This is a genomic window from Methanohalophilus euhalobius, from assembly GCF_900215215.1.
GTDB lineage: Archaea > Halobacteriota > Methanosarcinia > Methanosarcinales > Methanosarcinaceae > Methanohalophilus > Methanohalophilus euhalobius.
Map to the genome: position 1 here is coordinate 1 of NZ_OBDR01000006.1, position 103009 is coordinate 103009.

Annotated in this window: 99 protein-coding genes, 4 tRNA genes, 2 pseudogenes and 2 CRISPR repeat arrays; of the genes and pseudogenes, 65 read left to right on the forward strand and 40 right to left on the reverse strand. The window is 40.6% G+C overall.

Annotation, left to right across the window (positions count from 1 at the left end; translation table 11 throughout):
* Window positions 1–495 (forward strand): RNA-guided endonuclease InsQ/TnpB family protein (locus CP947_RS06405; protein WP_143745135.1); only part of this gene is annotated, 495 nt, incomplete at its 5' end.
* Here the strand turns inward: CP947_RS06405 and CP947_RS06410 are convergent.
* Window positions 492–776, reverse strand: a complete 285-nt coding sequence (locus CP947_RS06410) for a hypothetical protein (RefSeq protein WP_207891991.1) — start codon at window positions 774–776, stop codon at window positions 492–494. The two genes, CP947_RS06405 and CP947_RS06410, sit on opposite strands and share 4 nt — an antisense overlap.
* 297 nt (window positions 777–1073) lie before the next feature.
* Here CP947_RS06410 and CP947_RS06415 point away from each other — a divergent pair, with 297 nt between their 5' ends.
* The 27 genes from CP947_RS06415 (at window position 1074) to CP947_RS06545 (ending at window position 21388) form a co-directional block, all read left to right on the forward strand.
* Window positions 1074–1574 (forward strand): nitroreductase family protein, encoded by a 501-nt coding sequence (locus CP947_RS06415; RefSeq protein WP_164909070.1) that lies wholly within the window; start codon window positions 1074–1076, stop codon window positions 1572–1574.
* 50 nt (window positions 1575–1624) lie between these two features.
* Complete coding sequence (locus CP947_RS06420) at window positions 1625–2113, forward strand: ferritin family protein (RefSeq protein ID WP_096712406.1); 489 nt, start codon at window positions 1625–1627, stop codon at window positions 2111–2113.
* 18 nt (window positions 2114–2131) lie between these two features.
* Window positions 2132–3334 carry an FprA family A-type flavoprotein gene (locus tag CP947_RS06425; RefSeq protein WP_096712407.1) on the forward strand — a complete coding sequence of 401 codons (1203 nt, stop codon included), beginning with the start codon at window positions 2132–2134 and terminating at the stop codon, window positions 3332–3334.
* A gap of 53 nt (window positions 3335–3387) precedes the next feature.
* Window positions 3388–3663: a ferredoxin-thioredoxin reductase catalytic domain-containing protein gene (locus CP947_RS06430; protein WP_096712408.1), complete on the forward strand. Its 276-nt coding sequence runs from the start codon at window positions 3388–3390 to the stop codon at window positions 3661–3663.
* Between the two features lie 45 nt (window positions 3664–3708).
* A complete protein-coding gene (locus CP947_RS06435; RefSeq protein ID WP_279387844.1) occupies window positions 3709–3966 on the forward strand; it encodes a DUF4405 domain-containing protein in 258 nt (85 codons plus the stop codon).
* A gap of 117 nt (window positions 3967–4083) precedes the next feature.
* Window positions 4084–5655 (forward strand): phosphoglycerate dehydrogenase, encoded by a 1572-nt coding sequence (gene serA, locus CP947_RS06440; protein ID WP_096712410.1) that lies wholly within the window; start codon window positions 4084–4086, stop codon window positions 5653–5655.
* 24 nt (window positions 5656–5679) lie between these two features.
* Window positions 5680–6162, forward strand: coding sequence for a hypothetical protein (locus tag CP947_RS06445; RefSeq protein ID WP_096712411.1), 483 nt, complete (start codon window positions 5680–5682; stop codon window positions 6160–6162).
* The gene (locus CP947_RS06450; protein WP_096712412.1) at window positions 6162–6626 is read left to right on the forward strand and encodes a DUF2240 family protein; all 465 of its coding nucleotides are present in this window, start codon (window positions 6162–6164) and stop codon (window positions 6624–6626) included. The genes CP947_RS06445 and CP947_RS06450 overlap by 1 nt, the downstream gene beginning before the upstream one ends.
* 115 nt (window positions 6627–6741) lie before the next feature.
* Entirely contained in the window at window positions 6742–7122 is a 381-nt protein-coding gene (locus CP947_RS06455) for a 50S ribosomal protein L18e (protein ID WP_072360924.1), read from the forward strand.
* Window positions 7123–7138: 16 nt separating this feature from the next.
* Window positions 7139–7558, forward strand: a complete 420-nt coding sequence (locus CP947_RS06460; RefSeq protein WP_096712413.1) for a 50S ribosomal protein L13 — start codon at window positions 7139–7141, stop codon at window positions 7556–7558.
* Between the two features lie 12 nt (window positions 7559–7570).
* Window positions 7571–7975: a 30S ribosomal protein S9 gene (locus CP947_RS06465; protein WP_072360921.1), complete on the forward strand. Its 405-nt coding sequence runs from the start codon at window positions 7571–7573 to the stop codon at window positions 7973–7975.
* Between the two features lie 8 nt (window positions 7976–7983).
* A complete protein-coding gene (locus tag CP947_RS06470) occupies window positions 7984–8172 on the forward strand; it encodes a DNA-directed RNA polymerase subunit N (protein ID WP_096712414.1) in 189 nt (62 codons plus the stop codon).
* Window positions 8173–8247: transfer RNA gene (locus CP947_RS06475), tRNA-Pro, on the forward strand.
* Between the two features lie 168 nt (window positions 8248–8415).
* Window positions 8416–8598, forward strand: a complete 183-nt coding sequence (locus tag CP947_RS06480) for a DNA-directed RNA polymerase subunit K (RefSeq protein ID WP_096712415.1) — start codon at window positions 8416–8418, stop codon at window positions 8596–8598.
* A 10-nt stretch (window positions 8599–8608) separates the two neighbouring features.
* Entirely contained in the window at window positions 8609–9337 is a 729-nt protein-coding gene (gene rpsB / locus CP947_RS06485; protein ID WP_096712416.1) for a 30S ribosomal protein S2, read from the forward strand.
* A gap of 80 nt (window positions 9338–9417) precedes the next feature.
* The gene (locus tag CP947_RS06490) at window positions 9418–10221 is read left to right on the forward strand and encodes an MEMO1 family protein (RefSeq protein WP_096712417.1); all 804 of its coding nucleotides are present in this window, start codon (window positions 9418–9420) and stop codon (window positions 10219–10221) included.
* Window positions 10222–10246: 25 nt separating this feature from the next.
* Window positions 10247–11164, forward strand: coding sequence for a mevalonate kinase (locus CP947_RS06495; RefSeq protein WP_096712418.1), 918 nt, complete (start codon window positions 10247–10249; stop codon window positions 11162–11164).
* Window positions 11157–11936, forward strand: a complete 780-nt coding sequence (locus CP947_RS06500; protein ID WP_096712419.1) for an isopentenyl phosphate kinase — start codon at window positions 11157–11159, stop codon at window positions 11934–11936. The genes CP947_RS06495 and CP947_RS06500 overlap by 8 nt, the downstream gene beginning before the upstream one ends.
* A 9-nt stretch (window positions 11937–11945) precedes the next feature.
* Window positions 11946–13043 carry a type 2 isopentenyl-diphosphate Delta-isomerase gene (gene fni, locus CP947_RS06505; RefSeq protein ID WP_096712420.1) on the forward strand — a complete coding sequence of 366 codons (1098 nt, stop codon included), beginning with the start codon at window positions 11946–11948 and terminating at the stop codon, window positions 13041–13043.
* 61 nt (window positions 13044–13104) lie between these two features.
* Entirely contained in the window at window positions 13105–14448 is a 1344-nt protein-coding gene (locus CP947_RS06510; protein WP_096712421.1) for an RNase J family beta-CASP ribonuclease, read from the forward strand.
* 28 nt (window positions 14449–14476) lie between these two features.
* A complete protein-coding gene (locus tag CP947_RS06515; protein ID WP_096712485.1) occupies window positions 14477–15442 on the forward strand; it encodes a polyprenyl synthetase family protein in 966 nt (321 codons plus the stop codon).
* A gap of 83 nt (window positions 15443–15525) precedes the next feature.
* Window positions 15526–17172, forward strand: coding sequence for a type II/IV secretion system ATPase subunit (locus tag CP947_RS06520; RefSeq protein ID WP_096712422.1), 1647 nt, complete (start codon window positions 15526–15528; stop codon window positions 17170–17172).
* A 6-nt stretch (window positions 17173–17178) separates the two neighbouring features.
* Complete coding sequence (locus tag CP947_RS06525; protein WP_096712423.1) at window positions 17179–19095, forward strand: type II secretion system F family protein; 1917 nt, start codon at window positions 17179–17181, stop codon at window positions 19093–19095.
* A gap of 37 nt (window positions 19096–19132) precedes the next feature.
* A complete protein-coding gene (locus CP947_RS06530) occupies window positions 19133–20035 on the forward strand; it encodes a DUF7289 family protein (protein WP_096712424.1) in 903 nt (300 codons plus the stop codon).
* Between the two features lie 57 nt (window positions 20036–20092).
* A complete protein-coding gene (gene amrS / locus CP947_RS06535; protein ID WP_096712425.1) occupies window positions 20093–21121 on the forward strand; it encodes an AmmeMemoRadiSam system radical SAM enzyme in 1029 nt (342 codons plus the stop codon).
* Window positions 21122–21217: 96 nt separating this feature from the next.
* A tRNA-Asn gene (locus CP947_RS06540) sits at window positions 21218–21290 on the forward strand.
* A 20-nt stretch (window positions 21291–21310) separates the two neighbouring features.
* Window positions 21311–21388, forward strand: a tRNA-Ile gene (locus CP947_RS06545).
* 249 nt (window positions 21389–21637) lie between these two features.
* Here the strand turns inward: CP947_RS06545 and CP947_RS06550 are convergent.
* The 3 genes from CP947_RS06550 to CP947_RS06560 all read right to left on the reverse strand — a co-directional run bounded on the left by CP947_RS06550 (window position 21638) and on the right by CP947_RS06560 (window position 24511).
* Window positions 21638–23038 carry a hypothetical protein gene (locus CP947_RS06550; protein ID WP_096712426.1) on the reverse strand — a complete coding sequence of 467 codons (1401 nt, stop codon included), beginning with the start codon at window positions 23036–23038 and terminating at the stop codon, window positions 21638–21640.
* An 865-nt stretch (window positions 23039–23903) separates the two neighbouring features.
* Entirely contained in the window at window positions 23904–24170 is a 267-nt protein-coding gene (locus tag CP947_RS06555) for a carboxymuconolactone decarboxylase family protein (protein ID WP_096712427.1), read from the reverse strand.
* Window positions 24167–24511, reverse strand: a complete 345-nt coding sequence (locus tag CP947_RS06560; RefSeq protein ID WP_096712486.1) for a winged helix-turn-helix domain-containing protein — start codon at window positions 24509–24511, stop codon at window positions 24167–24169. Before CP947_RS06560 ends, CP947_RS06555 begins: the two co-directional genes overlap by 4 nt.
* A gap of 244 nt (window positions 24512–24755) precedes the next feature.
* Here CP947_RS06560 and CP947_RS10780 point away from each other — a divergent pair, with 244 nt between their 5' ends.
* Complete coding sequence (locus tag CP947_RS10780) at window positions 24756–24917, forward strand: hypothetical protein (RefSeq protein ID WP_241646014.1); 162 nt, start codon at window positions 24756–24758, stop codon at window positions 24915–24917.
* A 103-nt stretch (window positions 24918–25020) separates the two neighbouring features.
* Here the strand turns inward: CP947_RS10780 and CP947_RS06570 are convergent, their stop codons facing one another.
* Entirely contained in the window at window positions 25021–28728 is a 3708-nt protein-coding gene (locus CP947_RS06570) for a DEAD/DEAH box helicase family protein (protein WP_096712428.1), read from the reverse strand.
* A 153-nt stretch (window positions 28729–28881) separates the two neighbouring features.
* On the opposite strand from CP947_RS06570, the gene CP947_RS06575 reads away from it, so the two are divergent.
* The 8 genes from CP947_RS06575 (at window position 28882) to CP947_RS06605 (ending at window position 44417) form a co-directional block, all read left to right on the forward strand.
* Entirely contained in the window at window positions 28882–29466 is a 585-nt protein-coding gene (locus CP947_RS06575; protein ID WP_096712429.1) for a DUF1788 domain-containing protein, read from the forward strand.
* A 10-nt stretch (window positions 29467–29476) separates the two neighbouring features.
* On the forward strand, window positions 29477–33043 hold the full coding sequence (gene brxC, locus CP947_RS06580; RefSeq protein ID WP_096712430.1) for a BREX system P-loop protein BrxC: 3567 nt from the start codon (window positions 29477–29479) through the stop codon (window positions 33041–33043).
* Complete coding sequence (gene pglX, locus CP947_RS06585) at window positions 33043–36483, forward strand: BREX-1 system adenine-specific DNA-methyltransferase PglX (RefSeq protein ID WP_096712431.1); 3441 nt, start codon at window positions 33043–33045, stop codon at window positions 36481–36483. Before brxC ends, pglX begins: the two co-directional genes overlap by 1 nt.
* Window positions 36484–36545: 62 nt before the next feature.
* Window positions 36546–36710 (forward strand): hypothetical protein, encoded by a 165-nt coding sequence (locus CP947_RS10545; RefSeq protein WP_165868990.1) that lies wholly within the window; start codon window positions 36546–36548, stop codon window positions 36708–36710.
* The gene (locus CP947_RS06590; protein WP_096712432.1) at window positions 36703–39102 is read left to right on the forward strand and encodes a DUF2813 domain-containing protein; all 2400 of its coding nucleotides are present in this window, start codon (window positions 36703–36705) and stop codon (window positions 39100–39102) included. The genes CP947_RS10545 and CP947_RS06590 overlap by 8 nt, the downstream gene beginning before the upstream one ends.
* A 38-nt stretch (window positions 39103–39140) precedes the next feature.
* Entirely contained in the window at window positions 39141–41789 is a 2649-nt protein-coding gene (gene pglZ, locus CP947_RS06595) for a BREX-1 system phosphatase PglZ type A (RefSeq protein ID WP_243641531.1), read from the forward strand.
* Window positions 41790–41798: 9 nt separating this feature from the next.
* On the forward strand, window positions 41799–43838 hold the full coding sequence (brxL, locus tag CP947_RS06600; protein WP_172425462.1) for a protease Lon-related BREX system protein BrxL: 2040 nt from the start codon (window positions 41799–41801) through the stop codon (window positions 43836–43838).
* A gap of 108 nt (window positions 43839–43946) precedes the next feature.
* The gene (locus CP947_RS06605; protein WP_096712434.1) at window positions 43947–44417 is read left to right on the forward strand and encodes a ribonuclease HI family protein; all 471 of its coding nucleotides are present in this window, start codon (window positions 43947–43949) and stop codon (window positions 44415–44417) included.
* Between the two features lie 643 nt (window positions 44418–45060).
* Here the strand turns inward: CP947_RS06605 and CP947_RS06610 are convergent.
* The 4 genes from CP947_RS06610 to CP947_RS06625 are packed head-to-tail and all read right to left on the reverse strand — an operon-like array spanning window position 45061 to window position 53324.
* Complete coding sequence (locus CP947_RS06610) at window positions 45061–46416, reverse strand: restriction endonuclease (RefSeq protein WP_165868988.1); 1356 nt, start codon at window positions 46414–46416, stop codon at window positions 45061–45063.
* A 54-nt stretch (window positions 46417–46470) separates the two neighbouring features.
* The gene (locus CP947_RS06615) at window positions 46471–48912 is read right to left on the reverse strand and encodes an AAA family ATPase (protein WP_165868987.1); all 2442 of its coding nucleotides are present in this window, start codon (window positions 48910–48912) and stop codon (window positions 46471–46473) included.
* Window positions 48913–48914: 2 nt separating this feature from the next.
* Complete coding sequence (locus tag CP947_RS06620; protein WP_096712437.1) at window positions 48915–50213, reverse strand: McrC family protein; 1299 nt, start codon at window positions 50211–50213, stop codon at window positions 48915–48917.
* A 30-nt stretch (window positions 50214–50243) separates the two neighbouring features.
* Entirely contained in the window at window positions 50244–53324 is a 3081-nt protein-coding gene (locus tag CP947_RS06625; RefSeq protein WP_096712438.1) for an ATP-dependent helicase, read from the reverse strand.
* Between the two features lie 292 nt (window positions 53325–53616).
* Window positions 53617–55160: a CRISPR direct-repeat array (repeat unit 37 nt; unit sequence GTTACCATTCCCTTTTATCACGGGTGCTTATGTCAAC).
* Window positions 55161–55611: 451 nt separating this feature from the next.
* Between CP947_RS06625 and cas6 the strand changes: the two genes are divergently transcribed.
* From cas6 to CP947_RS06700, 14 genes are all read left to right on the forward strand, one after another.
* Complete coding sequence (gene cas6 / locus CP947_RS06630) at window positions 55612–56406, forward strand: CRISPR system precrRNA processing endoribonuclease RAMP protein Cas6 (protein WP_096712439.1); 795 nt, start codon at window positions 55612–55614, stop codon at window positions 56404–56406.
* Window positions 56403–58745, forward strand: coding sequence for a Cas10/Cmr2 second palm domain-containing protein (locus CP947_RS06635; protein ID WP_096712440.1), 2343 nt, complete (start codon window positions 56403–56405; stop codon window positions 58743–58745). Before cas6 ends, CP947_RS06635 begins: the two co-directional genes overlap by 4 nt.
* A gap of 1 nt (window position 58746) precedes the next feature.
* Window positions 58747–59400, forward strand: a complete 654-nt coding sequence (locus tag CP947_RS06640; protein ID WP_165868986.1) for an RAMP superfamily CRISPR-associated protein — start codon at window positions 58747–58749, stop codon at window positions 59398–59400.
* Window positions 59400–60488 (forward strand): RAMP superfamily CRISPR-associated protein, encoded by a 1089-nt coding sequence (locus CP947_RS06645; protein ID WP_096712442.1) that lies wholly within the window; start codon window positions 59400–59402, stop codon window positions 60486–60488. Before CP947_RS06640 ends, CP947_RS06645 begins: the two co-directional genes overlap by 1 nt.
* Window positions 60485–60985: a hypothetical protein gene (locus tag CP947_RS06650; RefSeq protein WP_096712443.1), complete on the forward strand. Its 501-nt coding sequence runs from the start codon at window positions 60485–60487 to the stop codon at window positions 60983–60985. The genes CP947_RS06645 and CP947_RS06650 overlap by 4 nt, the downstream gene beginning before the upstream one ends.
* A 2-nt stretch (window positions 60986–60987) precedes the next feature.
* Window positions 60988–61503 carry a hypothetical protein gene (locus CP947_RS06655; RefSeq protein ID WP_096712444.1) on the forward strand — a complete coding sequence of 172 codons (516 nt, stop codon included), beginning with the start codon at window positions 60988–60990 and terminating at the stop codon, window positions 61501–61503.
* A gap of 2 nt (window positions 61504–61505) precedes the next feature.
* Window positions 61506–62270 carry a type III CRISPR-associated RAMP protein Csx7 gene (gene csx7, locus CP947_RS06660; protein ID WP_164909073.1) on the forward strand — a complete coding sequence of 255 codons (765 nt, stop codon included), beginning with the start codon at window positions 61506–61508 and terminating at the stop codon, window positions 62268–62270.
* Window positions 62271–62272: 2 nt separating this feature from the next.
* Window positions 62273–63622, forward strand: coding sequence for an RAMP superfamily CRISPR-associated protein (locus tag CP947_RS06665; protein WP_164909074.1), 1350 nt, complete (start codon window positions 62273–62275; stop codon window positions 63620–63622).
* 2 nt (window positions 63623–63624) lie between these two features.
* Window positions 63625–64125, forward strand: a complete 501-nt coding sequence (locus CP947_RS06670; protein ID WP_096712447.1) for a hypothetical protein — start codon at window positions 63625–63627, stop codon at window positions 64123–64125.
* Entirely contained in the window at window positions 64122–65150 is a 1029-nt protein-coding gene (locus CP947_RS06675) for a hypothetical protein (protein WP_096712448.1), read from the forward strand. The genes CP947_RS06670 and CP947_RS06675 overlap by 4 nt, the downstream gene beginning before the upstream one ends.
* 19 nt (window positions 65151–65169) lie before the next feature.
* Window positions 65170–66639 (forward strand): TIGR02710 family CRISPR-associated CARF protein, encoded by a 1470-nt coding sequence (locus CP947_RS06680; protein ID WP_096712449.1) that lies wholly within the window; start codon window positions 65170–65172, stop codon window positions 66637–66639.
* A 1-nt stretch (window position 66640) separates the two neighbouring features.
* Window positions 66641–67651, forward strand: coding sequence for a CRISPR-associated endonuclease Cas1 (gene cas1 / locus CP947_RS06685; RefSeq protein ID WP_096712450.1), 1011 nt, complete (start codon window positions 66641–66643; stop codon window positions 67649–67651).
* The gene (gene cas2, locus CP947_RS06690) at window positions 67652–67939 is read left to right on the forward strand and encodes a CRISPR-associated endonuclease Cas2 (protein WP_181079351.1); all 288 of its coding nucleotides are present in this window, start codon (window positions 67652–67654) and stop codon (window positions 67937–67939) included. It abuts the gene before it with no gap.
* 301 nt (window positions 67940–68240) lie between these two features.
* Window positions 68241–69196: a CRISPR direct-repeat array (repeat unit 37 nt; unit sequence GTTGACATAAGCACCCGTGATAAAAGGGAATGGTAAC).
* A 77-nt stretch (window positions 69197–69273) separates the two neighbouring features.
* On the forward strand, window positions 69274–69996 hold the full coding sequence (locus CP947_RS06700) for a hypothetical protein (protein WP_096712452.1): 723 nt from the start codon (window positions 69274–69276) through the stop codon (window positions 69994–69996).
* A gap of 91 nt (window positions 69997–70087) precedes the next feature.
* On the opposite strand, the gene CP947_RS06705 is transcribed toward CP947_RS06700, so the two are convergent.
* The 6 genes from CP947_RS06705 to CP947_RS06735 form a co-directional block, all read right to left on the reverse strand.
* Complete coding sequence (locus CP947_RS06705) at window positions 70088–70453, reverse strand: hypothetical protein (RefSeq protein WP_096712453.1); 366 nt, start codon at window positions 70451–70453, stop codon at window positions 70088–70090.
* Window positions 70454–70535: 82 nt separating this feature from the next.
* The gene (locus CP947_RS06710; RefSeq protein WP_164909075.1) at window positions 70536–70853 is read right to left on the reverse strand and encodes a tyrosine-type recombinase/integrase; all 318 of its coding nucleotides are present in this window, start codon (window positions 70851–70853) and stop codon (window positions 70536–70538) included.
* Window positions 70854–71290: 437 nt separating this feature from the next.
* A tRNA-Thr gene (locus CP947_RS06720) sits at window positions 71291–71362 on the reverse strand.
* 70 nt (window positions 71363–71432) lie between these two features.
* Window positions 71433–71951, reverse strand: coding sequence for a chorismate--pyruvate lyase family protein (locus tag CP947_RS06725; protein WP_096712456.1), 519 nt, complete (start codon window positions 71949–71951; stop codon window positions 71433–71435).
* 11 nt (window positions 71952–71962) lie between these two features.
* Window positions 71963–72274 carry a DUF5611 family protein gene (locus CP947_RS06730; protein WP_096712457.1) on the reverse strand — a complete coding sequence of 104 codons (312 nt, stop codon included), beginning with the start codon at window positions 72272–72274 and terminating at the stop codon, window positions 71963–71965.
* Between the two features lie 252 nt (window positions 72275–72526).
* Window positions 72527–73225 (reverse strand): radical SAM protein, encoded by a 699-nt coding sequence (locus tag CP947_RS06735; RefSeq protein WP_096712458.1) that lies wholly within the window; start codon window positions 73223–73225, stop codon window positions 72527–72529.
* Window positions 73226–73360: 135 nt separating this feature from the next.
* On the opposite strand from CP947_RS06735, the gene CP947_RS06740 reads away from it, so the two are divergent.
* Window positions 73361–73657, forward strand: coding sequence for a hypothetical protein (locus CP947_RS06740; RefSeq protein WP_072360333.1), 297 nt, complete (start codon window positions 73361–73363; stop codon window positions 73655–73657).
* Window positions 73658–73659: 2 nt separating this feature from the next.
* Here CP947_RS06740 and CP947_RS06745 read toward each other — a convergent pair whose 3' ends face one another.
* From CP947_RS06745 to queC, 6 genes and pseudogenes are all read right to left on the reverse strand, one after another.
* A complete protein-coding gene (locus CP947_RS06745) occupies window positions 73660–74637 on the reverse strand; it encodes a methanogenesis marker 2 protein (protein WP_096712459.1) in 978 nt (325 codons plus the stop codon).
* Between the two features lie 16 nt (window positions 74638–74653).
* Window positions 74654–75613 carry a nitrogenase cofactor biosynthesis protein NifB gene (nifB, locus tag CP947_RS06750; protein ID WP_096712489.1) on the reverse strand — a complete coding sequence of 320 codons (960 nt, stop codon included), beginning with the start codon at window positions 75611–75613 and terminating at the stop codon, window positions 74654–74656.
* A 79-nt stretch (window positions 75614–75692) separates the two neighbouring features.
* The gene (gene queD, locus CP947_RS06755; RefSeq protein ID WP_096712460.1) at window positions 75693–76043 is read right to left on the reverse strand and encodes a 6-carboxytetrahydropterin synthase QueD; all 351 of its coding nucleotides are present in this window, start codon (window positions 76041–76043) and stop codon (window positions 75693–75695) included.
* A complete protein-coding gene (locus tag CP947_RS06760) occupies window positions 76043–76762 on the reverse strand; it encodes a 7-carboxy-7-deazaguanine synthase QueE (protein WP_096712461.1) in 720 nt (239 codons plus the stop codon). The genes queD and CP947_RS06760 overlap by 1 nt, the downstream gene beginning before the upstream one ends.
* Entirely contained in the window at window positions 76763–77326 is a 564-nt protein-coding gene (locus CP947_RS06765) for a DUF366 family protein (protein WP_373420714.1), read from the reverse strand. It abuts the gene before it with no gap.
* Window positions 77326–78006 (reverse strand): annotated as a pseudogene (gene queC / locus CP947_RS06770) (7-cyano-7-deazaguanine synthase QueC). Before queC ends, CP947_RS06765 begins: the two are co-directional and overlap by 1 nt.
* Before the next feature lie 107 nt (window positions 78007–78113).
* On the opposite strand from queC, the gene CP947_RS06775 reads away from it, so the two are divergent.
* A complete protein-coding gene (locus tag CP947_RS06775; RefSeq protein ID WP_241646018.1) occupies window positions 78114–78605 on the forward strand; it encodes a hypothetical protein in 492 nt (163 codons plus the stop codon).
* Between the two features lie 28 nt (window positions 78606–78633).
* Here CP947_RS06775 and ala read toward each other — a convergent pair whose 3' ends face one another.
* Window positions 78634–79614: an alanine dehydrogenase gene (ala, locus tag CP947_RS06780; protein WP_096712462.1), complete on the reverse strand. Its 981-nt coding sequence runs from the start codon at window positions 79612–79614 to the stop codon at window positions 78634–78636.
* A gap of 62 nt (window positions 79615–79676) precedes the next feature.
* On the opposite strand from ala, the gene CP947_RS06785 reads away from it, so the two are divergent.
* From CP947_RS06785 to truD, 8 genes are all read left to right on the forward strand, one after another.
* Window positions 79677–80423: a DUF434 domain-containing protein gene (locus CP947_RS06785; protein ID WP_096712492.1), complete on the forward strand. Its 747-nt coding sequence runs from the start codon at window positions 79677–79679 to the stop codon at window positions 80421–80423.
* Window positions 80424–80537: 114 nt separating this feature from the next.
* A complete protein-coding gene (locus tag CP947_RS06790; protein WP_096712463.1) occupies window positions 80538–80795 on the forward strand; it encodes a DUF2769 domain-containing protein in 258 nt (85 codons plus the stop codon).
* Window positions 80796–80832: 37 nt separating this feature from the next.
* The gene (locus tag CP947_RS06795; RefSeq protein WP_253247330.1) at window positions 80833–81138 is read left to right on the forward strand and encodes a rubredoxin; all 306 of its coding nucleotides are present in this window, start codon (window positions 80833–80835) and stop codon (window positions 81136–81138) included.
* Window positions 81092–81517, forward strand: coding sequence for a glutamate synthase-related protein (locus tag CP947_RS06800; protein ID WP_096712464.1), 426 nt, complete (start codon window positions 81092–81094; stop codon window positions 81515–81517). Before CP947_RS06795 ends, CP947_RS06800 begins: the two co-directional genes overlap by 47 nt.
* Before the next feature lie 81 nt (window positions 81518–81598).
* A complete protein-coding gene (gene mptN, locus CP947_RS06805) occupies window positions 81599–82504 on the forward strand; it encodes a tetrahydromethanopterin:alpha-L-glutamate ligase (protein ID WP_096712465.1) in 906 nt (301 codons plus the stop codon).
* A 26-nt stretch (window positions 82505–82530) separates the two neighbouring features.
* Complete coding sequence (gene pth2 / locus CP947_RS06810) at window positions 82531–82878, forward strand: peptidyl-tRNA hydrolase Pth2 (protein WP_072360357.1); 348 nt, start codon at window positions 82531–82533, stop codon at window positions 82876–82878.
* Window positions 82879–82889: 11 nt separating this feature from the next.
* Entirely contained in the window at window positions 82890–84032 is a 1143-nt protein-coding gene (locus CP947_RS06815; RefSeq protein ID WP_096712466.1) for a transglutaminase-like domain-containing protein, read from the forward strand.
* A 9-nt stretch (window positions 84033–84041) separates the two neighbouring features.
* The gene (gene truD / locus CP947_RS06820) at window positions 84042–85358 is read left to right on the forward strand and encodes a tRNA pseudouridine(13) synthase TruD (RefSeq protein WP_096712467.1); all 1317 of its coding nucleotides are present in this window, start codon (window positions 84042–84044) and stop codon (window positions 85356–85358) included.
* On the opposite strand, the gene pyrG is transcribed toward truD, so the two are convergent.
* Genes pyrG through CP947_RS06835 form a run of 3 tightly spaced genes read right to left on the reverse strand, consistent with a single transcriptional unit; the run spans window position 85359 to window position 87813 of the window.
* Window positions 85359–86945, reverse strand: coding sequence for a glutamine hydrolyzing CTP synthase (gene pyrG / locus CP947_RS06825; protein WP_096712468.1), 1587 nt, complete (start codon window positions 86943–86945; stop codon window positions 85359–85361).
* Between the two features lie 13 nt (window positions 86946–86958).
* Complete coding sequence (locus CP947_RS06830) at window positions 86959–87615, reverse strand: DUF7524 family protein (protein WP_096712469.1); 657 nt, start codon at window positions 87613–87615, stop codon at window positions 86959–86961.
* A 15-nt stretch (window positions 87616–87630) separates the two neighbouring features.
* Window positions 87631–87813, reverse strand: a complete 183-nt coding sequence (locus CP947_RS06835) for a methytransferase partner Trm112 (RefSeq protein ID WP_096712470.1) — start codon at window positions 87811–87813, stop codon at window positions 87631–87633.
* 103 nt (window positions 87814–87916) lie between these two features.
* Here CP947_RS06835 and CP947_RS06840 point away from each other — a divergent pair, with 103 nt between their 5' ends.
* A complete protein-coding gene (locus tag CP947_RS06840; RefSeq protein WP_096712471.1) occupies window positions 87917–88855 on the forward strand; it encodes a nucleoside recognition protein in 939 nt (312 codons plus the stop codon).
* Between the two features lie 30 nt (window positions 88856–88885).
* On the opposite strand, the gene CP947_RS06845 is transcribed toward CP947_RS06840, so the two are convergent.
* From CP947_RS06845 to CP947_RS06915, 15 genes are all read right to left on the reverse strand, one after another.
* Window positions 88886–89248 carry a F420H2 dehydrogenase subunit FpoO gene (locus CP947_RS06845; protein WP_096712472.1) on the reverse strand — a complete coding sequence of 121 codons (363 nt, stop codon included), beginning with the start codon at window positions 89246–89248 and terminating at the stop codon, window positions 88886–88888.
* A gap of 1 nt (window position 89249) precedes the next feature.
* Window positions 89250–90701 (reverse strand): F(420)H(2) dehydrogenase subunit N, encoded by a 1452-nt coding sequence (fpoN, locus tag CP947_RS06850; protein ID WP_096712473.1) that lies wholly within the window; start codon window positions 90699–90701, stop codon window positions 89250–89252.
* Window positions 90702–90703: 2 nt separating this feature from the next.
* Window positions 90704–92191 (reverse strand): F(420)H(2) dehydrogenase subunit M, encoded by a 1488-nt coding sequence (gene fpoM, locus CP947_RS06855; RefSeq protein WP_096712474.1) that lies wholly within the window; start codon window positions 92189–92191, stop codon window positions 90704–90706.
* Complete coding sequence (gene fpoL / locus CP947_RS06860) at window positions 92191–94203, reverse strand: F420H2 dehydrogenase subunit FpoL (RefSeq protein WP_096712475.1); 2013 nt, start codon at window positions 94201–94203, stop codon at window positions 92191–92193. Before fpoL ends, fpoM begins: the two co-directional genes overlap by 1 nt.
* A gap of 4 nt (window positions 94204–94207) precedes the next feature.
* Window positions 94208–94510 carry a F420H2 dehydrogenase subunit FpoK gene (fpoK, locus tag CP947_RS06865; RefSeq protein ID WP_096712476.1) on the reverse strand — a complete coding sequence of 101 codons (303 nt, stop codon included), beginning with the start codon at window positions 94508–94510 and terminating at the stop codon, window positions 94208–94210.
* Window positions 94507–94860: a F420H2 dehydrogenase subunit FpoJ gene (fpoJ, locus tag CP947_RS06870; protein ID WP_096712494.1), complete on the reverse strand. Its 354-nt coding sequence runs from the start codon at window positions 94858–94860 to the stop codon at window positions 94507–94509. Before fpoJ ends, fpoK begins: the two co-directional genes overlap by 4 nt.
* Window positions 94850–95122 (reverse strand): NADH-quinone oxidoreductase subunit J, encoded by a 273-nt coding sequence (locus tag CP947_RS06875; RefSeq protein ID WP_096712477.1) that lies wholly within the window; start codon window positions 95120–95122, stop codon window positions 94850–94852. The genes fpoJ and CP947_RS06875 overlap by 11 nt, the downstream gene beginning before the upstream one ends.
* Window positions 95119–95532, reverse strand: coding sequence for a F420H2 dehydrogenase subunit FpoI (fpoI, locus tag CP947_RS06880; RefSeq protein ID WP_096712495.1), 414 nt, complete (start codon window positions 95530–95532; stop codon window positions 95119–95121). The genes CP947_RS06875 and fpoI overlap by 4 nt, the downstream gene beginning before the upstream one ends.
* 4 nt (window positions 95533–95536) lie before the next feature.
* Window positions 95537–96565 (reverse strand): F420H2 dehydrogenase subunit FpoH, encoded by a 1029-nt coding sequence (gene fpoH / locus CP947_RS06885; protein ID WP_096712478.1) that lies wholly within the window; start codon window positions 96563–96565, stop codon window positions 95537–95539.
* A 4-nt stretch (window positions 96566–96569) separates the two neighbouring features.
* Entirely contained in the window at window positions 96570–97694 is a 1125-nt protein-coding gene (gene fpoD / locus CP947_RS06890; protein WP_096712496.1) for a F420H2 dehydrogenase subunit FpoD, read from the reverse strand.
* Between the two features lie 9 nt (window positions 97695–97703).
* Window positions 97704–98180, reverse strand: coding sequence for a F420H2 dehydrogenase subunit FpoC (fpoC, locus tag CP947_RS06895; RefSeq protein ID WP_096712497.1), 477 nt, complete (start codon window positions 98178–98180; stop codon window positions 97704–97706).
* Between the two features lie 4 nt (window positions 98181–98184).
* On the reverse strand, window positions 98185–98757 hold the full coding sequence (fpoB, locus tag CP947_RS06900; RefSeq protein WP_096712479.1) for a F(420)H(2) dehydrogenase subunit B: 573 nt from the start codon (window positions 98755–98757) through the stop codon (window positions 98185–98187).
* Window positions 98742–99140 (reverse strand): F420H2 dehydrogenase subunit FpoA, encoded by a 399-nt coding sequence (gene fpoA, locus CP947_RS06905; RefSeq protein ID WP_096712480.1) that lies wholly within the window; start codon window positions 99138–99140, stop codon window positions 98742–98744. The genes fpoB and fpoA overlap by 16 nt, the downstream gene beginning before the upstream one ends.
* A 241-nt stretch (window positions 99141–99381) precedes the next feature.
* On the reverse strand, window positions 99382–99888 hold the full coding sequence (locus tag CP947_RS06910; protein ID WP_096712481.1) for a hypothetical protein: 507 nt from the start codon (window positions 99886–99888) through the stop codon (window positions 99382–99384).
* 11 nt (window positions 99889–99899) lie between these two features.
* Window positions 99900–100319, reverse strand: coding sequence for a DUF22 domain-containing protein (locus tag CP947_RS06915; RefSeq protein WP_164909076.1), 420 nt, complete (start codon window positions 100317–100319; stop codon window positions 99900–99902).
* A gap of 678 nt (window positions 100320–100997) precedes the next feature.
* Between CP947_RS06915 and CP947_RS06920 the strand changes: the two genes are divergently transcribed.
* The 3 genes and pseudogenes from CP947_RS06920 to CP947_RS06930 all read left to right on the forward strand — a co-directional run.
* Window positions 100998–101159, forward strand: a complete 162-nt coding sequence (locus CP947_RS06920; protein ID WP_096712483.1) for a 4Fe-4S binding protein — start codon at window positions 100998–101000, stop codon at window positions 101157–101159.
* Window positions 101156–102433: a phytoene desaturase family protein gene (locus tag CP947_RS06925; protein ID WP_096712484.1), complete on the forward strand. Its 1278-nt coding sequence runs from the start codon at window positions 101156–101158 to the stop codon at window positions 102431–102433. Before CP947_RS06920 ends, CP947_RS06925 begins: the two co-directional genes overlap by 4 nt.
* Window positions 102434–102647: 214 nt before the next feature.
* Window positions 102648–103009 (forward strand): annotated as a pseudogene (locus CP947_RS06930) (RNA-guided endonuclease TnpB family protein); the annotation flags it as partial.

Consider the following 103009-nt stretch of genomic DNA (forward strand, 5'->3'; position numbering starts at 1 on the left):
CAATCGAAGGGAACTTTATCTGCAAAACGTATGTTGAAACATATTTCAGGTAAAGAGAAACGTCTTATGCGAGATGTAAACCACACAATCTCAAAAAAAATTGTGAAATTCGCAGTTGAAAAAGGTGTATCTGTAATAGGTCTGGAAGATTTATCAGGAATACGTGATTCCACGCTTCCCAAAGTTTCTAAAAAGAGAAGGCATAATCACAGTAGTTGGGCTTTCCGCCAATTACAAACATTCATTGAATACAAAGCAAGAGAAGCAGGTATAATCACTCATTATGTTGACCCATCGTATACCTCTCAAACCTGTATTCGATGTAATCATATCTCAAAAAACAATCGTAACAGGTTGTCTTTTAGATGTGAAAAATGTGGTTATGAGAACAATGCCGACCTAATCGGTGCAATGAATATTGAACACAAAACACGGGATTACAGGTATATCCTGGAATCTCAGGGGTGCATGTCAGCCACCCGGACGAATGCTTAATTGACATTCAAGCCCCTTGCCGTAAGGGAGGGGTAGTTGACATCCTTGTATACAAATGCAAACCACAACAAAAAGGGAAACGCTGCCCTGCCGATAGCATAAATATAGAACAATTCTCCGGCTACAGAGATGAAATTGAATTGCAGTACTATGACCACCAGAGTAAATAATAGGATCAAAATCGAACCCAAAAAGATAAGTTTCAGCCTTCTTTTATTATCTATCGGGGTAGCCATGATAAGTGCAATAAAAGGTACAAGGTTCATAGGCAGATAGATCATCTATACCTATCTATATGATTATGATTATATTATTCAGGCAAATCTTCAGGTATTACTACTAAATATTCAGTAATTGCCGGATATTATATTTCATATGTTGCAACAACCTCGCAGCAATGTGTTTTTTAATAAGCATGCAATACATCCTCTTTTACTCAAAAAAACAATGTTTCTAAACTCATTTCTTCATTTTGTCTTAGTAAAATCAATAAAAAGAGTACAAAGGAAGCCTTTCAGGAAAAGTTATTTACATTTCAAAACAGAAGTTGTTTGCAGTCATTATTATGGGGGTATTTAGTGGAAGTTTTTGAAGCAATAGAGAAACGCACCAGCATCCGGCAGTTCCTTCCCCGCAAGGTCGCTGCCTATACTCTGGATAAAATACTTTATGCAGGCACCCAGGCACCGAACGCCTTTAACAGCGAACCCTGGGAGTTTATTCTTGTCAAAGAGGAGAAGCTAAGGGCACAACTCGCAGATATGAGAAAAAAGGCACCAGAGCAGCAGAAGGCCATCGAGACCGCGCCCGTTATTGTCGTGGTTTGTTATAACAAGAAGTTGGGGGACGAGGCTGTGGGTTCAACATATGCCTGCATAGAGAACATGCTGCTTGCTGCAACTGCTGAAGGACTGGCGGGGGTCACCCTTACATTCCATGGGAAAAAAATAATGGACATGTTCGCCATTCCGGATGGTTTTGATGTGGCAGCCGTAATTCCCATGGGATACCCTGCAGAATGTCCTGAAAAACCTTCTCGTGTGGCAGTAAGGGATAAAACGCACATAGATAAGTTTTAACTACTCACGTTATCAAATATACTAGCTACTGATTGTGGGAGTTGAATAAATTGCAAGATATACTCAAAGATGTAGATGTAGAACTCGAGAACATTAGGACGATTGAAGAAGCAGTGGAAATGGCGATTGCTCTGGAGGACCAGGGGTATGATTTCTATCTTGAAAGGGCTGAACTTTCCGGCAATCCCGGGGCAAAGAAAACCTATGAGTTCCTGGCCGAGGAAGAAAAGCACCATGCTCAATACCTTCACAAATTCCTTGAAGGAAAAGAAGTCGAAATACCTGAATCCAAGATACCTGATTTCCGTGGATCTTTGAACGTGGAATTCACAGAAAACAATCTGGAAGAGATCGGCATTATGCTTGGTGCACTGCGTTTTGAAAGAAAGAGTGAATATTTCTACCTTGAACTCGAAAAGAAAGCCACCGAAAGGGAAGAACAGGAATTTTTCAGCAAGATCGCCAAAGTTGAGCGTGACCACTATGAACTCATTGATGGTTTGCTGGATGAAGCTACCGGTTTCAGGATGCAGACATAAATTTGGCAGGTGAATTTTGTGGATACTCCAGAAGAGCCACTTGAAATTGCAGAAGGGGTTTACTGGGTTGGCGTAATCGACTGGAACCTGCGTGATTTCCACGGTTATGAAACTCCCCGCGGGGGCACATATAATGCTTACCTTATAGTAGATGAAAAGATCACCCTCATAGACACTGTAAAAGCATCCTTTGCAGACGAGATGATCGAAAGGATCAGCAGAATAGTGGACCCCGCAAAGATCGATTATATAGTAGCCAATCATGTGGAGATGGACCATTCCAGTGCCCTGCCACGGGTCATGGAAGTTGCTCCTAATTCCAAAATATTTGCCACAGAAAGGGGCAAAACAGGACTGAATGAATATTATGCCGAATCCGGATGTAGTGGCTGGAACTTTGAGACGGTGAAAACCGGGGATGAATTAAACACCGGCAAAAGGACCCTGATGTTTATTGAAGCGGTCATGCTCCACTGGCCCGACAGCATGCAGACTTACCTCAAAGAGGATAATATTCTCTTTTCCAATGATGCATTTGGCCAGCATATTGCCACCTCCAGGAGGTTCGATGACCAGGTAGAAGACGTGATGGAAGATGCCGCCATATATTTTGCCAATATACTGATGCCCTTTACATCCCGAATACTCAAACATCTTGAAACTGTCGGGAAACTAGGGTTACAGATAGACATGATAGCTCCGTCCCACGGTGTTATCTGGCGCAACGATCCTCAACGGATAATCGATGCCTATGCAAAATGGGCTTCCGGGACAAGTGAGCAAAAAGTGCTTGTGATCTATGATACAATGTGGGGCAGCACCGAAATGATGGCAAAAGCAATTGCAGAAGGAGTGCGGGCATCAGGCACTGAGGTTGTCTTGTTCCACCTGCGCAAAAATGACTGGAGCATGCTCATCAAGGAATTAATGGAATGCCGGGTCTTTGCCCTTGGATCTCCCACAATGCACAATGGGATGTTCTTCACAATGGGTGGTTTCCTGACGTACCTGAAAGGTTTGCGCCCCAAAGACAAAAAAGTATCATTCTTCGGATCCTATGGCTGGGGTGGTGGTGCAATCAGACAGATGAAAGAGGCACTCAAGAATACCAAAATGGAATTTGTGGAAGACCCTTTGAAAGTGAAATTCAGACCTGAAAAGGAAGATTTAGAGGATTGCAGGCTACTGGGAATAAAGTTGGGTGAAATTGCCCGGTCCTGATTATTCCCAAATCTTTTTATTTATATTGAACAAACAATGCAAGGAGTGATATAATGAAATTCGAAGATGAACTTGAGATGGAATTCTATGAACGTTCCAAGAAAAATGCTGAAACTACCGGGTACAAACTTAATTCAGACTATGATGTTATCACCACGGCGGTAAAAAATATCGCTAACAATAAGCGCAAGTATGGTGAATGGTACTGCTTCTGCCAGAAAAGAACAGGGGATAAAGAAAAAGATAAGAAGATTATCTGTCCGTGTGCCCGTCGTGCCCGCGATGTTGAGACCCGTGGTTCATGTAAGTGTGGATTGTACATTAAGTAATGATATTAGAAGATTGCAAGTATAAACAGGTCCAAACTAAATTTCATAGTCGATCTTGCAATCCTTTTTCTTTTTTTGGTCGTTGCCTTTACAGGCTTTTATATGTATATTTTTATTCCTTCAGGAGTACCACAGGGCCGTAACCAAATATATATGGGTCTTACAAAAGCAACCTGGACGATGATAAATAGGGTTTCTATTATACTGACAATCGCTGTTCTGGTACATACTTTACTTCACTACAAATGGCTGTCATGCATGACAAGCAATCTCCTGACAAACTCTAAAGAGTGTGAAAAATAATCCTCTGCGATGGTTAGATATATTTATATGGGTGGTTCAATCTAAAGTCTGTGTTCACCGGAGGCTATCCGTTATATCGGTGTATTATATCATTGTTATCACATGGAGAATATTAAAATGAAGGTACTAGTCAGTGATTCGTTATCAGAGGAAGGAGTGGCAAAACTTGAAGAACATTTTGATGTGGAGGTTTCAACAGGCCTTTCCGAAGATGAGCTTGTTGAGAAGATCGGAGATTTTGACGCCCTTGTAATACGCAGTGGAACACAGGTTACTGCCAGGGTAATCGAAGCCGCGGATAAACTCAAGATTGTAGGGCGTGCAGGAGTTGGAGTCGATAATATTGATATTCCTGCAGCTACAGAGAAGGGAATCATTGTGGTGAATGCACCGGAAGGTAACATGCTTTCAGCTGCGGAACATACAATTGCAATGATGCTTTCGATGGCACGCAATATACCACAGGCAAATGCTTCACTTAAAGCAGGTAAATGGGAGCGAAAAAAATTTTTAGGCGTTGAGGTAAATGGAAAGACCCTTGGGGTGATAGGCCTGGGCAGGATAGGTGCCGAAGTGGCCAAAAGAGCACAGGGACTTGAAATGAATATCCTTGCCTATGACCCGTTTGTAAATGAGGACAGGGCTAAAGAACTGGGCGTAGAACTGGCACCTGTAAAAGATATTGCAAAATGTGCCGATTTCATTACCGTACATACACCATTGACTAAGGAAACCCGCAATATCCTGGATACTGAAGAATTTGATCTTATGAAGCCTACTGCTAGGGTCATTAATTGTGCCCGTGGCGGAATAATCAATGAAGACGCACTAGGAGAGGCTCTTAAAAATGGCAAGATCGCGGGTGCTGCCATAGATGTCTTTACAAGTGAACCCCCTGAAAACTGTTCTTTTGTTGGATTGGAAAATGCTGTTGTAACCCCCCATCTTGGTGCATCGACCGAAGAGGCACAGGTCAATGTGGCTGTATCCGTAGCAGAAGAAGTGATATCTGTATTAAATGGCGGACCTGCCCGCAGTACGATCAATATTCCCTCTATAAAACCGGAAATAATGTCCACAATTGCACCTTATCTTGAACTTGCGGAGACCCTGGGAAGTGCAGTATCCCAGCTGATGGACGGCAACTATGAGAAAGTCGAAATTGCCTATAAGGGAGATGTTGCCGGCAAGGATACCCGGCATCTCACACTTGCGGCACTTAAAGGTGTACTGAAGACCATAATGGGTGCTGCTGTAAATTATGTAAATGCTCCTTCAATTGCTAAATCCCGGGACATTGAAGTCGTGGAGAGTAAATCCGAAAGAGTAGAAGAATATTCATCCAGCATAACAATCAAACTCAGCAAGGATTCCATTTCCAAGAGTATTACCGGTACGGTTGTAGAGGATGACTTGAGAATAATCATGATCGACGGGCAGAGGGTAGATCTTGCGCCTTCAGGTTACATGATCGTTTCCAACCATATAAACAGGCCCAATGTAATCGGCCCCTGCTGCATAATACTGGGAAATCATGAGATCAATATTTCCGGCATGCAGGTCGGTCGTGTCCAAATATGTGGGAAGACCATTATGGCATTGAATGTGGATTCCGAAGTATCAGAGGAGATCCTTGAACAAATTCGCCATGTTGATGGTATTATAGATGCCAAACTGGTGTCTCTCTAAGTAAAATAGAATCGACCCAAACACATGATGAAGAAAAGGATTTACCACCGATTCCCGCGCAGGGAGGTCCAGTTTGAGCAAAAGAACCGGTATTATTCGGATTTGCCCTATCTTGTGAAAGTGATGGCTAATACGGATGGCAGGTTCGGTATGTTTGTTACCGAATCTGTTACAAGAAGAGGTTACCGAATACAGGCAAAACGTGAAATCAAAGTTGAAATTGTCATGAATGGTATTGATTTTTCACCATTGAATTATCGTAATGCTGATTCTGTTGTTGGCACAATTGAACCTGAAGGGATGGTGGATTTCCGTATCTCACTGAAATACAGTTATCTGGATGGTGAATATAGCAGGGTTCCTTTCAAAGGTGATGTCTTCCTGGTAAGGGCAATACTTGAAGGGGATGTCCTTACCCTTCGTATCAATCATATTGATGGACCCGGCAGAACCGAATGTGGAAGAATTGCTGATACAATTGTTGATGAATTAAGACGTGAATCCTGATGGATGAATTGAAGTATGTGGCAGCAGCTCCCTTCAAAAGGAATGAAGGCAGTTCAATGCTGCCACAGGATTTTGAATTTTCTCTCTCCTTTGACCTTAAGTGGATGACACCCGAACAGGCATCCAGAATACTGGATATTGCTTTAAATTCTCATTTGCTTTATATGGAAGATGAGCATTTGCACCCTGCATTTGATCCATCGACAGTTGATATCCCGAGAGGATTCATCCCTTCAAAAGACATCCTGCAACAGGTAACCCTTGTAGATCAGATTCTGGAATACATCGCATCCTGCAGTAATATGGATCTGAAACAGGTAGTATCACTTGTGAATAATCGGCATGAGAATCTTTCAGGTATGGTGGATGTTGAAGTTGCCGCCCTTATTATCGGAAGAGAGCTTGATTGTGATATGGACAAATTCTATGAAAAGGTCCTGCAAAACGTTTCAATTAACGGTTGACTAATGCACAATCTTTATCTATTAGTAATTTAATTACATCCCACACTCCCTATCTATTCACCATGTTCGAACGCAAATTGTGCGTGAGTGAGAGATATTCTTGCAGAGGGACATTATGAGTAAAAAAACACAAAACAAAATTGAAAGGAAATCAGATCCAAGGGTTCCTTCCCTGATTGTCAGCCTTAAGGAACAGGCACGTCAGGAAGATGCTCCGATCTGGAGAGATATAGCCAGAAGATTGGAAAAACCAAGGAAGAATTATGCCGAGGTAAACCTTAGTAAACTCAACAGGAACGCAACAGAGGGCGAAATTGTTCTTGTTCCGGGAAAGGTACTTGGTGCCGGCACTCTGAAACGCTCCGTGGCTGTTGCAGCGCTTGGTTTCAGTGCATCTGCAAAGGAAAAAATCGCAGAAAATGGCGGCAGATGTGTCACTATTGAAGAGATTATGAACGAAAAACCGGCAGGCTCCGGTATCAGGATCTTGATCTAAAGGCAGGTGTTCTATAATGACAGTTATCGATGCAGATGGACTTATTATGGGAAGGCTTGCAAGCAAGGTTGCACATAGGCTTCTTGCTGGTGAAACCATATCCATAGTCAACGCCGAGAAAGCTATAATCTCTGGAGCAAAAATAGCTACCTACGAAGATTACGAGCATAAAAGGTCACTTGGAAGCCATGAATTTGGCCCATTTTTCCCAAAAAGGGCAGATAGGATACTTAAAAGATCTGTCAGGGGAATGCTCCCATACAAAAGAGCACGTGGTAAAGACGCTTTTGCACGCCTCAGGGTTTATATTGGCATACCTGAAGAATTTGGAAATGCTGAATTAGAGGCTGTAGAAGGAACAAATATCGACCGCCTGAGTACTGCAAAATATATTACCATCGGGGAATTGAGCAGAAAAATGGGTTCAAAATTCTAAGGAGAATCATAAATGACCAACAAAGTTTGTAATACTTCAGGGAAGAAGAAAACAGCCATTGCCCGGGCAACTGTCAGTAAGGGCGTTGGCAAAACCCGTGTTAACAAGAAACCTCTGGAAGTTTTAGAACCAGAATTTGTAAAACTTAAAATCATGGAGCCCCTCATGCTTGCTGAAGATGCCGCATCCGGCATTGATATCGATGTAACAGTAAGCGGAGGCGGAATTATTGGTCAGGCAAATGCAGTGCGTACCGCTATTGCAAGGGGTATTGTAGAGTGGACAAATGACACTGCTCTTCGTGATGCATACATGGCATATGACCGCAGTCTTCTGGTAAACGACTTCAGACAGAAAGAATCCAAGAAATTTGGCGGACCTGGCGCTCGTGCCAGATACCAGAAATCTTACAGGTGAAAGCATAAATGTTACCAGTTCGCTGTTTCACATGTGGCAAGGTAATTGCAAATTGCTGGGAAGATTACAAAAGGCGAGTTGAGCAGGGAGAAGCACCTGCTGCCGTACTTGATGATCTGGGTATCACCCGCTACTGTTGCAGACGTATGATCCTTGCACACGTTGAACTTATCGATGTAGTTGCACCATACCAGTAAGGGACCGTAGGGTAGGCTGGACCATCCTTCGGCGTTCGGGACGCCGGTACCTGAGTTCGAATCTCAGCGGTCCCATCCCTTTATACTAAAGGAATTGGTAAGTGTATGAATAGTTAGCAAACCACATTCGGAGGGACTCCGAATATCCCTATATATTTCCGATTAATATTGATAAATGGACTTTTCTAGATCCAGTAAATTCCACGTCATCCATCCTATTGTAACTTCTGCCAGGGTGATTAATTGAGCAAAGAGAAATTTACAAAGTATGAACGTGCGAGAATCATTGGAGCCAGGTCCCTACAGATTTCAATGGAAGCTCCTGTACTGATTGATATCGACAGCAATGATTCCTTACAAATCGCTAAGTTTGAATTTGAAAAGGGTGTCATCCCTATTACAGTAAAAAGAGATATTTCATCATGAGGTGAACTTTATGGAAGAAGATCAGGTTATTGAAGAAACATTAGATGAACAGGTTGAACAAAAGGTGGAGGAGGCTCCTGTAGAAGCAGAAACTCCAAATGTCGAAACTACAAAAGAGGAAACAACAGAAGCAGCTGATCCGGAAGGTCCTGCACCGGATTCAACTTCCCTTGTTCCGATAGACGAGTATCTTGCATCCGGAGTACACATCGGTACCCAGCAGAAGACACAGGATATGATGAAATTTGTATACCGTGTGCGTACAGATGGACTTTATGTTCTGGACATACAGGCTACAGATAGCAGAATAAGACAGGTCTCTCACTTCCTCTCAAAATACGACCCTGCAAAAATACTGGTCGTGTCCGCAAGGCAGTACGGCCAGTTCCCTGCCAAAATGTTCTCCAAAGCAATTGGAGCAAAATCAATGGTAGGACGTTTTATCCCGGGTACCTTAACCAATCCTTCAATTGAAGGATTCTGCGAGCCCGATGCAATAATGGTTACCGATCCTGCAGGTGATGCACAGGTAATCAAAGAAGCTGTCAACATCGGAATTCCAGTTATAGGACTTTGTGATACCAATAACATGATATCAAATGTTGATCTGGTAATCCCAACAAACAATAAGGGACGTAAAGCACTTTCCCTCATATACTGGCTTCTTGCAAGGGAAATCTCAAAAGAAAAGGACATTCCATTCAATTATACCATGGAAGACTTCGAAGCAGGTCTGTAAGTCTCCCGGTTAATTCCGGGAATAACTTGCTCCCATCCATATCACTTATATAATTATTCCCTCCTAACCGTAAGAGGGGTATTATTATGAGACAGCCAACAGTAGCAGGCCAGTTCTATCCTCTGGGTATCAAACCCCTCAAGAAAGAGCTGAGCCATTGTTTCAAGGATTTGGAATTGGTCAGCGAGGATGCATATGGTATAGTTGTTCCTCATGCAGGATACATGTTTTCAGGCCCGGTGGCGGCTTATGCCTATTCGAAGTTGCCAAAGGCAGACACCTATGTAATATTCGGTCCCAATCATACGGGATATGGATCTGCAGTGGCACTATCAACTCAAACCTGGTCCACTCCTCTGGGAGATATTGAAGCCGATGAGAATATGGGAGAAATGCTTGCAGGATCAATAATCGACATGGATGAAGTTGCCCATATGTACGAACATTCAATCGAGGTCCAGTTGCCTTTCCTGCAGTATCGTTTCGGTGATTCATTCAAAATTCTTCCAATATGCATGGGTTTGCAGGATATAGATACTGCCCGGGAAGTCGGTTTGGAAGTTGCAAAAGCTGCGGAGAAATCCGGGAAGAAAGTGGTGTTTATAGCATCAAGTGACTTCACCCATTACCAGCCACATGAAACCGCAAAAGAGACAGATATGTATCTGATTGACTCACTGTTAAATATGGATGTTGAGGAATTTGACCGCAGACGAGAAGAACTTTCCGCAACTGCATGTGGATATGGACCCATTGTAGCAATGTATACTGCAGCAGAATATATGGGAGCAAACACTGCAGAATTACTGAAATATGCTACAAGCGGAGATATGACCGGGGATTATTCAGCAGTTGTTGGATATGCAGCCATACTTGTGAAATGATCCAGTAAAGGGAAAAAGAATTCATATGATAACCTGTTCAGCACCGGCAAAGGTGTACCTTTTTGGGGAACACGCCGTCGTTTATAATGAGTCGGCTATTTGCTGTGCTGTAAATATTCGTACCAGGGTAAATATTGAATATTCAGAAAATATTGTGATCAATTCATCCCTTGGGACTACAGGTATTGATTATGAAATTCATCCCTATGTATCTGCCGTTGTGGAAAAAATAAGAAAAAAATCGCCGTATAGAGGAGTATCAATATCCATTGAATCGGATATCCCTGTGGGCTCAGGGCTTGGCTCCTCTGCGGCGGTAGTTGTGGCTACGATTTGTGCTTTTAACAATCTTTTAAAACTTGGAATGGATAAGGAATCCATAGCATCCTTTGGACATTCAATCGAAAAAGAAATACAGGGAGCTGCAAGTGCTACGGACACCTATGTATCTACAATGGGTGGGACCGTTGCAATACCTGCACGACAGCATCTGAAAAATCCCCTATGTAACCTGATAATAGGTAACACCAATGTGTTTTCCTCCACAGGACAACTTGTAGCGAAAGTCGCATCTCTTAAAAGTATATATCCGGAAGTTATCACCCCCATTCTTTCTACTATAGGAAAAGCGTCTTTGAGAGGAGAAAGCCTTCTGGAAAATGAGGATTACAGGTCACTTGGGGAACTTATGAATGTAAATCAGGGTTTACTTGAAGCAATCGGTGTGGGTTGTGATGAACTTTCCAGACTTATCCACTCAAGCAGAACTGCCGGTGCACTTGGTGCCAAGATTACCGGAGCAGGAGGCGGTGGATGTATGGTTGCCCTTGCAGAAAATGAGAATATTGATGCCATATCCAGAGAGATCAAAAACGCTGGCGGAATCCCCATCGTAACAGGAGTTACGGATTCAGGTGTAAGGGTGGATTTTGATAATGAATGAGAAAACTAACGATATTACCGTATTGAAAATCGGCGGTAGTGTCATCACGGACAAGAGCAGTGATGAAGGAGTAGCCAAAGAAAAATCTATAATGCGAATTGCCCGTGAAATTTCTTTCTTTGAAGGTCGTCTTATTATTGTACATGGTGCCGGTTCATTCGGCCATCCCCAGGCACAACGGTACGCCCTTGCAGACAAATTTTCCGCGGAAGGCTCCGCAGTCACCCACAGATCGGTCGCCTCATTAAATGAATCGTTTGTAAATGCTCTTGCACAAATGAATGTTAATGCAGTAGGAGTACATCCCATGGGATGTGTTGTAGCAAAGAACGGGCGCATATCCGAATCATTCCTCCCTGCACTGCAAATGATGCTTGAAAAAGGAATTACACCGGTACTTCATGGCGATGTTGTAATGGACACTATAAAAGGTTCTTCAGTAATCTCCGGGGATCAGATAGTTCCTTATCTTGCTTCAAAACTCAATGCATACAGGATAGGTGTGGGAAGCGCAGAAGATGGCGTACTTGATGAACATGGCCATCCCATTCCACTAATTACTCCGGATAATTTTGAAGTTGCCAGTAGGCATATAGGAGGATCGGAGAATACCGATGTAACCGGCGGAATGCTGGGCAAGGTAAAAGAGATGCTTGAGATGTCCCGGCAAACCAAAGTACCTTCTTACATCTTCAATGCCAATGCATGCGGTAATGTAATGAGTTTTCTGAGAGGGGAAATGATAGGTACTGTAATTAAAGACAAGGCTTGAATAATTGGGATTTTTATGAGTACTTCCAGCAGAAAACTAGAACATATGCAACTTTGTGCCCAGCAACAGGTTGAATCCAGAAAAGCCGGACCAGGATTTAAGGACGTAAAACTTGTCCACCGTGCACTCCCGGAGATGGACATGGATTCAATGGATATTTCCACGAGTTTTCTGGGAAAAAAACTGGATGCACCTTTCATGATAGCCTCTATTACAGGCGGCCATCCCGATACGACACCGGTAAATGCGGCACTTGCAGAAGCCGCCGAAGAAACCGGTATTGGAATAGGTGTAGGAAGCCAGAGAGCTGCCATAGAAGATACGGTTCAGGAAGAATCATTCAGTGTAGTAAGGGATAAGGCTCCTAATGCTTTTGTTTATGGTAACATTGGAGCGGCCCAGGTCAAGGAATACGGTATAGAAGGTGCAGAAAAACTTGTTGAAATGCTTGATGCTGATGCCCTCGCTGTACACTTGAATTTCCTTCAGGAAGCAATTCAACCCGAAGGTGACAGGGATGCCACCGGATGTATTGGAGCAATCGAAGAGATATGTTCAATCGATGTACCAATTATAGTAAAAGAAACCGGGGCAGGTATTTCCCGGGAAGATGCCCTGCTATTGAAAGAAGCCGGAGTAGCGGCTATCGATGTGGGCGGTGCCGGTGGGACCAGCTGGGCCGGTGTGGAAGTTTATCGTGCCAAACAGAGAGGAGACCGTATTTCTGGCCATCTAGGAGAACTTTTCTGGGATTTTGGAATTCCAACTATCCCCTCCCTGATTGAATGTCGTGTGTCTCTTCCTCTCATAGCTACAGGGGGCGTACGTACCGGACTTGATATTGCCAAATCCCTTGCAATTGGAGCAAACCTGGCCAGTGCAGCCCTGCCTTTCGTGGCCCCAGCCCTTAAAGAAGGGGATTCTGTAAAACAACGTCTTGAATTAATGTTTGAGGAACTGAAAGTTGCAATGTTCCTCTGTGGCTGTCCTGATATTGAAAGCCTGCGGACCTCATCGTCCGTGGTGCTTCAGGGTGAGACCCTTGAATACCTGGACCAGCGAGGCTTTGACATCCGCGATATTGAATTACGTTCTAAATTACTTTGAGATTATTACTGAATCAAGATCATTAAATTAAGAAATTGAAAATCATTAAAGAGGACTATATATGACAGAACTAGGGATTGTTGCAGTAGGCGGTTACAATGAAATGGGCCGTAACATGACTGCCATAAGAGTTGATGACAAGATCATCATAATTGACATGGGACTACGTCTGGATAGGGTGCAAATCCATGAGGACGTAGAAATTGATAAAATGCATTCTCTTGAGTTAATTGAGATGGGTGCTATCCCTGACGACACAATAATGAAAGAGATTGACGGGAATGTATGTGCAATTGTTTGCACACACGGCCACCTTGATCACATAGGTGCTATTTCAAAACTGGCACACAGATATGCAGCTCCGATAATCGGAACGCCGTACACCTCTGCCCTGATACAACACCAGATTGATTCTGAACGCAAGTTTGGTGTGAAGAACAGGATAATATCCGTAAAGGCCGGCGGCACATATCAGGTTAGTGATGAGGTCTCAATCGAAATGATAAGGGCCCAGCACAGTATCATAGATGCGGTATTTGTGGCAGTCCATACTCCCAGGGGTGCCATTTTGTATGCATGCGATTTTAAACTCGATCGTACACCCACCCTTGGAGAACCTCCGGCATTTGACAGGTTAAGGGAACTTGGCAAGGAAGGTGTTGTGGCCATGATTGCCGAAAGTACAAATGCGACAAGGGCAGGTAAAACCCCTTCCGAAAGAATAGCCCATGATATGGTTCGTGATGTATTGCTTGGAACGGAAGAATCCGATGTGGGCATGATAATAACCACTTTCGCATCCCATATTGCCCGTCTGAATTCTATAATGCAGTTTGCAACAGAAATGAAGAGGACCCCAATCCTGCTTGGACGCTCTATGGACAGATATGTGAATACTGCCCGTGAACTGGGATACATCGAACTTCCGAAGAAAACAGAAATATACGGTAACCGCAAAGATATTGACAAGGCATTCAAGAAGATAATGGAGAAAGGTAAGGACAAATACCTCCCAATCGTTACAGGCCACCAGGGTGAACCGGGTGCAATTCTTTCCAGGGTTGCCAATGGTGATACTGCCTATAAAATAGAATCCGGAGATAAGGTAATTTTCTCAGCAAACACAATCCCTACCCCGATGACACAGGCAAACAGGTATGCTCTTGAGACAAAACTCAAAATGAAAGGAGCACGTTTGTATGATAATGTCCATGTTTCCGGACATGCATACCGTGAAGACCACTGGGAATTAATAAGACTCGTTAATCCTGAAAATGTAATTCCTGCACACGGCAACATCGATATGCACAGTGCCTATATTGAAATGGCTGAAGATGCAGGCTATGAACTAGGTCACACACTTCATCTATTGAGAAACGGAGAAGAATTATATCTTGAAGATTAAAACTGCAATCATAATTGGTTGGGATAATATGGATTTAATTGATGAATTGAAAAAACGCAGTACCCTGGTCGATGAATCTATAGAGGAATTTTTGCCCATCGACCACCCGGAGGAATTGTACCGTGCAACGCGGTACCTTCCGGATGCCGGAGGGAAAAGACTTCGCCCGGCAATCCTCATGCTTTCTGCTGAAGCAGTGGGTGGAGATTCTGATTCCGTGCTTCCTGCTGCTGTTGCCCTTGAACTTATCCATAATTTCACACTTATACACGATGACATTATGGATAGGGATGATATTCGCCGCGGAATGGCGGCACTTCATGTGAAATGGGGTACTGCAGGAGCAATTCTGGCCGGTGACACCCTTTATTCCCGTGCCTTTGAGATCATTTCGAAAATGGATGCCGACCCACAGAAATTACTCAAATGTGTGGCCTTATTGTCCCGTACCTGTACCGAAATCTGTGAAGGGCAGTGGCTGGATGTTGATTTCGAAAAAAGGGATGTTGTGGATGTGGCCGAATATCTGGAAATGATAGAAAACAAAACATCTGTGCTTTATGGTGCTGCTGCCAAAGTGGGTGCTATCCTTGGAGGAGCATCCGATGAAGTTGCTGATGCAATGTACGAATTCGGCCGCCTTACAGGTATAAGTTTTCAGATACATGATGATGTGATCGACCTTATTACTCCGGAGGAAATTCTGGGTAAATCTAGAGGTAGTGACCTGAAAGAAGGCAAAAAGACCCTTATTGCACTTCATGCCCTGAATAATGGCGTTGAACTGGAATGCTTTGGCAAAGCTGATGCTACCCAGGATGAAATCGACAGTGCAGTCGCAAAACTGGAAGAATCAGGAACCCTTGCCTATGTCAGGGAAATGGCTGATAACTATCTTGAGGATGGTAAGAACAAACTTGGTTTGCTGGAAGATTCTCCGGCTAAAGAAACATTGATTGAAATTGCCGATTATATGGTCAGTAGAGAATACTGACCACTATTTTTGTGATAATTTATATATATATTATTCTCCCAATTGTAACCTGAGTTATACTTTATTCTTTCAAGGAGAATGGTATGAAAGACTTGGCGCATAGGATAGAAGATTATAATCAGGCATGCCTACATAACAGGCATTTTCTCCATAAATTACAGTTTTGGAAAGGGGAGCCTGAAACACTACCTGCTTATGAGCCTGGTATCCATGGTGACCTGGTAAATTTTGAGATTCCAGAAGGGTATGAAGAAATTGAACGCTATTGGGTTGATGAACCCTATGTCTTCGTAAGCATTCTCAAAAGACTGGGTATATACCGCTATGTGGTTGTGGAACCTTCACTTTCTGTGTATGAGAAAGATATCCTGGAGCGCACCTATAGCGATCTGAAAGACGTTCTCACAATCGATGAAACAACTTGTGCCGATTCTGGCAGGGATATTATCCTTGTTTCAAAAGCCCTTTCTCTTTTCAAACGTTACCGTATTCCGCTGGAGGTTTCTTCTGAATACAGGATCCTTTACTACCTGAGGCGTAATTTTCTGGGATTTGGAAGAATCAATCCTCTTATGATGGATTCTGATATTGAAGATATTTCATGTGATGGGGTAGATATTCCCATATATCTTTATCACCGAAAATATCTGAATATCGAGACAAATATTTCATACACAGAGGACAAACTTAACTCTTTTGTGATCACGCTCTGCCAGAGATCAGGGAAACACATTTCGGTGAGTGAACCTCTTGTTGATGCTACTCTTAACGACGGATCGAGACTGCAGGCTACTCTGGGCAAGGAAATTACTACCAGGGGCAGTTCTTTTAGTATACGTAAGTTCAGGGGAGACCCGATTACTCCTGTAGATCTTATCAATTTCGGAACCTGTAATCTGGAAATGATGGTATACTTCTGGCTGGCAATTGAAAACGGTTTCAGTGCCATTTTTGCAGGAGGAACGGCTTCGGGTAAAACCACAATGCTTAACGCGATCTCATTGTTCATGCCACCGCTTTCCAAAATAGTGTCCATCGAGGATACCAGGGAAATCATGATGTACCATGACAACTGGATAGCAAGTGTTACCAGGGATTCTATAGGCAGAAGCGGAGCTGGAGAGGTTTCAATGTATGACCTTCTCAAATCTGCTCTCCGCCAGAGACCAGAAACCCTGATTGTAGGAGAAGTCAGAGGCAAGGAAGCTCTTATACTTTTCCAGGCCCTTTCAACCGGGCATACAACCTATTCCACAATACATGCGGGGGATGTGCAGACAGTGGTTAACAGACTTGAAAATGAACCTATCAATGTACCGCATGCAATGCTCCAGTCCCTGGACATCCTCTGTATACAAAGACAGGTATACGTGGATGATAAAAGAGTACGCAGACTGGATAACCTGGTCGAATTTACAGGAATTGATCCCAAGAGCGGAGATATAAGAATCAATGAATTATACCAGTGGGATTCTACCAAAGATGAATTTTTACACAATGGGCAATCCAATGTATTAAAACTCATCGTGCAGAAAAAAGGTTGGTCTGCCCATAAATTGCGGGAAGAAACGCAGAATCGCCGTATGATCCTGGAATATCTTCTGGACCATGACATCAGAGATTACATAAGCATTTCACTACTGGTGAAAACCTATGCAACATCTCCTGAAATCGTGCTGGATGCAATTGAAAATGATGCTCTTGTAGACCTGCTGCAGCAGGAAAGGTGATTTTTGATGATGCCTTTTCAGGATATTGCATACAGGTTATTCGGTAAACACGCATTCCAAAAAAAAGATGAGTATCCGAAATTATGTCATTCCCTGAAAAGTGCACGTTTTGCCATTCCTGCAGATCAGTATATATCAACAGGATATCTCTATTCCCTAATTTCTTTTTGCGTCACAGGTATTATATTTTATTTTATTGCATCGCGCCTTTTCGAAATTCTTGATCTATCCATCATCGATGATATGCGCATAATTGCTCTTCTATCATCCATGATTATAGCCCTCTTATTTTCCACGATTCTGTTTAATATCCAGATGAAACTCCCGCTCCTCTGGGCAAGTAATCGCAAGGCTTACCTTGACCAATCATTAACCCACGCTGTAGCATACCTGTACGCATTGAGCAAAGGTGGGGGGATGAGTCTTTTTGATATATTTAAATCATTAAGCCAGCAGAGGCATATTTATGGAGTCGCTGCAGATGAATTTGGATACATAGTCAGGGATATGGAATACTTTGGCTATGACATGCTCACAGCACTGAAAAATGCAAAAGAGAATTCTCCCTCTGAAAAATATAAGAATTTCCTGGATGGCATGCTCTCAATTATTTCCAGTGGGGGAGATGTTATTTCATATCTAAAAAATAAAAGTGAACAATATCGTTTTCTTGCAATCAGGGAACAGAAGACCTTCCTTGAAACACTCGCAATACTTGCGGAAGTTTATGTAACAGTATTCGTAGTGGGCCCTGTTTTTCTCATAACGATACTTATCGTATTGGGCTTTATGGGATCGAATTCATTAGACGTACTGTACATTTTAGTTTATGTCCTCATACCGATAGGCACAGTTTTATTCATAGTTTTCTTATCCACAATATCGGATAACCTGGAAGGAAGAAGCATTCAAACTTCACAGCAAATTTTCAATGAATTTGATAATGTCAGAGTGAATGAATATACAACTATCGATGAAAAGATGTTGAAAAAAATTTCCTGGAACTGCACGATATATAACATTATTGATAAAGTAAGTAATCCTATTAAGTGGTTGACCCGTAAACCTCATTATTCTTTAATATTGAGTATTCCTGCAGGTCTGATTTGCATATTATATGGAAACCTGACCATATTGTCATCACTCGATTTTTCAAGCATCAGTTTAAGTTACATCAATGTAGAGGCAGCTGCTGCAATCGATGATTACATTGTGTTTGCATTTATTATCATAAGTGTTCCTTTTATTGTATTTTATGAATCAAAGAGAAGATGGGTTTTGAAAGTTGAAAATGAAATGCCCGAATTCTTGAAAAGACTTGCAAGTATCAATGAAGCAGGAATTCGCCTCTCCAGCGCAATATCCCTGGTTTCACGTTCAAAAATCGGAGTCTTGAATACAGAAATTAAAAGAATGGCTTCCCATCTTTCCTGGGGTGGCAATCTTGAGGAAGTTCTCAAAAAGTTTGAATACAGGGTCAGGACTGAATTTAACAGCCGAATTATTACTTTAATCATACGGGCCAGCGAATCTACAAGCGATGTTATCAGTGTACTCAACATCGCTGCATCAGAAGCCGATATGCAGAATCAGCTCAAAAAGGAACGCTCAGCTGAAATGACAGTATATGTATTCATAGTCTATATCGCTTTTCTGGTGTTTCTTTTCATTGTTTATGTGCTTGCTGCCTACTTCCTTCCGGCAGTACCTTCTTCTGCGGGAGATGCAGTGGCAGGCATGCCTTTGAATATTCAATTTGACATGGATGCCTATATATTGCTTTTCTTCCATGCATCCCTTATACAGGGCGTGTGTTCCGGGCTGGTTGCCGGGAAGATGGGGTCTGGCAGTGTTTTGGCGGGCGTGAAACATTCACTGTTCCTGGTATTGATAGCTTATATCACCTTTACACAATTCATCTAAAACAGGATAAACATGTAAGCAGGAGTAATGGAACTATATGAATTCAGTGAAACAGTTTTTCAAATCCGAATCTGCAGTATCAACAGTAGTTTCATTTGTCCTTTTACTGGGCCTTTTTGTGACAGTACTGGCTGTCTTTAATGCTCATTACATACCTGAATGGAAAGCAGATGCTGAAAAAGCCCATATGGATGATGTCTATGATGACATGTCCCAGTTAAAAGCCCGGGCCGATATGCTTTCCCTTGCCAGTTCCCTTGATGAAAATAGCACTGTTTCTTTGAGCATACCCATTAAGATGGGAGGAGGAGATATTCCCATAGTGGGTCCCACCAAATCAAGTGGCGTACTGTCGGTGAATGATGATGATAATTTCAGGATCAGTATTGAAGGATTGAATACTACAAATTCTACAAATCAGTTAGTAATTTCTGATTCTTATTTTCCTGGTAATATTCGTTATGCTTCAAATAATGGTTATTACGTTGACCAAATCTTTGCCTATGAAAACGGTGCTGTGATCGTGTCACAAAGGGAAAGATCCCTTATGAAAATGGACCCGTCCATTTCAATTAAAAACCAATCTGGAACCCTATTAAAAGTTGATTTAACGCTAATGGAAATTACCGGGGATAGGGTAGTGATTACCAGCAACGGTATTGAAGAAGTTAAACTTACAGGTAATGATTGGGTTGAGGAGTTTAATTCAACTAAAAATGAGTCTCTTACCAACCTTACAATTTCTATGAATACCAGTTATCCTTCAGCATGGGCAAAATATCTCAATGACTCTGCTAAAAGTGAAGATCTTGCTTACCCAAGCGACTATAATGTTGATGAAGGCGAAGATTATGTAATCTTCAATTTAAATTCATCAGATAGCAATATCGATTTTCATCTTAACAAGGCAACAGTGGATGCAAGGGTTGGAACATTCTAATCTATTGGCAGATAGTTTTTTATCATTCAAAGTACCCAGTTAAACGGGGGTATAAGTTTGTTAAAAGAAGCTATGTTCTATGAGCAACTTGAGGATAAAAAGGTACGTTGCAATTTATGTAATCACAGGTGTCGTATAGCAGAAGGTAAAACCGGTATTTGCAGGGTGCGACAGAATAAGGAAGGGAAACTGTATAGCCTGATCTATAATACGGTTTCAAGTGAAGCCGTTGATCCTATCGAAAAGAAGCCCTTATTCCATTTCTATCCGGGCACTTACTCCTATTCACTTGGAACCATTGGCTGTAATTTCCGCTGTAAATATTGCCAGAACTGGACCATATCGCAGGTTAACCTGGACGAAGCACAATCGGTGGAAATTACCCCTGAGCAGGCAATCGATCGAGCTCTTGCAGCAGATTGCAAGAGTATTGCCTGGACCTACAATGAACCGACTATATGGTACGAATATACCTATGACAGTGCAAAGCTTGCTAAAGAGGCAGGTCTGGCTACGGTTTATGTGACAAACGGCTATATCACACCGGAAGCATTGAAGCATATAGCCCCTTATCTGGATGCTTTCCGGGTTGATATCAAGGCGTTTACAGAAAAATTCTATCATGAACTCACTTCTGCTCATTTGCAACCCGTTCTCGATTCAGCCAAACTGGCCCGTGAACTGGGAATGCATGTGGAAGTGGTGTATCTGGTGATTCCCACATTCAATGATTCAAGGGATGAATTGAGGGATGTTTGCCGATGGATAGTGGAAAACCTGGGTAAAGAAACACCGGTTCATTTCACACGTTTTCATCCAAACTATAAACTCCAGAATGTTTCTCCAACACCTGTTGAGACTCTAGACCAGGCCTATGAAATAGCAACTAAGGAAGGACTGGAATATGTATATCTGGGCAATGTTTTGTCCTCTAAATATGAGCATACGTTCTGCCCTTCCTGCGGTAATATGATTATAGGAAGGGGTGTTTTTGATGTGGAAGAAAGTCATCTGACAGAGGATAACAAATGTGAATACTGTGGTGCATCCATTCCTATCTCCGGTAAATATGGGGGTTATCTATAAAATCCTCTGATGTAACCCCTTTTTTGCCGGCGTCAAACAAAAAGTTTAAATCAGATTGATGCATTAGAAGCGCTCGCGACAAGTCGCATGCAATGTGCCGCCATAACTCAGTTGGTAGAGTGTCTGGCTGTTAACCAGAATGTCACAGGTTCGAGCCCTGTTGGCGGCGCTGATTTCATCATTTTCTATGGGCCTATAGCTTAGTCTGGTTAGAGCGCTCGGCTCATAACCGAGCGATCACCGGTTCGAATCCGGTTAGGCCCACCACAATATTTTGTCAATTCCAAAATTTCAATGCTTTCATTAGAACATCTTTTTTAGTACCGCAGCAGGCACATCCCTATTTCAGAAAAATGAAACCCTTTTTGGTGAAATGAAACAGGAATCAGGGATAATATAGACATTCAGCAACTTTCGATGGGCATTCCAATGATTAGATGGTTGCTCTTTGAAGGAGCCACGATTGTAGGTGCGGATTCTGCCATCTTCGAAAAAGGGGATTATTGAAATTCCCTGTCAGGAAACATGCCAATCACTATAGACATACTCCACACCAGTATTTGACCCCACAACCCGGATTCCAATCCGATACGTCTCACCTACAGGAACCTTCAGGTTTGAAATCTCATAAGAGACTGCTTCTTCCACATCAATTTCCGGGATCTGGTCACTTGCAACCTGGTCCCAGACCATGCCCTTCTGCGTGGCTTCAAGACCAGTGTAAATAATGACATCTTCGGCTTTTGCAGAACCAACATTCTCGACCTCGATATCGAGGTCAATGTAGGAAAAACGGGAATCGTGTCTTCCACTGCCTGCAAAGTCAACTGCAATTTCTGGATAGCCGTCAGTAATAGGAATTATCCGGGCATCGGAATTCCTGTATACAGTGGGAATCCTGCCCACTTCCCAGCCTGAATTTGTTGTTTCTAGGTAGAAATATTTCACTCCCGAATAATCATAATAGCTCCCGGGAAGGTCATCGCTGCCCTTTACCCCCACAGCCATGTGACCGGGTAATTCAATCAGCGACACGCCATATCCCATGTCATACAAAAGTGCCGCAAGCAGGATAGAGGAATCTTCACAATCCCCGCCTCCGTGGTACATTGTTTCAAAGGGGAATCTGGGATATTCATCATAACCGGCAGATACACTGTCACTGACATAAGGAAGGGACTGGACAAAAAGCATGGTTATGTAAGGAATTTCCTCCCGGCCGTAATCTGCTTCTTCTGCCAGATTTTCCATTTGTAATGTAATCTGGGATATGAATGCGTCATCATAAGGGTCATTTACAAAATGCACCCAATGGCGATAACGGGTTCTCTGTGAATATAATTCATAAGCTTCTTTGTCATATCTGGCCTGGAGCTGGAATTGCCTGTCGTCGTACTCCCATACATAATTCCTGGTGATTGAATCTTTTTCAATTTTGACCGTTGGTTTCCTTTCACTATCCCGGTCAGGAAAATCCACATACAGATATATTTCCGGTTTCAAAGTGTATGATAAGTCGATGACAAAACTGTTATCATATATACTTTCCAGTTTGATTGAATAGACTATGAACTGCTTTTCAGGGTCCCATACATCATAACTGCGGCCGACAAATATCTTTTTAGTACCATATTCATAGCCGTCTTTCCTCAACGATAAGATCGAATAGCCTTCTTTTCGGTTTATCTCCAGTACCTTCAGGGAATAACCATTATCAATATCCAGTATCGCAGTTTTCTTCAGGGTTGCATTGTACACGTTAACATCAGTTTCCGGTGAATCCGGCGTTGAAACATTATCTACCGATGTTTGCTCCTCCGGAATCTCCCCGTTTGAGTTTCCTTCTTCTGTGCAACCCAGAAAGGATAGGGACAGAAAAACAATTACAAGAACAGAAACCAATTTACTCTTTTGCATGACACATCCTGATTGATTTAAAAGTTGAAATATACCATTGACATTGGTTTACCAAATACTTAAGATCGAGCTTATTTCAAAACTGCAGATAGACCTATTCCAGCATAGCACAGGTGCAATATCTAGATCCCTCTGAAAGGTCACAGCCATTCATACCTACATACTATTTTTCAGGTCCATCTTCAAATGCGAAGAGTCAATCTATTCTATGTGCCTCTTTTCAGATATGATCCATGATCGATTCCTGCAGGTCTGCCTCTTTTTCCAGATTTCTCATTCCTGATATTTATTGGAATGTTTCAGCACCTGGCTAATTTTTGAATTGAATTCTTTGTGGATTCCCGAATTTCTAATGGTAGAATCATCAACTCTAACGTAAATCAATGCTGCGTTACATCATTGGGTATATCTCATGAATATACTTGATGTTATATGATTTAAGAATAATGATGTCCTTATTTCTCAAAGTACATACAGGTAATATGACCCAGAATCGATTCTTGTCCTGCAATTATTTTCACATCTTTTTACGGTTGCTAGATGTATACGTACATACGGTGCTACGCATCGTAGATGATAGTAGAATATGGGAGGCATGGATATGCCTGTAAAGGGGAAGGCGCTTAGGTGAGAATGTTTGCTGAAGATTGTATCATGTAGAATTATAACAAGCAAATTTCTTCATAAGTTACACTTTGAGATATTTTCGAGTGACAATCAGGGCAATAATATATAATTTTCGCTCACATTAACTTTCCATTTAATGCCTACCCAAAAATTCCGATAAATACATGAGAAGAGCTATAATTCCTTCTCTCCTTAGTATTTATTCCTGGTTAAAAACAGTTTAGTTTACTTTTCCTTTTTAGTCAACATGTCGCAGTCCCGACCCCAGACGAATCAGTGATGCTACTAGAATTGCTTCTTCAATTTCGGAATCTTTTAAACCTGCATTGCGAGCAAATTTTTTGTGGTGGGATACACATTCATCACATCCCACAGCCACAGCACTTGCAAGAGCCAGCAGTTTTTTAGTTTTATTATCGATAGCACCATCCTGCATTATGGTATCTTTTAAGTTCGAGAAGTCCTTTTCCCAATTCGACTCTTTGTCATCCATAGAAATAGTCATTTATGCCCTCCACTTTTTACATTTTCCATATATGCTTCTGCCCGCGGAGAAGGAAAATATACAATACTTCCGTTTTTCTCCTCTTTCTCAACGTAAAGGGCATTTTCCAACATTCCTATATGGAACTTGGCCTCCGTTTTGGTCAGTTCCATTTCATTTTGCAAATCATCAAGACCCATAGGTGATTCCAGTAGAAGAGATAGTATACTTCTGCGGATATTATTCTGAAGAGTTTTCAGCCCGGTGCTGTGATCTTCAGTTGGGTTGCGGTTGAGTTTACCTTCTTTTCTGACTTTAGTAAGCCATTCCTCTTTTCTTTTCTTCATATCCTCATCAGACATAGCAATCAATAATATGTAACCATTAATAACTATATTTTTTTTGGTATTTTGCATGAACTTAGCATTTAGCTAATTTTCCCATCTTCTAGATGTCAAGCAGGGTGTATCAAGGATCAGGAATCGTGTTATTGCCAGAGTCTTCAGGGAACTTGACCTGATAGAGCAGTAGGGTAGTGGTTTTCGTTGTATACTGAAGGACGCTGAAGAACCTGGGCTCCCCCAGCCGGAGGTAATCGAGATATGTATGAGGTGGAAGTTTATTGTCTACCTGGCAGATTCCATTGCGGAATCCACAGAAAGTCATCCTGGTAAAGAAGAAACTTCATGCCGGGCAGGCGAACAAGTAACCGAACATGTAACCAAACAAGTAATCGAACAAGTAACCGAAGAATGTCTTATGTTGTAGATCTTTCTGTGTTTAGAAGGAAATTTGATGAAGAATTATACCGGCCCAAAAATAATATACATTGGCTATAATCAAATATCCCCTTTTACTCAAGCAATATAAATCAATTGTTCAATGCCATATATTTTTGAAATAAACTTATAATTCCTTTCGGACTTCTATTACCAAGAACTAGTAGCCACCAATAACCAGGAATATCCAGTGCTTTTTCTTCTTCTTTTGTATTACTTTCTTCTTTCGGGAATGCACGTCGAACAATTGATGCCCACTCTTCATCCGATATCTTATATTTTGAGGACATTTTTTCAAGCTCAGAAATGATCTTAGTGGATGCACCGTGCCTATAGAATGGCTCCAAAATATTTTCTACTTGTAATGTTCCATAATCGAACATTGGCATATTTTTATGATTTTCAAATCTCTGACGAACCATACTTTCTGCATCGTCTTTAAGATTTATGAAGTGGGAATCCTTTGTTTCGACAGATGCTTTGGAACCTATTCTCATGGCCGTGTCTTGTATACTGGAAATTTCTTCCATGTAACGCAAATTATCTTCACAATTGATATGAGCACCTGGAGATGGTAAAGCCACATAATGATGGAATATTGGTTGTTTACCTTCTTTTCTTCTTAAAACCCTACCAATTCTCTGTACAAGTTGAAGACGAGTATCAGCAGAAGAAACGTTGATTCCAATTTCAGCATCTGGAATATCAATTCCTTCATCCAGCATTTTGGCACCAATCAAAATACCAGAATCAGCTCTTTTGAATTTATCTATAAGGTTGTATACATTCCCTCTGGCTTGTGAATGAATGACAAATACATTACTAAATAAAGGTTTTAATTGATTCCCGATATTTTCACAAGTTGCTATATCCATTGTGAAAAGTACAATCTTTTTCTTTTGTTGGAGATATTTGGAAGCAAGTTTTACTGCATCATCAACTTTTGGTTTTGATTTGTGCACGATCCATTTCCTTTCCTGAAGGAGGCCTCGAAGCTTATTCCAATTATCTGGTAATTTTATTTTCCTATATCTTGCAAACTCACATAACTTTACAAAGTCACGTAAGTCATTCATTTGACTTTGCTTATTTTTACTTAGATCTTTAATTAATTTTCTATCATTGCTGATTTCAGAAAAAATAGAAGATATCTTTTTTGATAACTTGTCAAATTGATTGACTTCTACAATAGAAAGATATGTAGGATGCACTTCCCATCTGAACTTAGGCAAAATTCCCTTTGATATAGCTTTTTTTACATCAAGGTTATATACCACTGGACCCAAATTTCTTTTAAGCACAGATAATTTCGTTTGTCCTTCAACTGTAGCTGATAAACCCATTCTCCATTTACTTTGTAAAGAAAGAGCATTTCTGAATTCATAACCTGCACCATGATGTACTTCATCCACTATCAACAAATCAGTACGATAAGAAGATGGAGATCTGATTACTGATTGAATTGTATTGAAATGAATCTGAAGACCACCTGAAATTACAGGAGTAGTATGCTCCAGCGATGGATTTGATAAAATTCCAAATTTATCTATTACTTCACGTCTCCACTGATTCAAAATTGCTTTGCTATGAGTAAGTATCCTAACATGTAACCTTCCATATTTTTCCAATAATTTTTGGATCGCCATAAGTCCAACAACAGTTTTACCAGTTGCTGTGGCCATTTCCAGGATTCCAAAACCTTTGTTAGACAACCACGAATTTAACCCTTCTTTTTGATGTTCCCAAGGGTTAAGCATTAAAACCGGTCTAGCAAGAACATTATCTATTTCATCCTCATTGGTAGCAGATATTTTTTGCTGAAACTCCTGCAATTTTGAAATGTCTTTCAGATTAATGTAAAGTTCTAGGAAGAAGAGCGCACTCCCGGGAGATGCCACTGTTTTTGCTTTATCCACCACCCCAGGACACATTCCCATTTTGATGAGAAGTTTTTTGAAGAAAAGGATTGCAGGGGTCGATAAAATAGTACCCATATAGTAATCAGAATTTTTATAGAACAGATATTTAAGGTTATTATCCGCAGCGGCACGGAATTGTAGAAAGTTGTCTCTTAATTTTTTGTCATCAATTACGTATTCATCTTCAGAAATTGATATAATCCTTTCTCTGAACATCTGGAAAAATAAATTTGTGAAAAAATGCTCCAGTTTACGATATTCCGTATAATAGCCTGCTCCGGTATGTCTTAGAGTCGGAACAATATTCTGATTTTCTTTATACATCTGATATATCAACAGTTCGTCATCAGAAATTGCAAGTGTTCGAGCATCAGAATAAGATGACAGGTCTTTCAGAAATTCATCATAAGTTGGTGCTTCTTCAAAAGATACTGTCTTTATATTTTTCTTGCAGGATATGCCAGTGTAAGGTATTGATGCTTTGTTGACCTTTTCGTTTTGAATTTTAGCAACTTCGTCGATACATTTATTAGAATCTTCATGATTTCCAGATTTGTTATACAATTGGGCTGCTTTTTCGTATAATTTTATTGCTTGATTCTTTTTATTTTGGTGTCGATTGCGGTTATAAGCAAACTTACAAGCTTTGGCCTGTTTTTCATAGATGTACGGATTTTTTGCCTCTGCTTTGAGTGCCTTTTTGCAACAAATTTCCATTTCACTCCAGTTTCTATACTGTTCATACAATTGCATGGCTTTCATGTATGCATCAGCAGCTTTTCTTTTGTGACCCATTGCCAAAAGCAAATCTGCATTCTTAGTGCACAATTGTGGAGTTGGGTAAGTTTTCCCATCTATTTCCAATTTAAGTGATTCATTACATACATGTTGGACCAGTTCGATTTTGTCTTCATATTCCCAAAAATCGGCAGCCTTCTTGTAAGCCCGTCTTACTTTTTTAATTTTATCTTCTGGTTTATTAAAAGACTGTGTTCCCATTATTTTTCCTTCTACATAAAAATAGAAGGGATTGTTTTGCTCAGGCTCATAATTTACAATATCGAAAAATGAGGACATTTGACCATTCTGTTTGAGTAATTCTAAAACACGGTCCAAAAAGACGATTCCCATCTTATTTTTGTTAACTGAGAAACACTTTTTTGATTTTGAACACCATGTATTCAAATTAGTGTAACCTAGTTCATCGGTTAAATCAAATAATTTGTACAAATTTTCTATAGGATTGTATTTGATTAGTAATTCGAGCGCTATATCCATATTGTAATTAGATTCGTTATTATTATTCAACTCATATTGAATAACTGACTTAGAAAAAAGTGCCCCTGCATCGTCTGGATTAATGGTAAGCAAATGTTCGTATACATCAAGGGCTGCTTCTAGGTCTTTGTTATTTACAAATTCACGAATTGATGTTATATATGCATCAATCGATTCAGAATCATTTATCAGGTTGAAGCATACAGAAGCCTTCATTGCGTAAAAATAAGGATTTGAGGGATCATTTTCAATAAGCCCATTGTAATTACAAAGTGCAGTTTCATTTTCACCCAAGTTATAGTTAATTGAGGCAATTTTTTCCAGAAGCGGGTTTGAGGGGTGAAGGTGATTTAAATTTTGATATAATTCCAATGCTTTTTCGTGTCTTCCAATTTTAAGATAAGAATCTGCTTTTATTAAGATAAGGTCGTAATTGGGATTATTTATAGTTTCAATTATTTCAAGGGCCTTATTGAAATCACCTTGAGAGTGATAATATATAGCTTTACTTTCTGAACTTTGGTTTAATTGTTCCTCGCTTTGCCCAAGATTTATATTGTATTCTTGTATTTCATATTTGTAATTTGAAGGTGCTATAGCCATATTAACTGTATAGAAATACAACTTCCTAAAATATAACTATTACTATTATATACTATCATAAGTAAATAAAATACACAAGGTTTGCTAATGTAATAATGGACAATCTTAACAATTAGAAAAACACCTATACACTATAAAAATTATTCAATAACCATGACCATCGAAGAACGCCTAGATTTACTTGAAGAAACCATCCAGAGCGAGGAGTTTCTACAAGGTAAAGGATTGGGAAATGAAGTCCCTTTTTGGATATTTGATTATCCACCGGAGAAAGAACTACTTATACGTTCCAGGATTCCTAAATTAAAAGAGAATTTGAAACTTAAATCAATAAATATTCTGGAGATTGATTTGTATGAACTGTGTCTTGAAATTGTCACAGCAAAAATTCCTATGGAACGAATTATGCAATTTGAATCTGACAAAGGATCTGACAAGTTGCTTGAAAAATTAAGATTGATGCTTAAGCCTGCAAATATCCAGCGAACCATCAAGAAAAAAATGGATGAATTTGGTGATGTGGGTATTGTTTTTATCACTGGAGTTGGGAAAGCCTGGCCTTTTATAAGGTCACACTCAATTCTGAATAATTTACAACCAGTTGTGGATGACATGCCACTGATATTATTTTATCCCGGAAAATACAGTGGACTGGATTTAAGCTTATTCGGTAAATTCAAAGACGGGAACTACTACAGGGCGTTCAGGCTTGTGGATGACAGTGCGATAGACATCTGAGGGTGGGAATATGACTAATGATATTATGATACAGGATCTTTTTGAAAAGGATATAAAAAGGGATATTAAAGGAGTTATCAAGGTCGATCAATATGACGAAAATATTGTCGATACCGAACTTGATGAATATGTAATTACAAGGGAGACATCAAAACACTTGGATGTCTTTTTCCAGCGCTATTATGATGCAATGCTTACTCCCACAGATAAAATAGGTGTGTGGGTTTCCGGTTTTTTTGGGTCCGGTAAATCACATTTTATCAAAATGCTGTCTTATCTCCTGGAAAACCGTAATGTGAAAGGTAAAAATGCTCTTGATTTTTTCCAGGAAAAAGTTGAGGATCCTTCAATCTACAGCAATATTGAAAATTCTGTTAATTTTGGCAGCAAGGATGTAATACTTTTCAATATTGATTCTAAGGCCAATACTATCCATGCAGATCCGGAACCGATTGTCAATATTTTGATGCGAGCTTTTAATGAAAAGCGAGGTTTCTATGGGGATGTATTCTGGATAGCAGACCTGGAAGAGGACTTAACTGAAAAAGAATTGTATGAACAATTCAAACTTGAGTTCAAAAAGATTGTAGGGGATTCCTGGGAAGAGAGGCGTGATTCATATGCTTTTGAACAGGATGCTATAATTGATGCTCTGGTGGCTTGTAATTATCAGAGCAGGGAATCATTGAATACTCTCTTTCTAAATGATGGGGAGACTTATCATCTGGATGTAGAGAAGTTTGCCAAAAAAGTTGAAAAATACTGTGAATCCCAGGGAAAAGATCATCAGGTTATTTTCCTGATCGATGAGATTGGACAGTATATTGGTGAAAATAGCAAGATGATGCTGAATCTGCAGACCATTGCAGAGGAATTGGGCACAAAACTGGCAGGGAAAGCGTGGCTGGTTGTGACTGCACAGGCAGACATTGATACTATTACAGAAGACCGTGTCAAAGGTTATGATTTCTCAAAGATCCAGGGACGATTCGATACCAGATTGAGTCTTTCCAGTGCCAATGTGGATGAAGTTATCAAAAAGAGGATACTTGCAAAAAAGCAAGAATATAATGCAACCCTTGCAGCCTTTTTTGCTGAGAAGAAATATGAACTTAAGAATTTGCTGGCTTTTTCCAAAGATTGTGCTGAGATGAAATTCTACAGGGGCGAGGAAGATTTCATTAATGTTTATCCTTATGTGCCCTACCAATTTTTCGTTTTGCAAAAGGTCTTTGAGAGAATTAGAAACAGTGGGTTTACAGGCAAGCATCTGGCAAAAGGTGAACGTTCGATGCTTAATGCTTTCAAAGAGGCTACTGAAAAGTATGCTGAAGAGAATATGGGCAAACTTATTCCATTTTATTCTTTTTATGATACAGTTGAGAGTTTCCTTGATCCCATTATCAAGTCTACTATCACTCAAGCTCAGGACAATTCAGAGTTAGAGGAGTTTGACAATCAGATTCTCAAGTTACTGTTTTTAATAAGAAATGTAAAAGAAGTCGTTCCAAATCTGGATAATCTGGTTGTCCTTTCAGTGAGTTCTGTAGATGAGGATAAGTTGGAATTGAAGAGAAAGGTGGATGAATCCCTTAAAAGATTAGAACAGCAGACCCTTATCAGTAAGTCCGGAGATAGTTATCATTTCCTGACCAATGAAGAACAGGAAATCAACAAAGAAATCAAAAATACCGAAGTTGAGAATTACCGTGTTCTGGATACGATTTATACATATATTTTCGGTGATTCCAGTGAGATTTGTCCTACGAGATATAAGGATTATAAGTTTAACAAAGCAGTTGATGAAAAGTACAAATCTGCCGGCAATGCCGACCTGACTGTCAAATTCCTGACACCCCTTTCAGATGAATTGTACCATAAAAGTGATCAACAATCCCTGTCTGGAGATGTGTTGAGCAATGTTGATTCCAAGGAAACTTTACTGTTTGTTTTCCCTCCGGATAGTAAAGTAGTTGATATGGTTCGCAACCACCTGAAAATAGAGAAATATCTGCGTCAAAATAGTTCAAATTCCAATATATCAGAAATTAATGATATTCTCCGTTCCAAGGAAGTGGAAAAGGAAAAACTAATTGATGAGGCTAAAAGGGCAGTATTTGAAAGTGCAAAGAATGCACGTGTTTTTATTCATGGGAAAGAAGTGAACAGTATTGAGAAGAAAAACCCTAAGGAGAGAATTAAGGATGGGCTTGATGAACTTTCCCAGAATGTTTACAGTAAGGCATCCTATGTCACTTATGATTACGATTCTGATAAGGATGTATTGAGGGTATTAAGAGCTGATGACCTGGAAAAGTTTGGTGTAGGGAAGTCTGATACAAATAGGAATGCTCTTGAAGAACTGCGTGATTATATCAAAGTCCGACATCAAAGGAATGATGTCCTTGTTTTGAAGGATATCAAGGAGAAGTTTTCGAGCAAACCATATGGCTGGAAGGATATGACCATTGCAGGTCTTGTAGCCACTCTTTTTGCCAACGAGGAAATCAAACTCTCCTACCAGAAAACTGCTTTGATCCTTAAATCTGAGAATGCCGATGAGATTGCCCGTTATCTGACTAAAAGGGAAGATGCTGATAGAATAGTTGTAAAGATTTGGGAAAAATCCAATCAGCAGACAATAAAGGCTGTCAGAGATGTGTTGAATGATGTGTTTGACAGGACGGCAATTCCTGAAAAAGAGAATGATCTTTTTGAATATACAAAGCAGGTTTTCAGCGAGAAAAGGGATGCTGCAGAAAAATATGCTGGACGTTATCAGGAAGTAGAAGCCTATCCAGGCAGAGAAGAGATCAGAGCTTACAGTGATTTCCTGAAAGAAATCAATCAAATCAATGATCCATCTGATTTTTTGCAGGAGGTTGCAGATAGGAAAGATGAATTGATAGAAGTTCACGAAGAAGCCAAACATTCGATTGGTTTCTTTGAAAGTCAGATGGTTGATATTTTCAGGGAAATGTACAACAGGGCAGATAAATATGAGCGGAATCTGCAGTTTCTCGATGCAGATATGAAGCAAAATGTCCGGACTGTACAGGAAATTCTGGAGATGGATAAACCATACTCCCGTATCAAAGAATTACCGCAGTTAGGCGGGAAAATAGATGATGCTCTCCAGAAGAGTCTTGATAATCTAAAGGAAGAAGGGTACGAGAAACTAGATCTCCGCAGGACAGAAGTTGCTCGGGAAATCGATTCTTATGGAAACTTAGGGAATGGTTTCAAAGATCGTGTTTTGCAGCGTTTTGATCATCTAAAGGGTAAGATTGCAGAATGTGAAGACTGTGTATATGCAAAAACCCTGAATGATTCTATCGATGACCTGTACAAGGATGTTACTGATGAAGTTTCCAGACAATTGCAAATAATCAGGGAAAGAGATGATGTTGAAGGTGGAGAAGAAAAGCCTCATGTCAAACCTGTAAGGGTTGTTGATGCATCTGAATTTAGGAGTCAAAAGAAAATCGAGACCGAAGAAGACCTTGAAGAATATCTAGACAGCATTCGGCAAAAACTGAAGGGGCTGCTTGAAGAAAACAAGATCACGGTGGTCTAATGGATAAGAGCAGTATCATTACATTTTCCAATTCATTACGAAATAAACTGGTGCAGGAAGTAAAGGATAGGGCTGCCTTTTACGGTATCCTGCCGGATAAAGTATTACCCGTGGATTCAGAGCATGCGGATTCCATTGTTATCGGAGGTAAGGTCTACAACAAGAAGATCAAAAACCAACGTGCAAGACTTGTGAAGGAAGTAGCCGAGAAGGGTTATGAGAAGGTGATGGACGAAGTAACCTATACCTGGTTTAACCGGTTTGTGGCCCTGAAGTTCATGGAGGTTAACGATTATCTGCCTGTAAAGGTATTTACCTCATCTAATGCAGACAGGAAGGAACCTGAAATCCTGACAAAAGCAGCAGACCTGGATTTTTTGAAACTGGATCTCGATTATGTACTGGACATCAAAGCCGAGGGCAAGGATGAGGAACTCTATCACTACCTGATCCTCAAAATCTGCAATTACCTGCATGAGATTATGCCATTCCTGTTCGAGCAGATCGAGGATTACACCGAATTACTCATCCCGGAATACCTGCTCCATACGGATTCGGTCCTTGTGGAATTGAATGATATCATTCCTGAGGAGGACTGGCAGGAAGTTGAGATCATCGGCTGGATCTATCAGGATTACGTGGCACCACGTAAGGAAAAAGTGTTTGCCAACCTGAAGAAGAATGTGAAAATCAATAAGGAAAACATTCCTGCAGCGACCCAGTTGTTCACTCCGAAGTGGATTGTCAAGTACATGGTGGAGAATTCCCTGGGCAGATTATGGCTGGAATCCAATCCCAGTCCCAACCTGCAGGACAAGTTTGAGTATTTCATTGACCAGGAGACCCCTGAGCCGGAAGAAAAAATCTACAGCCCCGAGGAAATCACCCTGCTGGACCCGGCGATGGGATCAGGCCATATTCTGGTCTATGCTTTTGATGTATTTTATGAGATCTACCGCTCCATGGGCTATCTGGATAATGAGATCGCTCCCCTTATCCTGAACAAGAACCTGTACGGTCTGGAGATCGATGACCGAGCCACCCAACTGGCAGGATTTGCCCTGATGATGCAGGCCCACAAATACGACCGCAAGTTATTCGAAAAAGACATCCAGCTCAACCTCTGTTCCATCCAGGAGACCAACAATATAGATTACATCCCCGAGCAGAAGTATCCCGAACTGCACCGCCTCATCGAATTCTTCGAGGATGCCAAGGAATACGGCTCCATCCTCAAAATGCCCAAGTTCGATTTCGACAAAATCGATGCCGAATACGCAAAGTTCAGCAAGAATCCTGCCATAGATACTTTCGGAGATGTGCCAAACAGCCCGGATGCCATCATCAAACAGGCCAAACTGATGAGCAGCCAGTATGATTGCGTAGTGACAAATCCACCGTATATGGGTAATAAGGGAATGAATCCAATACTCAAAAAATACTCTAAAGACAACTATCCTGACAGCAAGTCAGATCTTTTTGCCATGTTTATAGAAAGTAATTTCAATTTTACGAAGCTTGCAGGTCAACTCGGATTTATGGCACCTTATGTATGGATGTTTATTTCATCATATGAAAAATTAAGAAATTATTTGATAGAGCAGAAAACTATCACTTCATTGATTCAACTTGAATATTCGGGTTTTGATGGTGCAACAGTACCAATTTGTACATTTACAGCTAAAAATGTCCATCTTCCTAATTATAAAGGTGGATATGTAAGGCTCTCTGATTTCCGTGGAGCAATAAATCAGGCTCCAAAAGCTCTAGAAGCTATAAAAAATCCAGAATGTAGCTGGTTTTATACCGCCTCCGCCGCCGATTTCAAGAAGATTCCAGGGAGTCCGATTGCTTATTGGATGAGTGAAAAACAAAAAAAGTTATTCATACACGAACCTCTTAAAAAATATGCAACATTCAAAGAGGGTATAACAACTGCTAACAATGACTTATTTTTAAGACTTTGGAGTGAAGTTAAGATAAGTGACATAACATTTAATTCTAGTGAATCTAATTCTAGTTTATTTTGGGTTCCCTATAATAAAGGTGGAACTTTCAGGAAATGGTTTGGTAACAACTACTATATTGTTGATTGGAGAATAAATGGCAGTAGAATAAAAGATTATCCCGGTTCATCTTTTCGTAATCCTTCATACCATTTTAGAGACGGAGCAACTTTTTCTGCATTAAGTTCATCTTCTTTATCTGTTCGTTATTCTGGGAAAGGATTCGCTTTTGATAGCAAAGGAACTATGTTTTTCTCAGACAGAGCTTTAAAAGGAATTGTTGTCTATTTGAATTCAAAAATATGTGGCAAACTTCTAGAGTTAGTGACACCTACATTAGATTTCAGATTTGGAACCATACAAGAACTGCCATACCTAAAAAATGAACCTTTAAATTTTGAAAGATTAGTTGAAGGTTCAAAATCCGACTGGGATTCCTACGAAACATCCTGGGACTTCACCACCTCACCGTTCCTTAAAACCGAATTCCACAGTCCAACCCTCGAAGAAACCTACTCTAAACTCCGCACTCACTGGAAAGAAATGACATTGGATATGCAGCGACTGGAAGAGGAGAACAACTGTATTTTCATTGAGGCTTATGGTTTGCAGGATGAAATGACACCTGATGTTCCCCTTTCAGAGATCACGCTGACCTGCAATCCTTATTATCGGTATGGAAATAACAAATCAGAGGAAGAACTTGAAGCATTGCGGTTTACTGATACCATAAAAGAGTTTATCTCCTACGCCGTGGGCTGCATGTTCGGGCGGTATTCTCCGCATAAGGAAGGTCTGATTCTTGCCAATCAGGGAGAAGGAATGCAGGAGTTTATGGAGAAAGTGCCTGATGCAGAGTTTTTGCCGGATGAGGATGCCATCATACCTATACTGGATGAGGAGTATTTCACAGATGACATCGTGGGCAGATTCAAGGAGTTCTTGAATGTGACCTTCGGGCCGGAGAAATTGTCGGAGAATATGGATTTCATTGCACAAGCACTCAGCACCAAGGGCAAGAAGAAAACGAAGTCTTCCGAGCAGGTCATCCGGGATTATTTCCTGAAGGATTTTTACAAGGACCACGTGAAAATGTATAAGAAGCGGCCGATTTACTGGTTGTTTACTTCAGGAAAGAAGCGGGCTTTCAATGCGCTGGTCTATATGCACCGCTATGACAGGACCACACTTGCCAGGATGCGGACAGAGTATCTACTGGAACTGGAAGGGAAAATGGATGCTCACAGGGAGATGCTTTCCAGTGAGGATGCCCGCAGTGCAAAGGAGAAGGCGAAATTGGCCGGGTATATTGAAGAAATAATGTCTTATGATGAAGTGCTCAAGAACAAGGCCGATGCATATATTGAGATCGATCTGGATGACGGGGTTAAGGAGAATTACAAGTTGTTTGATGGATTGGTGAAGAAGATATAATTATTAATCAGATAAAAATAATTATGAAACCGTTTTAACAATAATATAGAGGGGAATAATTAATGAATAAACCACTTGAATGGTTTAAAAAAGCCATTGATTCAGGCGAGTATGAAATAGATGTAATTACTGAGATGGAATCGTGCATCTCCGAAGATGGATTTGATGTCAATGAATTCATGGATTGGACTGATAAAAAAATAAATCAAGAGTTAAGTGATGATTGATATGGGAGAAGTAAAAAAAATCACTATATCGGGGTTTAGGGGAATAAATAGACCTCCTTTAGAACTTGATTTTCAAAATGGTAAATCAATGATGATTTATGGAACAAATGGTACTGGCAAAAGTTCTATAGTTGATGCATGGGAATGGTTATATTCTGGAAAAATAATGCATCTAGCACGTGAAAATGCAAAAGAACACGCGTATCCTCACAAAGAAGCAGGTAATGATCAAACTTGGGTAAAAGTTGATTTTACTAGAAGTGAGATTGGGGAAATTGTAGCCACATTTAACTTAGATAGGATAACTCATCCCTTCATTGAAGGAAATTACTCTGAGATTAAAAAGGTTGTTTCACATCCTTGCCATCTTAGATATCGTGACTTAACTGAATTTGTATATGCGACTAAAGGAAAAAAATATGAATTTTTGTCCTCTCAAATGGGCTTTGGCGATGCCATCAAGATCCAAAACGATTTAAAAAAGGGTAGTACCCGGTTAAATGAAAAATTAATTGATCTAAAAAAAGACCTAGAATTTTATAAAAAAGAATATTGTAAAATTACGGGAGAAGAACCTAAATCTATAGAATCACATTTAAAGATACTGAATAATATCTTTTATCAACAAGATATTGAATATATCAATGAATTATCTGAATTAAATGTAAAACTTGAAAATTTGAAAGAGAAAGTTGAAAACGATGAAAAAAGCAAAAAGCTTTCCTATTGGAAAACAATTGAACAAATCATAAATCAGATATATCCAATTGAAAATATATGTACGGATGTATCAGATTTTCAATATAAACTTGCCGAATTCAAAAAAGATGAAAATAAGATATCGAAACTTATTCTTTTGGATTTGTATGAAAAAGGTCTTGAGGCTATTGAGTCTCTAAAGGCTTATGATGAATGTCCTCTATGTGATCAATATTATGGAGGAAATTTGGTAGAATATATTGAACATAAGCAAAAATCATTGAAAAAATTGAACACAATGCGAATAGAAATTGAAGAAAAGAAGAAAAATGTTAATTCTTCAATTAATGAAATTATAAAAAAGCTAGATTATGCATCTAACAATTTAAGTCAACTTGATCTTGAATCGCCAATCGTACATTTGAATGAAAATATAAATAAAAGTCTTACTTTTTTTAAAGAATGTAATATACAATTGGAAAAAAGAGTGGAGAACATTAATACAGATTATGACTTTATAAACAAGATAGATACAAACGAATTTAATTCACTTCTAAATTCACAAGAAGAAATTACAGAATCTATTTCAATACAAATTGATGAACTCGAAAAAAATGAGTATCGCAAAAAATTAGTTTCTGATTGCCATAAACTTCATAATTTATCTAACTATTTTTCAAAATGGTATGATTTGAATAGAAGTATATCTTATCTTATACAAATAAAAGATGAATATGAAAAAATAAAGGGAGACTATATTGAAGAAACAAAAAGAAATGTACAGGAGTCATTTGATTCGATATCCTCTGATGTGGCCGCCTATTTTAATATTTTAGAATGTGATAATGACGTTCTTGGTGATCCCAAAATAGAATTATATTCAGATAGTGACAAAGCGGTTGAGCTTGAAATCATGTTTGGTGGCGAATTTATTAAGCCTGCTTACAAATTCCTGAGTGAATCACAAATAAACAGTTTTGGGCTTTCCATATTCTTATCTTCAGTAAAAAGATTTAACTCAACTTTTAAATTTATTATTTTAGATGACGTGATTAATAGTTTTGATATATATAAAAGACCACGTATAATTGATATAATATCTACTCATTTTCCAGATTATCAATTTTTGATTCTCACACATGATTCAATTTGGTTTGATCGTCTCCAAAAGAAATTCCCCCAGTGGAAAAGAATGGAATTTTCTGGCTGGGATTACATGATTGGACCAAGAACTAAAACAGGTAAAAGTACATATGAGCGAATTGATGAATCCTTAACAAATGATAGACCTACAGAAGCTGGGTGGTTTTTTGGAAGGTACTTGGAGGGGATGCTTCAAGAATTGTGTGAGTCGTTAGGAGCTTCTGTTAAATTTAAAAAACGAAATGAATATACTCTAATTGAACTATTGCAAGCATTCAGATCCAGAATGGAAAAAAAGCTAAAGAAAGACAATCCAATTGTAAAACAAATAAAAGATTTTGAATTAGAGTCAGGGTTTAGAAACTTTTGTGATCACTGGAAAAGGTCAGAAAGCGACTATAGTTCATCAGAAATTAGAGAGATAGTTCAGAAATGGAAAAACATAGAAAAACAAATCGAATGTAATGAATGCCATAAATTCATAAGGTATGAAAAAAATGGAAACTACGAACATATATCGTGTCCTTGCAGGAATACAACTTTAACATGAAATTTATGAATTGTCATTTTTTAGTTCAGTCACACTAATTGAAAAATAAACTTACTTGCTCACATCCAACCATGCTCAACGCCGAAAAGACCGCACAGGCCATACTCAAAAAATTCAATGATACAGACGGATACAGAGACCGCAGGATAGTCTTCTGGTATGATAAGGACGAGACTGCAACTGATGGCGGGCTTGAGGAGATCGAACCGATCCTTGAGGAGAACAATATCCGGGTCCACAGGCTTGAGCAGAACTTCTTTGGGACCAAGAAACTCATTGAAGAGGATAAACCTGATACCCATTTCCTGATATATTCATCCAGAGGCGAACCACAACACGAGAAGAACTGGTTGCTCGATATACAACTGTACTCCGAGCGGTTTGAAAACAGCCGAATATCCGATATAAAGAGTGAATTTGGCATCGAAGGCTATGACCTGGATAACTTCCTGGAAGAGCATTACAAGTTCTTCGACAGCAAGGCACGTGTGGAGCCGTTCAGGAAATTCTATGACCCGAAATGGCGCCGGGACGAAATGGTACTGGGCTTTCTGGCAGTGCTCACAGGTTCAGATACCATAGATTTTAAAGATATCGTCCGCAAATTATTCCTCAAATCTCTGTATGAAACTGACAATCCTACCTGGTCCGAGATAAAGAGGCTCAATCTTAAAGACGATTTCTGGGTACTTGCAGGCAAATACTTCGGATTTGTACAATCTGATCCCACATTACGCAAACTATTCCTGAGCATCCTCCTAACCCACATAAAACGAAACACATCCCTTCCCCTGAAGAAATACAAGAACTATATCAACTCCATGAGCAATGAATGTGAGATTTTCATCCGCACATGGATGGACCACTCCAAAGACGGGATTTATTTCGATCAATACAGCAGGGAAACGTTTGAAGACAGCCAGCTCAAACTCGAAAAATATCTCAAACAGGAGATCAAAGAAACTGAACCTTGCGATTACCTGGATGCAGAAGCCTTTGATGTATTCGATAGAGCAATCATAAGTCGGATTGTAAGCAGTTTATGTAATGACCTGGAAGAATATGAAAAATACCTGGACTGGATCTTCCAGAGAAAAACCAAACACTGGTATGCGGACTTCCAGCATATCTACAGTGCTTTGGAATACGCAGTCAAACTCCATAGGTTTGCCAAAGGGTTTGAAAAAACGCTTGCTTCCTGTAAAGATGTACGTGGATTCATAGCCCGCTATGAGAAAGACCTCTACCAGATGGATTATTACTACCGTAAATTTTACTTCCATTATGACCTCGACAACAAGACGGACGTTCTTTCTAAGATCAGGGAACGTGTGGAAAACCTGTACAACAATAACCTTATCGACAAAATGCTCGGCCACTGGAGTGAACTGATCAATACAGATGTTGGGGATTACTGGAAAGTAGAACTTGCAGACAGACAGGATGAATTCTACAAATTATATGTGCAAAACACCATTCAAAAGAATGACAGGGATAAGATTGCAGTCATAATTTCCGATGCGATGCGCTATGAGATCGCTGTAGAACTTCGAGAAAGACTCAACAAATCCAGCCAGGGTACAATGGAACTTAAAACAATGGTTGGTTCCCTTCCTTCCTACACCAAATTGGGAATGGCATCCCTGCTGCCTCATGATTCATTGCAACTTAAGAATAATCATTATCTGGCCGATGGAATCAGCACTGAAGGCACTCCCAACCGAGCAAAAATAGTGGACACGGCAACTCCTGACAGTGTTACTTTGACATATAAGGAAATAATTGATTTATCAAGAGAAGAATTACGTGAAAAGTACAAAGGAAAGCGGCTTTTCTATATATATCACGATGTTATAGATTCTACTGGCGAACATTCAGAAGACAAAGTATTCAATGAGACGGAAACTTGCATCCAAGAAATCCAAAAAATAATTGGAAAACTCACTAATTCCCAACTTCTGAATAATGTAATTGTAACATCTGACCACGGCTTCATCTACAGACGGGACGACCTGGAAAGTGTTTACAAACTCGATAAAGCAACCTTTGATAAAGACAGAATTATCGACTCTAAAAAACGCTTCATCCTCACTACAGAAGATATCGATGTGATGAACACTCACAAATTCAAGATCAACAATCTTGTTGAAACGGAAAACGATCTTTATGCATATGTCCCGGTAGCAGACTTGAGATTCAGGATGCAGGGAGGCGGAAACAAGTTTGTCCATGGTGGCCTGGCTCCTCAGGAAATAATCATTCCTGTCCTCAAATATAGCTATAAAAAGAGTGCAGAGCTGGAGCGCAAAGGAATCAAAAAAGGCAAAGTTGGAGTAACTGTTACAAATCCGGGTCGAAGGATCACAAGCAATTCCTTCTCTGTAAACCTGCTGCAGACTGAAAAGGTAAGTGACAAACTTAAACCTTTGAAGGTCCGTATAGCCCTTTGGGACAGCGAGTTTGATGGCGAAAAGGTAAGTGATGAAAAGACCGTGATCTTGGAACGTTCTTCAGAAGAACCTACAGAACGCCAGCAGAAGGTAATATTAACCCTTGGGAATAATATAGAGAACAAAACATATTATCTCAAGCTGATAGACGATGATCCAACTGCGATTAATAAGAATGTAATCGAGCCGATACCTTTTGAAGTAGATCTACTACTGAAAGATGATTTTGATTTTTGAGGCAGAAAAATGAACGGGACAGAAATTGATACATCCATTGATGAAAAATTGCAGCAATACTTTGCAGGCCGTGTGGTACGCAAAGACCTCACCAAAATGATGAAAGTAGGCTACAATGTCCCGGTTTATGTCCTCGAATACCTGCTGGGTTCAAACTGTGCTACCGAAGATGAAGACCTGATAGCAGCCGGTGTAGAAAAGGTAAAAAATATCCTCTCCCGAAACTATGTCCGACCGGATGAGGCGGAAAAAATAAAATCCCGCATCAGGGAAAGTGGTTATTACACAATAATAGACAAGGTAACTGTAAAACTTAATGAGAGACGGGATGTATATGAAGCCGTATTTTCCAACCTGGGAATTGTCCAGGTGGAAGTTGAATCTGATTATGTAATGCGCTATGATAAACTGCTTGGTGGAGGCATCTGGTGTATCGTCAAAATGGAATACGAACCCGACCAGATGGGGTCACCCTTCATAATTTCGGATTTAAAACCCATTCAACTGCCCAACATCAATGTAAACGAGATCCTTGAAAACAGGAACTTTTTCACAAAAGAAGAATGGATGGACGTCTTGCTGCGCTCTGTGGGGATGGAGCCTTCCAATCTCGAAGAAAGAACAAAGTGGCATCTTCTTGAAAGGCTTGTACCCCTTGTCGAAAACAACTATAATATGTGCGAACTCGGCCCCAGGAGTACAGGTAAATCCCACGTTTACAAAGAGATCTCACCAAACTCAGTCCTTATCTCTGGAGGACAAACCACTGTAGCAAACCTGTTCTACAATATGTCCACACGTCAGGTAGGACTGGTAGGCATGTGGGATGTTGTAGCCTTTGATGAGGTTGCAGGGATTAATTTCAAAGATAAAGATGGCATCCAGATTCTGAAAGACTACATGGCTTCAGGTTCCTTTGCCAGAGGTAGAGAGCAGATCAATGCCAACGCCTCCATAGCCTTTGTAGGTAATATCAATCAAAGTGTATCCTCTCTTTTAAAAACTCATCATCTATTTGCTCCCTTCCCTGAGGCAATGAATAATGACAGTGCCTTTTTTGACAGGATACATTATTATCTCCCCGGCTGGGAGGTTCCAAAATTTAGGCCTGAACATTTCACCGACAAACATGGTTTTATTGTCGACTATATTGCCGAATTCTTCCGTGAAATGCGTAAATACTCCTACGCAGACAGTCTATTCAACTATTTCAAGATGGGGTCCAATCTGAACCAGAGAGACGTAATCGCTGTGAAAAAAACCTATTCAGGGCTTGTCAAATTAATCTATCCCAATGGAAAAATCACCCGGGAAGAGGCTGAAGAAGTACTTCAATACGCTCTGGAAGGCAGAAGGCGTGTAAAGGAACAACTCAAAAAGATCGGCGGTATGGAATTCTTTGATGTGAACTTCTCCTATCTGGATAATGAAACCATGGAAGAAGATTTTGTCAACGTTCCGGAAAGTGGTGGTAACAAGATAATTCCTCCAGGACTTGGAAAACCAGGTGAAGCCTTTGCTGTTGCTCCAAATGAAAACGGAAAAATCGGTGTCTACAAGTTGGAACTGCAAATTGCCACCGGGAATGGAAAATATGAAGCCACAGGGCTTAGCAGCAATTCAGCAGCCAAAGAATCTGTCAAAACCGCTATCAATTACTTCAAAGCCAATGCCAAATCTATCAGCCAATCCATATCCACCAAAGAAAGTGATTATTTCCTCAACTTCCAGGATATGTATGGAATCGGACTGGCAGATGGTCTGACACTTTCCGCTTTTATCAGTCTATGTTCCGGAGCCCTTGACAAGCCACTGCATGAACAAACTGCCATAATTGGAGACATGACAATAGGTGGCTCCATTAATGCAGTGGATAATTTGGCAGACCTTCTCCAGGTATGTCTTGATGCCGGAGCAAAGAAAGTATTGATTCCTTCTGCTTCCACATCAAGGCTGGGAAGTGTACCACCTGAAGTGTTGAGCAAGTTCCAGCTATCTTTTTATGATGACCCGATAGATGCTGTTCAGAAAGCGTTGTTCTTTATGTGATCATTAGCTAATATTTGAGTAGATATTTATATACAAGTATTCATGAAAACAATCTACAAACAACAAATAGCAAAACTTCTTTATATGATATTTAAAATCTGTGAATAAATGAAACTAATTCAATTTGATGGAGCTGCAATACCAAATCCCGGTAAAAGAGGAATCGGAGCAGTTCTTCTTGACAATGGACAAGTCCTACATGAAATATCCGAAATGCTTGAAGGGACTGGCACTAATAATGAAGCAGAGTACAATGCCCTAATTCAAGGATTAAAAAAGGCACAAGCCCTTGGTTGGACTGACATCAATGTACAGGGAGATAGCAAACTTGTAGTAAATCAAGTCAATGGGAAATGGTCTGTAAAAAGTGATAATCTTAAAGGTCCCTGCCAGATTGCTAAAAAACTAGTCGGACAGTTCAATTCAATAAAACTGGAATGGATTCCTCGAGAGCAGAATGAAAAGGCGGACTATGCAGCCTCAAAAGCTCTGGGATTTCAAAAAGACCCTCATCATAAGAAATATCCGAAAAGACCATCAAATAAAGGAAATAAGGATACAAACGATTATGATTTTTAAAAAAGCAACTTACCAAAAAAATGTTGTAATTGTAAAGATATTAGCAAATGCAAACTTGTAGAGCAGAGATTTGAAAATATTTATAAGAAATAAGTCAAAGATTTGCCATCCTGTGATTTTGTTAGGAGTCAAATCAGGGAAATTGGTTGGTATTACATTTAAAGCCAAGTAATCATCCTTTCCGTGTCAGAACCTTTATCAGCCAATTTTAAGGTCTTAAAATAACTTCCATCAATAAAAAACTCAACATCAACAAAAATAATTAATGATAATGAGGCGATTAGAAATCAAAAATAGACTTATTCACCTCAATTTCTTCGACCGCCTTTTCTAAATATTCGGGAATTTTTCTCACATACCTAATATGACCATGAATTGGACATTTTTTTTGTATATGTTGAGTTCCATTACTAAATGTTTTCAAAAAGAATTTGCACTCCCTTTTGCATCTTGGACATGAAAAATCAATTTCACAATCTTGACTTTTGCTCCACATATCGAAATCACTCTAAAATCTGGTCCTATAGCTATCAAATAGTCATGTTTTTGTATTATTATTTAATTTTTGCAATTAGTCTATGTAGTAATTAGATTCTATATGTTTTCTTATGTGCACATATAGAATATTAAAATACCAAAACTATTATAATGCAACCATAAATATAAATATGAAAGAAAATACAACTGTAGTGAATAGTAAATATGAATTTTCCATCACTTTTTTATGTCGTGGTAAGGCTGAATAGTAAGATTCAAAATCACGAAGTTCTTCAGTCGATTCAAAATATTTCTTAGCTCCAAAGAATCTTTTCATCACTGCACAATCAATACAGATACTAGCATTTGTCATTCTTGTTACTTTTACATGACCTTTGCAGGTGATGGAACCACATTCTTTACAATACCATTTGGACCTAAATATGATTTTTTTTGTAATATTTGAGTTGCAAACCCTACAAAAATCAGTTTCATTTTTGGTAACGATATTATCGCTAGGTGTTTCAACAAAATAGATATTATAGTCATTTCGTTTTGCTTGTATGTTTATTTCCCATTTTGGGTAATATAAGCATTTATAATTGGATATTGTTATGTCCTTTGCTTTTGGAATGCATTCTTTTATATATTGTACATTATTTTTTCCTTTATATCTTATGTTTCTAGTATGACTGATTATAATTTCATTCATAGCAAGTTCTTTTAATTCACTTTCATTTAGTCGAAAGTCTATTTTGGAAGAAAATTGGTTTTCTGGTAATGTTTTAAAATTTATATTTGAATCATTTATTAGCAATCCAGCCAAGTTATAATCTAATAGATTTCCTCTTTCCCCATCAAAAAACAATTGTCCATTTGCCCTTTCATTGTGAATGATACCTACAGTCGTAGAAAAGTTAGCAGATATGTTGTATTCGATATAGAAAACTGGATGGAATACTGTTCGTATATTCTGTACGACTAAGTCCATTTTACTAATGGCATTAACCGGATAGAAGAAGTTTTCTAATGTCCAGTTTATTGTTTTTTCTTTTGGCGAGTAGTAAGTCGATTCATTGCTATATGCTTCAATAATCCCATTTTTTAAATCCACCTTAGCGCCGATTGCCAATTCTTTTAGTTCTCTGCCATCAATTAATCTAATTTCTATATTTTCAAGTGAATTGTTTATTTCTTGGGCATATTGAACTGCATTTGGTGAAAACGAACTTGATGTGACCACATAACCTTGTTTTTTTCCAACATGATTTAAAGTAACTACTGCAGAGTGTAATTTTTGTACAACGGGCCTTCCTATTTTACTTTGATGATGCTTGCATTCCACTACTATTTTTATTAACTCACCATTTGGGTCTTTCTTCTCCATAACAATATCTTTTCCACCGTCATTAGAACAAGGAGTAACAATAACGTTTCGAAAACCATTTTTCCTAAAAATATCAGCAACTACTTCCTCAAACTGATATCCATTTAAGGAATCTAACAAGATATTATCATCCAACACAGACCCACTCCTATCAGTAAAGCTATTTCATTCAAGTTTTAATTTATCTTCTTAGTAATCTGTATCAATATCACCAGTCAATTCTCCACCAAGGTATACCTTATTCAAAGCAGTTGAGAAACCAGACCAATCATTTTCAAAGTTCTTTATTTCATAGTTCTTACTAACTAATCTATCTTCGAGAATGCTGTTATTGTCTTTCTCAACTACAAAATCGCCTAAAACCATCTTAAGCTGCTCCCAATCATTGTAGAAATATTCCTGTAACAAAGGTATAACCCGATTATACCAAACAAAATACAATTTATTCTTGGCCTGCTCTTCTTCCAGTTCTACAACTTCACAAAAGTAACTATGCCCGATTTGATGATCTCTGTCTATTAGTGCGGATAGCATACCATTTAATTCTTTCAACAATGAACCAATATTAACTCCATCAATTTCAACATCAATAATGGAATAATCAGGCATCATTTCCAGAAAAGTAAACCTTCTCCTCAAAGCAATATCCAGCAATGCAATTGAACGATCAGCAGTATTCATCGTTCCTACTATGTAGAGATTTGAAGGTACAGAAAAATCGGTTTTTGAGTAAGGAAGTTTTATAGATATCTCATTGGATTTACCTGAACGTTTATCGTCTTCAATAAGAGTAATTAATTCTCCGAATATCTTTGCAATATTTCCTCTGTTGATTTCATCTATCACAAGAACATAATTATTCTCTGGGTCGTTTTTGGCCCTTTCACAGATGTCCTTGAATACACCGCTTCCTACCTTATATGAAACATCACCTTCATATACAATCGGTTTCAAGCCTTCTATAAAGTCTTCATACCCATATGATTGGTGGAAAGTAATGAACGTACAATAATGACCAAAGTCTTTTTCCTCATAAATTTGTTTATTTCCTGTAAAAAGGTCGATTGCTTCTGATAAGTTATTTTCTACATATTCGATTCCCTCAGGTAGCAGGTACCATTCACTACTCGAAGCCTTATCGAATAAAGTGGGAGAACTTTTGTTTTCAGTTTTTACAGTTTCACTGTTAGGATTTGAATGAGATTGTAGTTGACCCCACAAAGTTTGTGAAAAATTCCTTTCTCTTCCCCTTATTTTTTCAAAATAAAATTTTATGATATCATGATTTTTTAAATCTGGGACCTTTACCGTTTCATTTTTGCCATTTAAATAAATCGATAAAGCAACCACTTGATACCACTTCAAATCCTGAAGTAATTCTATTTTCATCTCTTCGAATGACTTAGGTTTAGATAATTGATCTTTAAGAAAAGATTTGGTGAATTGTTGAATGGCGTATGTCTTTCCTGTACCAGGCGGGCCATATAATATCACATTTTTAGTATGTACTAGTGTATTGTGGAGTAGGGATTTGTTTTGAGTAGTGATATTTGGAACATCGATATCCTTTAACCACCATAAAAATAAATCTACATCCATATAGGTTGCATCTTTCAAGCCATTGATCTTCAAATTTTGCAGAATATTTGACATATGTGGCTTCATTGCGATGTAGTATTCCCCTTGATCACCTTTGCTTCCATAAGGCAGAGTTCCTTTAATGTCAATATTCATTCTTGAAAAGAAATCATCGACTACAGAATTTTTAATCCAGAAATTATTAGGTTCTTTTAAACAAAGTAATTCACTTAAAAAACCAATCCCCATATTATTGAATGATTTGAGTGCCTGATTTATATCATTTTCATTAGGCTTTGTGCTTTCCAATGAGGTTATGAGATCTACTTTGAAATTATCGAAACCACCATTATTGGCAAATATTGATTCTATATTATAACGTGCACCATAGGCAGCATCGGTATCATTTAATATTTCAAGCATCTCTTCTTCGGTAAGTGCTTCAGAATATTGATTTGTAAGTTTTTCACGTACCATCTCACTACTTTTTATGTGCTCCTTTCGATGATTTTTTAGCTCATCGGAATCCAATTGTGAAATAAAATATTTTACCAATTGTGAAATATCCATTTTGTCTCCATTCTCCAGTTGAGCAAATATATCTTTGTATTTATTATTCATTTGAATATATCCGTTCTTTATTTCTTCCCATTTCCATTCTTCATTGACTGGAGTAATTGTTTTATTAGCAAGATTATAGGAAAGAGTAATTTGCTCATTAATGAGCCAATGAACCAATCGTGTATGGAGGTACTCAATTCCGGGATTTTCCGGATGTTGTGGCTCAAGATAATTACTTGTAATCTTTCCAATTCCTAATACGGTATTTTGACCATTGACGGCGATTACTACATCCCCTTCACTCATGTCATTATAAAAGTACCAGATTGAGTTTGCATCATTAGTGCCATGAGATTGTTTTACATCATCCAGAGACTCATATCCAGAATAACTTTCATCACCATCCCATCCTATTCCAATACATTTATTGTTCAAAAATTCATTCCAGAGACGACCTTTTTCCCCAGGGCGTATAAACCATTTGTTACCCATATTCATTCCTCTTCCAATATTTTTCTAATGTCTTCGATAAGTTTCTTTTTATTAACTGGATTTGTCAAATCAATCCTTAAGTCTACAGTTGCAACCTTTATTTGTTGACCAGTCGGTTTAAGCATGTATTTTTCAATAATATGTCCATTTATTCCTGATGTACGAGGGTAAAGGAGAATGATTTTTGAGCAATCATATCTGTTAGCATAAGCGGCCATCTGATACATATCCGCCACAGAAACTCCTTTCTTTCGATCTTTCTTCCTTAATTTTTTGTACTTTGTGTCAATAATAAGTTTTGTTATCTCTCTTTTGTTGAAAAGAATGTCTGGAATAAGCCAAAATGATTTTTCTTCTTTTGAATTTCTAGCGAGCTCCTTCCTACCCATCTGTGAATAAAGATTGCAGTCCAGAAGATCTTCAGGAAGAATTGATCTGCGGTGTTTTTTTAGAAATCGTGCAATAAAGCGTTCAAAAAGCACATTCATATCAAATGTAAATGCAAAAGAACTCATGGAACCCACTGATGTCTCGACAACATTTGCATCGATAAACATTTTAGCCATATTAAATGCTGGCCGGTAATTTTCATTCAGTCTTGTGAAGATGACTTTGTTTAAGAGTGGAGTTGGGTTGGAGACATATGCGATATTTTCCATTTGATAATCAAGAATATGCAGGTTCTTTCTGTTTTCAGAATCTTGAGACTGATATTTCAATCTTCTTACAACGAATTTAAGTATCTGATTTAGTGGTATATCGGGGCTGAATTCATCATAGTTGACATAAAAATGGTGTTTTTTGAAACAATTCGAAATTATATGTTTTTGAACCATCCATTTGCCTTTAAAGTAAGGTAAATTCTCCTCTACCTCCATATACTGCTTTTGTGCTCCCTTTTTGAATACATCGATTAGATTTTTTATAAACATATAAGTTAATATCTCAAACCAGGCGGCTTTCCGAGATTGCATATGTGCGATGTCACTTTCATAGATTGGTATGTCATAACAATAATGAAGCAAATATAGAAGATTTCGCTGAGAATTTTCTATCTTTGAGGCTCTTGTCAAACCATCACTATACATTTTTGGTAATATCTCTATCGAAAGGTCACTTACTTGAATTAAACCAACATATTGTTTTGTATGAAGACCATTTCTTTTCAGAGTAAGGATTTCTCCATTTGATTCATTTAGTTTTTCGATGAGGTCAAGATGATGTGAGGATGGACCCTGAATAAAATCTGAATATGAGCGAGATTCATGTTCAAAAAGAGTTATAGAAGTATTTTGAGACATGTTTTAAAACCAATGTACATTTAATATATATTATTTATGCATATGAATTTTTCTTCCTTGATGGTTGTACCACTCACAAATCCCCTTATATTCACAGAAATAACAGTTCGGCTCTTCCTTGATCTCAAAGTCCTCGGCCTTGATATCCGCTACGATCTCCCTGACACCATCAAGTACAGAATTGATCTGTGCTTCGTCCACATCCATTAACCTGAGGTCACGGATCTTCGGATTGACATACATCAGCCCTGCTTTGATAGGATATTTTCCATACCTCTCTCTGACAGCCTGGCAGTACAGGGCAAGTTGTACATCTTCTGGCATTTTATTCTTGCTCAATGGACTTTTGCTGGTCTTGTAATCAATAACAATATATTCGCCCGCAGGGGTTTGGTCGATTCGGTCAATTACTCCTCCAAACTGTGCTCCATCCAGTTTGAGATTGAACTTATCCTCCACAGCAATCGTTTCATTGACATTGCTTTCCTCAAACTCAAACCAGTATTCCAGCATCTGCCTGACTCTTTCAAGTTCCTGCTGCTCGTGGGTCTCTGAATCGAAAACAGAACCATCCCAGGTTTTATCCAGGATACGAGTGGCAAGTTCCATATCAATGGACTCGCCCTGCATCTTGTGCCTGCAAAGCTGTTCAAACACAGAATGCACATCGGTTCCAGTCTGGAAGAATGTCTTTTGAGGAATCGGTATATTCAGTACATTGCTATACTTGAATTTCAGAGGACACTCCATGTATTGCCTGATCTTGGACGCTGAAAAGCGCATATCAGAATCTACAAGAGGTGGTAAATCTTCATTCACCAGTGCCTCCAATTCTCCCATCTCTTTGGGTGTGATCTTCAGAAAATCCTCAATATCAAAAACAGCCAGGTTGCCTTTATCCTCTATCTCTTTTAACTGAGTCAGCACCACCAGTGACTCCAGTGCCTGCTTCATCTGACCCTGGCCGGCATACATGTTCAAAAGCCTGAGATATTCATCCTGTTTTCCTTTCAATGGCGATTCTGTGGTAACAGTCTCCGTATCCTGCAATTTGTCAGTTTCAATGTATTCAATCAGGGGATTGGATTCACAATCTAACTGGGTGACAAACTCACTGGGCTTGACACCTCGTTTGTTGCCTGCATATTTTTCAGGAAATGTGAGATACAGTTTTTCCCTGGACCGGGTCATGGCTACATAGGCCAGCCTGCGTTCTTCCTCCAGATGCAGGACTTTATCCTCCACATCCCTCTGAACACCTTTCTCAAGTTCCCCGGGAACACGGAATTGCTTTTTGGTGAATCTCAGAGGCAGATGGCGATCAGCCATATCACAGACAAAAACAACCTTTGCTTCCTTACCCTTTGACTGGTGGATTGTCATAACCTTAACAGTATTTTCCTCACTGGTTTCCTCATCCCCGATATCCAGATTGAAAACAAGTTCCAGATATTCAACAGCCCTGGCAAATTCAGAACCCCCGTCCACAAGTTCCAAATCTTCTACCATACTGGTCAGGGAGTTGAGGATATGAATATTCCTTCTGGAAGCCACGGTATCTGCAAGCAACTGGGCCCTGTATAGGTCGGTTTTCTCGGATAACAGATACTTCACAGTATCAGAGGGTAGGTGATTCTTTCTGTAATCGATAAGTTCATTAAGCCTGGTAAGGATGGACTTGACAAGTGCCTTTTGAATTACCGGCACATCATCCAGATGGTGTTGCAGCACAGAATAGATTCCGTCCCCTTCCAGTTCCGTTTCCCGGCTGAGTTTTTTTGCCACGGTATTGATCTTCTGGAGGTCATGTTCACTTACTCCTTCCCTTGCAAACACTCTGGCAAAAGCAATTCCACTGTTGAAGGGATCAGCAACAATATGCATGTAGGCCAGGGCTTCCTGTACAATGGGATAATTCTTAAGCTGCAGATTGCCCACATATTCCACAGGGATCATTTTGCCTTTCAATGCATCACTGTACTTTTTCCCATCAGCACGTTTTCTGGTAAGTACAAAGATCTCTTCAGGAGCAATATCCTCTTCTTCAATCAGCCGCTGAATCTCGTCTGCAACCCACCTGGCCTCACTGGAATCATCCGGGGATTTTACTACCTTTATTTTCTCTCCATCCCCATTATGGGAATGCAGAGTCTTAGCTTCCCTTTCCGGGTTTGTTGCTATCAATTGCTGGGATAATTGTACTATCTGTGAGCTGGACCTGTAATTGCGGTCCAGAGGTATTTTTTCAAGGGATGCATAGTAATCCTGCAGCTGTTTGATATTGGAAAGATAGGCACCCCTGAATCGGTAGATGCACTGGTCATCATCAGCAACACAGGTAAGATTTGTGCCATCAGCAATTAGATTGATAAGAAAAAGCTGGGCATAATTTGTATCCTGGAATTCATCTACCAGGACGTAATCATATCTGTTGCGAATCTGATTTCGAACAACGTCATTGTTTTCCAGCAGGCGACATGTCATTGTGATCATGTCATCGTAATCCATGAAATTATGGTCCCGTTTGTACTGCTGGTAATGTGAATAGAATCTGGCAAGGTCGGCAAGTTTGAGCAGTTCATCCCTTTCTTCTTCATCAACTATTTCGTCCAGCTTTCGCGTGACAAAATCCAGCAATTCCTGCGGACCTACCAGATGGTCATGTAACTGAGACACACCCTCCAGCAGGCTTGTGATGAGATCATAGGGTCTGTTGGGAATCGCAATATTCTCAAAACCAAAGGAGTCGATATTGTTTATTCCCCAGACATGGGAATGTTCCTGTGATATCAGTCTGGTACCCTGGTTGATGCCAGCATACAGGGAGAACTCCCTGAGCAAATCATTGCAGTAGGAATGAAAGGTGGATACCGTAATTCCGCTGGATTCACCAATGCGGTTTTCAATTCTCTCCTCCATCTCACCTGCGGCCTTTTCAGAGAAGGTAAGGGCAAGTATCCGGTCAGGAGAAAATCCTTCATCCACAAGGTTTACGACCTTTTCCGTAATGGTCAGGGTTTTGCCAGAACCAGGACCTGCTAGTATTAGAAGTGGTCCGTCTGTATAATCAACTGCCTGTGATTGTGAAGGATTGAGTTTGATATCTCCCACTTTTTAGTACCCCATTCATATTTTATTTTTCCAGCAAATGATTGATGGTAAGTTGTATAAGTTTTGTTATTTCAGTTTTTTAGGAGAGGTAGGACTTCATTGTATTTTTTAGAGGTGATTTAATTTGAAAAAGTAGTATTAAGGATTCAGATTAACGTTACTCTTCCAGAACTTCGATAAAATTTGTTCTTATCTCTCCTACCTTACGGAAGGAATCTCCTGTTTCAAAAGAGATGAATTTATATTTGAAACTGATCAATCAAGGAATAGATCTCCATTTCGTCGATGACGAGTTACCATTCCCTATTTTCTCGGGAGCTACTTTCAACTACAACACAGAAAAGAAAGATTTTGAGATTGAGTAGTTACCATTCCCTATTTTCTCGGGAGCTACTTTCAACACGACGAAATAGTAGCTAGGGTAGAGTACAATGACAAGTTACCATTCCCTTTTATCACGGGTGCTTATGTCAACGAAATTGTTGCGACTCTTGCAGATGTTGGCCTGTCCTCTGCGTTACCATTCCCTTTTATCACGGGTGCTTATGTCAACTCAATATTCATCTCAAATATTGCGCAGGTGAACTGGGTTACCATTCCCTTTTATCACGGGTGCTTATGTCAACCCACGTGGAATTTTCCTGGACACAGGCCGAAAACAGAACAAAGTTACCATTCCCTTTTATCACGGGTGCTTATGTCAACGGAATATTTCGATCTCCCTACAGGAGCAGAATTGATTTATGTTACCATTCCCTTTTATCACGGGTGCTTATGTCAACAATATATATAGTTTGTGCCAACAATGAGAAAAATCAAATGTTACCATTCCCTTTTATCACGGGTGCTTATGTCAACGGGATCTCCACTATCCCTGGGCTCGCAGGACCCAAAGTTACCATTCCCTTTTATCACGGGTGCTTATGTCAACAGATGAGTCTACATTGGTTGTTACTAAGGAGTTGTGTTACCATTCCCTTTTATCACGGGTGCTTATGTCAACGAAATTGATGATATGATAATTCGCAAACAAGCAAATGGTTACCATTCCCTTTTATCACGGGTGCTTATGTCAACCAAAAGCCAATGCCGAAAGGCCACCTGAAACACACAGGGTTACCATTCCCTTTTATCACGGGTGCTTATGTCAACAAGTCGTCATGCAGGAAATACAAACAGAAAATGAAGGCAAGTTACCATTCCCTTTTATCACGGGTGCTTATGTCAACTGATGTAGCAAACAGGTTTTATCAATATGACAAACGTACAGTTACCATTCCCTTTTATCACGGGTGCTTATGTCAACTGATTCAATCGGACATTATACAGCTAGAGGATGAGATTAAGTTACCATTCCCTTTTATCACGGGTGCTTATGTCAACAATGTCCAAAAAGACAGACTGACTGTCCACGAATTGCTATCTAGTTACCATTCCCTTTTATCACGGGTGCTTATGTCAACATAAAAGTGTACCACAATCGGTACACTCAATACATGCTGTTACCATTCCCTTTTATCACGGGTGCTTATGTCAACATAATAAATGACGGTAAATTCGTGACATATGGGTTTGCGTTACCATTCCCTTTTATCACGGGTGCTTATGTCAACTTCGCCCGCCCGGATTGGGATGACATATACTATAGTAAGTTACCATTCCCTTTTATCACGGGTGCTTATGTCAACACGTGGTGACGGGCTTGATCTGACAGGTGCATCTGGGTTACCATTCCCTTTTATCACGGGTGCTTATGTCAACTCAAGCATACCGCCTTGGAGTATGTCATCATCTATTTTGTTACCATTCCCTTTTATCACGGGTGCTTATGTCAACCCTATGTTTTTTTCCTTTAAATCCTTTTTGGAGACCTTAGAATACTTCTTTTTGAGGGGGTAGTGTACAGACCTCAATTTGCCAGTACCCTTTAAAAAGGTCTGTACAATCGATAGCAGGAGGCGTCGTGAAAATTAACGCTGTTAACATCAGTAAAACACTATCTGCAGGCTTCATAATAAAAAGATTGATAAATATTCAATGTCTGTTTAAGGTTAAATTAAACCCACAATTGCCTGAAAATGATAATCTGTGTGTACAGACCTCCTTTTGGCTCAACCCCTTATAAAGGTCTTTACACATAGTTCATTAATCGAATTAAATCTATGACGTATTCATGATTTAAAATCATATAGGTGCGTTTATTGCATTAATTCATGTAGAAATAACTCCCTGTACAGAATAAATACAATAAGTTTATATGAATCCTCTTCTTATTATTTAGAGTGTCATGATAACCACGGTTGTACAGGTGGATATATCCACTAATCAAAACGTCAAGAAGAAGTTCATAGGCAGTGTATTCAGAGGCTGGCTTGGCTATAACCTGAAATGTGACACGAATAAAAAATGTGAAGGTTGCAAGGATACAGAGAAATGTCCTTATTTTATGGTGTTCAAAGAAAAAACAGGTGTCAGGCCATATTCAATTCTTGCTTTTGCAGATAAACAGAAAATCAGGGGAATAATACGTCTCTATGGCGATAAAAAGAAATTTGCGCCTAAGATACTCTCCTATATCAAAAAGAATGAAAATAATACTCATTTTGGTGGACAAAAATACAAAATCGATTCCATAAAAGCCTACAACCAGAATATCAAACCGATTAATACAAAAGATAGGGTCAGAATAGCCACTGTTTCACCTCTCCATCTCACAAGTAATCAGGATATGGAGATTATACCGTCCTTTAATACTATTCTCAGGTCTAGCATTCGTGCTTACAACCGTATTGCAAAATATCACGATACGGACAACTATCCATTTCATGTCGGAGAAGATATAACTGAATCAGATGCCGAGATTGTCGATTTTGATATAAACACTGTGGAATATTCCCATGTAAACATAAATAACAAAAAAATGTTTTTCAGCGGGGTTGAAGGCTGGGTGGAATACGACACATCCGCTTTACCATCTGAAATAGGCACGATCCTGGGAATGGGTGAAGCCTTGCAGATTGGAAAACATACTACCTATGGCTTTGGAGGATTCATGGTGACAAATAAGGAGGATACAGATTGAATCAGAAGAATCAGAATATTGGGGTTAGTGATTGGTTCACTAAAAAAATAAAGGAAGATATTGATTATCCAGAACAGAGTAACAAAACACTGGATGTCTTCATTAACGATATCATAGGGATCCTGGACAATTCAAAAAAATTGAGTGATGCTGCAGACGATATCTATGACAAACTTGAAAAATCAGAATTCATCAACAATATATGTTCTGATTCTCGTTTCCCTATATGTTCCCTTTTCCATCACATGAAAAACACATCGGCTGTTGCAACATGCATTTTGTTTCAAAATATTGCAAAAGATAAGTCATATTTGGAGAAATGTCTGAAAGAATACGATATAAAGGCTGATTATGCAGAAAAGGATCTTGTTTCTCTTTTAAGGATTGCTGCACTGTTACATGATATTGGAAAACCGCGCTCATCAAGTAAAAAGGTAAGGTATGGACCATATTATCATCATACCACTCAAACAAGAGAAATTCTGGAACACATACTTGAAAATACCAGTTCTAATCTTGTTGAAAAATATGAATTGAATAAAATCGTTCCAAAACTTGCAGCACAGCATCATTCAAGAGATACCTCCACAAAACTGGAACGATTGCTCAGCAAAGCAGATACAGTGGCTTCAGCTGCAGACAGGATCAATGAAATTGACAGTAATCTGGAAAACGGAAATCTTCATCTTGAAAGCAAGGATAAAATATTTCCTCATGAGATCAACTGTGATGCAGGGGGTATGAAATGTCTGGAAAAGAATCATACCACTGTACTGGGTAATGGAAGCACAATTGATTGCAAGGTTGAAATCAAAGACCCAACAGCAAACTCTGCTCAACTGTTCTATGATTCTGTATGCTATGGAGGGCCTGTAAAATATCTCGGGAAAACATATCCTATATCGGGCAACATCGGTATTCTTTCTCTTGATGTAATGGGCATTCAAGGGTTCATAGGTGAAGCAGATAAACTCAATATGTTGAGGGGTGGAAGTTACTTTGTAGACAAAGTTCTTGAAGCAGCAAAAGACGTAATTGCACATAAAGTATGCCCTGAAGCAGTCCTTTTCTGGGGAGGAGGCAATCTTCTCTCATTCATTCCAGCAACTGAAATGTATAGAAAAGAATTAAAGGAAACTATAGAAAATAAGGTAAAAGATATATCAAACGACGGATTGCAGGTTGCGGTAATTACCTTTGAAGAAGAACTTGCAAACGTTGCGGGGCAGTTCAATGATACTCTGGAAAAATCGCAGAATGAACTTGAAACCAGGAAGAATGAGACAAGATCCAGACAGCCCATAAAGAATACGAAAAAGACATGTCGGTATTGTGCCAAAAGACCTGAAGCATCAAGTGGTGGTTCTTGCAAGGTATGCAAGGAGAAAGAAGAAAAAGGCAAATTGGCGAAGTGTCGTCTTTTCAACAAATATATCAAGAATACTCATGATTGTTCCATACCCACAGAGCTTTCTCATCTTGGTGAATCGATCGGTGCACTGGTAATCGATGGTAACATGATGGGGAGATTATTCCAGCAGACAAGTACACCTGCAGAGTATACCTATAAGAGTCACACCTTCAAGACCAAATTCGACAAAATACTGGAAGATTCAATAACCACTTTTCTTGATCAAGAAGAGAATCTCAACCTGGTAAAGCATCGAAAAGAAGGTATTGACTATCTTGGAATCGATGTACTCTATGCGGGTGGAGATGACGTACTTATTCTCATGAATGCAAAAGCTGTAATCCAGTTTGCAAGTCATTTGATTGAAAATGTATCTGAAGAGTTCATGTTTAAAAAGAAATTCTATGATACCACTACATTTGAGAATCCTACCGTAACCATATCCTGTGGAATTGCAATTGCAGATAACAGTTTTCCTATCTATTTCCTGCTGGATGCAGCAAGAGAAATGGAATCCAGTGCCAAGAAAGAATTCAGGCAGAATACCAGCACAGATGATTACAACATAATCAAAATTCCAAAAGGTGCCATGTCAGTCACAGCTGTAAATTCTGCTATGCCTGAAAAAGACCATATTTCATTTGTTTTCCCTCATGATCTCAAAGATCTTGAACAGTTAAGCAGGATATTTGATATTGCTTTCTATCGGGAAAAATCTCGAACCCTCATTTCAGACCTGGTTACATGCGGTAATTCAAAACATGAATATTTGAACCTGATAAAATACATGTATTCATCTGTGCAGCGCAAAAGTGATAGCATAAATATTGATGATTGTGAATGGATGGCCGATACATTATGTAATGACAATCTGCTTTCGGCATCCCGTATGATCATACCTCATCTGTTACATGGGGAGGGGGAATAAAATGAATATTTGGAAAGTATCACTCAAAGCCACCAGTGATTTCCATACAGCAGGAAAATCCAGCGGTTCAACGATTGACTATCTGAAAAACAGTGAAGATATGCCATACATACCTGCCACTCATATCAAAGGGGTTATGCGAACAGAGGCAGAACGGATAATACGCACTTTAAAAGATGTTAATTGCTGGGTTACGGGTGACCCAGATCAAAAGGAAGTATCTGAAGAAAATAAGCGCAAAATTCGAAGCTGTAGGGATTTATCTGATGAAACGTGTGATGTCTGCAGGATATTTGGCACTCCCAATGACGATAATAAGTACACGGAAGGTAAAATTCGAGTAACTGATTTTGTCTATACGGAAGGGAATAAGAGTACATCTGCAAGGATGCATGTATCTATAGATAGAGATATGCTTTCGAATACAGGTGGTGGATTATATCGAACTTTTGCAGTACCATCAGGCACTGTTTTTTCAGGATATTTCATAATCCGAAACTTAAGTGATGACGATAATAAATTGCTATGGGGTGCCCTGCATTCAATGTGTCATTATGGTCTTGGTGGTGAACGGTCACGTGGAATGGGTAGTTTTGAAGTTGCTGGAATTAAAGAGATCAAATATGAGCAATTTTGCACAGAGGTAGATTTATAATGAAAGTTTTAACGGCAACACTGAAAAACCTGGCACCTCTGCATATTGGAACAGGAAAAAAGACTGGAAATTTTTCAAAAACCCTTGAGTATATTCCAGGCCGAACAATACGGGGAATGGTGGGGTATTACCTATACAATAATAACAAATCTCTATTCAACGCCCTTCGCATCAATGAAGATGAGGATATGAGTCAAACTGGAGTATTCTTCAAAAACGCTCTGCCGATTAATAAAGGTAAGTCCACACGAGCCTGTCCTGTATCATTTAAGTGGTGCAAAAAATGTGGTCATATGATTGAACCTGACAAAAAAGAGTGTACCAATACAGTGGAAGACAGACCGTGTTTGCATGAAGGGAAAAAATATGGAGGCTTTATTACTGCTGATTCGTTTGAAACAGGGGAACTTGAAAGCGTCTCGGTGAATACACAGATTTCTACAAAATGTCCGATTACACGAGATGGTAATACAAGTCCTGGACCATATGATGACATTGCTCCCTATAACATAGAGAGTATTGTAGAGGGTACAGAATTCGAATTCCAGTGTATTGTTGAAGATGAATATGTAGATGGTTTGAAAGAAGCATTGAATGAATCTGGTATATTTGGGGGACTGGGTGGTTTCCGCTCCCGTGGATATGGAACTGTGACATTTTCCAATTTCAATGCAACTCCTGCATCTGATATGATTCAGGAAAAAGCCAGTAATATCTCGCAATTCAAGAATGCAATGATGGTTACTAATTCTCCAATGATTCTCAGGGATGGTGAAACTTCCATTATAGGCTTTGATGAGAATTTCGAACAATATGTTTCTAAAAGTTGTGACATTTGCGCCACTCAGGGAAATTTCAAAATTGTGAGTGGAGATAAGGGTTCACAGAAACTCAATGAAGGTATTGCACGTGGCTGGTCCATTAAGGAAGGTAACAAGGTTTCCGAGATCATTCCCTGTATTGGAATGGGTAGCTGCGCAGTGGTTGAAGGAGACCCTGAAGTCATGGCAACTCTGGAAGTCTATGGAATCGGGGAGATGATCAACAGTGGATATGGTGACGTGTATTTCATGGAGGGCCATCTATGAGCAGCAATTTGATCGAAATCAATCAATATGCCTGGGAACTGGCAACACTGGCCATGTGGAAAGCTGGAAAAGAACTTAAAGCGTATTCTACTGACCAGATTCGCAGAATTGTAGCAGCTGGGAACTCAGGCAACATTAACGATATCAAGAATATTATAGATCAATATTCACCTGCTCCCCCTCAGGGGAAGAAAGAGTACCAGGCTCAGGGTGAAATCCGCGCAAAACGCCAGAAAAATAAGGACTTTGGGAATAATTTGATTCAAGTTATATCTGAAAGAGATGTAGAAGATATACAGCGTTTGTTACAATATGTATTATGGAATATAAAAATTCTTGAATATGCTTACAAGAAATCTGAAGATAAATTTATAGATGAAATTGCTCTGGAGCTTGATTGTGAATATGTAAATAAAGAAAAGATTACGGGTAATTTAAAGCAATTCATAGATGATAACAGAAGGAAAGGTAATTCCAGGGATAAAAGGAGGAGATAATTATGACTGTTGAGTTCAATAGAGATGAGTTGGGGAGTATAGTTCTGGATTCGTATGAACTTATGCTGGAAATTCCATCTCCCAATAAAAAAGGAGATAAATACGAAATTCCTTCCAGGGGCAAACTGAAAAATCTTCCTGAAGCACTGCGGGAGTTTGAAGATCCACAATCTGCAATATTACATTTCACAAAAAGTGCATCTTATTTTTTACCACGTTCTGATGCTAAATTGAGTGACTATTTGCAAATGTTGCTCTCCAAAGTCCAAAAGATACAAAGGGAAGAATCTGATCCTGAAAAAATCAGGGAAAGAATACGTTATCTTATAGGATACAGTAACTGGAGTATGGATGCGGTTTGTAATATATTCGGGATGTCTGCCAGTGATCAGCAAGTGCGTGAGAGGGTTCACACCATGGTCAATGCCGAACTTGGCCTTATTGACAGAGAAAAAGATGTTGACATAATCGTTGACAAAATTATGAAATGGAAATCAAACAATCCCAGGGGAAGATAATTATGTTCAGAAAACTGGTGGACAGAGCAATTTTGCAGTATAAGGTCACTACGAAATCCGATTTACATATCGGGGGTCACACTACTGTTGAACCTGCAGAGGTTGACAATCCTGTAATCAAAAATACGGAAGGTTATCCAATCATACCAGGTAGCAGTCTGAAAGGTGTAATGCGAACCGAAGTGGAGCGATTGCTTAAAGGACTGGATATTAAAGTGTGTGATGTATTTGATAATGAAAGTTATGGAGGCTGTAATGAGTGTCCAGTTTGCTACCTTTTCGGAGGCAAAGATTTGGCATCATCGATACGCATTAAAGATGCAGTTGCCGATAATAAAAAGACATTGATCAGAGATAGTGTAGCCATTGACCGCCAGACAAGGAAAGCCCGTGATGGTGGCAAATATGATATAGAGGCAGTTCCCAGGGGTACAATATTCAAGGGAACAATAACAATAGAAAACACAGGAATTGAATCGGATGGTTATCTCTATGACCATGCAAAACTTGGTGGATTACTCGGTCTGATCGATTTTTTCAATGCATGCAGTGGAAACATAGGTCATGCTGTGTCCCGAGGATTTGGGGAAGTGGAAATTGAAATCGAAAAACTCAATCTGATTACAGCACAGGATTATCTTGACGGCAAATATGAAGGAAGCGAATATTCTCCACAGACTGATGAATATCAGGATTTAAAATCAAATGCTGCTGCTGACTGGTCCAAATATGTAAAAGAAGATAAGCATGTCTGTCAAGAGGGATGATAGTGACCGATTATAGCATCTTTCAAAATCGATGGCAAATAACTGCCAGGTTAACACTGGTTACACCTCTGCGTATCGGTGGTGGACAGAATGCAGGTGCATATTCTCTCTCACAGAGTCCAGTACTCTTATCCTATGATGCCCAGACAAAAAAACCCGACCCGTATATACCAGGCAGCAGCCTTAAAGGTGTATTGAGAAGTACGGTTGAAAGAATAATACGTACTTTCAATGAAAACAAATCCTGCATTGCTGTAAGTAATAAAAGAGATAACAATTTGCTTTGTGGAAAAGAGGATTGTATTCCCTGCTCAATATTTGGATCACAGAAAGAAGGTGCCAGTATTAGGGTACAGGATGCACATCTTTCCGATGAACTAAATCAGAACCTTGCTCTGGGAGAACGTCCACACTGTGCAACCCGCTATAAAAAAAGGGGACACGAATATGTGATGCAAACCAGAAAGAAAGGCAACGGACAAGTACCAAATGCAAATCCTCGCTTTGAAGAAATTGTAACAGCAAACAATTCGTTTGATGTCACTATTAATCTTGATAATGCAAACGAGCAGGAAGTTGGTTTTGTATTACTTGCCCTGAATGAATTCAACCATAAGAGATGCTGTCTTGGAGGAGGGACATCTAGAGGAAACGGGTTTGTAGATGTAAATCGGGTTAGGGTTGCAAAAAAGAGTGTTGACAATGATGATGATGCCTTGTTTCAGGTGAAGACAGAACAAATGGACCCTATTATGTTCTGTAATGCAGCAAAGAAGTACCTGAAAAATATAGATAACGGTGAGGATACATGTCGTAGAGATTTCGATGTATACTATCGTGCTTATTCTACCGATAAATTGGAAGGCAATGTGGTTGTTCCTTATGAGATTATTACAACGAAGGATTTCCAGATGCCAGGGGCAGATGAGGCTACCGTAACCAATCAAGGGGTACCAATAATACCAGGTTCAACCATCAAGGGTTACCTTCGACATACATTGATTTCTAAAGGTGAAGATGCAGATACTATAGACGAGTTGTTTGGTGCCTCTGTGGGTAATAACCAACATCGTTCAAGGATTTTAATCTCCGATGCATTTCCACTAGAACAATTTGCCTCTAGCGATATGATTCCTGCAAATACAAGACTGAAACTCTGGATGGTTTTTGATAATATTGAAAGGCACGAAGTTGAACTTATTAGCAACATCCTGAAAAAAGAATGTACAATTACAGGAAAAAGTGTTGCCGATCCCAACAAAACAGGAAAATCTTCACGCAATGTTGTGAGATTTCATCCAGTATTACCAGAAAAATTTGAGGCAAACAAGTTCCTGGAATTAATGGTATAAATATGAAATACTGGTTGGCTTTTATTGGTTCGAGCCCGTTTGCTGTAATCAATACAATCTGGGCGGCCTGCAGGGAAGAAGGTTATGTACCCGAACATGTCAAGTTCCTTACAAACAGGGAACTTAAAGAAGAGTGGAAGGACACTATTGGCAATTGGGTCCCCACACTTCTTGAAAAATATGGTGTAATCGACCCGCTATACTCCACCGAGGACATTGTAGAAACTGATTTTCAGATGATTCATAACAAATATCGTTCCCTTCTTTCTGAAATCGGTGATAATGATGAGGTTGCTGTGGATATCACGCCTGGACGAAAATATATGTCAGCCATATCGATGGAAGTTGGACTGGAGATGGGGGTGGATCATGTATATTACATGCATCTATCAGATAACAGGTATCAGAATTCTCCGTATCCTTTAATTCCAAAACATCGCCATGCCTTGATTGATATGAAGAAAGAATTCTATGATAATACATCGGTTGGGGAAGATGAATGATAATACCAAAACAATATTTGATTGGTTTGCTTAATGTTTTATCTGAAACTTCCAGCCAATTGGAGGTGGATTATCCTCCTCTGGGACATCTTTTGGATATCAGGATTGGCGAAAAATGCGAAATAACTGCTATTTCCAGAGAATATTTCAGAACAAGCAGAAGTAATGCATTACGTCTCTATCGGAATGATAATTTCTTGTCTCGGGAAATTCCTGATCATGATGACTTTAAAATATGTATGTATGCCTCATCCCTGTTAAATTCGGAAAATGAATCCGTACTTGAACATGAATTACAGGATGAAGGCAAACGTAACTTATTGAAGGGTGATAAGCCTCTTTTTATTGGATACGATACCAATTCCTTACGTCACAGAAGCAACCTTTTAATTCAAAACACATTATCCAAATTGTCTTTGGCGGATTCTCCAAACATTGGCTTTTGCCTGAGTGAGGTCGTTAAAAGAGAATTGCGCAATCAATGGGAAAATAAACATAAAAAATCAGATATCGACAAACTCTGTGCATTACATCCACAGGCTACACGTTTTCTGAACCAGCATCCTAAAACTGCCCGTATGGCCCGATTGGGTGCAGTAGAATACAAACATCTGATGGCCCAATTAAATTGTGAAGAGATCAATGGGAAGGGTCTGGGGGATAATAATATCATTCAATCGTATGAATTTTTTAGGGATAAGCGTAATGTGGACCTTCTTTTGATAAGTGGTGATAATGATTTTACTGCAATGGCACATGAGGAAAAGATACGTTCTGTGTACATGAAACAGCCATCTAATTATGACACTAACTTCGAGTGTCAGTGGGAAGAGCTTGTTGAATTGCTTTACTGCATGGCAATAATATTCGGTCATATACGTCTGGAACATATCGATATATATGGCATATGGACAGGCAAAAATGAGGACGATTGGGACGATTACAGAATTTCTGTTGAAACAGGTGATCCTTCTATTTTCAAGGACCTGATTATTCTCGAACAAAGTTATAAGTTGCCTATTTGATTTAAGGAAGTGCTTTCTGATGGTTAATCAAAGAGATATCGAAAATAGGGTAAACGACAGTACAGATTGCCAATATGTACTGGACAGGATCTCGGATTTTGAAAATTCGGATGATAGGACCCAGCTGGTATCCATATCAAAGGAATTGTTTTCCTATGAGAAGAAGTATCTTCCAGAATACACAGGCAATTGTGACGTGTTGATATGCACGGTGGGGATGCGTGAGGCTCCTATTATTTTATCCCAGATTTCTGTTAAACCCAAAAGAAGTATCCTTTTGCATACCGAGGGTTCAGAGCATGTGGCTGACAAAATCCAGGCTGATCCAGATATTAAAAAATTGAATATTGAATTTAAAAAGATAGAGATTGATGATCTGGATGCTGCACATAATTATAATGTATTAAAAAATGAAGTACTTCCGCAAATCGGTAATCGACAGAATGTAAGAATTGATCCTACCGCTGGAAGAAAGATTATGGGTACTGCAGTGGGATCATTTGCCTTCTTTTACAGGATTCCGATGATATATCTGCATGCCGAGGAAAAAATGGGTATCAGTGTTCCTTTTACAGGCAAGATCTGTGATATAGAGAATCCCTATGACTACTATGGGGATGTGGATATGCAGATATTGAAAGCAAATTTCGATAATGGGTATTTTGATGCTGCAGCAGAGGTATGTGAACAATTAAGAGGAAAAGTCAGGGATCTTGCTCTGGGTAAGAAACTGGATTTACTGCAGGATTTTATTCAGGTGTACTGTGATTGGGATAGGTTTTTACATAGCAGTTTTGCTTCCAGTGCAAAGGAGAGAAAAGACGAATCCTATCTTTCAGACAGGTTAAAATCCATTTGTGCAGATTGTAAAAGATATGGAATAAGGCTTGTACGCGAAGATGACCTTAGACAAAATATTGAGTTCCTGGAAGAGATTGAGAATCACTGGAAACCTGGTACCAATATCGTGGATAAGTTTCGTATAGTGGATATTTTCAAAAACGCCCAGCGCAGGGCGATTCAAGGTAAGTATGACGATGCAACTGCAAGATTATATCGCTGTCTTGAAATGTGTGCGGCTCTTTTGATGGAAAAGGAAGGCGTTTGCGACATCAACAAGATTGATTATGAAAAATTTGCAGCAGATCATGGTATGACTAAAGAGGATTTGTTTGCCAGGTTCAAAGAAATTTCTAATTTTGATAGTCCAAGGTCACCTCCTGGGTTGAATGATATTATGACAATATTACAGGTAATCAATGTTCCATCTGCACATATGTATGGTCGTATGAATAGTTCAGATGAGAATGGAGAAAATCTTAGAGATAAAAGAAATCGCTCTTTGCTTGCGCACGGTACGAATCCAATCACCAGGGAAGATTACAATGTACTTTTTAATGGGACTGAAAAAATAATTGCCAGTACCCTTGGCAAAAAGCAATTCAAACAATTAGCCAGACGGTCTGATATCCCCAAACTGCTGATCTGATATGAAATCCTCGACACCTTCTACCCTCCATATATCTGGATATGGAAAAAAGTTGAAAAAACATAATAATTCACTGGTGGTGGAATGGAAAGAGGGAGAGAATTCTGAAAAAGCATCTTTTACCCCATCCAAACTTGAGGATGTGATACTTTCAGGAGAGCATTCCATAAGTACTGGTGCCATAAGATTACTTTTCGAGAATAATGTAAGCCTGTCTTGTATGGATAGTTTTGGAAATCCAATCGGGTACCTGTTTCCACATGCATACTGCCAGTATATGAATATATGGGAAAAACAGCTTTCAATAGACTCTATTCATAAACTCGATATTGCTAAAAATATATGTCTGGCAGGAGCAACTAACAAAAAGAGTATACTGCAAACGATACAAAACAGTCGGGATATAGAACTGGGAGAGTTTGTTGCCAGTATTGAAAATATCATAGATAAGATGTATGACGTATCCCATACTGATTCTCTGATGGGTTATGAAGGCAGTGCTGCAAATGCATATTTTGAGGCTCTTAAACTGATTATTCCTGCTAGATTTGAATTCGAACGCAGAATAAAACATCCTTCCCCTGATCCTGTAAATGTGTTGTTAAGTTATGGATACGGTATTCTGTATTCAAAAATACGTGCAGCCATTAACAAAGCCAAACTGAATCCATACCGTGGTGTGCTTCATTCGAATTACAGAAATCAGGAAGGACTTGTGTACGATCTGATTGAAGAATTCAGACAACCTGTTGTAGATAGAGTTGTACTTACCATGATCGGCAGAAATCAGGTGCATCTTGATTATTTTTCAAACGAAGATGGATTTTGCAGAATAGACAATCGTTTCAAGAAAATCTTTGCAAATATGATTTTTTCCCGACTTGAAAGCGAGACGATCTACAGGGATGGAAAGAAGACTTTCCAGGACATTATTGACCTGCAGGCCATCGAGTATCAAAAGGCAATTGTTGAGGGTTATGAGTATGAACCCTTCATGTACAGAAGGAGGTGATTGTTCCTGCCTTCAAAATATATTGTTGTGGCATATGATATTGAGAATGACAGGACAAGATTACAGATTGCCGATATTCTTCAATATTATGGTTTAATGAGAATTCAATATAGTGTTTTTGCAGGTGAAATTCCTTCGAATAAAATAAATGAATTGTCCTCCCTACTATTTGACAGTAATCTAGCAGAAACAGATAATATCACAGTATTTCCTTTATGCAGGGAATGTCTGAATAATGTCCTTACATTAGAACCATTGCCTCAGGAAATCAAGCATCTGTCATTATGATGTACAGACCTTTATAAGGGGTTGAGTAAAAAGGAGGTCTGTACACATATATTATCATTTGTAGGCATCAATGATAGAAATCTTGCCTTAAACGGACATCGACTTTATATTAATATTTTTTTGATGATGGCACTTGATAGTGTTTTACTGATGTTAACAGCGTTAATTTTCACGACGCCTCCTGCTATCGATTGTACAGACCTTTTTAAAGGGTACTGGCAAATTGAGGTCTGTACACTACCCCCTCAAAAAGAAGAGTTCTAATGCCTCCAAAAAGGATTTAAAGGAAAAAAACATAGGGGTTGACATAAGCACCCGTGATAAAAGGGAATGGTAACATAAGTTAAGTTAAATCAATATTAATTGATAAAGTAAAATGTTGACATAAGCACCCGTGATAAAAGGGAATGGTAACACTATATAAATTAATTCATGTTTAATTTCAGTTCTGTTGACATAAGCACCCGTGATAAAAGGGAATGGTAACTTACATATTGGTTACTATCATCCAATTCATATACGCTAAGTTGACATAAGCACCCGTGATAAAAGGGAATGGTAACACCTGTGCACCCATTTCAGAAGTAGCATCTGCACGTATCTTGTTGACATAAGCACCCGTGATAAAAGGGAATGGTAACAACGGATAGTCATATTTTTTCATTACATGAGGATATAAGTTGACATAAGCACCCGTGATAAAAGGGAATGGTAACTCACCCTGAACTCATACGGTCAAATCTATACGCTTAATGTGTTGACATAAGCACCCGTGATAAAAGGGAATGGTAACTTAGCAGCCTCCGTTTTGCTCATTCCCAATTTAGTCTTAAGTTGACATAAGCACCCGTGATAAAAGGGAATGGTAACTACCTGTTAGGCCATACATAGGTAGTAGTGCTGTAATCTGTTGACATAAGCACCCGTGATAAAAGGGAATGGTAACAGAACTTAATTTTCCAAGGTCGAACGGTGCATTATATGTTGACATAAGCACCCGTGATAAAAGGGAATGGTAACTCGTGTGGCTGTGGTGCCTTCTCCTTCCACGTTTCCAAATTTTTAAGTTGACATAAGCACCCGTGATAAAAGGGAATGGTAACCGCCTGCCTCATGCGCATAAAACTTATCACATAGATATGTGTTGACATAAGCACCCGTGATAAAAGGGAATGGTAACCATTTTCTGTTTTGAAATGGTAGTTTTTACCATTTTGGGAGTTGACATAAGCACCCGTGAAAATAGGGAATACTTCCTTTTGCAATCTATTTAGACTATGTGACAAATTATCCACTCAAAGAACGATTTGCTCAATAATTATAGGTCGATGAACATGGAACTTAATGAAAAAATGTATTATGCTTGCTCATTATGCAGTACAGAAGATAAGGTTGTATGGCACAGACCAAAAACGAAGATCTGGCAAGAACACAGACGATACATCGATTTAGATCAGACAAATTCAGAGACTCCACAATACTTCTGGTGTCTAAAACACAATCGTGCACATTCATTGAAAAGAGAATGCCTGAAATATAAGGCTACAATTACTTTCAATGGTAATGAAGGAAATAGGGATTGTAATACAAAACAATTATCCCATAACGACACACTTGATGAAATCAGAAAAACCGTTACTGAAAAGTCCAATCAATTGGATTGGAAAAAAGTTATTGGCAGCAACAGTCTTCCATATCCCTGCACCAGGGAATCAAGGTTGATATTACCCGACATAATATATTGTCAGCGTGATCCAGGTACAAATTCAAGATACTCAATTACTAACATTATTGAATTCGAAACAAAAACACCACCTGAAATTATAATTGATAAAGTAAAAAGATTTGATAAATCTTTTGAAGAAATGAAAAGAAAGAATTATCAAGGAGACATATTGCCCAGAATCATTTTTTTATATGATGCAGAGACAGAGGTCTCTTTAAGGCAGATTCAGAAAATGCTTGATGGAATTGATTACAAACATCTGGAATCTGTTTGTATCGGATATTACGACACTAAAGATAATTGGTATAATAAGTATTTTAGTAACATATGATTTGAACTAATGTTGTGAGTTTGATTCATTCAGCCAAGAGTTTTTCTGAAATTCATGGCGAAGCAATGATATTAGATTTTTCAGAAGTTGCTTATATATACTCATTCATTACCTCTATTAGCTTTGAACACGCCTCATCATTGCTCAGATTCCTTTCCAAATCAGCAGATATCACAGTGAAAAAAATCAAATGTGCACTAAGGTCCTTATAGTATTGTTTGCTTTGAAACTGAAAAATAACATTTTCTTTGACAATCCCATCATTTTTAAATGATATTAGTTTATCCAAAATGTATGCTCTATTTACTGACCGAGGGTATGGAACTAAACTATCTGGTTCAATTTCATTAAACTTTAAGGACAGAGGACCGCATTTTTCAGTTATCAATTCTAAGCTAATTTTATTTGATTCTTTTATGGCTCCTATAGTAGATATAACAATCACTTTATCAGTCATTTCATAGTATACAGAATCTTACTCATTGTTGACAGCATTGTTTCAATCATTTGAATTAATTCTTTTTTGAAGATAAGATACATTATCTATTTTTAAGTTGTTTCCATAAAATTCTCATGGCATCCCTCACAAAATACTGTTCATAACTTTTGGCCCAGATAGGAATAGATATCTTTCGGGTGTTGCCTTTTCGACCACGGTACACCATTTGAGTTTGAATTAATATACCAAAAGAAGTTATATTAGCTGAAAATGTTTCCATTATAGAAATATGTTTTATCTTAAGTGTCCCAATTTCTCCTATCCTTCCACCAGTATCGTAGAGAGTAGCGATGATTGCCTTGTCCCTGGGATGGTCAGCCACCTCGATGAGTCTGAGAATTTCTTCCTCTGTCAGCAATTCTTCAGGAATTTTCGATTCATTGACCTTGCTTTTGATCTTGATCCAATTTAGTACAGAATCATCATTGTACAGCCATCGGAAAAACTTTCGAAGACATATCTTATAGTCCCTCTTTGTAGAAGCAGATACATCCCTTCTCTGTATGTACCCGACAAGTATCTTTAGATCGTTCTCTTAACTCAAAATCAGTATCCAGCCAGAGCCGTAATCGATACAATTGGTCCAGATATTTAAGAACTTGACACTCACCAAGCCCGTCTACAAAAAGATCAGCTTCATAAGAAAAAAGGAGGTTTTTATCTCGTTCAGAAAAGTTAGAATTTTCAATACGTCTCTCTGAAGACTTGAGCCTTCTTTCAGTATCATAGAATACAGACATTCTTCCCACCTTCCTTGATCATTCAAGGCAGGAGGGCTTTGTACTGCAAGTTTAAAGCCTCGGGCGGGATTCGAACCCGCGACCTCGTCCTTACCAAGGACGCACTACACCCCTAAGCCACCGAGGCACGCTTTTCTTGACTGCGACCCCTCAATAGGAGTGATACCATAATAAGTTTTCGGTTTTCTGGATTCGGTTCAGAGCAACCAGCGACCATCTGCAGGGAAGCGTTCTTTGATCCACATGAGCGTGTCATTGTGGTGCACAATACGATAGGTCCTTGAGAGACATTCACGACTGCCAAAAAGTGGACCATCGGCTTCCATCTGTATGGTATCAAGGTCCCTGCGGGTCTCCATGCCGTAATTACGCAGGATCTTACCAATTGGTATATCGGCACGCATCATATCCCTGCGAACCTCTTCTGGCATACGGCCTATAGGAGAGAGGGAAACCGCATGAACATAAGGGACACCATCCGCCACCAATCGCACGGTGCGATGATTCACTTCTTCACCAACATCCACATCCAAAAGCCCGGCCATCTCCTCATCTGCTTTTACAAGGTGCTGATCCTCGGTAATTACCTCAACTTCGTGGCGTGTCATGATCTCAAGCAGGAAAGTGACAGAACCATCGGTACCTGCACAGACACGCAGGCATGTGGGAATTTCAAAAGCCTTAAGATCCTTGAGAAAGTCGCGATTGGCAAACACGTATGATCCTGTTATTTGGAAACTGCCTTCTTGGCGTTCTTAACTCGTTCCTTGGCAGTGTAACCTGTTGCCTTATAGAGAAAATCGCGGAATCTCTTGTTGGTATCAAGAATAATCTCATCAGAGACACCTTCAGCTTCAGAATTCGTGTCAACTGCAAGTTTTTTACCGTTCATCCACACAGAAAGTTCCTTCATAACACCGTATGAAGTAACTAATCTATCTCCTTTTCTGGATATATCGGAAGGGAAACATTCCTCAAGCGCTTCATAGATACGTTCAATATCGGGGGAATGACCACGTTTTAATTTGTATTCCTGCATGTAGATCGATTAATTACATACCGGCAGACATGGATAAATGTTTTGGTCTAAAAAAATTATCTGAATTCAAACCACATAGAAAACAAATAAACAAAATATAATTTCTCATATATAAAAACATATTTAAATACCTTCATATCATAGTGCGGTTTGTAATGAGCAAGGCTGAAAAGCAGCTTTCATATCGTACCACCACCATACCACCAATCTGCTTTTTTTTACGATACCTTGCTCATTACCTTATCGTTAAAATTATTCCTTACCAATTATCTTACGCCCATTTTCTCCCACAATTATTACACGGGGCACCTTTTCTGCAACAATAGCGGCAAGGCTTTCCATATCCTCCCAGGCAGGCACAGGCGAGGTGTATCCTGCAAAAGGATGATCAAAGTCGGGATTGCTTAAGAATTGATAAAGAAGTACCTCACAGGCTCCTTCCATAACAGGCAACATCCTCTTCACGGATTCTTCAGTAACATAACCGGGAATTACACGAACCCAGAGTCGCAACCATCTGGTTTTAGCAATATCTATCGATGTTTTGAGATTTGCTACATATTGTTCTACCCTTTTGGAGGAAATGCCTGTAAGTTCCTCAATTGCAGCCGTGTCTTCAAGTGGAACTTTCAATTCCAGAACAAAACCTTTTACAAAGGGCAGAGATTGCTCCAGTACTTCAGGTTTCATGCCATCCGACTTTAAAATGATCTCCATACCCATTGAATACAACCGCTCAATCAAAGGGATTAAATCCTTCTGGAGAGTGGGTTCGGCTCCTCCGATAAAAACCTTTTTTGCAGCTGAATTTTTAACAAAGTCAACAACTTCATCTATACTGTATTCCTCAAAGGGTTGCCTGATATGAATACAATAGGGACATTTCAGGTTACATCCAAAAAAGTCCAGACGTACCTGTTCTCCCTTTAACCCCATATTGATAAGTCGCATTTTATATTCCCACTCACAACAATAAATATAGAAGTATATCAAACTTTCTAAAATTGAATTACGCCTGCAACCATGGACAAATTATAATACCAGAAAAACCAATTTAGCCTCAAGATATACGTTACGGGTGAACTTATGGTAAAAAAACTGACCCTCGAAGACCTAAAACTGAGCAAGGAAAAAATGGAAGATGAGATGGGAGCTGAAATCGAAGGCCTGTATGACCTCGTAATCCCTCCGGGCACTCCTTCATATCTGGTCTATGATCTTGTTGAAGAATTCGATCTTGAACCCCTTGAGAGAAAGATTGGTGTAAACATTGTTGAATGTGATGAAAGAGAAGTTATAGTACTGAGGGGAGAACTTGAAGCCGTCCAGGCAGCAGAACAATACCTTTATGATGAATTGAAAGCCTACGTGGGATCCGAGTGAAATTACTCCTGGATCCCCGTTATTAAATCTTTGCTGAAATCAAAAACATCTGCTGAATCTTTACCATCGGTTACTTTCACACAACAACTATCATCAATTTTCCCGATGGCTGCAGCAGTTATATCCACTTCCTCGAATGCATCCAGGCATTCATCGACATTTTCCGGTTTTGCAGTCACAATGTAACCGGTTGCCGGATAAATCATCAGCCACTGATCCAGGGCAACATCTGCAGGTTTGGGAATTTGTCTCAGATCTACCTCTGCACCCACCATACTTGTTTCACAAAGCATCCCCAGCGTACCTATGGTACCCGGATTACTGATATCCTTGCCGGCGGTGACAAGATGTCTTTCGCCGATATTTTGCATTATCATGAACCGGGAGCGAACGGTTTCAGGGTCCTTGAAAGAAGTCGTATCCCAGCTGTAAGGGGAATTTTTGCCCACACGACCATCCATATCATAGCCGATAATAACTGTATCTCCCACACAGGCGGTGTCACTGCGGATGACACAATCCTTCTTTGCGATTCCTATAATGGACACTGCCAGTGAATTGTAAGGTGTGTCAGGATGCAGATGACCACCGACCATGGGCACACCAAATTTTTTCACCCCGTCTTTCATACCCTGCAGCATACCGTCACATACATCCTTATCAGAAGAAGACATCACATTAACCATGGCAAGCGGCCGTGCCCCCATAGCAGATATGTCGTTAATATTTACAACGACAGAAGTATAACCTGTCCACCAGGGACTTGCTTCTGTGATCCTGCCCCATATCCCATCAGCCGCAAACAGGATGACGTCATCACCATCAATATCAATTATTGCAGCGTCATCACCCATATCAACGACAGCACCCCCATAACTTTCCCTCACGTCATCAAACATACGTGCAATGTCTGCGATAGGTGCCTTCCGGGATACACCCTCAAAATCATGCAGTTTTTGGGCAAGGGTATGTACATCCAATTGAAAGTCTCCACATTTATTCTGGTGTGTCATCAGAAGTTTTCTTTTTGGCGGATTCGGCCTTTTTAAGAGCATCAACTTTAACCATATTGCGACGCTGCTCACTCATTTGAGAAAGATCTTTACCCAAAAGGCCATAGGCATCGGACCGGCACTGGCGACAGTGGCGCATTTGTTGAACATAGGGTTCACAGGAATCCTGTACAGCTTTGCGTTCCTGTGAAGTAGGAGCAGTCCAGTCAGCAAAATCAGCCTGACAGATAAGAGGCATAACATTCATGATATACACACCCATGTCATTGAGTTTCTGTGCAATCTCGATAATATGATCCTCATTGATACCCGGAACAAGCACCGTGTTGATCTTAACAACCAGTCCTGCTTCCACAGCCTTGCGGATACCTTCAAGCTGGTTTTCAAGAAGAATGCTGACTCCTTTAACACCCCGGTAGGTTTTACCGTTATAGTTTACATGATCTACAATTTTTGCCCCTATTTCAGGGTCAATGGCATTCAAAGTAACAGTTAAAGTGGAAACACCGGAATCCAGGACATCCTGTATCCTGGCAGGCAGAGCCAGACCATTGGTACTCAGGCAGAGAGTGACATCCGGGAAATGTTGTTTTATAAGTTTGAAAGTCTCAAAGGTTTCCTCATTTGCAAGCGGATCGCCCGGACCGGCAATACCCACGACTTTAATGAAAGGATATTCTTCCAATACCTTTTGTGTTTTTTCAAGGGCCTGTTGTGGAGTTAAAACTTCACTTGTAACCCCGGGTCGACTTTCATTTACACAATCAAATTTACGGTCACAGTATTTGCATTTAATATTGCATTTAGGAGCCACCGCCAGATGAATCCTTCCAAATTTATGTTGTGCATCCTTGTTATAGCAGGGATGCTGGGCAATAAGTCTCTTTATCGAGTCCCGGTATTCTTCCGGCAGACATTCCTCAGGGTCCTTTCCGCTCTCCATGGCCAAAACATTTCCTCCACTCTAGACAAATCTTATGTTGCTATTGAGTCACAGCTAGATATAGGTTTTGGAATCCTGCTCAGTCAATTCCACTTAACTGGCACCACTTGCCGTGTCCTTCCCAGACCTTCACAGAGAGAGGGAAATCCAGCTGCTGGGATAAGCGGTTATAGATGTGCTCACAGAGATTTTCCGAACTTGGATACTCCAGGATATCATTGAGCATGCAATGATCGTACTCTTTCAAAGTAGATCGGACGGTCTGTTTTACATTATAGAAATCAATGACCATTCCGGATGGCTTCTTCTCTCCTTCAAGGACAACTTCGACTTTATATGTATGACCATGAACTATACCACAACTTTCATGCCCGGGCAGATAGTGGGCACTGTCAATATATTCCTCTACTCCAAGTTTCATTTTTGTCATTATAGACACCCCCACATTTTGTGAGTCTGAGGGATTATTAGAGTGTTTTTAATTTCGAGTAAATTTTCCTGCAGGGAAAGTATTGTTTGTATATCTGTAGCCCTTGTGTACTGTGTGACCGGCTGCAGTACTACACAGCTTATGTAATCGGATATCTGCGCTACAACATCCATCACATCAGCCGGTTTAGTTGAAGAAGTTACTACAATTTTACAGAAACAATCCCTGTGTTGATTGCTGCGAAGTGTGCGGAAACACTGGTATGTGCGTTCGATGTGTTCAACAAAATTACTCCCTTCAAATTCTTCAGGTAATTTAACATCTCCGGCCACATAATCCACCGAGTCTTTCACAACCTTCGCTTTTTCCGGCAGGGTCATGTTAGTTTCAAGATAAACAGGGGCAGGCAGATCCAGCTCCCTGATGAATTCTGCATGTAAAAGAGGTTCCCCGCCTGTAAGGGATACCGAATGCAGATCATTAAATGACCTGATTTTCTCTTCAATGTCTGAAGCGCAAAGCAGGGGTGAGAGTTTCTCAAATTCACCACTTCCAGGCACTTTTTCAAAAAGACAATGATCCGGCTCATCGAGAGGAGTATCACAGTAGGAGCAATCCAGATTACACCCAACAAACCTGACAAAGGCCTGCCGCGCCCCTACATAAGGACCCTCTCCCTGTACCGCACAGAATATCTCGGACACCGGCTTCCTTTCCACTTAAACCACATCCAGAGGCCGGGATTTTCGAAGATCTCCTTCGATATCCTCCATCTCTTTAATGTATCTGCCTGTGATATCTTCCAGCAATTGCCGGGCTTTTTCTGCAGCAATACCACATTCTTTCAGGTTGCCATAAAAATCATGGGATACGTTGATGCCAAAATGTATCTTCTGTGAGACCGCAGAGGTGCTTGCAATTGATACTGTCAGTTTTTTCCCATTGACAAAAAGATCATCCCCTTCCCTTTTAGTCATGATTCCCATAGAAAAAAGAGTTTCAGCAACAAGAGCTGTGAAAAGCCGCTGTCTGGTGTAGATTAATTTCAGGTCGGTAGAATCAAAATGCTCAATGATGAAATGAAGCATGTCCGCAGATACAATGGATTCGTTTTCTCTTTTGTCCTCAAGATCTATCATGTGTGCGATTTGCACATCACATTGTCCCCGGAATGCCACCACAGAATCTGCCTGTATCCCGAACATCTGGTAGGCCCAGAGAGAGGATATCTGGCTGCCGTCATAATCATAAATCTCATCCATTATATGCATTTTAATTCCCATTATATATCCTCCGCTGCCGGATCCTTGATGCCAGCTTTCCGGAAAGCCCGTGCCCGTCTGACACAGCTTTCACAAACTCCACAGGGTTTTTCTTCGCCCTGATAGCAGCTCCAGCTTAAAACCAACGGAGCCTGTACTCGCACTGCTTCCTTTACAATGGCCACCTTATCCATTTCAAGCACAGGAGATATCAGCCGTACTCCATTAAGAGTGGAGTAAGAAAAAGCCCTGTTTATACAGTCGACAAATGCCGGCGAATTGTCCGGGAAAGTAGCGGCTTCCTCGGCATTGAAACCGGCAATAATATAACCACAATCCATGGCTTCGGCAAAAGCGGCAGCAATATTTGCCATCAATCCGTTCCTGTTGGGAACCCAGACGTTTGCGGCGGATTCAGAAGTCACTTCCCCATTCCCGAGGTCTGCCTCGGCCATATCCGGTACGTGTCCCTGCCGGTTTACCAGGGATGTTGTAGTAATATCTTTCATCCAGTCCAGCGAAATGACACGGTGTGGAATGCCATAATGGGCACATATCTGCCGGGAGCGTTCAATCTCTGCATCCACAGCCAGCTGCCCATAATCAAAGGTCAGGCCAAGCTGTACATCCTATTTTGCAGACGCTATCGCAAGGGATGCGAGAGAATCCAATCCACTGCTGATCAAACAAACCGCTTTCATTAATATACACCGGTATTCCTCCAGTACTCCCGGGGTATTATTTATAGATATCCCGTCGAAACTGGCAAATATAATATCTACAATATATTAATATAAAAGGTGAAAGTGTGTCCGGAATAAAAGATAAAGAAACACTGAAATCCCAGTTACAGAAAATGTACTGGATCGAAACAGAAATGGAACAACTTGTCGTATGGGAATCACGCATCGAACTCATGGGAGAAGAATTGGATGCCCTTGAAAGACTTGCAAATGATTCAGACAAACACGGCCTGAAACTCAAAAACTGGATGGAAAAAGCCGACATACCACTTCCAGATAAAATACCAAGAGGGCTTCCTCAAAAAGTATTTGATTTTGAGAGTATGGACAGCCCCGAAATGTTCAAAGCCATAATGAAATATGAAATCCTTGCACGAGATGTTTACAAGAATATCACTGAGATCGAGCCCTATATAATTGAGGAACTGTTTCCTGATGAAAATGACCAGAAGAATTTCCTCAAGGAGATGGAACATATCTCTAAAGAGGAAGAAGGCCACAGGCAGATCTGTGAGGAAAGGGTCGGCGGATTTAAGACCATAAGGGGCAAAAGGTGAGTGGTTACCTTGCCCTTACCAGACATAATCAGAACAATTTTGCCTTCGAGCCTATACCTTTATTTTTTGCTTTTTTATAAACCAGATTGGCAGTCACAATGTCCTGTATTGCCAACCCCGTTGAATCGAAAACCGTGACCTGAGAATCCGATTCACGCCCCTCATGCAGACCGGCGACTATCTGGCCCAGCTGGGCGAAGATGTCTGCCTGTCGGATGTATCCCTCAGAAAGGGGGACATTCACTTCCCCGGAATGGGTGGCCTGTGCCATATCATCGACCACAACCCTTGCTTTCTGGAGGATGGAGGGTTCCAGCTCTTCCTTACCCCTGGCATCAGCCCCGATAGCATTTATATGGATACCCTCAGGCAACCATTGTGCTTTGATGACCGGTTTTTTTGAAGGAGTGGTAGTTACCAGAATGTCCACATCACAGGCTTTCTGGACACTATCAACTACTGTTATGTCACAGCATGCAACTGATTCCATTCCTTCTTTGAAATCCTCCGCCCTTGAAGTATCCAGATCAAATACATATACCTGTTCAAGCTCGAAAACGTTCGATATAGCCTCTAACTGTGTCCTGGCCTGGTTACCAGCTCCCACCATCCCCACGACACTGCTGTTTTCATGTGCAAGATAGCGGGCTGCCACACCTCCTGCGGCCCCGGTACGTATTTCCGTGAGGTATGTACCATCCATCATGGCAAGAGGTGCACCGGTTGATGTGGAATTGAGTATCACCGTCGCCATAACAGTAGGCAGCCCTACTTTGCGGTTTTCAGGATGAACATTTACGACCTTGACACCTGCAACATCCTCTTCCTCCAGGAAAGCGGGCATTGTGCGTAGATCACCATTATGCTCGGTAAAATAGAGATAGGACTTAGGTGGCATCTGTACCTTATTCCTGCCATGCTGGGCAAAAGCCATTTCCACTGCCTCCAGGGCTGAAGGCATATCCAGCAGGGATTTCACATCATCCTGATCAAGCCAGAGTATTTCCAAAAAATCACCATTAAAGGGTGGTTGCCGACATGTATAAAACTTATCGGAAGAGATTGTCAGATATGACATCTGCCGCAGGTAGCACATCAGTCGAAAGACTCAAAAATAAACTAAGGGAACCTGCAGCCGACATAAGGTACCTTCTCTACCGGGGATACAGGAGAAAAGGTGCAATCAGGTTTGTCAGTAACCATTACCGTCTGGCAGAAGAAGAAAGGCACATTCTCACAAGGCTTATATTTGACCCGGAGACCGCAGCCAGACGCAGTAATAAAAGGCTTGCGTGCTCCCGGCTAAAAGGGTGTGATATATTCATAGACGGGTACAATGTACTGATAACCATGGAAAGCGTGCTTCATAACGAGACAGTATGGTTTGCAGACGATGGATTCCTGCGTGACACCCGGGGAATTTTCAAGAACCACACCAATACAGCTACAACCTACCAGGCTGTTGATGAGATGCTGACCACACTCTCGGTACTGGCAATAAATTCTGCAACAATCCTCCTTGACAGCCAGATGAGCAACAGCGGTAAACTTGCACAATTTATCCGTAAGAGAGCAGCTAAATGCCCTTTCAAAACAGCCGTCACCACATCAAAAAATGTGGATTTCGATCTCAAGCAGGTTGGATACCGGGGGGTTATAGCAACCGCTGACAGCGTAATAGTAGATGCTGTGGAGAGGGCGGCCGACCTAACCGCCTGCTGGATGGAACAGAACGGTATTGTGGGAGAGAATATAGGTAATGGAGAAAAACATACGTCAATCACAGATATTGATCGGATGAACAGAATCTGCCAATGAAATTGATTATTGTCCCCCCCCATTCTGCATAAACATTCAAAGACAACAGTTAGATAAATAAGAGACATGGATCATACATTCAATGAATATAAAATATAACAGGCAGTGAAATGAATGGCAGAAGAAATGAGTCCTGAGGAAATGGAACAAAAGAAAGAAATGGTAATGTCCATGTGCATATGCCCTAGCTGTCCCTCTTGGGTCGAATGTGGGGAAAAGGGAGGATATTGTTTCCCAACAATCGGAAAGAGTGACTGTATTAACGAAGAGAGTGGCTGTATCTGTGGAGGCTGTCCGGTAACAGAGGAAATGGGACTTACTAACGGCTATTACTGTACCAGGGGATCCGAGAAGGAACAGCTTGGGAAGTAATCCTTTCATAATATCTTTTTTTGAACATACATATTCCGTGCAGTACATCAGGGAAATATACTGTGATACAATGTCCAAATACCGATGTGAGATCTGTAATGTTTTTGAGTATGACGACGATAGAGGAAAGCCACTTACAGATATCAGGCCGGATACGAAACCGGAAGATTTCCCTGATGACTGGGAATGTCCTATCTGTAAAGCGAATAAGACCCACTTAAAACCCGTAAAAGAGGAGAAGGCTGAGACCCGGAGCAACTGCGGCTGCAAAGAAGTTTGTAAAAGAGGCAACCTCGATGCCTACACTGTTTGCCCTGCACAGGGCCAGGAAATTTCTGGATGACAGGAACATAAAGGATATCTCACTGGTTATCACAGGGGGCCTAAGGGTTTCCTCTGATTTTGCAAAGGCCCTTGCAATGGGAGCCGATGCCATAGCAATAGGCACTGCAGCCCTGATGGCATGTGCATGCCAGCAATACCGTTTGTGTGACACCGGCCAGTGTCCTGTAGGTGTCACCACCCAGGATCCGGAACTTCGAAAGAGGTTGAAGATCGAATATTCCGCCAAAAAACTGGAGCATTTCCTGAGAGTTTCAACGGAGGAAATGAAGGATTTTGCCCGGCTGACTGGCAACGATGATGTCCATAAATTAAGCACAGAGGACCTGTGCACCACAAACACGGAAATTTCAGGAAATACTGATATAGAGCATGTCTGATTAAAGACATGTCATTTTTACTAATTTTTCTACTTAATGGACAAAAACATAATTATCCGATCAGGATTACATTAAATCCAGATGAAAAACATAGGAATACTCATAACCGATCCTGAAGACTGGACCACAAAATCCCTAATCGAAACCGCATCTCACAACAACATTAATCCTATTCCGATAAACCTTGCAGATGCAGAAGTGACTATCGGGACAAACATAACCTACCACGCAGGGGACATAAACCTGCAGGACCTTGATGCCATCATTGTGAGGGATGCCGGCGGAGGAAATGGGGAAGGAATCATTTTCAGATTTGATATTTTACGCCAGTTGGAAAACTTTGGGATACCTGTTATCAACTCACCGGCATCAATCCAGAATGCTGCAAACAAATATCATGCTACATATCTTCTGGCAGAAGCAAATATACCGGTACCTCCCACAAAAGGTGTCCAGGATATAGAAAGTGCCATGAATGCCCTGGAATCATTCGAAGACGCCATCATCAAACCAGTATTCGGGTATAAAGGCAAGGGAATATACAGGATAAAGAACGCACAGCTAATCAATCCTGATGGAAATTTGGATGATACACCGGCAAGGGAATTTGTGAGCAGGATGATGAATGAAAGAAAAATGTTATACATCCAGAAATATATAGCAAATCCCGGCAGGGATATACGTGCCTTTGTTGTTGGTGATGAAGTAATCGGGGCCATTTACAGGAAAGCAGAAGGGGGATGGTTATACAATCTCAGCCAGGGTGGAAATACTGAGAAATGTATGCTGGGAAAAGAACAGGAAGAACTTTGCGTCCGTGCATGTGAAAAAATGGGGGCTGAATATGCAGGAGTCGACCTGATAGAGGGAAAAGACGGTAATATGGTGCTGGAAGTCAATGCAACTCCTTCCGGGGCAGGTATTTATAGAACATGGGGGATAAATCCGGCAGAGAAGATAATAGACCACCTTATGGAAAGACTTTGAACCGATTTCCTGAAGAGGATATTAAAATGTTTACCTGCAAACAATGTATTGTGATCCGACAGGACCTGAAATTATCAAAGGGCAAACTTGCAGTACAGGTGGCCCATGCTGCAGTATCAGCATCCGAGAAGGCAGATTCCAGAATATATTCAAAATGGAAAGCTGAAGGACAGAAAAAAGTAGTACTTAAAGTGCCTGCCGAAAGGGACCTTTATGAGTTAAGGGAAATAGCCCGGGCACAGAACCTTCCCACCGCCCTGATACAGGATGCCGGTCTGACCGAGATAAAACCGGGTACTGTCACTGCTCTTGGCATCGGACCCGCAACAAATGAAGACATAGAACGTATTACCGGTTCCCTGAAATTGCTTTAAAGGATGGTACAATGGGGAAAAAAGGGTTCATGTTACTGGTAGCCCTGATTGGCATACTGGCCTATATCGGCGCTCAAAATCCGGAAATTCTGCAGGAAAGTTTTTTCGTCTCCGATGACAGGAGTATGGAAACTGCCTATGAACTCGATACACAAACCCTGACATCCCCAAATGTACACATTCTTGATCCAGAATATGATGATAAACCCAGCCAAAGCAATATACTGTCCCCCGGATACAGCATATCAAGTGCTTACAGTTATGGAGAACCTTTCCGGGAAAATACCGGTATGCTCACAATGACCATCACAAATAAGGGAAATAATGAAATTTACGTATATGGATACGGCATCCGGCAGGCAAGTGGAAGTGGCATATACGATTTTGATAGCGGATACCTGATCGCCCCGGAAGAAGAAAAAGAGCTGGGATATGCCTGTTTTGACGTACCCGACAAATCGACAATAAAACCAGAGCCTTTTGTAAAGATAATGGCAACTTCCGAATCCGGGAAATGGCACGATTACGGAATACAGTATTTTGACGCAATTGAAATCAAAACCCGGGCTGCTGCTACAGAAGTAAGTCCACAATATACGTACAACCCGGCCTATCTTTTCGATAAGATAAACTCTCTTGTCAATTCATCCGACCCACAGGTCAGAAGCAAAGCTGCAAAAGCAGCAAAAGAGTACCCCGGCAAATACAATATTTACCAGGTATGTGCCCTTTATGATAATTTGATAGAAGATGTGGATTATATCAGCGACCCCCGTGGATCGGATTACTGGGTCGGGCCGGGTGAGACTCTGGAAATCGGGGCAGGAGACTGTGATGATTACGCTATTACAATGGCTTCCCTGGTAGAAGCTATCGGGGGCACATCCCGGATATACCTGACCGAAACACATGCCTATGCAGCAGTTTACATCGGAATGGAGGAAGACATCGATCGTATCTCAGAGGCCATAGAGCAATACTATGGATGCGTACCCGTATATTACGCAACCGACAAATACGGTTGCTGGTTACTTCTTGACCCCTCGGCAGGCATGTATGCAGGGAGCCTGCCGGTGGAAACCGCTCCCACAGAAAATGGCTGGACATACACCAGGCAGACAAATGTAACAGTAATAGATATTGCCGCAAGATGAGGATTATCCATGCAAGTGCCTGATATAGAGAAACAAACCGGTATCGACCTTTATGTAACGGAAACAGAAGGTATCGGTGGAAAGTTAAAACAAACTAGTGAAGATTTTGTTGTTGAGGAAATCACGGGTAGGGATGAAGGCAATGAAGGAAAATACCTGATCCTCGAACTTACGAAAAAAAACTGGGAAACCCACCACCTGATAAGAGACATGTCCCGAATTCTGGGAATAAGTTCCAAAAGGTTTGGTTTTGCCGGTACCAAGGATAAAAGGGCACTTACCACCCAGCGTATAAGTATATACAACCTTGAAGCAGAAGACGTTGAAAGGATAAAACTCAGGGATGTAAATCTGAAAGTTCTGGGTCGTTCCAACAAAGATGTGGGTTTGGGAGACCTCGTGGGAAATAAATTCAAAATAATTATCCGGGATGTCGACCTGCCACAGGAGGAACTTGATAACAGACTCCTGAATATCACTTCCACAATAAATAAGATTGATGGAGTACCCAACTTTTTCGGGATTCAGAGATTTGGCTCCCGTCGTCCCATCACCCACCTTGTGGGAGAATCGATAGTCAAGGGAGATATTGAGAAAGCTGCAATCGATTATATTGGTTTAAGTTTTCCAGATGAGCACGAGAAAACAAGGCTTGTACGCGACCGTTTCTATAAGGAGCGCAACTATATCGAAAGCCTGAAAGAATATCCGGTTCAGTTGCGCTATGAAAGGGCAATGATGCACTATCTTGTGAATAATCCGGATGACTTTGCCGGAGCATTCGGAGAATTGAGTTCCAATATGCGGAATATGTTTGTCCATGCTTACCAATCATATATCTACAATCGGATCATCTGCAGGCGAATCCGGGAAAAACTTCCCCTCAATGAAGCGGTTGAAGGTGATATTGTGTGCTTCAAGAATAAACAGGGATTGCCAGATACCTCCCGGCTTGAAACTGTAACATCCTCCAAGGTAAAAGGAATCAATAACCTGATTCGCAGGAGCAGAGCTTTTGTGACGGCCCCGCTGGTCGGCACATCCACCGAATTTACGGACAGCTCCCCGGGCAATATAGAAAAAGAAATACTCCAGGAGACAGGTGTTGAACAGAAAGATTTCCATATTCCCGAAATTCCCCGTATCACTTCAAAGGGCAGGCGCAGGGAAATCTTATTGAATTTCAAACCGGCTTACACAATTGCCGATGACGAATTAAATGCAGGGAAGAAAAAAGTTACACTGGAATTCTGCCTGCCCAAGGGGAGTTATGCGACAACAGTCATCAGGGAATACATGAAAGCAGAACCCGCAGATATGAGTTAATTATTTTTTCTTATACATTGCTTCCACAAAGGCCCTGAAGGGAGGAGAGGGCCTGCCGGGTCTTGAGCGAAATTCGGGATGGAACTGGGAAGCAAAAAAGAAACTATGTGAAGGTATTTCAGCTATTTCCATACGATTGCGATTCTTGCCTGAAAATACCATTCCCTTTTCTTCCAATCTATCTACAAAATTGGGATTTACCTCATACCGGTGACGATGGCGCTCGACTATGGTATCGGTTCCATATATTTTTTCTGCCAGTGAACCTTTTTTAAGAATGGCTTCATAATCCCCGAGTCTCATTGTGGCACCCATATTTACTATATTTTCCTGTTCCGGCAAAAGGTCAATTACCGGATAAGGGGTGTTTTCATCGAATTCGGAACTGTTGGCATTTTCCATATCCGCTACATTACGTGCAAACTCAATTACACACAATTGCATACCAAGACATAGTCCCAGGAAAGGGATATCATTGTCCCGGGCAAACTTTACTGCCTGGATCTTACCTTCTACACCACGTTCTCCGAAACCCCCTGGAACAAGCACACCATCATACATCTGAAGCTTATTGATTGCCGCGGGGTCTTCATCAAAGGATTCCGAGCTTACCCAGTCGGTCCTTACCTTGCATCCAACTTCTATTGCTGCGTGTTTCAGGGATTCCCTTATGCTTAGATAGGAATCCTCAAGATTGGTATATTTTCCAACAATTGCAAGCCTGACTTCCCCGGTCGCAGCATTCATTCTTTTGACTATATCTTCCCAGGAATGATCTTGCTGTTTGGTGATAAGATCGAGTCTTTGCATCATATACCCTGTAAGTCCCTGTTCTTCCAGCAGGAGGGGGACATCATAAATATCATTTGAATCATGAGCACTTACTACAGCTTCCTTTGGAACATCACAGAAGAGGGATACTTTAGCACGGGTACTTTCATGCAGAGGATTTTTACACCGTGCGACAATCACATCCGGGGATAGACCAAGCTGGCGCAGATCTTTGACCGAGTGTTGCGTGGGTTTTGTTTTCTGATCTCCCTGGGCATCAATGGGAACCAGTGTTACATGAAGGAAAATAATGTCCTCCTCGGATTCCTCTCTGTGCATCTGCCTGACTGCTTCAAGGAACGGCATACTTTCAATGTCACCCACCGTCCCACCGACTTCAATCAGACAGATATCAGCACCACTTTTGGCTGCAACCCTGCGGATACGGGCCTTTATTTCATTGGTAATATGAGGAATGATCTGCACGGTCTTACCAAGATATTCGCCCCTTCTTTCTTTTTCAATAACAGACTGGTATATCTTACCTGTAGTCAGGTTATGATCCCATGTCAGTTCAGTGTCAAGATACCGTTCGTAGTTGCCCAGATCAAGATCTACTTCACCACCGTCTTTCAGCACATAAACTTCACCGTGCTGGAAAGGACTCATGGTACCTGCATCAATATTGATATAGGGATCTATCTTGATGGCGGTTACCTTTTGTCCCTTGTTTTTCAGGTTCCGTCCTACAGAAGCAGCAGTAATCCCCTTACCGAGACCACTCATAACACCGCCTGTGATTATAATATATTTCATTCTAAGTACCTCGTTATTTCCTGAAAACAGGTAGTTTGGTTAACATATAAACAAATAATAAAGTCAGAAGAATAGCAATTGTCAGGGATGTATAAAAACTGGTTGAAAAACCAGCAGGATTCAGGTTAACAGATGATATTACATAATAGGCACCAAAAAGGAAACCAATTAAAAAAAACAGAAGGATGACTAGTTTCATATCATTCGGAGTGATGGATTTCTTAAGGAACTGGCCAAAATCCATGCTCCATTTAGTCTTTGATGCAGAAGAAGGAGGGGAAGGATTATGGACAGATTCAATTTTAGGTTCTTCCTCTACAGGGATTCGTATATTGTCCTTCTGCCCTATGTTTATACCAAATGATTCTGTTTTGGAGCCATATCCCATGGTAACAAAAATTGTGCCACTACTGAATACCCTGCCTTCATGTGGAATCCTGACAACAACGGGTACATATTCTTCATGGGTCACATAAGGATTGTCATCAAGGAAAGTTACATAACCATCCAGATTTTCTGAAATGGAAAAATTGACATGAGTAGGCGAACCATAGTTAATAATCACAATCTCAAAACTCTGTTCTCCACCGGGAGAGAGGGAGACCTCAACAGAAGGAATATCAAATTCAATGGAATTTACACCAAGTCTGTTGATATGTATCTGTTGCAACGGGGATTCACCTGTTTAGTCTCTCATTTCAGGAGGAAGCATATTGGGAATGCCTTCCTCGATGGGATAATATTCGTCACATGCAGCACAATAGAGGGTACCACTAATAACCTCTTCCCCTTCATCACTGCTTATATTTAGAACTAGCTCCCCCTTGCACAGGGGACAGGCAAGGATGTTTATCATTTCTTTTTTCATGACATTCACATCTCCAGATATTATTGCTAATAATATCAAACTAATGGTATTAATAAAAAGGGGATAAATAGATTAATTTACAGGGATTGTCAACTAAAATGATATGATCGACCTGCTACTCCGGGTTCTTGATTTTGCATTCCCCATACTTATAATGATCTTTATCGGATTATGGGGTGCCGGACTCCTTGTAGAATTGGGGCTGATGAAAAAATTATCCCGCCTCACAAGACCTCTGCTCAAGCACACCAATCTGCCCGAGTCCTGCGGAAGTGCTTTTTTAGTTGCTATCGGATCAACGGTTGCTGCAAATAGCATGGTAGTCCAGGCAAAGGATAAGGGGTGTATTAATGACAGGGAAGCAATACTATGTGCCCTCCTCAACAGTACACCTGCTTATGTAAGGGGAATTATAACGTATCAGATTCCCATAATATTACCTGCACTGGGACCTGTAGTCGGTGGATTCTATGTGATGGTATTCATTATATCAGCCATTGTGAAGTTTTCAGTTGTTATTATACTGAGCAAATTTTGGATAAAAGAACAAAAAAGCTGTACACTGGATGACGGACATAACGGGAATAGACCTCCACTCAAGGAAGCAATGAAAGCAAGTTTCAAAAAAGAAAAGAAACTTTTCTTCAAGATTGCCACAATATATCTGGGTATGACCACCCTTGTTTTTGCACTGAGGGAGCAAGGCTTCTTTGAGATATTCAGTGTGCTACCCCTGGCAGACCTTTTTGGGATTCCTTCAGAAAGCATCATTCCCCTGACAACTTACATTGCCAGCCCTATATTGGGAGTGTCATTGCTTGGCCCCATGATCGGTGAAGGAAGTATATCCTACCTGCAGGCTATGATCATCATAATGCTTGGAAGTATGTTCATGCTGCCGATATTCAGTATAAGGACTCTGTTGCCAAGATATATTTCTATTTTCGGTCCTAAACTGGGCGTGAAAATAGTAACAATATCAACCGGAATGAGTATACTGATACGATTTACGATACTGGTGATATTACTCAGTATAATTTAAAAAAAAGTAAAAAGAGGGGAGAATCTCCTTTTAGTGGTGTTCTCCAAAACACTCATCTTTCCTGTCATAGGCCTCATTACAGCTTTCAAGACAGCGCCTGCAGAGATGTCTTGTCTCTTCATCGTATACATTCTTGAAAGAGGGAACAAAAACATCTATGTCATAGAGCTGGCATGTGGTTCCGCATAGGTCACATTTCTCGAATTTATTGCCGGGAACGCAGTTGCCTTCCTCATCACTTTTTTCGTCAAATGTACCTTTTGCAGAATCAAGACATTTTTCGCAAAGACCTTTCCAGATTCCTTCGGGATAAGAGTGTTCAAACCGGGGTTCAAACACTCTTACCGGACAAACGGTGGGTATTGACACACCACATAGATCACAATCTGCCATATTAAATACCTCCGACAAGTACACTGGCTGCCTGCATTGCAATTTCAACGAATGGCTCTGGCCATAAACCAATAGCCATTACACCCACAAGGGATATCAGAAGAGCTGCTACATAAGGAACTGGCTCAGATACTTTTTCACCTTCATGGGGCATTGCATACATGTATCTTACAAGCCTTGCATAATAATACAGGGAAAGCGCACTGTTTAAGATTGCGATTACCGCAAGCCATACCATTCCTGACTGAATGGTCGAGGAGAACAGGATGAACTTGCTCATGTATCCTGCTGTTGGCGGAATTCCTGCAAGTGCAAATACAAATACTGTAAGACACAGTGCAGTTATTGGCATTTTCTTACCCAATCCCTTGAAATTATCAATGTGATCCGGGATTTCCGTATCCCTCTTTTCCTTTATAACCATGTAGACTACAACGGCAGTAGCTATGAAAGCACCGGCTTTCATGAAACCGTGAGCCAGGGTATAAAGTATACCTCCGGTCAGTGCCATCGGGGTCAGGACAACAAATGCCATAGAAATGTAGCCTGCCTGTGCAATAGAGGAGTATGCGAGCATACGTTTCACACTTTTCTGGGACAGGGCCACGACATTACCATAGGTCATGGTAATTACTGCCAGTATCGCAAAAGCCATCCTCCAGTCCGCCTGCATTGCCAGAAGGGCTACTATGAATACCTTGAATGCAGCAACAAATGCCATCTTCTTGGAACCTGCGGCCAGAAGGGCCGATACTACAGAAGGCGAACCCTGGTAGGTATCCGGAGCCCACATGTGGAATGGTACAAGAGCAATCTTGAAACCAAAACCTGCTATCAGGAGTACTATTGCAAGTAAGCCGATTGCGTTGGAGGCCAATACATCCATATTCTGGGCGATACCCGGAATGGATGTGGTACCGGTTGCACCGTAAACAAAGGATATTCCCATAAGCAACAGGGCCGCTGAGAGAGCACCCATAAGCAGGTATTTCATTGCTGCTTCGACAGACCGGGGGTTCTTCTTCTCAAATCCGGCAAGGGCATAGGTTGCTATACTTGCCAGTTCAAAGGCCACAAAAAGAACCATGAGGTCATTGGCAGATGCCACAAACATCATACCGAAAGTGGCAAACAACACAAGGGCATAGAAGATTTCCGTGTCTTTATTGTCTTCAGTATACTTGATAGATGCAATGGACACAATAAGAGCAACCACCAAAAACACCAGTTTAAAGAACTGGGAAAGGGGGTCCACACTCAGGGTATCGGAAAACATCAATGCAGAGGCACTGAAGTTGCCGATCACCATTGCAAGGGCTGCCAGACAGCCTGCTGTTGCGATATAGCCAAGTACGTTTTTGGATGAAGAACCCATGAAAATACCAATCATGAGTACGATCAATCCGGTCAATGCAACTATAATCTCAGGTGCAAGTAACATCAAATCTACCATTCTTACACCCCCATTGCAGCCATAAGGCTGACTATTTCATTCGAACCTGTAATCATCATATCCAGCACCGGACTTGGGTTCAATCCGAAGTACAGTACCAGCAGGGCTATAACTGCCATGGAGAAGGTCTGTACGTTGGACAGGTCAAAGACCTTTCCGATCTTTCCATTATAGACGCCAAACATAGTTCTTTGCATTGCCCAGAGATGGTAACCAGCAGTTATGACTACACCAAACAGTGCAAGTATTACAAATGTTGGCACATTCATGTAACTGAAAGTGAAAACCATGAATTCGGCGATGAAACCGGTCAAACCTGGCAAACCCAGGGATGCCATGAAAGCCAGCATCATTATAACCGCCAGCTTAGGCATTTTTGTAGCAAGGCCTCCCAGGTCATTGATGATCCTGGTACCGGTAGATGCCTGAATTACTCCTACGGACATGAACATTATACTCATGATCAAACCGTGGGAGAATTGCTGGAACATCGCTCCTGAAATGGACAATGTAACAAGTCCTGCAGCTCCCAGGGTAACAAAACCCATGTGACTTACACTGGAATAAGCAACCATTCTCTTGAGATCCTTCTGGGACAGTGCCAGGAATGCACCATACACAATACTTACAGAACCAAGCAATCCCAGGATTGTAATCATCATATCCGGGGATCCTGTAGCAGGAAGCATTGGCAGGATAACACGGAAGATTCCGTACCCTGCAATCTTGAGCAGGATGAACAGTACACTGCCAGCAGTCGGTGCCTCTGCATAAGCATCAGGCAGCCAGGAATGGAATGGTACTATTGGAAGTTTCACCAGGAAACCGAAGAGAAGTGCAAGGAATATTGCATCTCTGGCAATACCTGACCCAATCATCGGGAACTGGCTCATGAGATGGGCAATGCCCATATTTGCCACACCTGTCTGGTCCCAGGCAGCAAAGTAAAGTCCGAAGATACCCAGCAGCATCACCAGGGAAGCCACATGGGTGTAAATAAAGAATTTGATTGAAGCATGCCTCTTATTCGGACCGCCCCATATGTTCACCATGAAGAACAGCGGGATCAGTGTAAGTTCCCAGAATACATAGAAGAGGAAGAAATCCAGGGAAATGAATACACCGATAACTGCTCCCTGCATTGCCAGGATCAAGCCATAGAACCTGTTGGGAGTTGATCTGACATCATCCCAGGTGAACAGTATTAGCAATGGAATTACTATTGCATTGAGCAATATAAGGGGCATTGAGACACCATCGACACCAAGATGGTAATTTATACCAAGACTTGGAATCCAGCTTGCCAATTCCTCAAACTGCATCGCAGCCGATGAACTGTCGAAGCTGAAATACATGTAAAGGGTCAGTATCAGGGTGATAAGTGTACCCATAAGGGCCACCACACGAGCTTGCTCCCTTGTTTTCGTAAGGAACGCAAATGCTGAGAACAATAGCGGAATCAGCACAATGAGGGATAATACCGGCAACATTAGAAGACCTCCATGACTAGCTTGATCAATATTACCAGGAGACTTACTCCCGTAATGACAGCCACCGAGTAGTGCTGTATAACTCCTGTCTGTACCTTCCTGAAGGAATCCCCTGCCTCTATTATCAGGTAACTGATTACGTTGACGATACCATCAATAAACCTGTCTATGTGATAGCCTGCCATAGCAAGACCTTCATAGACAAACTTGACAGCAAAGAGCTGGGTGAATATCTCATTCTGATAGTAGCGGTTGTAGAGGAGTTTGTACACAGAGTTGTCTTTTGAAACAAACCTGCTCATGTCTATTGCTTTCTGGTAGTAGATCACAAAAGCGATCAACAGACCGATGACTGCAACGATAACAGGCATCCACAGGATGAGCAGTGGTTCTTGGCCTGCATGATGGACAAGTTCATAGTTACCCACCTCTGCCAGAGCAGGGATATCCATGTTAACAAAGTTGTTCACAAAGGTACTGTTTACAAACTTGTTGAACGGCTCAACAACGATAGCTCCGAATACCAGGGCAAGTATACCCAGTATGGAAAGTGGAACTGTCATTGATGCAGGAGATTCATGCCCACCGTAATTGGTCCTGGGCTTTCCGGCAAATGTCATGAACAGCAGTCTGAATATATAGAGTGAAGTAAGCAGTGCTGCCACGATAGCGAAGATGTATGGGAACCAGTTTCCTGCATGTTCCCCGAAGAGATATGCATTTTCAATTATCGGATCTTTACTGAAGAAACCTGTACTTCCTATAGAGGTTCCGGGTATACCGAAGCCTGCAAGAGCAAGAGATGCAGCTACCATTGTTGCAGCTGTTATCGGCATGACCTTTGCAACGCCACCGAGTTCCCTCATATCATGAGTTCCCACAGCATGGATCACACTTCCGGCACACAGGAAAAGCAGTGCCTTGAAGAATGCATGGCTGACAAGATGGAAGATTGAAACACCGACTGCTTCTGCACCGATGACTGCTCCCATACCCAATCCCAGCATCATGTAACCAAGCTGGCTGATAGTGGAATAGGCAAGTACCCGTTTCAAATCGTTCATCACAATTCCCATTGTTGCGGCAAACAGTGCAGTGAAAGCACCCACGTATGCCACTATTATAAGGGATTGTGGTGCAGCGATGAACATCGGGAAGGTTCTTGCAACCAGATAGACACCGGCTGTAACCATTGTTGCAGCATGGATAAGAGCCGAAACTGTTGTTGGGCCTTCCATTGCATCAGGCAGCCACACATGTAGCGGGAACTGACCGGATTTACCAACGGCACCTCCGAAGAACAGAAGGGTGATTATCGTAAGGTGGCTAACCTCAAATCCCAGGATAGTTGCATTCATGGCAGCTATTTCAGGGATGAATGAAAAAATCTCATCGAACCGGAGGAGATAGACACCTTCGGGAATAATGCCGTTTACCAGTTTGAAAAGATCGGCAAACAGGACAATAATACCTGCAAGGAACATGACATCTCCAATCCGCGTGGTGAGGAAAGCCTTCTTTGCCGCTGAAGCAGCGCTGGGCTTCTGGTACCAGAAACCGATCAGCAGATAAGAACACAGACCCACAAGTTCCCAGCTTATGAATAACTGGAGAATATTGTCGGACAAAATCAAACTCAGCATGGACGCAGTGAAAAGGGAGGTCTCTGCAAAGTACCTTGGTTTGGCCGGGTCATGTGACATGTAGCCTACTGAATATATGTGAATAAGCAGACTTACAAAGGTCACCATTGTGAGCATTACCGCTGCAAGCGGATCTATCAGGATACCCAGATTAAAAATTGCAAACCAGTGATAGGACTGGCTAATTACCTGATCCGGGTTCTGCAGCAAACCGATTGTGATCAATAGAGAAATCAAAAAGGATGCTGCTATTGCGAATATCGGGATTAATCCCCCGCCATATGGGGTTTTCTTACCTACAAAGAAGGTAATTACAAAGGCGAGTGCGGGTAAAAGTGGTATTAAAAACGCTAAATTTTCATAAGCCATATCATTACCACCTCAACAAGTTAAGCTCGTCAAGATTGATTGAATCACGCATCCTGTAAACGGACATCATGATTGCGAAACCTATTGCAGCCTCACAAGCTGCCAGTGCTATCGAGAAGAGAGCAAATACCTGGCCGCTCATATCGTCATTGTAACTGGAAAAAGCTACAAGATTTATGTTTGCTGCATTTAGCATAAGTTCCACACACATCAGGATACGAATACCGTTTTTCTGTGAAATGAAACCATAGAGACCTATGGAAAAAATTATTGCAGAAAGTGCAAGGTACCAATTAAGGGGAATCATTGGTTATCCTCTCCTTTTGCCATGTAAATAGCACCCACAAGTGAAGACAGCAGTACAATTGAAAGAACTTCGAATGGCACTACAAACTCAGTGAATATCAGGGTACCTATGGCTTTAATATTACTCTGGTCTGCCATGTTCTGGGGCAGCTGGTCAACTGTTGTCCAGGACGTCCCGTAAAGGGATACGAGAACCACCGCAAGGAACAAACCTACAATTGCCGCCCTTGCAAATGCCCTTCCAATTACTTCCAGTGGAGGGATTTCGATATGTGCAAGACGGATAAGGAACCTGCGGGGACTAAACTGGTGTACAAAAGAATCCCAGACACCTACTTTATCAGTTGCCATTATCATCACTTCCCATTGTATTCTTTGTAAGCATCACGGCAAAGAGAATCAGTACACCGATTGCACCCACATAGACCAGGACCTGTACGACACCCACAAACTGGGCATTCAGCGTGATAAACAGGCCTGCCATAGTAAACATCGAAAAGACTAGTGAAAGTGCAGCCTTGACGATATCCTTGACCAGTACCGTTGCCAGGGAAAAGAATATGACAACAATCGCCAGTATGAAAAAGACCAAAGCTTCTCCTATTCCAATCATTGTTCAGCCTCCGGTGCGTCAATAGGTTCTTCCCTTGCCAGTTTGTCCGGTGTAAAGAGAAGATCCTCATGTTTCCACGTGACTATACCATCTGTATAAATTTTTGAACTTGAGAGGGCATCTTGTGGACACTGGTCAATACACAGACCACAAAACATGCAGTGCCCGACATCTATTTCGGGGAACCACCGGGTCTTGGTACTATCTTTACGTACCCTGGCCCTCACAATCTTGATTGCGCAGTTGGGACAGGTATTTGCACATATTCCACACCCGATGCATTTACTTTTATCAAGTTTTTGCAGCCCTCTGAATCTTTCAGGCAATTGTGTGCGTATTTCAGGGTATAAGCGGGTAACACGAGGTCTTCGCATGTACCTAAAAGCACTAATAATATTTTTCAGAACCATCAAATCACACTCCCAGATACAAACCTAATGCAATTGCCCATCCAAGGTTTAACAGGGAGAAGGGCAGGAGTTTTTTCCAGCTGAGATCTACAACCTGATCAATTCTGTACCTCGGAACAGCCCAACGCATCATTATTATGAATGCCATGACAAGTGTTGCCTTGGTTACGAGGACCACTGTGGGAAGGATTACTCCAAGCACAGTATTATCTGTTACAAATCCCGGAACGTTCCATCCACCCAGGAAAAGCAGGGCAATGAGAAATGAACCGAGAATCAAATGGAAATATTCCGCAAAGAATCCCAGACCGAACCTCATACTGCTGTATTCAGTAAACACACCGGCCTGAAGTTCTTCCTCACCTTCGTTCTGGTCGAAGGGAAGGCGACCCATATCAATCATCATAGCAATGAAAAATACTATGAAACCTATTGGTTGCAGAAATGCATACCAGATACGATCCTGAGCATGTACGATTCCGACCACATCAAGGGTACCGGACATTATTGCTACACTTACGATAGTGAGACCCAGAGGGATCTCATAACCAACCATTTGTGCAAAGTTACGGAAGGTACCCATCATTGCATATTTATTATTCTGACCGTATCCAAGTACAAAGGTACCTATGATAGCAATCGCTGAAACGGCCTCGATGTAAAGGATGCTAATGTCCATTTGGGTCGCTGCGAGTACATATTCGGTGCCATTTACATAAACAGCACCAACAGGTATCGCAACAAGCATCAGGAAAACAGACAGCAATATAACAATAGGCGCACTTATGTAGAGTATCCTGTCAACTTTGGCTGGAATGATTTCCTCTTTTGTAAACAGCTTGATAGCATCTGCAACCAGCTGGAATATACCCCTCGGACCGACCCTGTTAGGACCATGTCTTTCCTGTATATCAGCAGACAATTTACGTTCAACCCAGATGGCGAACATACCGAATCCAAACAAGGCACCTATCAGCACAAGGCCCACAATTCCCTTTAACCATGGATAAATATTTGCTGGAACTTCTAACATATTTTCACCTATCCGCCTCACTTACACATGGGTCAAGGCTTCCTACGATCGCTACAACGTCTGCAAGTTGAGAATCTTTTATAAGAGGTGGCATTGCCTGCATTGTAGGGAACACAGGTCCCCTGATCTTCACACGATAGGGCTTATCAGATCCATCGGACACCATATACATTCCCATTTCTCCTCTGGGATCTTCAACCCTGTGGAAAACCTCTCCTTCCGGAACCCTCATCACGGGAGCCCGACGGTCATAGGGGAGATTCTCCGGGAACAACGGTCCAGAAGGCATCTGGTCCAGTGCCTGTTCGATGATATACATACTCTCATAGATTTCAGCAACACGCACCCAGATACGGGCATAAACATCTCCCGCGGTTTCGGTACATACCTTGAAATCCAGATCATCATAAACAAGATAGGGTTCATCCTTCCTTATATCGAAATCAACACCAGTTGCCCTCAGAGGTGGTCCGGTAACTCCCATTTCCTTGGCTGTATCCGGTGTAAGGACACCGACACCCACAGTACGTTCCCTGTAGATCGTATCGGACTTCATTAACTCACCCCACTCTTCAAGGCCTCTTCTAAGCAGTGCAAATGCCTCCTTGCATTTTGCCTCAAACCCTTCAGGGAGATCGTCGCGTACTCCGCCAAATCGGAGATAAGAATGTGTAATACGGGCACCGGTGGTCATTTCAAGGAGATCGAGAATTTTTTCCCTGACAGTCATGGGGTAGAAAAACATTGTCATAAAACCAATAAATTCAGTATATTCCCCATAACCGAGCAGATGGCTCTGTATTCTGGACAGTTCTTCAACTATAACCCTGATATACTGAGACCTTTCAGTTGGTTCGATTCCTGCAAGTTTTTCCACACAGCCTACAAAAGCTTCCTCATTGGTAAGAGCCGCAAGATAACAGGCCCTGTCCACCACAGGTATTCCCTGTAGATATGTCTTGCTTTCTAGTATTTTTTCTATGCCCTTGTGGATGAAACCCATTTCCACATCAGAATCCTGCACAGTTTCTCCTTTCAATTTTACATTTAGCCTGAAAGGTCCGGGTTGTGCAATATGATGAGGTCCCATATGGATAAGCATCTCATCAGGGCCAATATTGGTATCCATAATTATCACTCACACCAGGTTTTTAGCAGTCTTTTGGGGAAAATCTTCGTAATCTTTACGCAGAGGCCAGTCACCCAGCAATTCATCCGGCAGGACTAGATTTCTCAAATTCGGATGATTTCTGTACTGTACACCGAATAGTTCGTAGGCTTCCCTTTCATACCAGTTGGCATCCCAGTAAACAGAAGTAATGGATTCAATCTCCGGATTGTTACGTGGAAGTCTTGCTTTCAGTTTCAGTACCAAAGGCTGGCCGAAGGAACTCAGGTGATATACTACTTCAATTTCATCTTTCAGGATCAAATCCACAGCTGTTTCCGAAGAAAGATGGTCAAACTGAAGTTCATCCTTCAGGTATCTGCATATTTCCACAATACTTCCGGCTTCTGCATAAGCAGAAATACGTTTTTCTGATTCAATTTGTGAATCAGAGATTGTATCAGGGAACTTTGCATTCAGTGAATCAATAATCTTCTCCGCTTCCATAGTATCAACCTTCATAGCCAGAACCCCGGTCCTTTTTGGTTTCAATCTTTTTCTGGATCTCAACAAAACCCTGGATTATTGCTTCGGGTCTTGGAGGGCATCCGGGAACAAAAACATCTATCGGGAAGATCTCATCTATATTCTGAACTGTGCTGTAGGATTCATAGAAGGGACCCCCGCTTATGGAACAGTCGCCCACACAAAAAACCCATTTAGGGGAAGGCATTTGATCCCACAATCTCTTAAGAGCGGGGAAATATTTTCTGGTAACATACCCACTGATTATCATAACGTCAGCCTGTCTGGGAGAATTACGGGGAATAATACCAAAGCGATCGGTATCCATCGGAGCCACACCGGCAACGATAAGTTCCACACCACAGCATCCCATTGGCTGGGACATAAACCAGAGAGAATTCTTGCGTCCCCAGTTAAGAATATCCTGAATTTTGGTCTTTTTAAGGAATTCGTTGATTTCCCGGGATGTTGTAGTTATAACTCCAGGAATGGATTCCTCTTGAGCCTGCTCTTTAGGAGCCGGCTGTTCATAGGATTGGGAAGTTAATTCTTCAGCCATCTAAGTGCCCCCTTCTTCCATAAGAATGCATAACCGAACAGGAGAACAAAAATAAATATAAGCATTTCAACTACCGCTACCGTCGTATCCACTCCTGTATTACCTCTGTATATCATAGCCCACGGGTAAAGGAAGAGGACTTCGATATCAAACAATACGAATGCGATCGCATAGAGGTAATACTCCACACTGAATTGAATACGTGCAGGGCCGGTAGGAATCGAACCTGACTCGTAGGTGGAATATCTCTCAGCACCTGTACTTCTCGGACTGAGCAATTTAGCGATCAACATCGTCATTGGAGGCATCAGTAGTGAGACGACAAGAAACACCGCAACCGGGATGTAACTATATACGATATTACTATCGACAATTCCTGACATATAACTCACCTGATTATGAATATCAAATAAATGTGAACCAATTGACTTTATGTAACATCATTGCATTTGTATAATAAATGGTCCACTGGATTTTATTTTGAATCTTCTAATGAATCATCACATAAAAACATATTGGATTTATCACGCTTTATAATCAAAATTGAAATTTAAAAAAAGGCATTACACAAGACGCGAGAAATACAAATATGGTTGGACTTAAAAAAAGTTGGAAATGTATACATCAAAGAGTTTTTGGAGCGAAGTATTTCTTAATCAGCTCACCGCATTCCGAACAGGAAATAATGATCCAATCCCCTACTTCCTCTTTTGAATACCTGTCAAAGATAGAAGCTCCACAAGAAGGGCATACATAATATTTCTTAAAATAATAATGATAAAACGCCGGGTTGTCTTCCAGCCATTTTACAACAGCCTGCATTCTTTCAAAATATCGCTGCTTTGAAGGGACTTCCACATATTTAATTGCATCCGAAGCTTTTTCGGAAATATGTCTTTCATATTTTTTCGAACGGGATGTGATTTTCTTGTAATCAGAAATGTATTTTGATGTACTGTTTAAATAACTAAAATACGTTTCATGTGACTGGGGCTTGGAGCAATTGCAAATTGTGCGGAGGAAAAATTCCCCCATCACATCTTCCATAACATCAGCACAGGTAGTGCAGATATTGTAATTACCATACTGTTTATAATCCTGAACCTCACCACAAATCAAACAGGTTTCCATCCCAATACCCCTCAATCAACTTCAGTAGGAGTCATTGCTTCCCTGGTAAACATTATCGGGAAAACATTCAATACACCAAGCAGGTCGCCATCCCTGATTTTCCCATTTATCTGACCGAAGACATATGCATATCTGACGGTACGCTCTTTATCCACCGGAGATGCCCCCTCAGTAGAAGCAATCTTGAGAACAGAAGCAACCGCATGATATGTGAAAGCGCATGGCATTGCAAGAGTATCGGGGTCAAGAGTGATTTCCCTTACAGGAATCTTTTTGTATTCCCCTGCCCTGATCTCCAGATCGTTATCTGCAATCACCATTTCCCACCTTGCACGAGTTGCGATAGTAAATTCATAGGGCGCTGCCTTTACTTTTTTAGAAACAATTTCCCCTTTTTTTCGGGATACTACCTGTATTATCTCTGCAGACATCCAATCACCATTAAAGCACATATGAACAAGGAGATATATAATTACCAACATTGATAATTAACAATATTCTATCCCACCTATCCCACCTTTAAAGGGCACTGTTACAGTTAAGAAATAAAGAGGGATTCATCCCCTATTTAAAGGGGATGAAAATGGAACAGAATGCATAATTAGATTTAATACCGGTAGACCTTAAATCTTTCGTGCAAAGGAAGAGAAGAGACCTAAAAGCCATAGCATTATCCATACTTGTGTACCAGCAGGGAATTAAGTTTGAGAAAAACCTCAGAACTATTATCATATTTTGGTGAATCGATAAGTTACACGGCAATACATTACCGGGTACAGAAATTCAGCTTGTGCGTGCAGCCTTATGCTGGTAAATTACCAGATACCATAGTAGTTGAAAGTGCAGCTTGGAAGCCAGTACTGGTTCAGAGGAACTTGTTCAGCATATCAATAATTGGATCAATATGTTTATTGCTTATCATAATTACAACAGAAATCATCAATATCTAAATTCATATACGCCGTATCAATGGGAAAGATGCTTTAACTGTGACAATGCCCCCTTTAAAGTAACGAAAACTAAATATTAGTAAATTGTGTATTCATCTCAATTCCAATCCATATCGGGGTTCAAAACATAGCACACCTACCAGAATAGCGGAGAATCATATGCGAGTAAATGAAAAATGTGTTGGGTGCGGACAATGTACCGCTTTCTGCAAACAGGACGCCATTGTGGTTAAAGGAAATGCGTATATTACAGATAAATGTACCAACTGTGGCATATGTGCATTTTACTGCCCCCTTAAGGCTATCGAGGCTGAAAAATGAAAATCAATGTAATCGGAGCAGGGCTCGGAGGTCTTTTAAGCGCGGCTTCACTCGCAATCGAAGGACATGAAATCGAGGTGTTTGAAAGGTTACCCATTACAGGTGGCCGGTTTACGAACATTGAATATCACGGTTTTAGCCTCTCCACAGGAGCATTGCACATGATACCTCACGGTTCTACAGGCCCTCTGGGCAACCTGCTCAAAAAAATAGGTGCAGATGTGGAAATCGTACCCTGTGAACCAATGGCCATGATCCGTATACCTGCAAATGGTTCAAATAATTACAAATCCGGATTTAAAGATATATCTTTCAATCAATTTGGCTCACAATTCTCCATGTGGAACAGACTCAAACTTGCAATTCTTCTTGTTACCACCAGAAGGTGGCCTCCTAAAAATATTTCTTTTGAAAACTGGATTCGTAAATATCTGAATGAAGATAGCGCACACAAAACCGCTAACTCATTCTGCGGTTGGGCACTGAGCCTGACAAACAGAGATGTACCTGCAGAGGAAGCTTTTGAAATATTTGAGAATCTCTACCGCTATGGAGGAACAGGCATCCCAATGGGTGGGTGTAAAGGAGTTACAGATGCTCTTGTAGAAATAATTCGTTCAAATGGTGGAAAAATTCATACAAATACCGAAGTGAGTCGGATAATTGTGGAAAACAATACAGCCCGGGGAGTAATAGCAGATGGAAATAAACATTACTCCGATGTTGTAATAAGCAATATTGGACACCCATTTACAAGAGATCTTTATGACTCATACACCATTAATAATGCTTATGAAGAAAAAATAGACAATGTCAAATCTTCTGCAGGAATTAAGACATGTCTGGCCGCAGATGAGCCATTGATCGGCCACAACGGTATTCTCCTGACACCTTACTGCCGCCGGGTCAATGGAATCAATGAAGTGACCAACACAGATCCCAACCTTGCCCCCCCAGGAAAACATCTGGTAATGGCACACCAAAGTGTCCGGCAGGAAAAAATCGATAAACTTGAAGAAGAGATCGAAATTGGCCTGCAGGATCTCAAAGAAGTATTCCCCAATAAAAAATATGAAGTGATCCTCACCCAGTCATATTATGACGGCTGGCCCGTAAACCGGGCATCCTCCGGCTCAGATATAGGTAATACCACACCCATCAATAGCCTTTACGTAGTTGGGGACGGGGCAAAGGGAAAAGGAGGCATCGAAGTAGAAGGTGTTGCCCTGGGTGTTATGAACACACTGGATATCATAAAGCAACAACATCGGTGACCGGTGTTCCTTAAATGCCTCTACAACTTTTATAGCAGGAGTCTCCTTTTCGTAAGGTGGAAGAGGAATGCGTCTAATATTCATACAAAACGTTTTATAACATACTTTAGAACATACTATTGTATGTTTCTCACTAAAACAATTATCTTGAAAATAGCAAATCCTGATGATGATTTAGAGGAAACTATGCAGAAATATTCAGATGGAATGAATTATGTTTCTGAAATTCGTTTTTGACAAAGGTAAACCGATTCCAGCAATGAAATTACAGCAGGAAGTTTACCCATATCTTCGTGAAACATTAAAATTAAAATCCCAGATGAGTTGTAATATCCCAAGACAGGTTGCTGGATGTTACAAAACATTGCATAAACAGAAAAAGGCAAAATGGCAAAAAGTACAATTTTCGCCATCATCAATGACCTTTTCTTACAAAAGGGATTTTGCTATTAGTGAAAATATGGTTAAAATAACCACTATCAACGGAAGGAAAGCTTATTCCATTTTGAATTATGACTATGCGAAACAGTATTTTGATGGTTCATGGAAATACCAAGCATCCAAAGTTGTAAAACA

Coding starts and splice junctions, on each gene's coding strand:
- CP947_RS06680 (WP_096712449.1), top strand. CDS start 65,170: ATGGTTAATCAAAGAGATATCGAAAATAGGGTAAACGACAGTACAGAT.
- CP947_RS06655 (WP_096712444.1), top strand. CDS start 60,988: ATGACTGTTGAGTTCAATAGAGATGAGTTGGGGAGTATAGTTCTGGAT.
- truD (WP_096712467.1), top strand. CDS start 84,042: ATGCAAGTGCCTGATATAGAGAAACAAACCGGTATCGACCTTTATGTA.
- cas6 (WP_096712439.1), top strand. CDS start 55,612: ATGATAACCACGGTTGTACAGGTGGATATATCCACTAATCAAAACGTC.
- fpoD (WP_096712496.1), bottom strand. CDS start 97,694: ATGGATACCAATATTGGCCCTGATGAGATGCTTATCCATATGGGACCT.
- CP947_RS06445 (WP_096712411.1), top strand. CDS start 5,680: ATGATGAAGAAAAGGATTTACCACCGATTCCCGCGCAGGGAGGTCCAG.
- CP947_RS06740 (WP_072360333.1), top strand. CDS start 73,361: ATGGTAAAAAAACTGACCCTCGAAGACCTAAAACTGAGCAAGGAAAAA.
- CP947_RS06615 (WP_165868987.1), bottom strand. CDS start 48,912: ATGGGTAACAAATGGTTTATACGCCCTGGGGAAAAAGGTCGTCTCTGG.
- CP947_RS06510 (WP_096712421.1), top strand. CDS start 13,105: ATGACAGAACTAGGGATTGTTGCAGTAGGCGGTTACAATGAAATGGGC.
- CP947_RS06675 (WP_096712448.1), top strand. CDS start 64,122: ATGATAATACCAAAACAATATTTGATTGGTTTGCTTAATGTTTTATCT.
- CP947_RS06455 (WP_072360924.1), top strand. CDS start 6,742: ATGAGTAAAAAAACACAAAACAAAATTGAAAGGAAATCAGATCCAAGG.
- CP947_RS06650 (WP_096712443.1), top strand. CDS start 60,485: ATGAGCAGCAATTTGATCGAAATCAATCAATATGCCTGGGAACTGGCA.
- CP947_RS06645 (WP_096712442.1), top strand. CDS start 59,400: ATGAAAGTTTTAACGGCAACACTGAAAAACCTGGCACCTCTGCATATT.
- CP947_RS06525 (WP_096712423.1), top strand. CDS start 17,179: ATGATGCCTTTTCAGGATATTGCATACAGGTTATTCGGTAAACACGCA.
- CP947_RS06450 (WP_096712412.1), top strand. CDS start 6,162: ATGGATGAATTGAAGTATGTGGCAGCAGCTCCCTTCAAAAGGAATGAA.
- CP947_RS06605 (WP_096712434.1), top strand. CDS start 43,947: ATGAAACTAATTCAATTTGATGGAGCTGCAATACCAAATCCCGGTAAA.
- CP947_RS06845 (WP_096712472.1), bottom strand. CDS start 89,248: ATGGCAGATTGTGATCTATGTGGTGTGTCAATACCCACCGTTTGTCCG.
- CP947_RS06785 (WP_096712492.1), top strand. CDS start 79,677: ATGACATCTGCCGCAGGTAGCACATCAGTCGAAAGACTCAAAAATAAA.
- CP947_RS06560 (WP_096712486.1), bottom strand. CDS start 24,511: ATGTCTGATGAGGATATGAAGAAAAGAAAAGAGGAATGGCTTACTAAA.
- serA (WP_096712410.1), top strand. CDS start 4,084: ATGAAGGTACTAGTCAGTGATTCGTTATCAGAGGAAGGAGTGGCAAAA.
- brxC (WP_096712430.1), top strand. CDS start 29,477: ATGACTAATGATATTATGATACAGGATCTTTTTGAAAAGGATATAAAA.
- queD (WP_096712460.1), bottom strand. CDS start 76,043: ATGACAAAAATGAAACTTGGAGTAGAGGAATATATTGACAGTGCCCAC.
- brxL (WP_172425462.1), top strand. CDS start 41,799: ATGAACGGGACAGAAATTGATACATCCATTGATGAAAAATTGCAGCAA.
- CP947_RS06530 (WP_096712424.1), top strand. CDS start 19,133: ATGAATTCAGTGAAACAGTTTTTCAAATCCGAATCTGCAGTATCAACA.
- nifB (WP_096712489.1), bottom strand. CDS start 75,613: ATGGAGAGCGGAAAGGACCCTGAGGAATGTCTGCCGGAAGAATACCGG.
- CP947_RS06555 (WP_096712427.1), bottom strand. CDS start 24,170: ATGACTATTTCTATGGATGACAAAGAGTCGAATTGGGAAAAGGACTTC.
- fpoN (WP_096712473.1), bottom strand. CDS start 90,701: ATGGTAGATTTGATGTTACTTGCACCTGAGATTATAGTTGCATTGACC.
- fpoC (WP_096712497.1), bottom strand. CDS start 98,180: ATGGAAGCGGAGAAGATTATTGATTCACTGAATGCAAAGTTCCCTGAT.
- CP947_RS06590 (WP_096712432.1), top strand. CDS start 36,703: ATGATTGATATGGGAGAAGTAAAAAAAATCACTATATCGGGGTTTAGG.
- fpoL (WP_096712475.1), bottom strand. CDS start 94,203: ATGGCTTATGAAAATTTAGCGTTTTTAATACCACTTTTACCCGCACTC.
- CP947_RS06765 (WP_373420714.1), bottom strand. CDS start 77,326: ATGGGAATTAAAATGCATATAATGGATGAGATTTATGATTATGACGGC.
- pglX (WP_096712431.1), top strand. CDS start 33,043: ATGGATAAGAGCAGTATCATTACATTTTCCAATTCATTACGAAATAAA.
- CP947_RS06620 (WP_096712437.1), bottom strand. CDS start 50,213: ATGTCTCAAAATACTTCTATAACTCTTTTTGAACATGAATCTCGCTCA.
- CP947_RS10780 (WP_241646014.1), top strand. CDS start 24,756: ATGAGGTGGAAGTTTATTGTCTACCTGGCAGATTCCATTGCGGAATCC.
- CP947_RS06570 (WP_096712428.1), bottom strand. CDS start 28,728: ATGGCTATAGCACCTTCAAATTACAAATATGAAATACAAGAATACAAT.
- fpoJ (WP_096712494.1), bottom strand. CDS start 94,860: ATGGCAACTGATAAAGTAGGTGTCTGGGATTCTTTTGTACACCAGTTT.
- pyrG (WP_096712468.1), bottom strand. CDS start 86,945: ATGAAATATATTATAATCACAGGCGGTGTTATGAGTGGTCTCGGTAAG.
- CP947_RS06520 (WP_096712422.1), top strand. CDS start 15,526: ATGAAAGACTTGGCGCATAGGATAGAAGATTATAATCAGGCATGCCTA.
- fpoA (WP_096712480.1), bottom strand. CDS start 99,140: ATGTCAGGAATTGTCGATAGTAATATCGTATATAGTTACATCCCGGTT.
- mptN (WP_096712465.1), top strand. CDS start 81,599: ATGAAAAACATAGGAATACTCATAACCGATCCTGAAGACTGGACCACA.
- CP947_RS06495 (WP_096712418.1), top strand. CDS start 10,247: ATGATAACCTGTTCAGCACCGGCAAAGGTGTACCTTTTTGGGGAACAC.
- CP947_RS06790 (WP_096712463.1), top strand. CDS start 80,538: ATGGCAGAAGAAATGAGTCCTGAGGAAATGGAACAAAAGAAAGAAATG.
- cas1 (WP_096712450.1), top strand. CDS start 66,641: ATGAAATCCTCGACACCTTCTACCCTCCATATATCTGGATATGGAAAA.
- CP947_RS06875 (WP_096712477.1), bottom strand. CDS start 95,122: ATGATTGGAATAGGAGAAGCTTTGGTCTTTTTCATACTGGCGATTGTT.
- pth2 (WP_072360357.1), top strand. CDS start 82,531: ATGTTTACCTGCAAACAATGTATTGTGATCCGACAGGACCTGAAATTA.
- CP947_RS06640 (WP_165868986.1), top strand. CDS start 58,747: ATGAATATTTGGAAAGTATCACTCAAAGCCACCAGTGATTTCCATACA.
- CP947_RS06550 (WP_096712426.1), bottom strand. CDS start 23,038: ATGCAAAAGAGTAAATTGGTTTCTGTTCTTGTAATTGTTTTTCTGTCC.
- csx7 (WP_164909073.1), top strand. CDS start 61,506: ATGTTCAGAAAACTGGTGGACAGAGCAATTTTGCAGTATAAGGTCACT.
- CP947_RS06705 (WP_096712453.1), bottom strand. CDS start 70,453: ATGACTGATAAAGTGATTGTTATATCTACTATAGGAGCCATAAAAGAA.
- CP947_RS06575 (WP_096712429.1), top strand. CDS start 28,882: ATGACCATCGAAGAACGCCTAGATTTACTTGAAGAAACCATCCAGAGC.
- CP947_RS06925 (WP_096712484.1), top strand. CDS start 101,156: ATGAAAATCAATGTAATCGGAGCAGGGCTCGGAGGTCTTTTAAGCGCG.
- fpoH (WP_096712478.1), bottom strand. CDS start 96,565: ATGTTAGAAGTTCCAGCAAATATTTATCCATGGTTAAAGGGAATTGTG.
- CP947_RS06465 (WP_072360921.1), top strand. CDS start 7,571: ATGACCAACAAAGTTTGTAATACTTCAGGGAAGAAGAAAACAGCCATT.
- CP947_RS06460 (WP_096712413.1), top strand. CDS start 7,139: ATGACAGTTATCGATGCAGATGGACTTATTATGGGAAGGCTTGCAAGC.
- CP947_RS06430 (WP_096712408.1), top strand. CDS start 3,388: ATGAAATTCGAAGATGAACTTGAGATGGAATTCTATGAACGTTCCAAG.
- CP947_RS06700 (WP_096712452.1), top strand. CDS start 69,274: ATGGAACTTAATGAAAAAATGTATTATGCTTGCTCATTATGCAGTACA.
- fpoM (WP_096712474.1), bottom strand. CDS start 92,191: ATGTTGCCGGTATTATCCCTCATTGTGCTGATTCCGCTATTGTTCTCA.
- CP947_RS06670 (WP_096712447.1), top strand. CDS start 63,625: ATGAAATACTGGTTGGCTTTTATTGGTTCGAGCCCGTTTGCTGTAATC.
- CP947_RS06835 (WP_096712470.1), bottom strand. CDS start 87,813: ATGAAAAAAGAAATGATAAACATCCTTGCCTGTCCCCTGTGCAAGGGG.
- fpoI (WP_096712495.1), bottom strand. CDS start 95,532: ATGGTTCTGAAAAATATTATTAGTGCTTTTAGGTACATGCGAAGACCT.
- CP947_RS06840 (WP_096712471.1), top strand. CDS start 87,917: ATGATCGACCTGCTACTCCGGGTTCTTGATTTTGCATTCCCCATACTT.
- CP947_RS06410 (WP_207891991.1), bottom strand. CDS start 776: ATGATCTATCTGCCTATGAACCTTGTACCTTTTATTGCACTTATCATG.
- fpoK (WP_096712476.1), bottom strand. CDS start 94,510: ATGATTCCCCTTAATTGGTACCTTGCACTTTCTGCAATAATTTTTTCC.
- CP947_RS06735 (WP_096712458.1), bottom strand. CDS start 73,225: ATGCGACTTATCAATATGGGGTTAAAGGGAGAACAGGTACGTCTGGAC.
- CP947_RS06515 (WP_096712485.1), top strand. CDS start 14,477: ATGGATTTAATTGATGAATTGAAAAAACGCAGTACCCTGGTCGATGAA.
- CP947_RS10545 (WP_165868990.1), top strand. CDS start 36,546: ATGAATAAACCACTTGAATGGTTTAAAAAAGCCATTGATTCAGGCGAG.
- CP947_RS06730 (WP_096712457.1), bottom strand. CDS start 72,274: ATGCAGGAATACAAATTAAAACGTGGTCATTCCCCCGATATTGAACGT.
- fpoB (WP_096712479.1), bottom strand. CDS start 98,757: ATGGCTGAAGAATTAACTTCCCAATCCTATGAACAGCCGGCTCCTAAA.
- CP947_RS06815 (WP_096712466.1), top strand. CDS start 82,890: ATGGGGAAAAAAGGGTTCATGTTACTGGTAGCCCTGATTGGCATACTG.
- rpsB (WP_096712416.1), top strand. CDS start 8,609: ATGGAAGAAGATCAGGTTATTGAAGAAACATTAGATGAACAGGTTGAA.
- CP947_RS06920 (WP_096712483.1), top strand. CDS start 100,998: ATGCGAGTAAATGAAAAATGTGTTGGGTGCGGACAATGTACCGCTTTC.
- CP947_RS06800 (WP_096712464.1), top strand. CDS start 81,092: ATGCCTACACTGTTTGCCCTGCACAGGGCCAGGAAATTTCTGGATGAC.
- CP947_RS06910 (WP_096712481.1), bottom strand. CDS start 99,888: ATGGAAACCTGTTTGATTTGTGGTGAGGTTCAGGATTATAAACAGTAT.
- CP947_RS06470 (WP_096712414.1), top strand. CDS start 7,984: ATGTTACCAGTTCGCTGTTTCACATGTGGCAAGGTAATTGCAAATTGC.
- CP947_RS06500 (WP_096712419.1), top strand. CDS start 11,157: ATGAATGAGAAAACTAACGATATTACCGTATTGAAAATCGGCGGTAGT.
- CP947_RS06915 (WP_164909076.1), bottom strand. CDS start 100,319: ATGTCTGCAGAGATAATACAGGTAGTATCCCGAAAAAAAGGGGAAATT.